The organism is Pseudomonas sp. C2B4, from assembly GCF_013359695.1.
Taxonomy (GTDB): Bacteria; Pseudomonadota; Gammaproteobacteria; order Pseudomonadales; family Pseudomonadaceae; genus Aquipseudomonas.
Window position 1 is genome coordinate 227818 of the sequence record NZ_JABFMU010000002.1, and the last position, 88870, is coordinate 316687.

Genomic DNA, 88870 nt, shown 5'->3' on the forward strand with positions numbered 1-88870 from the left:
GCGGGTGCCACTGGCAGATCAGGATAATTTGTCGGACCTGGCAATAGCGCTCGGTCTGCCGGTGATTCTGGTGGTCGGCGTGCGCCTGGGCTGCATCAGCCATGCGTTACTGACGGCCGAGGCGATTGCCCGGGACGGTTTGCAGTTGGCAGGGTGGGTGGCCAATATCATCGATCCGAAGACTTCGCGCCTGGAAGAAAATCTGGCGACACTCGCCGAGCGCATTCCGGCGCCGTGCCTGGGGCGGGTGCCAAAACTCAAGGTGGTAACAGCCGAAGCGGTGGCCGAGCATCTGCAACTGGACTTGCTCGATTGACGTTCAGGAAAGGGTTTTGCCTATGACAAGGCACTGTGCCATTAGTGTTTTTGTCGGGCGTTTTGGGCAAGCGTCTGCTTCAATAGCCGCTGTTGATCCTTTGAAAGGACGAGTTCTCCCATGGAAATCTCAGGAAACACCGCTTTTTATGCCGGTCTGAGCACAATTCAGGCAGGGCAGAACCGCGTAGACCAAGCCGCCGGGCAGATCGCCAACAATACGATCGAGCGATCGGTTACCAGCCAGTCCTCCGAGATTCAAGCCGATCGCCTGCGTTCGGTGGATCGCAGCCAGCAATCGGACGTGGCCAGTAACATGGTGGAAATGGCCCAGGGCAAATTCCAGGTGGAGCTGGGCGCCAAAGTCGCCAAGGCCTCCGACGAAGTGCTCGGTACGTTGATCGATACCTTCGCCTGATGCTTCGCTAAACCCGCACCGCTGACGCCGCGATCATTCGCGGCGTTTTTCTGCGTAAGTCCTTCTCCGCAAACTATTCTTTCCTACACTGCGTGTTGCTTCGGCCAACGGCGTCGTGCCGCTGTGCGTCCTGTATTTCAACGGCGATGACGAACGGCAAAAGATCGGCGCTTGACAAGCTTTTGGCGTAAACGTATGTTTCAAACAACTGTTTGACCGTCATAACAAATCAACACGGTCGTTCATTCCCGGTTACATCAGCAGAGGTTTATCGCTATGCCTGACTACAAGGCCCCCTTGCGTGATATTCGCTTCGTTCGTGACGAACTGCTCGGCTACGAAGCGCACTATCAGAGCCTTCCGGCTTGCGCGGACGCAACGCCGGACATGGTTGACGCCATTCTCGAAGAAGGCGCCAAGTTTTGTGAGCAGGTACTGGCTCCGCTGAACCGCGTGGGCGACCTTGAAGGCTGCACCTGGAGCGAGTCCGGTGTTAAAACCCCGACTGGCTTCAAGGAAGCGTACAAGCAATTCGTCGAAGGCGGCTGGCCAAGCCTGGCCCACGACGTCGAGCACGGCGGTCAAGGCCTGCCGGAATCCCTGGGTCTGGCCATCAGCGAAATGGTGGGTGAGTCCAACTGGTCGTGGGGCATGTACCCTGGCCTGTCGCACGGCGCGATGAACACCATCTCCGAGCACGGCACGCCTGAACAGCAAGAGGCTTATCTGACCAAGCTGGTGTCCGGCGAGTGGACCGGCACCATGTGCCTGACCGAACCTCACTGCGGTACCGACCTGGGCATGCTGCGCACCAAGGCCGAACCTCAGGCCGACGGTTCCTACAAAGTCTCCGGCACCAAGATCTTCATCTCGGCCGGTGAACACGACATGGCCGACAACATCGTCCACATCGTGCTGGCCCGCCTGCCGGATGCACCGGCCGGTACCAAAGGCATTTCCCTGTTCATCGTGCCGAAGTTCCTGCCGAACGCAGACGGTTCGGTCGGTGCGCGCAACGCAGTGGCCTGTGGTTCGCTGGAACACAAGATGGGCATCCACGGCAACGCCACTTGCGTGATGAATTTCGACGGTGCGACCGGTTTCCTGATCGGCCCGGCGAACAAAGGCCTGAACTGCATGTTCACCTTCATGAACACCGCACGTCTGGGTACCGCGCTGCAAGGTCTGGCCCACGCCGAAATCGGCTTCCAGGGCGGCCTGAAATACGCTCGCGATCGTCTGCAAATGCGCTCGCTGACTGGCCCGAAAGCGCCGGAAAAAGCCGCTGACCCGATCATCGTGCACCCTGACGTGCGCCGCATGCTGTTGACCATGAAGGCCTTCGCCGAAGGCAACCGCGCAATGGTTTACTTCACTGCCAAGCAGGTCGACATCGTCAAATACGGCGTGGACGAAGAAGAGAAGAAGAAAGCCGACGCACTGCTGGCGTTTATGACGCCAATCGCCAAGGCGTTCATGACCGAAGTCGGTTTTGAATCGGCCAACCACGGCGTGCAGATCTATGGCGGCCACGGCTTCATCGCCGAGTGGGGCATGGAGCAGAACGTTCGCGACAGCCGTATTTCCATGCTGTACGAAGGCACCACCGGCATCCAGGCACTCGACCTGCTGGGCCGTAAAGTGCTGATGACCCAAGGCGAGGCTCTGAAGGGCTTCACCAAGATCGTGCACAAGTTCTGCCAGACCAACGAAGGCAACGAAGCGGTCAAAGAGTTCGTCGCACCGCTGGCTGCACTGAACAAGGAGTGGGGCGAGCTGACCATGAAGGTCGGTATGGCTGCCATGAAGGATCGCGAAGAAGTCGGCGCAGCTTCCGTGGACTACCTGATGTACTCCGGTTACGCCTGCCTGGCCTACTTCTGGGCCGACATGGCGCGCCTGGCTGCCGAAAAACTGGCTGCCGGCACTTCCGACGAGGCGTTCTACACCGCCAAGCTGCAGACTGCGCGCTTCTACTTCCAGCGCATCCTGCCGCGTACCCGCACTCACGTTGCAACCATGCTGTCGGGCGCCAACAACCTGATGGACATGAAAGAAGAAGACTTCGCGCTGGGCTACTAAGCCTTAACGCGGTACTTCAAAAACCGCTGGTCCTTCGGGTCCAGCGGTTTTTTTTTGCCTGTTTCTTTTTCATCTGTAGGAGCGAGCTTGCTCGCGATGGAGGTTAACGATAACGCGTGCTTCCTGATTTAACGCGTCGAATTAAAGTCCATCGCGAGCGAGCTCGCTCCTACAGAATTTTTACAAGCTGAAGGTGCATGGCTAGTTGATGTGGTGCAAGTAAGCACCTCATTTCTATTGAGTGGCGGTAAGAAGTTTAAATAACTAAGCCGTATGGTTTATCTATATGCAGGCTGTTCTCTCGAGTCTGTTTTTCTTGATTCAGCAATTACTCTGCCAATCTGAAAAGGTGTCGCGGCGTTCGGTTCGCTTGGCCGCTGCACCTTTATTTGTGGGGGTTTTCCCCCAATGCTGGGGGAGGTTCTCCCCGAAGTTGCGTCAGCGATTAACACATCCATTCGCGCAACTAAAAAATTGTAAATAAAAGCTGCTGAAATAATTTGTTACGACTACAGTGCAATCAAGCGTCGCCCCAGAGCGACGAGCCAATATGTATTAACCAACGATTAGCGAGCCCTTCGCCAGTCCAGCCATGCCTTGTCTACGGCAACTTCGATTCGATGTTGTGGCGCGTGCGGGCAGCAGTCTGGTCATGAGTCCATCTCGCAACGGGTTAACCGGAGCCTGGCAACTCCGAACTGAATCGGGAGTGTCATCATGGTCAAAAACTTGCGTGTCCTGCGCGCCATCCCTCTGGCTGGCGCCCTCATAAGTTGTCTGTCGCTGAACTTCGCTTTCGCCGCTGATCCCGTAGAGGTCGATCCCCCTGTACCGGAAGTGCCCAGCCTGCAATCGTTGCGCGGCATGAGCCCACCGGACCCATCGGGCACCGAGGGCGGTCGCAAGGTCGATCTGATGACCGACTACGTGCTCAATCGCTCGGCGGCGATCCTGCTGGGCAAGGCCCTGTTCTGGGACATGGAAGTCGGCAGCGACAGCACCACGGCTTGCGCATCCTGTCACTATCACGCCGGGGTCGATCACCGGACCACCAACCAGATCAACCCGGGCCAGGCGCACACCAACGCGAACGTGGCTTCAATCTTCAACAAGCCGTTCACGGCGTCCGATATTCCCGGCGACGTGCCTTCGTACACCACCAAATCCGGAGGCAAGGGCGGGCCGAATTACCTGCTGAAAAAAGCCGATTTTCCGACCCATGTGCTGGCCGATCCGCTGAATCGCAACTCACCGATCCTTTATTCGACCGACGACGTGATCGGTTCCCAAGGGGTGTTCGACGCCAACTTCGTCAAGCCGAACCAGCCGCGCTTCGACAAGTGCACGCAGCAGCCGGACGGGATCTTCCAGGTCGGCGGGATCAATGTGCGGCGCAGCACCGGGCGCAACGCGCCGTCGGTGATCAACGCTGCATTCAACGTGCGCAATTTCTGGGATGGTCGGGCCAATAACGTGTTCAACGGCTTCTCGCCCTTCGGTAACCGCGACCCGGATGCCGGGATCTACGTGACCAAGGACAACAGCGGTGTGGCGCTCAAAGTCAGGCTGGCGCTCAATGATGCTTCGGCCGCTTCGCAAGCGGTCGGACCTCCCGGCAGCGCCGTGGAAATGTCCTGTGGCGGGCGCACCTTCGCCGACATCGGCCGGCGCATGCTCGACACGCTGATGCTCAAGCAACAGCGAATCTCGTCCACCGACTCGGTGCTGGGCCCGGTGTCCGGTGCCCGTCGGCCCACCTACCGCGAACTGATCAAGAACGCTTTCCAGCCACGGCTGTGGAACGCCACGCAGCAGGTGTTGGTGGGCGGTGCGCCCTACACCCAGATGGAAGCCAATTTCCCGCTGTTCTTTGGCCTCGCGATCCAGATGTATGAAGCCACGCTGGTGTCCGACCAGGCGCCGCTGGACGCATATCTGCAGGGGGATCATACGGCCATGAACGAACAGCAGGTTCAGGGCATGAATCTGTTCCTGGGCAAGGGCAAATGCGTGAACTGTCACGGCGGCGCGGAGCTGACCAATGCCGCCAGCCGCTTGCAGTTCCATCCCCGCGAGCGCATCGAGCGCATGGTCATGGCGGACGGCTTGACCACGCTCTACGACAACGGTTTCTACAACACCGGCGTGCGGCCAACCTCGGAGGACCTGGCGCTTGGCGGCTCGGATGCCTGGGGCAACCCGCTGTCCTTCACCCGTCAGTACAACACCGTGCTGCAAGGCGGGAAGATTCCTGACGCGCTGGATGTCGATGTCTGCACCTTCGAAGCGCCGCTGAGCGCAGCGATTCCCTGCGATGCGACGCTTCAACCCAATGTCGGTTTCCGCGATTCGGTCGATGGCGCGTTCAAGACGCCGACGCTGCGCAACATTGCGCTGACCGGGCCGTATTTCCATAACGGCAGCCGCTCGACGCTCAAGCAAGTCATGGAGTTCTACAACCGTGGTGGCGACCGGCGCGGCGAGGACGCGAGCAATACCAGCGGATTCGAACATCCGGCGGTGAGCCAGCACAACGGCTCGAACCTCGATCCGGACATGACCAACCTGAACCTGACGCCCGATGAGATCGATGCGCTGGTCAAGTTCATGGAGGTAGGTCTGACTGATCCGCGGGTTGCGTGGGAAAGGGCGCCGTTCGATCACCCGTCACTGGTGCTGCCTCAAGGCCAGGTGGGTGATGAAAACGCCGTGACGCAAAAACCGGTCAGTCCGAAAATCACCACCCGTCAGGCGATGGACGCCAACATCCAGCTCAGCCCGATCGGTGCAGAAGGTCGCAGACCTGAAATGGGACCGTTGCAACCGTTCAACAACGATATCTGAGGGGGATAACGGCCTGGCAACCCAGCCGTCGGCCTGCTTGAAAAGGGCCGATGGCGGGTGTCGTATCCGGTTACGCATCTCGTCAAAAAAACCTCGCCCAATCGCTCAGTAAGTCAGGGCTTCTGCCGTTAACAATGATGGCCATGTGACCTTGGTCAGAATGTGTGTGCTTATTGACCTGCATTGCAGGCACAATGCCATCAATTGCTATGACGGTCGGAGCTTTACCCTTGCCGCGTTCTTCCGCTGTACGTTTCAGTCATTTTCTGCCGTCATTGCTGCTGTTACTGGCGGGGCTTGCCGCTGCCTACGTCAAGGATCTGAACGTCTTCTTCACCTCGCTGTTCAACGTGCTGCCCACGTTGGTGCTGCTGCTCGGCGGTGCCTACTGCGCGGTTTACCGGCGCCAGCGTGAACTGTTCCTGATGGTCACGGTGTACATCGCCTACTTCCTGCTCGACACCCAGACTGACTACTACCGCGACAACGGCAAGGTGCGGGAAGACGCCGCGGTGGTCTTCCATTTGTGCTGTCTGCTGCTGCCCTTGTTGTTCGGCGTGTTCGCCGCCTGGCAGGAGCGAACCCACCTGTTCCAGGACATGGTGGCGCGTTTCGCCGTGTTGCTGGCGGTGGGCAGCGTGGCATTGGGGGTGGAACAAAGTTACCCACAGGCGCTGCTGATGTGGCTGTCGGAGATCCGCTGGCCAGCCTTGCACGGCGCGTGGATGAGCTTGATCCAGTTGTCGTACCCGGTGTTCATCGCCTCCTTCCTGCTGCTGTCCTGGCAATATTGGCGCAACCCGAGACCGCTGCATGCCGCGCAACTGGTGGGCTTGCTCGGGCTGTTCTGGATGTTGCCGAAAACGTTCATATTGCCGTTCACCCTGAACATCATGTGCAGTCAGGTGATGTTGATGATTGCCGCCGCCGTGGCCCATGAGGCTTACCAGATGGCCTTCCGTGACGAGCTGACGGGGCTGCCGGGACGCCGCGCGTTGAACGAGCGCATGCAGCGTCTGGGACGCAACTATGTGCTGGCGATGAGCGACGTCGACCACTTCAAGAAATTCAACGACACCCACGGCCACGATGTCGGCGACCAGGTGTTACGCCTGGTGGCCAGCAAACTGGCGAAAATCAGTGGCGGCGGCAAGGCGTATCGCTACGGCGGTGAGGAGTTTGCCCTGGTGTTTGCCGGCAAGACCGTGGAGGAGTGCCTGCCGCACCTGGAAGTGATCCGCGAATCCATCGCCACCTACAACATTCATCTGCGCAATCAGGACAGCCGTCCGCAGGATGACAGCCAGGGGCGTCAACGTCGCTCCGGCTCCAGCGCTTCGAGCGTGTCGGTCACCGTCAGCATCGGCGTCGCCGAACGGGTTGAGCAACGTACCCCCGAAGAAGTGCTCAAGTCCGCCGACCAGGCGCTCTACAGCGCCAAGGGCGCCGGGCGTAACTGCGTCGTGGCGTTCGGGCAGAACCGCCGTGGTGCCGTGCGCAGGGACGCTGCCACGGCTGAGTGATGATGGCGCATTCAGCGTCTGGACAGTGATTGTGGGGCGTGGTCGGCGGCAGTAGGTTGAAGAAATCTGCTGACGGAGAATGACCATGCCCGAGTACAAAGCTCCCTTGCGCGACATGCGCTTTCTGATCGACCACGTCTTCGACTTTCACGGCAACTACGCGGCATTGGGTGCCACGGACGCCAGTCCGGACATGATCAATGCGATCCTCGAAGAAGGTGCAAAATTCTGTGAGAACGTGTTGTCCCCCCTCAACCGCAGCGGCGACGAAGAGGGCTGCCATTTCGACAATGGCGTGGTGACGACGCCCGCCGGCTTCAAACAGGCTTTCGCCCACTATGTGGAAGGCGGCTGGCATGGCCTAGCGGCGGATCCGGCGTACGGTGGCCAGGGTTTGCCCAGCTCCCTGGGGCTGGTCATCAGCGAAATGGTGGCGTCCAGCAATACGTCGTGGGGCATGTACCCCGGCCTGACCCACGGTGCGATGTCGGCGATCCACGCCCATGGCACCGAGGAGCAGAAACAGACCTACCTGAGCAAGCTAACGGCCGGCCAATGGACCGGCACCATGTGCCTGACCGAGGCCCATTGCGGCACCGACCTGGGCATCATCAAGACCCGTGCCGTGCCTCAAGCCGACGGCAGTTATGCAATCTCCGGCAGCAAGATTTTCATCTCTGCCGGTGAGCACGACATGAGCGATAACATCATCCACCTGGTGCTGGCGAAACTGCCCGATGCGCCGGCCGGGACCAAGGGCATTTCGCTGTTCATCGTGCCCAAGTTCCTGCCCGATGCAGCAGGCGAAGCAGGGGACCGCAATGGCGTGTCCTGCGGTTCCATCGAGCACAAAATGGGCATCAAGGCCTCGGCCACTTGCGTGATGAACTTCGACGAGGCCAAGGGCTTTCTGATCGGTGAAGCGAACAAGGGCCTGAACTGCATGTTCACCATGATGAACCACGCGCGGCTGGGCACCGGCATGCAGGGTTTGTGTCTGGGCGAGGCGAGTTTCCAGGGCGCGATCAAGTACGCCAATGAGCGTTTGCAGATGCGTGCGCTGACGGGCCCGAAAGCCCCGGAAAAAGCGGCCGACCCGATCATCGTTCATCCGGATGTACGCCGGATGTTGTTGACCATGAAATCCTTCAACGAAGGCAATCGCGCACTGACGTATTTCACCGCGCAGTTACTGGATGCCGCGCATCTGGGAACCGATGAAGCGGCGCGTCAGGAGGCAGAAGACTTGTTGGCGTTCCTGACGCCGATCTGCAAAGCCTTCATGACCGAAACCGGCCTGGAAGTGACCAACCACGGCATGCAGGTGTTTGGCGGCCATGGCTTCATTCGCGAATGGGGTATGGAGCAACTGGTGCGCGATTGCCGTATCGCGCCGATTTATGAAGGCACCAACGGCATTCAGGCGCTGGACCTGCTCGGACGTAAAGTCCTCGGCAGTCAGGGCAAACTGCTGCGAGGCTTCACCCGAATCGTTCACAAGTTTTGCGCGGCGCACGCGGATCATCCGCAATTGGCCAGCTATGTGGCTCAGCTCAATGAGCTGAATCAGCAATGGGGTGAACTGACGACCCGTATCGGGATGGCCGCCATGAAGAATCCGGATGAAGTCGGGGCTGCCTCGGTGGATTACCTGATGTACAGCGGCTACATCATCCTCGGCTACTTGTGGTTGCGCATGGCGTTGGTGGCGCAGGCACAGCTTGAAACGGGTGAAGGCGATGCCGATTTCTGCCGGGCGAAACTGGCGACCAGCGAGTTTTACTTCAAGCGACTGTTGCCACGTACTGCCACACACCGGGCGGCGATCGAGGCGGGGAGTGATTGTCTGATGCAATTGCCGGCGGAGTTGTTTGCGTTGTAAGCACTCAACTCTGTTTCAAGGAGCCCGCCTTGCGCGGGCTTTTTTCTGCTGACTAAAAATTACAAAACAGTCATGTGCTGACCCTATGTGTCGCAAAAGTTGATGAGTTACACTCGGAAACATCGAAAACACCATTCCTGTGAATCACCTGTATTAGATCTTGCGAGGTTTGCCATGGCTGACTACAAAGCGCCCCTGCGCGATATGCGCTTCGTCCTCAACGAAGTTTTCGAGGTCGCCAAACTCTGGGCCGAGTTGCCGGCGTTGGCCGAAACCGTTGATGCTGAAACCGTTGAAGCCATTCTCGAAGAAGCCGGCAAGGTCACCAGCAAAAGCATCGCCCCCCTGAGCCGCGCAGCTGACGAAGAAGGTTGCCACTGGGCGGACGGTGCCGTCACCACGCCGGCCGGTTTCCCACAGGCTTATCAGACCTACGCTGAAGGCGGTTGGGTCGGCGTTGGTGGCGATCCGGCGTACGGCGGCATGGGCATGCCCAAGGCGGTGTCGGCCCAGGTCGAAGAAATGGTCAACTCCGCGAGCCTGTCGTTTGGCCTGTACCCGATGCTGACCGCCGGGGCTTGCCTGTCGATCAACGCCCACGCCAGCGAAGAGCTGAAAGCGGCGTACCTGCCGAACATGTACGCGGGCGTCTGGGCCGGTTCCATGTGCCTGACCGAGCCGCACGCCGGTACCGACCTGGGGATCATCCGCACCAAGGCCGAACCTCAGGCCGACGGTTCCTACAAGGTCAGCGGCACCAAGATCTTCATCACCGGCGGTGAGCACGACCTGACCGAAAACATCATTCACCTGGTGCTGGCCAAACTGCCGGACGCCCCGGCGGGCCCGAAAGGCATTTCGTTGTTCCTGGTGCCGAAGTTCATGGTCAATGCCGATGGCAGCCTGGGTGCGCGTAACCCGGCCAACTGCGGTTCGATCGAACACAAGATGGGCATCCAGGCGTCCGCGACCTGCGTGATGAACTTCGACGAAGCCGTGGGTTATCTGGTCGGCGAGCCGAACAAAGGCCTGGCGGCGATGTTCACCATGATGAACTACGAGCGCCTGGGCGTTGGCATCCAGGGGCTGGCCAGCGGCGAGCGCTCCTATCAGAACGCCGTCGAATACGCCCGTGACCGTCTGCAAAGCCGTTCGCCGACCGGCGCGCAGAACAAGGACAAAGTGGCTGACCCGATCATCGTCCACCCGGACGTGCGTCGCATGCTGCTGACCATGAAAGCCTCGAACGAGGGCGGTCGTGCCTTCTCGACTTATGTGGCCATGCAACTCGATACGGCCAAGTTCAGCGAAGACGCCGCCACCCGCAAACGCGCGGAAGACCTGGTGGCACTGCTGACCCCGGTGGCCAAGGCGTTCCTCACCGACCTCGGCCTGGAAACCACGGTCCACGGCCAGCAAGTATTCGGCGGTCACGGTTACATTCGTGAATGGGGCCAGGAGCAACTGGTGCGTGACGTGCGCATCACCCAGATCTACGAAGGCACCAACGGCATCCAGGCGCTGGACCTGGTGGGGCGCAAGATCGTCGGCAGCGGCGGGGCGTTCTACAACCTGTTCGCTGACGAGATTCGTCACTTCACGGCGACTGCCAGCGCTGATCTGGCAGAGTTCACCAAGCCGTTGAACGATGCCGTGACCACCCTCGACGAACTGACGGCCTGGTTGCTGGACCGGGCGAAAGCCAACCCGAACGAAATCGGCGCCGCTTCGGTGGAATACCTGCAAGTGTTCGGTTATGTCGCCTACGCTTACATGTGGGCACTGATGGCCAAGGCTGCTTTCGGCAAGGAAGCGCAGGACGATTTCTACGCCAGCAAGCTGGGTACGGCGCGGTTCTACTTCGCCCGCCTGTTGCCGCGGATTCACTCGTTGAGTGCCTCGGTGAAAGCCGGTAGCGAGTCGCTGTTTTTGCTGGACGCCGCGCAGTTCTGACAATGTAACGTCATGTAAGCATTCTCTTACATGACGTGCTGCTTTTCTCCCATAGAAGCAGATTGGATCCACAGCTAATCTACTTCCCATGGACGTCGCGCAGGAAGCGCAAAGCAACAACACGGACACGTAGGATTCTGCCAGGATGGCGGAGTGAAATGGATGTCAGGGAAACAGTCTGCAAAGCCCCGCTTCGGCGGGGTTTTCTTATGCCTGCGAAAAAGTTTCAGCTCAGGCCATCCAGCTCCGGCGGGCCGCTCAAACGTTCATCCGGCCGATTCATCACCTCTTCAAGCAAGGTCCGCAGCAACGCGAGCGAGGCCTGCTGCCGTTGCACATCCCTGCACACCAATCCTACTTTCAGTGGCACCCTCGGTTCGCTCAGGGGCTTCCACAGCAACTCCTTATTGCCATGAGCCTTTTGCGAACGCCCCGGCAGCACCGTCGCCAATCGCGTGTGCGGCAGGCTGTCGAGTATTCCGGCCATGTTGTTCAGTTCTGCCTGCACTTGTGGCCGTCGCCCCAGATTTGCCAGTTGCGCCTGCCAGATTTGCCGCACTTGGAACTCCTCGCCCAGTAACAGCATTGGCAGCTCGGCGGCCTGGCTCATGGACACCTTCTTGAATTCGCGCAGTGGATGCTCCGCCGGGATGACAAGGGTCAGTTCATCTTCGTACAGCATCACGCCATGCAGTCCCGGTTGCCGGGGCGGCAGATAGCTGATGCCGATATCCAACGAACCATTGAGCAGTCGTCGCTCGATCTCCAACCCCGTCAATTCGTAGATCTGCACCACCAGATGCGGCTGCGCCTTGCGCACCCGTTCAAGCATCTGCGGCACCAGGCTGGTATGGACCGTCTGCAAGACACCGATGGCCAGTGTGCGCAACGCCTGGCCCTTGAAATTGCCGAGCGCTTCGCGGGCCCGTTGCAGGCCGTCGAGCAAGGGCAGGGCATGGTTGTACAGCGTGTGGGCCGCCAGCGTCGGCAACAGGCGTTTGCTGCTGCGCTCGAAGAGGCTTACATCGAGTAACTGTTCGAGGTGACGGATCTGCTGGGACAGGGCGGGTTGCGAGATCGACAGCCGTTCGGCGGCGCGCCCGACATGACCTTCTTCATAGACCGCGACGAAATAACGCAGTTGCTTGAAATCCATAAGTATTACTTATCGAAAATGCTCGGAAATCGAAATGGCTCAACGCCGTGTCTGCCCCTAGTCTAACCGCATTCATAAGGCTTACAGGGGCCACAGAACGCGATGAATACCGATTACTTCGAGGGTGTTTGCATAGGTAAGGCAAAACACCCCAAACGAGGGTTGAACCCATGAATCTGTTCAACCTGCGCCGTCATTCACCGAGTCTCGATGATCTGGTGGCGGGCGCTTCCTTTTCCTACAGGGACGACATCCTTTCCAGTGAGTGTTTGATGCCAAGTGTCGAGCGGCCGCAACAGGTGTTCGTCCGTGGCCAGGGCTCATGGCTGTGGGACAGTGGTGATCGTGCGTATCTGGATTTTTCCCAGGGCGGTGGGGCCAACAGCCTCGGCCACAGCCCCAAGGCACTGGTCAGTGCGATAACAGCGCAGGCCCAGTCGTTGATCAATCCTGGCTTCGGCCTGAATAACCGCGGCCTGCTCAACCTTGCCGAGCGCCTGTGCCTGAGCACCGGCAGCGACCAGGCGTATTTGCTCAACACGGGCAGCGAAGCCTGTGAGGCGGCGATCAAACTGGCGCGTAAGTGGGGTCAGCAACATCGCAGCGGCGCTTCGCGGATTATCGTTGCCAGCAACGGCTGCCACGGTCGTAGTCTGGGGACGATGTCGGCGTCGGACAGTTCGACGCTGACGAACCGATTCGAGCCGCAACTTCCGGGCTTCAGCCCTGTGCCGTTCAACGACCTCCCGGCACTGCACGCCGCCGTGGATGAGCGGACCGTGGCGATCATGGTTGAGCCGATCCAGAACGAGGCCGGAGTGATTCCGGCCACGGCGCATTACCTCAAAGGCGTGGAGCGTCTGTGCCGAGAACTCGGCATCCTGCTGATCCTCGACGAAGTGCAAACCGGCGTCGGTCGCTGCGGCACCTTGCTCGCCGAACAGACCTACGGCGTACGGGCCGATATCGTGGTCCTCGGCAAAGGACTGGGCGGTGGCGTGCCGCTGGCCGCCCTGCTGGCGCGGGGCAAGGCCTGCTGCTTTGAAACCGGTGAAATGAGCGGCACCCATCATGGCAATGCGCTGATGACCGTGGCAGGCCTGGCGGTGCTCGACAGCGTTCTGGACAAGACATTTCTGGAGCATGTCGGAGAAGTCGGTCAGCACCTGCGTGAGGGGCTGCAGCGGTTGTCCCATCGTTATGGCCACGGCGAATTGCGCGGCCAAGGACTGCTTTGGGGGCTGACCCTTTCAGACGATTGCGCCGATGCCGTGGTCAAGGCAGCGTTGTACGAAGGTCTGCTGCTCGATGCCCCGCAACCCGACTGCCTGCGCTTTACCCCGGCGCTGACCGTCAGCAAGGCCAACATTGACGAAATGCTCCTGCGCCTGGCCCGCGCCTTCTCCCGAGTACGTACCGCGCAAGTGCAGTGCCGCAAAGGCATCTGCGTCTGACCGGACACGCCCTGCCCGAACTCCCGAACCGTCTCGCGGTATAACGCACGCCCCATGCCTGATTTTTTTGGCGTGGGGCTTTTTTTGTGGCCGGGTTTTGCTAGCGATAATTTCGGCTTGAGTGGTTGCCGGATCAATGGCTTTTTAGAGGAGCGTCGGCAAGGAGCGCCGGTGCCATTGCAACCACATTGTTGTTGCGATGCCTTTGAGTTCTATACCACCTGGTGGTATGTTTTTGGAAGGGATGCCAATGTCACCAAGGCTGTTCAAGACAAAACGTTTTGCAATGCAGGCTGCGAAGGCATGGATCGGTGATGACGAACTTCAAGAGGCATTCGCCGAGATGCTCAGGGGGCAGGCGGTCGATCTTGGTGGTGGAGTCTGGAAGAAACGATTGAATGCCAATCGGCATCGGTCGATTCTCTTGGCTAAGGGTGATCGTTACTGTGTTTATCAGTTTCTCTATGCCAAGAAGGATCAGAGCAACATCACTCCGAGGCACTTGGCCGATTTACGTGAATTAGCCAAGACATACGGAGGGATGACCGAGATCGAAGTCCAGCGCTTGCTGGATATCAAGGAGTTTATGGAGATACCCCATGAGTAAAAAATACAAAAGTGAAATAGCGGAGTCGATCCACGAATCGGCTAGTGCCCTGTATGCCATCGGCGCAATCAGCAAGGCGACCATGCGCAAATTCGATGAGTCATGCCTAGCCACGGTTCCGGATGAAATCTCGCCAGAGCAGATCAAGGCGCTGCGTGAGCGCAACAATGTCAGCCAGCCGGTGTTCGCCCGCTACTTGAACACTAGCCCTTCCACCGTCAAACAGTGGGAAGCAGGTGATAAGCACCCCAGCGGTATGGCGTTGAAGCTGTTGAGCATTGTTCAAAAGCATGGCCTGGAAATCCTGGCCTGACTGATTTGGCTGAACCCTGCCACGCAGCACAGGTCGATTGCATGTAGGCTCGCACGAGCCGACTTCATTCAGGAGCTGACCCCATGGATTTTATTCGCATCATCATCGCCATTCTGTTGCCACCACTGGGTGTGTTTCTGCAAGTGGGATTTGGCGGGGCGTTCTGGCTGAATATTCTGTTGACCCTGTGCGGTTATATTCCGGGGATCGTGCATGCGGTGTACATCATCGCCAAGCGTTGAGTTTTGTGTTGCCGGGTAGATAGCTTTCGCGAGCAGGCTCGCTCCCACAAAGTTTGCGTGCACCGCAGATCCTGTGGGGGCGAGCCTGCTCGCGAACGGGGCGACGAAATTTCTGATCAGTCCCCCTGATCCATCACCCGCCGATAAAACAGCCACTCCTGCTCCAGCGCATGGGCCTGGTTGCCGGCCTTGCGGAAGCCGTGGCGTTCGTCCGCGTAGTAATGGGCTTCGACCAGAACGCCGTTGTTCTGCAGGGCTTCGACCATGTCGCGGGTCTGCTGCGGCACGACCACGGCGTCCAGTTCTCCTTGAAAGAAGATCATGGGTACGCGGATATTGCCCGCATGCAGTAACGGTGTTCGTGCGGCGTAGCGCTCGACGTCCAGCACGGGATCGCCGATCAGCCAATCCAGGTAGTCGCCCTCGAACTTGTGGGTGGCCCGACCAAGCGCGACGGGATCGCTGACCCCATAGAGGCTGGCGCCGGCCCGGAACACGTTGTGGAAGGCCAGTGCGCACAGCGTGGTATAGCCACCGGCGCTGCCGCCGCGAATGAATGCCTTGTCGCCGTCGATCAATCCGCGTTCGGCGAGATGACTGACCACCGCGCAAGCGTCTTCGACATCCACATCACCCCAACTCAAATGCAGGGCCTGACGATAGGCTCGACCGTAGCCGCTGCTGCCACGGTAGTTGAGGTCGGCCACGGCGAAACCGCGCTGCGCCCAATACTGGATACGCGGGTCGAGCATCGGATAGCACGCCGAGGTCGGGCCGCCGTGGATAAACACCACCACCGGCGGTCGTGCATCGCCAGTCATTGCCGGATAGAAGAAGCCGTGAGCTTCCCCCGCGCCGCTTGGATAGCACAGGGTTTGCGGGCGGCTGATCTGTTCGGCTGGCAACGGTGCGATGCCGCCGGCCAGCACCTGGGCTTGGCTGGTCTGGCGGTCGATGGCGATGACCGCCGAAGAACTGATCGGCGAGGCCGCGATGCAATAAATGAATTGCTCATCCAGGGCGAGGCTGCGAAAGCGGCTGTAGTCGCCCGTAAACTCTTCACAGGTGGCCCCACAAATGCCCAGTCGGCCAAAACCGCCTTCGGTCCAACTTGCCAGATAGTGGTCCTCGCCCAGCGGTAACCAGGTGCATCCACCGAGTTGCCATGGGGCCGGGCCATGATCGGCGGCCGCGCTCGGCAAAGGGATCAGGCCGTTCGCCGATTCCACCCAGGGTTGCCAGTAACCGCCACGATCCGTCAGGCAACACAACTGGCCGCAGCTATCAAAACGTGGTTGTTGCAGGGACTCTTGAGCTTCATTGCCGGCCACGCAATGGGCAGGGCCAAAGTCACCGTCACCTTGACGTTCGGCAATCATCAGGCGGGTTGCGGTCCAGGGCTGATCCGGCCGACTCCATTCAATCCAGGCCAAGCGCCGCGTATCAGGACTGAGCGTTGGGGCCGCGTAGAAGTCAGCGCCTTCGGCCAGTAAATGGCGCTTGCCGTCAGCCAGATCGATCGCCACCAGACGATGTCGGTCTCGGTTTTCTTCAACTGCCAGCACCTGGCCGTTGGCGAATTGCAAGTCGCCGTAGCGGCAGATACCGGATGTCAGCACCACGGGCTCGCCCTGCAGTGATTGGCGATACAGTTGCTGATCGGCCTCATTGACGAAAACCACCCCATCGTCCGTCAGACAAAACGCACCGCCGCCATATTCGTACACCCGACTGCGTACGCTGAAATCCGGCGGCGTCAGGCATTTCGTGGTGCCATCGCGCCAATGCCAGATACGGCAGGCGGCATCCTCCGGGCGATACTCGTTCCAGAACAGGCCCTGTGGGCCAACCTGCAGTTCGGCAAAATCGATACCGGCTGCAACGGCTCTGGCGGCGCTGAGGGGTTCAGCTTTTGGCGATGAGGCGTGAGTTTCGTTCATTGCGAAAGGCCAGTTGTTCGATGGTCTGGGTCGCGTGCTCAGCCTCTTCGCGGGCCTTGAGAATCACGCCGTGATGTTGCGATTTGCTGCACACCGGGTCGGCGTTGCTCGCATCACCCGTGAGCATGTACGCCTGGCAGCGGCAGCCGCCGAAATCTTTTTCCTTCTCATCACAGGAACGGCAAGGCTCAGGCATCCAGTCGTATCCGCGAAAACGGTTGAAGCCGAACGAGTCGTACCAGATGTGCTGCATGCTGTGGTCGCGCACGTTGGGAAACTGCACTGGCATCTGTCGGGCGCCATGACAGGGCAGCGCGGTTCCGTCCGGCGTGACGGTCAGAAAAATACTGCCCCAGCCGTTCATGCAGGCTTTGGGGCGTTCTTCATAATAGTCCGGCGTGACGAAAATCAGCTTGCACGGATGCCCTTCGGCTTCGAGTTTGGCGCGGTATTCATTGGTGATTCGCTCGGCGCGCACCAGCTGTTCCCGGGTCGGCAACAACCCGACGCGATTAAGCTGCGCCCAGCCGTAGAACTGGCAGGTGGCGAGTTCGACGAAATCCGCCTCAAGGGCAATGCACAGCTCGATGATGCGGTCGATCTTGTCGATGTTGTGCCGATGGGTCACGAAATTCAGCACCATCGGATAGCCATGAGCCTTCACCGCGCGGGCCATTTCCAGCTTCTGCGCGAAGGCCTTTTTCGAACCAGCGAGCAGGTTGTTCACCTGTTCGTCGCTGGCCTGGAAGCTGATCTGGATATGATCGAGGCCGGCCTTCTTGAAATCACTGATTTTCTGCTCGGTCAGGCCGATGCCGGAGGTGATCAGGTTGGTGTAGAAACCCAGCTTGCGTGCCTCGGCAATCAGCTCGGCGAGATCCTGACGCACCAGTGGCTCGCCACCGGAAAACCCCAGTTGTGCCGCGCCCATTTCCCGCGCTTCGCGAAACACCTTGATCCATTGCTCGGTGCTGAGTTCTTTGCCTTGCTCGGCGAAATCCAGCGGGTTGGAGCAGTACGGGCACTGCAGCGGGCAGCGATAGGTCAGCTCGGCCAGCAGCCACAGCGGCAGGCCGATATCCGGTTTGGGCGGTAACTTGTCTGACGCAGTTTCAGGCAAGTTCGATCCAGTGCTGAGCACGGGCGACCTCCATGAATTGCTCGATGTCGTCACCGAGCTCCGGCACGCCGGGGAACTGTTGGTCGAGTTCGGCGATGATCGCCGCGACATCGCGCTGGCCATCGATCAGACCGCCGATCAACGCGGCGCTTTCATTGAGTTTAATCATGCCTTCGGGGTACAACAGCACATGGCCTTTTTGCGCCGGCTCGTACTGGAAGCGGTAACCGGGACGCCATGCCGGAGTCTTGCTGCGATCGAAACTCATAACGTAATTCCCTTATGCCAGACCCGTTGCCCGGTCACGCTGTGATAGGGCGGGCGATTGAGTTCGTAGGCCATGCTCATGGCATCGAGCATGCTCCAAAGAATGTCCAGTTTGAACTGGAGAATTTCCAGCATGCGCTCCTGACCTGCCCGCGTCGTGTAATGCTGCAGTGTGATTGCCAGACCATGCTCGACATCACGGCGCGCCTGGCCCAGGCGCGTGCGGAAGTATTCGTAGCCGGCCGGGTCGATCCACGGGTAATGCTGCGGCCAACTGTCCAGGCGCGACTGGTGGATCTGCGGCGCGAACAGTTCGGTCAGCGAACTGCTGGCGGCTTCCTGCCAGCTGGCGCGTCGGGCGAAGTTGACGTAGGCGTCCACGGCGAAGCGTACGCCGGGCAGTACCAGTTCCTGGGAACGCAGCTGATCCGGGTCGAGGCCAACCGCCTGGCCCAGACGCAGCCAGGCTTCGATGCCGCCGTCTTCGCCGGGGGCGCCGTCATGGTCGAGCAGGCGCTGAATCCACTCGCGACGGATCTCGCGGTCCGGGCAGTTGGCCAGAATGGCGGCGTCTTTGAGCGGGATGTTCACTTGGTAGTAGAAACGGTTGGCGACCCAGCCCTGGATCTGTTCGCGGGTGGCCCGACCTTCATACATCGCCACGTGGTAGGGGTGGTGGATGTGGTAATACGCGCCCTTGGCGCGTAGCGCGGCTTCGAATTCGGCGGGGGACATTGGGGTGTCGGTCATTGCGGTTCTCCGGGAATGGGCCCTGGATGTTTGGTGCTAGTACCGGCCTCTTCGCGAGCAGGCTCGCTCCCACAGTTGATCGCATTTCCCTGTGGGAGCGAGCCTGCTCGCGAATGACCGCGCAGCGGTCTTAATTCCTACAGCACAATACTCATGCCGTCATACGCCACTTCAACATTGCGCCGATCCAGTTCCGCCCGCTGCGGCGAATCTTCGTCGAGGATCGGGTTGGTGTTGTTGATGTGGATAAGCACCTTGCGCTGTTCCGGCAGTTGCTCGAGCACTTCGAGCATGCCGCCGGGCCCGTTCTGCGCCAGGTGGCCCATTTCCCGACCGGTACGGGTGCCGACGCCACGGCGCTGCATTTCGTCGTCGTCCCACAGCGTGCCGTCCACCAGCAGGCAATCGCTGCCGGCCATGATCTCCAGCAGCGGTGCATCGACCTTGCCCAGACCCGGTGCGTAGAACAGTTTACCGCCGGTGTTCAGGTCCTCGACGATCAAGCCGATGTTGTCGCCCGGGTGCGGATCGAAGCGGTGCGGGGAGTAGGGCGGCGCGGCGCTGCGCAATGGCAGCGGGGTGAAACGCAGGTTCGGGCAGGCCGGGATGCTGAAGCACTGGTCCAGTTCGATTTGGTTCCAGGTCAGCCCACCGTTCCAGTGGGTCAGCATGTTGAACAACGGAAAGCCGGTGCTCAGGTCTTCGTGGACCATGTCGGTGCACCAGACCTGATGCGGGCACCCTTCGCGCAGCATGAGCAGGCCGGTGGTGTGGTCGATCTGGCTGTCCATCAGGATGATCGCGCTGATGCCGGTATCACGCAGGGCGCGGCCCGGTTGCATCGGGGCAAAACCCTGGAGCTGGGCACGGATGTCCGGTGAGGTGTTGCACAGCACCCAGTTCACGCCGTCATCGGAAATCGCGATGGACGACTGGGTTCGCGCCTTTGCCCGAAGGCTGCCATCGCGAAAACCTGCGCAATTGGCGCAGTTGCAGTTCCACTGGGGGAAACCGCCGCCGGCGGCGGAACCTAGAATCTGGACGAACATGGATGCTCCATCATTTCAATGCTGAAAATAAAACGCCTCGGGATCACCGAGGCGTTGTGCTGCATGTCTGCGAAAGCAGAAATTAGCGGCTGGCGAAGTACATGGTGACTTCAAAGCCGATACGCAGGTCGGTGTAAGCAGGTTTGGACCAGGCCATGGGGGCGCTCCTTGAGGTGATGGGACAGTTGAGACCTATACATATAGTCCACCTCCAGCCGGAGATGTTCAGATAGTTAGGTAGCTATGTTACTTAAAATTTCACAAGAATTGGCTGCAAGTGTTCGAGAAAGTTAATTGCAGCCCCGGTAATGATCATTTTGCCGCTTGCCAAGGTGCGCCGGGGCACGGCCCGCTGGACAGGCAGCGCCATCCGCCCTCGGCCTGAATCAGGCGGTGGGCGGCGGCGATTAGTGCAGGTCGGTCCATCTTCAGAATGGCCGCGGGCAGTTGCACCAGATAATCCGACGAATGGCCAGCCAGCTTGCCCTGCCAGAGCAGTTCGACGGCTTGGGCAGTGGGCAATGTTTCAATGGAGAGTTGATCGGCCAACGCTTGGCGCGCAGTGACGAAATGTTCGTCGTCGATGCCGCCGAGGGTGCCCGGCAGTGCGTTCAGGAACTGCTCGATGTGTTGCAGCAGATCCAGGGGCGCAACGCTTGGCGATTGCACGCCGAACAGCAACCCGGTTTGTCCGTGCATCTGGCGCAGGGCACTGAACACCGCATAACCGAGTTGCAGGTCTACTCGCAGACGCTGGTAGAACGGCGTCTGACACAGGTGTGCGAGCAAACGCCACGCGGCGTCGTCGGCGATGTCTGTCGAGGCTGTCGGACAGAACAGCAGCAATGCGTGTTCGCTGGAGCCGGTATCGATGGCGCTCCAGAGGTGCTGCCCTTGAATAGACGACGGTGGTGTCAGCTGATTGTCCGGTGTGCCGGGGATGCGACTCAACGCCAGTCCCATTGCTGCCTGGGTCTGGGGGCTAAGGCCCGTCGCCAGGCCATCCCAACGAGCAGTCGACCGGAGTTGCAGCAAGTCATCCGAACTCGCGGTGTGCTCAAGGCAGTGACCGGGCAATGCCTTGAGCAGTTGCCGGATCGCTATGGGGGCCGGTTCATTTTGAACGCCACTCACATCAGGGTTGGCCAGCGCTTTCAGCACATGTTCCAGGACTGTGGGCATCGGCTCCTGCAGGCCGGTCATTTTCAGGAGCCATTCATTCCCCGATGCGCTGAAGGCAACGTCGACACCTGCCTGGTGCGCTTCTTCCTTCAGCGGCTGCAGGTTGTTTTCGAGGTTCGACTGCAGGTGCTTTGCAGGTGTCGCCTCGAGGCGCCAGCGCACGTAAACCGCACCTTCGGCGGTGTTATCCGGCAACGCGTGGCTAAATTGCATGGGCGAGCGTTCACGGCGGACACGCGAGCGGTCCTGGGCAAACGTTCGCAAACCCCGGTGAGCGCTGGTCTGCCCGCGAATCAGCCCGGCGTTCGGTGCCTCTGCCTGCGAGCGCAAAAATGGATTGGGTGTCGGCAATTGCCATGGACCGCTGAAGTTATCCACAGCGCCGATCTGTTGAAGGATTGTGTTGAGCGCTGTCACGCCTTGCTCGGATAACCCGGCTTCATGCTGTTCGCTGTCCAGGCGCGCCAGGTGCATGGCGCCGCTGACGTGCTGCTGACGCTGGAGCAGGGTGGCGTACTCGTTGTGCAATCCGCTCAAGTCTTGTCGGGCGAAAAAGCCGAGCCAATCCAATAGTTGTTCGCGGATTGCTGATGGCGACACCGTGTTTTTCAATGTGAACGCTACGTGCAGCAAGGCCTGCCCGGTGAATTGATACAGCGAAGCCGCTTTCAGGCTGTCGATCCAGCCGCGATTGCGCAACCCGGCCAGCAGTCCACCGGGTTTCGCGGAATTCAGCCAATGGCACAGGAACGCCAAGGCTTCTGGGGATGAGTCGGGTAACGCTTCAAGGGCGAACAAAAGATCCAGCCGGCGTTCGTTGACCTGTTGATAACTGCTTTCAGAAACATCCATCAGCGGAGCAGGCGCTTGTTGCGGGACCGCTTTGCCTTGAGGGAGGGCATCCGCAAACGCTTGGGCCAGCGCCTTCAACTCTTCGAGCGGTTGAGGGCCCACCAGGCTCAAAGTCATTTGTCCGGCTTGATAAAACCCTTGGTAGAAATCCTTCAATGCTTGCTGAAACCGGGGTTGCTCAATCGGCAGGCTGTCGCGGTTGCCAGCGTGAAAGCCCCGCAGGGGATGATGCTCGGAAAGCCCATCGAATAGCGCCAGATGCTGCTGGGCAGCCGCATCCTGCGACCAGGCGACAAATTCCGCCTGCAGAACTTCCCGTTCCCGCTGCTGATCATCCGGATTCATACGTGGATGGGCGAGCATGTCTGACAGACGCTCCAACCCACCGGCAAAGGCCTGAGGTGGCAACTCGAAAAAGTAGTCGGTGGTGCGTTCGCTGGTCCGCGCGTTCACTTGACCGCCATGGCCCTGGACGTAGGCCATCAGCCCTTGGCCCGCAGGAAAGCGCTCGGTCCCCAGAAACAGCAGATGCTCAAGGAAGTGCGCCATGCCCGGCCAGGCCAGTGGTACGTCGTGGCTGCCGACACCGACACGCAATGCCGCAGCGGCGCGCTTCAGGTCGGGCGCATGGCGCAGCGTCACCCGCAGGCCGTTGGCCAGGGTTTCAGTATGGGGGCGAGGGGGATTCGGCGCAGGCATGGGCACTTCCAGAACAGTGAAGTGCCAATGCTAGCGGATTAGCGCTTGTTCAGCGCGCCGTAAAGCTCGGGACGGCGATCGATCAAATAGCGATTGGCAGCGCGGGAATCGACCATCAGCTGTCGATCCAGCTCTCCGACAATCAGCGCCTCATCGAGGCCGGCCTGGGCAATACGACTGCCATCCGGCGCGGCGATACTGCTCTGACCGCAATAGTGGATATCACCTTCGTGACCGCAGTAATTGGCGTAAGCCACGTAGCACTGGTTTTCGAAGGCGCGGGAGCGAACGGTGACATCTGCGACGAAATCAAAGGGAATCATGTTCGCCGTCGGTGCCAGGATCAGCTCGGCGCCATCGAGGGCCAGGCGGCGGGCGTTCTCCGGAAACTCCAGGTCGTAGCAGATCAGGAAGCCGAGTTTCCAGCCGTTGAGCTCAACCACGGGGAATTCGTTGGCTCCAGGACTGAACATCGAGCGGTCAAGATCACCGAACAGATGGGTTTTGCGGTAGTTGCAGACGCGCTCGCCCTGGGCGTCGATCAGCTGTACGGCGTTGTAGATCTGCCCGTCCTCGGTTCGCTCGGGATAACCATACAAAATGGCGATCCCGGCGGCTCGGGCGATGTGCGCCACTTGCTGCGCCGACTCACCGTTGTGCACCTCCGCCAGTACACTGACGGCATCGACGCCGATGTTGTAGCCGGTCAGGAACATTTCCGGCAGCACCAGCAAATCAGCGCCTTTGGCTTCCTGCGCCAGCTGCTGCAGGCGTTGCAGGTTGCCGGCGACATCCAGAGGCAGCGGTGGGCATTGGTAAAGGGCTACGCGCATCGGGGATTCCTCTTACTCGGGCAGGGCGATAGGGCCTATGTCTTTGAACACATCACCCGGGCCCGGGTTCTCTTTATGTGTCGCGCCGCCGAAATGCTTCATGATGCCCCACACCGCGTTGAGCGACGTTTGCACCGCGCCTTCAACCCAGGCCGGCGTCCACGAAACGTCATCCCCGGCAATGAAAATCCCGCGCTGTTCCGCTGGCATGTCGTCCTGCATGAAGTGCGCGTACATGCGCTGGTTGTAGCGGTAGTGGCCGGGCAGGGCGCCTTTGAACGCGCCGAGGAAGTGCGGGTCGGCTTCCCAGGATACGGTGATCGGATCGCCGATGATGCGTGCGGCGATATCGACTTTTGGGTAGATCTTTTTCAAGGCATCCAGCGCCAGTTTCACGCGTTTTTCCACCGGGTGCGGGAGCATTTTCAGCGCGTCGCTCATCCACGAATACGACAGGCAAATCACCCCTGGCTTGTCGTCGCCGTTATCGAACAGGTAGGTGCCACGGGTCAGGCGATCGGTGAGGGTCATGCTCATCAGGTCGCGGCCGGTTTCCGGGTCTTTGTCCTTCCAGAATGGGCGGTCGACCATCACGAAGGTTTTCGACGACTGCATGTAGCGGGTGCGGTCCAGGGCCATCCACATTTTTTGCGAGAACAGGGTTTCTTCGCATTCGATCTGAGTGGTCAGCAGCCAGCTCTGGCAGGTGGTCAGCACCGCGGCATATTCGCGGGTGTCGCCGTTGTTGTCGGTGACCGCAAAACGGCCGCCCGGCGCGTGAGCGATTTTCTTCACCCCGGAGCGTGGAGCGCCGCTGTGCAGCGACTTGAGGCTGGTACCTTGCGGCCAGTGCACGCAGCGTTCAGGTACATGGCGCCAGATGCCCTGAGGCACCTGTTCCACACCACCGACCACCAGATGTTGGTGATCGTCGCAGTTGGTCATCACTACGCGGAAGATTTCCAGCATCGAGTTGGGGAAGTCCGAGTCCCAGCCACCGGTGCCGAAACCGACCTGGCCGAACACTTCGCGGTGATGGAACGACAGTTTGGCAAAGGCTTTGGAGGTGGCGACGAAATCGTAGAAGGTGCGGTCGTCCCACAGCGGTACGAGGGTGTTCCACAGCTCCTTGAGGCGCGGAACGTCGCGGTCGCGGATCGCTTGCTGGATATCGGAGAACTGCGAGCCGGCTTCCAGGGCGTCGGCCCAGGCGTCAGCCACTTCCTGGAACAGTGCAGGAAGATCCGCCAGTTTCTGTGCGTAATGGGTTTTGCCTTCCAGATCGATCACGGTGCTGCCGGAGGCGGGCGTCAGCGGGTTCGGGAAGGGCTTGGTCTCAAGACCCAGCTTGTCGACGTAGTGATAGAACGCGGTGGACGACACCGGAAAACGCATGCCGCCCAACTCGGCGACAATGCCGTCGGTGCCATTGAACGCTTGGGAGCGCAGACGACCGCCCAGCTTCGAAGCCTCATACACGACGGGCTTCAGGCCAAGTTTCATCAGCTCGTAAGCGGCCACCAACCCGGCGATACCGGCGCCGACAATCGCCACTTCGGCACCGTGATTGTGCTCGGGAATGCTGCCCAGGCCGGCCGGGTGTTCGATCCAATCGTCGAAGGCGAAAGGAAAGTCCGGACCGAAAATGGTGACTGGTTTTTTACCGTCTGCAGGATGGCGATTGTTCTTGTTCATGGCTGACCTTACTGGCGACCGGACGCGGGGTGCGCGTCTGAGTATAGGAAAAGATGCCAGCCATTCTAGAGAGCGTAGAACACGTTAATAAGACGCAAAGTGTCGTCGTTTTGCTAATTAAACAATCAATATGACGAGCATGTTAATCGAAGTGACGATGCAGCTCCTTGTGGGAGCGAGCCTGCTCGCGAAAGCGCCAGCCCGGACACCACCCATTCAAGATTGAAACCTCAAACCGGCTGCCCCCGATCAATCTTGCTACTCAAAATGATCGAAGTCGTCGTCTTCTCCACCCCATCCACACTGCCAATCTGATCCAGCAACTGATCCAGTTGCTCCGGCGAATCGGTGCGTAACCACGCCACATAATCAAATTCGCCACTCACCGCACATAACTGCTGCACCTGGGCCATGGCGCTGAGCCGCCGCAACACCTCCTTGCCGGAGCGCGGCTGAACCGTGATCCCCACATACGCCTGCAATCCACCGTCCACCACTCGCTGGCCCAGTCGCACACCATAACCGGTGATCACTTTGGCTTTTTCCAGCCGTGCCAGGCGCGAAGTCACGGTGGTCCGGGCGATGCCCAGTTGCCGGGCAAGCATGGCTACACTCTCACGGGCATTGATTTGCAGGGCGGCAATCAACTGGCGGTCGATTTCGTCGAGAACGGGCGGGCGAGTGTCAGGCAAAGGGGCGTCTCCAGCGGTATAGATCGGTGGATGAGCATGTTACAGGCACATTCCGCGCAACGGCTGTGTGATCTGATTTCACGACCGTTCGTGCCATTTTTGCCTGCGACAAATTGCCATAAGTAACTAGGTAGTACATTATTCCGCCCCTTGTCACAAATGGGGATAATTTCCGACATGAATAATTCTGGGGCTGCCGCCGGCAGCAAGTGGCTGCTGGCGGGGCTGGGTGTCCTGATCGCGCTGATCGGGCTTGGCCTGGTTGGCGGTGGCGGTTATCTGATCGCACTGGGCGGCAGCGGGTATTTCCTGCTGATGGGCCTGGCAATGCTGGTTTCCGGTCTGATGATTGCGCGCCGCAAACCGCAGGGCGCGTGGCTGTATGGCCTGGCGCTGATCCTGACGGCGATCTGGGCGGTGTGGGATGCCGGTTTTGAATATTGGCCTCTGGTTTCGCGGGTACTGACGTTCGCGGTGATCGGTCTGGTCGTCGCGTTGATCTACCCGACGCTGGTACGCGCTTCGGGCGCGACGGCGAGCCGTGGGGCCTATGGCCTGGCCGGTATCCTGGGCGTCGCTGTCGTCGCAACCATGGCCTACATGTTCGTGCCGACCCACGTGGTCAAGGCCAGCAGCGAGCCTGCGGTCACACCGGTTACACCCGGTACCGAGCAGAAAGACTGGGCGCATTGGGGTAACACCACCGCCGGCAATCGCTTTGCCGCGCTGGACCAGATCAACAAGGGCAACATCGACAAATTGCAGGTGGCCTGGACCTTCCGTACCGGTGACATCCCGCAAAGCACCGGTGCTGGCGCTGAAGACCAGAACACCCCGCTGCAAATCGGTGACACGGTCTACACCTGCACCGCTTACGGCAAAGTCTTCGCTCTGGACGCCGACACCGGCGCCCAACGCTGGAAGTTCGACCCGCAAGGCACCGCGCCCAACTGGCAGCGCTGCCGTGGCCTGGGCTACTCCGAGACGCCGGTGTCTTCGGACAATCAGCCAACAGCCTGTGCGAAACGTCTGTTTCTGCCGACCGGCGATGCGCGCCTGATCGCCATCAATGCCGAAACCGGCAAGCCTTGCGAAGAATTCGGCAACCAAGGCACCGTCGATCTGACCACCGACATGGGCGAAGTGAAGCCTGGCTACTACCAGCAAACCTCGACCCCATTGGTCGCTGGTGATGTGGTGATCGTCGGCGGCCGCGTGGCCGATAACTACTCCACCGGCGAACCGCCAGGCGTGGTCCGAGCCTACGACGTGCGCAGCGGTGAGCTGGTGTGGGCGTGGGATCCGGGCAACCCGAACACCACCAAACGCCCTCCAGCCGGTGAGACTTACACCCGGGGCACGCCGAACGTCTGGTCGGCCATGTCCTACGACGCCAAACTCGGTCTGGTCTATCTGCCGACCGGCAACGCCACCCCGGACTTTTTCGGCGGTCAGCGCACCGAGTTCGATGACAAGTGGAGCTCGTCCATCGTCGCCCTCGACGTGAAGACCGGTCAGGTGCGCTGGCACTTCCAGACCACTCACCACGACCTGTGGGACTTCGACTTGCCGGCGCAACCGCTGCTGTACGACGTTCCGGACGACAAGGGCGGCATGCAACCCGCGCTGGCACAAGTCACCAAACAGGGCGAGATCTTCCTGCTCAACCGCGAAACCGGCGTGCCTATTGCCCGCGTCGAAGAACGCCCGGTACCGCAAGGCCATGTGCCCGGCGAACGCTACTCGCCGACCCAGCCGTTCTCGGTGGACATGCCGTCCATCGGCAACAAAACGCTGACCGAGTCCGACATGTGGGGCGCCACACCGTTCGACCAGTTGATGTGCCGCATCCAGTTCAAGGGCATGCGCCACGAAGGCGTCTACACCCCGCCGGGCATGGACCGCGCTCTGCAATTCCCGGGCTCTCTGGGTGGCATGAACTGGGGCAGCGTCTCGGTTGATCCGAACAGCAACTACATGTTCGTCAACGACATGCGCCTGGGCCTGGCCAACTACATGATCCCGCGCGACAAGATCGGCGCCGGGGCCAGCGGTATCGAAATGGGCGTTGTCCCGCAGGAAGGCACACCGTTCGGCGCCATGCGCGAGCGCTTCCTCTCGGCGGTCGGCATTCCGTGCCAGAAACCACCGTTCGGCACCATGTCCGCCATCGACCTCAAGACCCACAAACTGATGTGGCAAGTCCCGGTCGGCACCGTGCAGGACACCGGCCCGCTGGGCATCCGCATGCACCTGCCGATCCCGATCGGCATGCCAACCCTCGGCGCCTCCCTGGCCACCCAGTCGGGCCTGCTGTTCTTCGCCGGCACCCAGGACTTCTACCTGCGTGCTTTCGATACCGGCAACGGCAACGAGATCTGGAAATCGCGTTTGCCAGTGGGCAGCCAGTCCGGGCCGATGACCTACGTATCGCCGAAAACCGGCAAGCAGTACATCCTGCTGACGGTGGGCGGTGCGCGCCAGTCGACGGACCGTGGGGACTATGTGATTGCCTACGCCTTGCCCAAGTAAGGGCTGACAGGCAGGTACGAAAAAGCCGCGCAATTGCGCGGCTTTTTTCTGTGTGAAAATTCAGTAGAGCTACAGTCACTCGTAGTCGAACGGGAGATCCGACGCGATGGAAACCAAGAAGATGCCGCCCGCTGTACGGGACCATGCCTTGCAGATTGCCCATCACGAGATGGGGCACTACGTCGTGGCCCGGGCACTGGGGTTTGAAACAGGGGGCGTGACGCTGACAGTGACCAGGGACCTGAGACACAAAGGGGGTGCGACCATCAGCCTGGTGCGACCCATAACGTCGATGGAAGCCATGAAGGAATACCTTGAAGCCCGGATGATGGTCCTGTTTGCGGGCGCCATGGCGCAGACTTTACCTTCAGCGCGTGCACGCGAGAAACGTGTCGATAAAACGAAAGCGATCGCCATCCTCAACGGCGCATTTGGGGCGGAACGGGATGACGCAAAGATCAGGGAATTGCGGCAGCTGCTTCGCAACATCACCCATCCCGATACCGATCCGGCAGCGTGCGACCGCATCACCGTCGAGCTGAAGGCGATCAACGATCATCTGTGGTTGCGCACTCAGGAGATCGTCGAAGCATTGACAGGCACCATTACCGAACTCGGAGAGGCATTGGTAGAGCGCATGGTCCTGGTCGAACAGTGGGGCAGGCCGGCGGAAACCTACGAGGTTGTGTTGACGCGGGAAATGCTTGAACGGTTGGCCCCTCTGTAGGAGCGAGCTAGCTCGCGAAGGTCGTGAACGAAAACGCGTAAATCGAGATGCCCCGCGGCGTTCTCGGGTTTTTCGCGAGCAAGCTCGCTCCTACAGGTTCCTCAACTGATTGGCCTGCGCGTCAGCACCTTCACCACATCATCAATTACCGCTTTGCTCATCGTCGTCAGATAGTGCGCTGCCCAAGCATGGCGGTCAGTATCTTTGGCGAACGCGGCGTCCACGGTCAGGGATTTGGCGAGGAACAGCAGGTCGGAGGCTTGAGCCAAGGCGTCGGCAATGGGGACGTCGCGGCATACGTGGAAGAGTGGTTGGTTGGAGCAGTAGAGGAAGGGGGTGAAACCGATGGTTTTTAGTTCTGAGGGTTCGGGCGGATTTGTTTTCGTCATGGTGCAGCTCCTAATTTGAGGTGCTGTCACATTCGTTTCCAAGCGAATGGGTGACAGCTGTGCGCAGGTTGGAAAACCGGGAAATTAGGAAACCGGCACGCCCGAAGACGTCCCGCGCACAGCCGCCATAACTCGATGGGCAAACCGTTGCGTCCAATTTCATCGGGTTTCCAAGCCCGATCGCTGAATGGTCAGCGACGTCCGGAGACTATCCCGTCGAAGAAAAGCGCAACAAGGCGGCAAATTGCCCAAAAGCAAGATTCGGAGTTTGCCTACAAGACCCTACGGCGTCATCCGATATTGCGGCACCTGAAGTAAGCAATGTTTAAACGGAAAACACGCAAAAAGCTCGTGATTGACGCGTCCTGACAACATTTCAAACGCCTCAATGACCTCTCATGAGCCATCAATCAAGTGGGGGCCCAGGTTCAACGGTCAGGTGCTGGAAACGGTCATTAACAATTTTGGGAAGTGCCAAGCGTGGTCGGGTGGCCGCTCTAGCTCATAAAGTTATTCCCTTGAGATCATATTCCTTGGGTGGCATATTGTATGGGCTGGGATATTGAGTACACCGATCAGTTTGGAGTCTGGTGGGAGGGGCTGGATGTGCAAGAACAGGCTTCGGTTTCGGCCAGCGTCGATTTGCTGGAGCTCTTCGGGCCAGGGCTACGCTTTCCCCACAGCAGTGACATCAAAGGCTCTCGATATGGCAATCTCCGAGAGCTGAGGGTCCAGCATGCGGGGCGACCTTATCGTGTGCTGTATGCATTTGATCCACGTCGATGCGCTCTACTTTTGATCGGAGGGGACAAAACCGGTCAGGGCCGTTGGTATGACGAGAATGTCCCGTTGGCCGACAAGTTGTATGGCGAACATTTGGAAACACTGCGTAAAGAGGGCCGCAACGATGGCTAAGAAATTTTCTGAACTTCAAGCTCGCATGACGCCGGAATCTCGAGCTAACGCAGAGCGGCTATTCCAGCAGCACCTGAAAGAAATGCCCTTGCATGAGTTGCGCAAGGCGCAGGAACTGAGCCAGGAAACGCTGGCCAAGACACTACATGTCAACCAGGCGGCAATCTCCAAGATGGAGCGGCGTACCGACATGTACATCAGCACGTTGCGCAATTACATCCGCGCCATGGGCGGTGAACTGGAAATCATCGCAACCTTTCCCGAGGGGCAGGTAAAGATCGAGAACTTTTCCAACTGAACAGTCAGACACGAAAAAGCCGCGCATTGCGCGGCTTTCTTGTTTGGTGGGCCCACACGGACTTGAACCGTGGACCAAAGGATTATGAGTCCTCTGCTCTAACCAACTGAGCTATAGGCCCCAGTGGTCGCGGATTATAGCGACGGTTTCGCGGCTGTGCTATCCGAAAAATCCAATACGGCTGTACGAAGAAACGTCGCGGCGAATTCATCGGGGGGCAGGGGCAGGCTGACGATGTAGCCCTGAATCTGCTCGCAACCTTCAAAGGCCAGAAATTGCTGCTGGGCCTGGGTTTCGACGCCTTCGGCAATCACGGTGAATTGCATGCTGCGGCCAAGCGCGATGATGGCGCGCACGATGGCGGCGTCGTGGGGGTCATCCGGCAAGCCGCGAACGAACGACTGGTCGATCTTGAGGATGTCCAGTGGCAGACGCTTGAGGTAGCTCAAGGATGAATAGCCCGTACCGAAATCGTCGATCGCCAGTTGCACGCCCAGGTGCTTGAGTTGATGCAGCACGGCCAGCGCTTCTTCCGCTTGGCTCATGATGAAGTTTTCGGTGATTTCCAGTTGCAGGAGTCCAGGATTGAGGCGGTAGTCTTTGAGCAGTTGTTCGATGCGTCCGAGCAGGTTCGGTTGGCGCAGTTGAGCACCTGCGAGGTTGACCGATAGCGGGCCGAGGTCCACGTAGGTTTTACTCCACTCGTGCAATTGCCGGCAGGCGGTCTCCAATACCCAGTCGCCAATTTGCAGGATCATGCCGTTTTCTTCGGCCAGGGAAATGAAGTGCTCCGGCGGTACATCGCCAAAGGTCGGATGCCGCCAGCGGATCAGCGCTTCGGCACCCACCAGGCGATAGTCGTCGAGGCTGATCTTGGGTTGGTAGTACAGGTGCAGTTCGTTGCGCTCGATGGCGCGTCGTAGTTCATGCTCCAGCGCTATCCGTTCACTGGCCTGCGCGGTGAGGTCGCAGGTATAGCTTTCGACCCGGTTACGCCCCTTGGCTTTGGAGCGGTACATCGCCGCGTCGGCGTTCTTGATCAGCGTGGCCACATCGCAGCCGTCCTGTGGATAAAGGCTGGTGCCTATGCTGGAACTGATGAAAAACTCATGCTCACCGGCCTGGAACGGCGCGGTGAAGCAGTTAAGCAGCTTGGTGGCAATGTTGTCGGCATCGCTGGGTTGCTGCAGGCCGGGCAGCAGGATGATGAATTCATCGCCGCCCAAACGCGCCACCGTATCGATATCGCGCAGCTGTTCCTTGAGGCGTACGGCAATGCCCTTGAGCAGCAGGTCACCGACCGGATGACCCAGGCTGTCGTTGATGTGTTTGAAGCGGTCCAGATCCAGGAACAGCACCGCGCCCTGGCCACCGTTTTCCTTTTGGGTATTGAGTGCGCTTTGTAGGCGGCTTTCGAACAGTGTGCGGTTGGGCAGCCCGGTCAGTGGGTCGTGGTGGGCCTGATAGTCGAGTTTGGCCTGGGCGTGCTTGAGGCTGGAAATGTCGGCGAACACGGCGACAAAGTGAGTGATGAACTTGTCCCGGTTGCGCACTGCGCTGATGGTCAGCCAGCTCGGATAGAGCTCGCCATTCTTGCGGCGATTGGAAATCTCGCCTTGCCAGTGCCCCTCAGCGGTCAGCTGATGCCACATGGCGGCGTAGAACGCGCTGTCATGCAGGCCCGAGGCAAGCAGGCGCGGAGTATGGCCCAGCGCCTCGCTTTCGCTGTACCCGGTGATTTCGGTGAACGCACGGTTGACCGCGCTGATGTGCTGCTGGGTATCGGTGATCAATACGCCTTCGGCGGTGCTCTCGAACACCGTGGCGGCCTGTTGCAGTTTTTCCTGCATCAAATGGCGCTCGGTGATGTCCCGGGCGATGGTCAGCATGCAGTCCTCATCGCCAATGGGCAGCGGGCGACTGGACACCTCACAGAGCCGGATCTGCCCGTCGCTGCGGCGGATATGGCAGCTGAAGTCACGCACGAAACCATCACGATGAAGCAGGTCGAGCATCTGTTTGCGCTCGTTGAGGTTGACCCAGATCCCCAGATCCAGGGCCGAGCGATCCACCGACATCGCGCTGTTGAACCCGGTGATGCGGCTGAAACCCTCGTTCACCTCCAACAGCAAGCCATCGCTCTGTCGCGATAGCAGCAAGCCGTCCGGGGAGGCGTGGAAGGCCTTGGCGAATTTCTCTTCGGAGGTTTGCAACTGCTGCTGGGTTTCCTTGAGTTGGGTGATATCACGCACCACCACCACCAGGGCTGGGGTTGTATCGAGATCGAACGGTTCGGCCGAGATCAGGCCGGTGAACACCTGGCCATTGCTGCGGCGAAAGGGCATCTCCAGGTTTCGGATGCTGCCAGCCTGCAAGCGTTGTAACAGGCCCGGCCCCACGCCCGGAATGCCCCAGATGTTGAGGTCGGTGGCGGTCTGGCCAATGACGTCTTCGGCCCTGAGGCCGATTTGTTCTTCGAACGCTTCGTTGACCTCCAGCAAACAGCCGTCGGAGAGCCGTGCGATGACCAGAATGTCCGGGCATTGCTGGAACACTGAAGCGAACTTCTGCTCCGACTGACGCAGTGCTTCTTCGGTGCGCTTGGCCTCGCTGATGTCGATCATCAGCCCGCGCATCACCGGCTCGTGGCCGTGTTCGATCAGGCTGACGATATCGCGAACCCACAAGCAACGCCCGTCTGCGGTGATGACCCGATAATCGAGGCTGTGATCGCGTCCGGCCAGCACTTCGTGATCGCAAAAATTCTGTGCGCGGGTCAGATCGGCGGGGTGAATGATGTTTCGCCAGAATCCCGGTATCAGCCAGTGGGACAGAGGGTAGCCAAGCAGATCCTCGGCGTGGGGCGATACGTAGCTGTAGGTGAAGTCGCTCATCCGCGCTTCCCAGGCGATGGCCGACAGACTCTCCACCAGTCCGCGGTAGTGATACTCACTGCTGCGCAGTTCTTGCTCCAGATCGACCCGTCGGGCAATTTCCGAGCTGAGTCGGCGGTTGACCCGGATCACCGCCGCCAGAACGGTGATCAGCAACAGCAATCCTGGTAGGCCGTAAACCAGCAGATCGGACCAGAAGGTTCGATGATCGAGGACGTTGCCGACCCAATGTTCCTGTATGGCGCTGATTTCTGCCGGGGACATGTCCGCCAGGACTTTGTCGAGGATGCCCACCAGCATTTTGTTGTTCTGCGGTACGCCCATGGCCAGTTGATAGCGGTAGGGGGTTTCGCCGCTGACATACAGCCCATCCAGCTTGAGCTGGCGCAAGCTCCAGACGCTGGAGGCCAGGTCACCGACGACTGCATCCACTTCGTCTGTGGCCAGCGCTTGCAACGCCGAGCTCACATTGGGCATGGCCACCAGGTTCAAGTCGGGATGGTGGGTGCGTAGCAGTTCGTGGGGGGCGTAGTTTTCCACTACGGCGATTTTCAACCCGTACAGGTCCTGGATTTTGCGTGGTTGCGGGCCGCCGACGTGGGCCAGGATGACAATTGGAAAGTCGAGATAGGGGCGGGTGAACGACAGGTAAGCCTGGCGTTCCGGGGTCGACATAATCCCCGGCAAGAGGTCCAGTTTGCCTTGTTTGGCCTGCTCCAGCACCACCGACCAACTGACGGGCTCTATCGGTGTGAGTTTGACAGCCAAGCGTTGGCGAATCACGTCGATATAGTCGGCTGCAAGGCCCTGATAACGACCCTGATCGTCGCGAAACTCAAAAGGTGGCCAGGACGCATCCACACCCAGGCGCATGTCCGGGTGGGCCGCAAGCCAGCTACGTTCTTCGTCGGTTAGAGTCAGCGCGCCAGCCGTTGCGGTCCAGGTCATCAGCGACAGCAAAAAAAGCACGGTCGGCAGTCTGGGCATAACGGTCTCGTTATGGCTCGGGGAATGCTTCGAGTGTAGACGGGCAAATCGGGGGAAGTGGGGGCGCTGAGGGATTTAATCTGCATAAAGCAAAACCCCCGGCACAGGCCGGGGGTTTTGTGATCACTCGTCGAGGAAGGAGCGCAGATGCTCGCTTCTCGTCGGGTGGCGCAGCTTGCGCAGCGCCTTGGCTTCAATCTGACGAATCCGCTCACGGGTCACGTCGAACTGCTTGCCCACTTCTTCAAGCGTATGGTCGGTATTCATGTCGATACCGAAGCGCATGCGCAGTACCTTGGCTTCACGGGCAGTGAGGCCGGAGAGTACTTCGCGAGTCGCTTCTTTCAGGCTCTCAACGGTTGCGACATCGATTGGCGACTGCATGGTCGAGTCTTCGATGAAGTCACCCAGATGGGAGTCTTCGTCATCACCGATCGGGGTTTCCATGGAGATCGGCTCTTTAGCGATCTTCAATACCTTGCGGATTTTGTCCTCAGGCATTTCCATGCGTTCGCCCAGCTCTTCCGGCGTCGGTTCGCGACCCATTTCCTGCAACATCTGGCGGGAAATGCGGTTGAGCTTGTTGATCGTCTCGATCATGTGCACCGGAATACGGATAGTCCGGGCCTGGTCAGCGATCGAGCGAGTGATCGCCTGACGAATCCACCAGGTTGCGTAAGTCGAGAACTTGTAGCCACGACGGTATTCGAACTTGTCTACCGCTTTCATCAGGCCGATGTTGCCTTCCTGGATCAGGTCGAGGAACTGCAGGCCGCGGTTGGTGTACTTCTTGGCGATGGAGATCACCAGACGCAAGTTCGCTTCAACCATCTCTTTCTTCGCGCGGCGGGCCTTGGCCTCACCGATCGACATACGACGGTTGATGTCCTTGATCTCGGCGATGGTCAAACCGGTTTCGGTTTCCAGCGCGATCAGCTTCTGCTGGCAACGAATGATGTCCGGTTGCACGCGACCAATGGCTTCAGCGTATTTGCTTTTGCCTTTGGCCAATGCGTCGGACCAGCTCTCGTCGACTTCGTTGTTCGGGAATTGACGCAGGAAATCGGCACGCGGCATACGTGCATCACGCACGCAGAGCTGCATGATTGCACGCTCTTGCTGACGCAGGCGGTCCAGGGCACTGCGAACACGCTCGACCAGGCCTTCGAATTGCTTCGGCACCAGTTTGATCGGCATGAACAAGTCGGCCAGCGCCAGCAACTCGGCAACCGCTGCCTTGTTGTGACGACCGTGCTTTTTCAGGGCCTTGCGGGTGATTTCCATCTGATCGGCCACAGCGCCAAAACGCTGTGCAGCGATGATCGGATCCGGACCGCTTTCGGCTTCTTCTTCGTCATCCGAGGCTTCGGCGTCTTCGTCGTCGGAGTCGTCATCCGCTTTCGCGGCTTTCGCGTCGATCGGCGGCGGCACTTCTGCCGCAGGCGGCGCAATGCCGTCATCCGGATCGATGTAACCGCTCAGGACGTCCGACAGACGGCCACCTTCGGTGGTGACACGCGTGTACTCGGAGAGAATGTGCTCGACCGTGCCAGGGAAGTGCGCAATTGCGCTCATCACTTCACGGATGCCTTCCTCGATACGCTTGGCGATTTCGATTTCGCCTTCACGAGTCAGAAGCTCAACCGTACCCATTTCGCGCATGTACATGCGCACTGGGTCAGTGGTGCGACCGATATCGGTCTCCACCGCTGCCAACGCAGCGGCTGCTTCTTCCGCAGCGGCCTCGTCGGTATCGGCGTCGGCCAACATAAGGGCGTCCGCATCCGGAGCACTCTCGTGTACGGGGATCCCCATGTCGTTAATCATGCGGATGATGTCTTCCACCTGCTCTGGATCTGAAATATCCTCGGGCAGGTGGTCGTTGACCTCGGCGTAAGTCAGATATTTCTGCTCACGACCCAGTTTGATCAACTCAATAATACGAGACTGCTGTTGCGCTTTTCCGGACATAACACCCTATCCACTGAAGGTCTTGGCGGGCAAAAAACAAGCCGAGGATTATACCTGAGCTATGACCTCACGCGCCAGTTGAGGTCGGGTTTGATGCGGAAACATTCTGTTTTAAGAGGTCGCGCATCTGTTTTGCTATCTGAATTTGCTCTTCAGCCGATAATCCCGGCTGCCTTGCTTTTTTGATGAGTTCGTCGAGGGTTTGCGTGTGCTGACCCGCGGATAACCTAGTAATGGTGTCTAAAAACTGTTGTTCAAGGTTATCGCCGTCAATTAGCCACTCCTTTTCCGCGAGTGCTTTCAAGAGGCGTCCTTGCTCTGTGCCGTGCCAACGGGCCATCAACTGAATAGAGTTTAGCTTAGGATTTTTCTGCACTGCCTCGATCAGGGCGATTAGTACCTGAGCGTAGGTATTGCTCTCGTTGGAAAAGTGATCGGCACTCTCGACCTTGCCCGCCAGTTGCGGGTAGTGGATCAGCGTGCGCAATGCGATAAGCGTCGGGGCTTCTACCGCTACGGGCGTGCGAGGGGCATAGGCCTCATCGCGATCGCCGCGCTTACCGTTTTTGCTCCACGGTTTCTTGTCCCATTTCTTGCCGCCGGCACCGGGTTTCTTCGGCGTCCATTCCTGCTGTGGGGCGTAGGCCTCCTGGGGCTGGTGGAAGTCGGCGTAGTCCGGCATGGCGTCGTAATCCATGCCTGGATCATAGGCAGGCGGCGCGTCCTGAGGCGCGCTATGTGCCAGCTGGCTGACCGCCTCACCACTCAATCCAGTGATTTCCAGCAGGCGATGGCGCATCAGTGTGCGCAGATTGGCGCCCGGCACTTTGTCGATCAGCGGCGCGGCGAGGGTGGCCATGTGGGCCTTGCCCTCAAGGGAGCGCGGATCGGCCTCCTCTGTCAGTTGTTGGAAGAAATAATCTGCCAGCGGCTGTGCATGCTGATTGATTCGTGCCCGGAAGGCGTCGGTGCCTTCGGAGCGGATCAAGGTGTCCGGGTCTTCGCCTTCGGGCAGGAACAGGAAGCGCGCGCGACGTCCGTCCTGCAGGCTTGTCAGTGTCGCTTCCAGGGCGCGCCAGGCGGCATTGCGGCCGGCCTGGTCGCCGTCGAAGCAGAACAATACGTTTGGCACCACGCGAAACAGGCGTTTCATGTGTTCTTCGCTGGTGGCGGTACCCAGTGTTGCAACAGCGTTGCGCAGCCCTTGCTGGGCCAGGGCGATGACGTCCATGTAGCCTTCGACGACGATGATTTCGTCGAGGTTGCGATTGTTCTTGCGCGCTTCATACAGGCCATAGAGTTCCTGGCCTTTGTGAAACACCGGCGTTTCGGGTGAGTTCAGGTACTTGGGCTTGTCATCTCCCAATACGCGGCCACCGAAGGCAATGATGCGGCCACGGCTGTCGCGGATCGGAAACATCACGCGATCACGAAAGCGATCATAGCGCTTGCCGGTTTCGGCGTTTTCGATCAGCAGGCCGGCATCGATCATGGCTTTTTGCTGCAGGGTATCGCTGCTCAAGTGTTTGAACAGATTGTCCCAGCCGGGGGGCGCAAAGCCGAGGCCGAAATCTCGCGCGATTTCACCGGTCAGGCCGCGCCCTTTCAAGTAATCCACGGCGGCTTTACGCGCCGGATGGCTTTTCAGGGCTTGACGGTAGAAGTCAGCGGCGGCGGTGAGCAGCGGGTACAGTGGCGAATCGGTCGGCTGCCGCGGCTTGTGCGAACGACCGCTTTCCTCGCGTGGGATTTCCATGCCGGCGGCTTTGGCCAGTTCTTCGACAGCCTGGGGAAAGTCCAGGTTGTCGTGGTCCATGATGAAGCCGAGGGCGTTGCCGCCAGCGCCGCAGCCGAAGCAGTAGTAGAACTGCTTGTCGGGGCTGACGCTGAAGGACGGGGTTTTCTCTTTGTGAAATGGGCAGCAGGCCGTGTGATTCTTGCCGGCCTTTTTCAATTGCAGGCGCGAGCTGACCACATCGACGATGTCGGTGCGGTTCAGAAGGTCGTCAATGAAGCTCTGGGGAATTAGCCCGGCCATGGCGTTCTCGTCATCTGCGCTGAAAGGGGCCCATAACGAAGGGCGGACGAACGGGGTCATTGTCTAAGGCGCGCAAAGTGTGCGGCTCGATCAGTGTCGTCTGCTTAATCGTCGTCGGGAAGTGTATCTGCCGAAAAACCACTGACGTTAATGCCAATCAGTATTCGATCATTTGAAAGTGTTGCGCTGAATCCGGCTGCAACCCGTCAAGGGTCTCGGATAGCTCATCATTTGGCACGCAAACGGCGCCTTGGGCTGATCGTCGTGAGAGGAATCAGTGGGTGTGCTCGTCAGTAGCCTTGAAAGGCTCGTCAGAAAAGACGTGCACCGCTGGCAAAAGAGCCAGGTCTGACGCGGTGAAGCAGATTTGTCTCGGTCGCATCTGCGGCTTCGACAGTGAAGCATCAAGCGTTTTACGCAAATGCCATAAGCCCGGCTGAGGGCCGGGCTTGGCAGAAGCTTGCTACGATCGTCTGTGTATTAGTACAGACGAACGGCGCGGCGCTGTTCGCGCTGAACTTTCTTGGCGTGACGCTTAACAGCAGCAGCTGCTTTGCGCTTACGCTCAGAAGTTGGCTTCTCGTAAAATTCGCGGCTACGAACTTCAGCCAGTACACCGGCTTTTTCGCAGGAGCGCTTGAAACGACGCAGAGCTACGTCGAAGGGTTCGTTCTCTTTTACTTTGACGGCTGGCATCCAGAGCTACCTTCATTCATTACCGGGGTCAACATCCTCGCGGCAAAAGAGCACTTGAAGACGTCGGTTTTTAAGGGTTGCGGATGTTAACCCCTCATCGCTCGGAATGCAAAGCCTCTGATCGAAAACCGCTGGTCGGGGCATCACGCGACGACTATTATGCGCGCCTTCGAATTCAGCCTAAACAAGGCGCAAACCCATGCTAGTACTGGGATTAGAAACCTCCTGCGACGAAACCGGTGTCGCACTTTACGACAGTGAGCGCGGTCTTCTGGCCGACGCGCTGTTCAGTCAGATTGACCTGCATCGTGCCTACGGTGGTGTGGTGCCCGAGCTGGCGTCGCGTGATCACGTCAAGCGCATGCTGCCCTTGATTCGTCAGGTGTTGGCCGAGGCCGACTGTGTGCCGACGGAGATCGACGCCATCGCCTATACCGCCGGTCCCGGCCTGGTCGGGGCATTGCTGGTGGGTGCGTCCTGCGCTCAGGCACTGGCCTTTGCCTGGGGTATTCCGGCGCTGGGCGTGCACCATATGGAAGGTCATTTGCTGGCGCCCATGCTGGAGTCGCAACCACCGGAATTTCCGTTCGTCGCTTTGTTGGTGTCCGGTGGTCATACGCAGCTGGTGCAAGTTGACGGGATCGGTCAGTACACGCTGTTGGGTGAGACCCTGGACGACGCAGCGGGCGAAGCTTTCGACAAGACTGCAAAGATGATGGGGCTCAATTATCCGGGTGGCCCGGAAATCGCTCGTTTGGCGGATCAAGGGGTTGCAGGGCGTTTCGTCTTCCCGCGTCCGATGTGCGACCGTCCTGGCCTGGATTTCAGCTTCAGCGGCTTGAAAACGTTCGCGTTGAACACCTGGCAACAATGCGTAAGTGTCGGGGACGACGGTGAGCAAGCCCGTTGCGACATCTCGCTGGCGTTCCAGCAGGCCGTGGTGGAGACTTTGACCATCAAGTGCAAGCGTGCTCTCAAGGCCGCTGGCATGAAGCGTCTGGTCATTGCAGGGGGCGTGAGTGCCAACAAGGCGTTGCGCTCTTCTCTGGAAAAAATGCTCGGCGACATGAAAGGCGACGTTTTTTATGCTCGCCCGCAGTTCTGCACCGATAACGGTGCAATGATTGCGTTTGCTGGCTGCCAGCGTTTGCAGGCCGGTCAGCAGGAAAGCCTGGCGATCAGCGTGCAGGCGCGCTGGCCGATGGAGCAGTTGTCGGCGTTGTAATGAGTGACGCTCATGTCTGGCATCTAAAAATGCCGTTCGCGCCCGGCGAACAGGTCGCGTAAATTGCCGCGATGGCGCCAGACGATCAAGCCCGTGAGTGCGCTCATGGGCAGCAGCGCCGCCGGTTCTTGCCAGGCCAGCAGCGGCAGGGTCAGTGGCGTGGCGATCAGGGCGGCCAGCGAGCTGGTACGGGTCAGGTAGAACGTCAGCAGCCAGGCGCAGACCGCCAGCAGTGCTGCTGGCGGGTATAGGCCCAGCAACATCCCGGCCGCTGTGGCGACACCCTTGCCACCCCGAAAGCGGAAGTACAGCGGGAACAGGTGGCCGATGACGGCGCAGACGCCGATCCAGGCCTGATCTTGCAGCGAAAGTCCTGCAATGCCGGCGATTAGCACGGGCAGCAGGCCTTTGCAGAGGTCGCCCAGTAAAGTCAGGGTGGCGAGTTTCTTGCCGGCCAGGCGCAACATATTGGTGGCTCCGGCATTGCCCGAACCACTCATTCGCGGATCGGGGTTACCGGTCAGGCGGCTGAGCAAAATGGCGAAGGACAGAGAGCCGAGCAGGTAGGCGAGGATCGCCAGTAACCAAAACATGCTAACTATTCCGGGCGAGGACGCCCTGATTCTAACGGCGCAATGCGCCCTTGTCGTGTAGCGGAGAAAAGTGCTTGGACAGAGTGTTTATCGAGGGCCTGGAAGTCGACACCGTGATCGGTGCCTACGACTGGGAACGAGGCATCCGACAGTGCTTGCGTCTTGATCTGAGTTTCGCCTGGGATAATCGTCCGGCGGCCGCCGGCGACGACCTGACCCTGGCTCTCGATTACGCGAGTGTTTCGTCGCGCATCCAGGCCTTTGCCGAGCAGGCGCAATTCCAGCTTGTCGAGACCTTTGCCGAACGGCTGGTTGAAGTGTTGATGAGCGAATTCAAGATCACCTGGATGCGCCTGAAGCTGACCAAGCCAGGCGCAGTTCCTGCCGCCATCGGTGGCGTGGGCGTGGAGATCGAGCGCGGATGTCGCTGACTCAGGTGTATCTCGGGCTCGGCAGCAATATCGAGCGCGAATCCCATTTACAGGCTGGCCTGGATGCCTTGGCCGGTTTTCTGGTGGATATCCATTGCTCGCCCGTCTTCGAAAGCCAGCCGGTGGGGATCAAAAGCGGGCCGTTCTTCAATTTCGTGGTGTCGGCCTTCACCGATCTGCCACTGATGGAGCTCGATCGCCGGCTGAAGTTCATTGAAGCCGACAATGGCCGCTATGCGCCGGACCGCAAGGGTTTGCCGCTGGACATCGATGTGCTGTTGTTCGGCGATCTGGTTGGCAATTTCGATGGATTGGTTCTGCCGCGAGCCGAAATTCTGAAAAATGCCTTTGTGCTGTGGCCGTTGTCGTTGATTGCGCCGGATCGGGTGCATCCGGGTGTAGGCAAAAGCTTTGCAGCCTTATGGCGTGATGCGCAGATAGATCAGGTGTTGGCGCCCGTTGCGTTTGAGTGGCGTGGGCAGCAGCTGACGCCTTCGAATTTGTTGTCACCTGACTGACGTCTTCGCGAGCAGGCTCGCTCCCACAGATTTACGCTATCCCTGTGGGAGCGAGCCTGCTCGCGACGCTTTTCAGGCAGACGCCGCCTCTTTGTAGGCCTTCAGCGCCTTGAGTCGCTCACGCTTGATCGCCTCACCCAGTTCCGGCCCTTTGAACCCTTTCTCCAACAGTGGTTGAACCGCAACGCTACGCGCCGCATGCGCTGCTCCACGCAGATAATCCGCCTGTGGATAACTTCTCTGCTCCAGGCCCTTGCGCCCACGGGCGTCCATTTCGCAGGCCGCGATGAATTCCTCGAACCGTTGTGGTCGACGGTAGACGTCGAAGCTTTGCAGCAACTCCAGCAAAATCGAAGGTTTCAGTTCCAGGGCGCGATGGCCGTGGGTGTGGTACTCGCCCACCAACAGTGCCAGCTCCTGGCAGTCTCGAGGTGCCTTGAAGCGTTCGTTGACCGCTTTGATCAGCTTGAGGCCCTTGAGCTCGTGGGCAATGTGCCGTGGCCATTCCTCCTCCGGTGTCAGTCCTTTTCCCAGGTCATGCAGCAGGCAGGCCCAGCGCACTGTCAGTGGTTGCTTATGCTGCGCGGCTTGCTCCAGCACGCTCAGGGTGTGTGCGCCCGTGTCGATTTCCGGGTGATGAGCCTCCGGTTGCGGCACGCCAAACAGCGCGTCGATTTCCGGCATCAAGACCTTGAGCGCGCCACAAGCACGGAGGACCTCAATGAATACCTGTGGCTGGTTTTCCATCAGTGCGCGAGAAATCTCTTTCCAGCTCCGCTCCGCCGTCAGGGCTTCAAGTTCGCCTGACTCACTGAGTTGGCGCATTAACTCCAGCGTCTCCGGGGCGACCGTGAAGCCTAGCTCGGCATAACGGGCGGCAAAGCGGGCAACGCGCAGGACCCGGAGGGGATCTTCGGCAAATGCAGGGGAAACGTGACGAAGCAGGCGCGCTTCAAGATCGCGCTGGCCGTGGTAGGGATCGGTAAGGTTCTGTTGATCGTCCTCAGCCATGGCGTTGATCGTCAGGTCACGGCGGATCAGGTCTTCTTCAAGGGTGACCTCAGGGCTGGCGTGAAAAGTGAAGCCGCCGTAACCGCGTCCGCTTTTGCGTTCGGTCCTGGCGAGGGCATATTCCTCACCGGTTTTTGGGTGAAGAAACACCGGGAAATCCGCGCCTACCGGGCGAAAGCCCTGAGCGAGCATCTCTTCGGTGGTGGCGCCGACCACGACGCGATCGATGTCTGTGACAGGTATGCCCAGCAGGCGATCACGTACCGCGCCGCCGACTTTATAGATCCGCATAAAAAACCTCCGTTAGCTCGACAGGATAACCGTTGCATCGAGCTTTCGGAGGCACAAAGAGGATCAAAGATGGATGACGGCCAGGTCCAGGCGACCGTAATCGCCTTCGCTGTGCTCGCTTCTGGGGGGCACGTGGTGGGTTTTCATCACCTGTTCCCCTTGCAGGGTCTCCAGGTGGATGTCGAAGCCCCAGAGACGATGCAGGTGCTTGAGAACCTCCTCAGTGGACTCTCCCAGGGGTTTGCGGTCGTGTTGCTGGTGGCGCAGGGTCAGGGAGCGGTCGCCGCGCCGGTCGATGCTGTAGATCTGCACGTTGGGTTCGCGATTGCCCAGGTTGTACTGGGCGGCCAGGGTTTCGCGAATAATCCGGTAGCCGCCTTCGTCGTGAATCGCCGGGACCAGCAGATCGTCCTTCTGATCGTCATCGAGAATGCTGAAGAGCTTGAGGTCGCGGATCACTTTTGGTGACAGGTACTGCAGAATGAAACTCTCATCCTTGAAGCTGCTCATCGCGAATTTGATGGCTGCCAGCCAGTCTGTGCCGGCAATTTCCGGGAACCAGCGGCGATCCTCTTCCGTAGGCTCTTCGCACATGCGACGGATGTCGCGGTACATGGCGAATCCCAGGGCGTAGGGGTTGATGCCGCTGTAGTAGGGGCTGTCAAAACCGGGCTGGAAAACCACGCTGGTGTGGGATGTCAGGAACTCCATCATGAAGCCGTCGGTCACCAGGCCTTCGTCGTACAGGTCATTCATCAAGGTGTAGTGCCAGAACGTGGCCCATCCCTCGTTCATCACCTGAGTCTGGCGTTGTGGGTAAAAGTACTGGGCGATCTTGCGCACAATACGCACGATTTCCCGTTGCCAAGGCTCCAGCAGTGGCGCGTGCTTTTCTATGAAATACAGAATGTTTTCCTGAGGTTCGGCAGGAAAGCGTGCGTTGTCCTTGTCGCTGTACTTGTCCGCGCCTTTGGGAATGGTGCGCCACAGGTCGTTGATCTGCTTCTGCAGGTGTTCTTCCCGATCCTTTTGCCGGCGACGTTCTTCTTCGGCAGAAATCGGATAAGGGCGTTTGTAGCGGTCGACGCCGTAGTTCATGAGTGCGTGGCAGGAATCGAGAAGATCCTCGACCGCGTCGATGCCATGACGCTCTTCGCACTGCATGATGTACTGCTTGGCGAACACCAGGTAATCGATGATCGAGCTGGCGTCGGTCCAGGTGCGGAACAGGTAATTGCCTTTGAAAAAACTGTTGTGCCCGTAGCAGGCGTGCGCCACCACCAGCGCTTGCATGCAGATGGTGTTTTCCTCCATCAGGTAGGCAATGCAGGGGTCTGAGTTGATCACGATTTCGTAGGCAAGCCCCATTTGCCCGCGGGAGTAGGACTTTTCAGTGCTGAGGAAGTGTTTGCCGTAGGACCAGTGGTGATAACCCAGTGGCATGCCGACAGAGGCGTAGGCGTCCATCATCTGTTCGGCGGTGATCACTTCGATCTGGTTAGGGTACGTATCGAGCGCGTAACGAGCGGCTATACGACTGATTTCCCGGTCGTAGGCCTGAATCAGCTCGAACGTCCACTCGGAGCCGGTGGATATGGGTTGGCGCTTCTGCTCTTTGGCGGTCATGTCACTAACCTGCGCTGGAAGAGTTCACGGAAGACCGGGTAGATATCTCCGGCCGAGACCAGTTGTTGCTGGGCGAAAGTGTCAGAAAAGGCTTCGGCGATGCGCTCGTACTCGAACCACAGGGCCTGATGTTCGCGTGGGGTTATCTCAACATAAGTGTAGTACTGCACGAACGGCATGATCTGGTTGATCAGGATGTCGCGGCAGATCGGCGAGTCGTCGTTCCAGTTGTCGCCGTCGGAAGCCTGGGCTGCATAGATGTTCCACTCGTTGGCCGGGTAGCGCTCGGCCATGATCTCCTGCATCAGTTTCAAGGCGCTGGACACGATGGTCCCACCGGTTTCGCGGGAGTAGAAGAATTCTTCTTCATCCACCTCGCGGGCACTGGTGTGGTGGCGAATGAACACCACGTCGATCTTGTCGTAGTTACGTTTGAGGAACAGGTACAGCAGGATAAAGAAGCGCTTGGCAATATCCTTGGTGGCCTGGGTCATGGAACCGGACACGTCCATCAGGCAGAACATCACTGCCTTGGAGCTAGGGTTGGGTTGTTTGATGAGCAGGTTGTACTTGAGGTCGAACGTGTCGAGAAAGGGTACGCGATGAATGCGTGCGCTGAGTTTTTCGATTTCGGCTTCCAAATCCTGAATATCGCCGAAATTGTCGGGTTCTTCCTGCTTCAATCGAAGAAGTTCTTCCTTGGCCTCGCGCAGCTTCGCCCGGCTGCTGCCAGACAATGCAATCCGCCGCGCATGGGCGGAGCGCAGGGTGCGGATGATATTGATCCGCGATGGGTTGCCCTCGTTGCTGATACCCGCGCGAACGGTCTTGAAGGTATCGGTGCCGGTCAGGTTGCGCTTGACCAGATTGGGTAGCTCTAGGTCCTCGAACATGAATTCGAGGAATTCTTCCTGGGTGATCTGGAAGACGAACTCGTCCATCCCTTCGCCCGAGTTGCCGGCTTTGCCAGGGCCTCTGCCGCCACCGCCTCCAGGCGGGCGCGCAATATGCTCGCCGCTGGTGAACTCCTTGTTGCCGGGGTGCACGATGGTTTGTTTGCCACCGCGGCCATGGTGAAGCACCGGCTCATCGATGTCGCGGCCGGGAATGCTGATTTGCTCGCCGTGTTCCATGTCGGTAATGGAACGCCGACTGACCGCCTCTTCGACGGCCTTTTTAATGTGGTCACGGTAACGCCGCAGAAACCGCTGACGGTTCACCGTGCTCTTGTTCTTGCCATTGAGACGTCGGTCGATCACATAGCTCATGACTGCTCCTTAGAAGCTGTCCTGAAAGGGCGAGCGCTCAAGCAGCAGCTAACAGAGTGCCAAGGGATGTACACGCTCCCCCAAGCGCTGTGGATGCCGCCTGAACTTCGCTACCCACTTTCGAACACCTTCCAGAGGCCTGTGTAGCAGAAAAAGCACGAACAGGCCTCGGGCTGACGACAACCGGTCTTGCCGGTGGCGGGTTACTGCGATTTTCTGACCCGCAGGTACCACTCGGAGAGCAGTCGTACCTGTTTGTCGGTGTAGCCCCGCTCGACCATCCGTGTGACGAAGTCGTTGTGTTTCTGCTGGTCTTCTTTGCTGGCCTTGGCATTGAAGCTGATGACCGGCAGTAGGTCCTCGGTGTTGGAGAACATTTTTTTCTCGATGACCACCCGCAGTTTTTCGTAGCTGAGCCAGGTCGGATTTTTGCCGTTGTTGTTGGCACGGGCACGTAGTACGAAGTTGACGATTTCGTTGCGGAAATCCTTCGGATTGCTGATGCCCGCCGGTTTTTCTATTTTCTCCAGTTCTTCGTTCAGTGCCACGCGGTTGAGGATTTCGCCGGTTTCCGGATCGCGGTATTCCTGGTCCTGGATCCAGAAGTCTGCGTACAGCACATAGCGATCGAAGATGTTCTGGCCGTACTCGCTGTAAGACTCGAGGTAGGCGGTCTGGATTTCCTTGCCGATGAATTCGATGTAGCGCGGTGCCAGGTATTCCTTCAGATAGCGCAGGTAGCGCTCCCGGGTCTCGGCCTGGAACTGTTCCTGTTCGATCTGTTGTTCCAGCACATAGAGCAAGTGCACCGGGTTGGCGGCAATTTCGTGCGGATCGAAGTTGAAGACCTTCGACAGGATTTTGAACGCAAAGCGGGTCGATAGGCCGTTCATGCCCTCGTCGACACCCGCGTTGTCGCGGTATTCCTGAATCGACTTGGCCTTCGGATCGGTGTCCTTGAGGTTTTCGCCGTCATACACGCGCATCTTGGAGTAGATGTTGGAGTTTTCCGGCTCTTTCAGGCGAGACAGTACGGTGAACTGGGCAAGCATCTTCAAGGTGTCGGGCGCGCAATGGGCTTTGGCCAGCGAGCTGTTGAACAGCAGTTTGTCGTAGATCTTCACTTCGTCGCTGACCCGCAGGCAGTACGGCACTTTGACGATGTAGATCCGGTCGATGAAGGCTTCGTTGTTCTTGTTGTTGCGGAAGGTATGCCATTCCGATTCGTTGGAGTGGGCCAACAGGATCCCGGTAAACGGAATGGCGCCCAAGCCTTCGGTACTGTTGTAGTTACCTTCCTGGGTGGCGGTCAGCAATGGATGCAGCACCTTGATCGGCGCCTTGAACATCTCGACGAATTCCATCAGGCCCTGGTTGGCCCGGCACAGTGCGCCCGAGTAGCTGTAGGCATCGGCGTCGTTCTGCGGGAATTCTTCCAGTTTGCGGATATCGACCTTGCCCACCAGTGCCGAGATGTCCTGGTTGTTTTCATCTCCCGGCTCGGTTTTGGCCACGGCGATCTGATTGAGGATCGACGGGTAGAGTTTCACCACACGGAACTGGCTGATATCGCCGCCGAATTCGGCCAGGCGTTTGGTTGCCCAAGGCGACATGATGGTATTGAGGTAGCGCCGTGGAATGCCGAAGTCTTCCTCGAGGATTGCACCATCTTCAGTGGCGTTGAACAAACCCAGAGGCGATTCGAAAACCGGCGAGCCCTTGATCGCATAGAAGGGCACTTTTTCCATCAGTTGCTTCAGCTTTTCGGCCAGGGACGATTTACCACCACCGACAGGGCCGAGCAGGTAAAGAATCTGCTTCTTCTCTTCCAGGCCCTGAGCGGCATGGCGGAAATACGACACGATCTGGTCGATGCACTCTTCCATCCCGTGGAAGTCTTCAAAGGCCGGATAGCGGCGAATCACCTTGTTGGAGAAAATTCGCGACAGTCTCGAGTTGGTCGAGGTGTCGAGTAGCTCCGGCTCACCGATGGCCAGGAGCAGACGCTCGGCGGCGGAAACGTAGGCGCTACGGTCCTTTTTGCACAGTTCCAGATACTCCTGCAGCGAGAGTTCTTCCTGGCGTGTGGACTCGAAACGTTGTTGGAAGTGGCTAAAGATACTCATGACGTCACCTCGCTCGATACGTGGAGCCGACGCCGGATCACTCAGTCGATGCTGGCAGCAACCGAACAGGCGGTCGCTGTTTACCCCCCAGAACTCTTCCGAAGTTAACTGCTTCGAAAGCTACTCCCGATGATCCGCGCGCCGGTGTACCGGCTCTCCCCTGTTTTGGATGGCCTGCGCTTAAGGATAGTTGGGAATTCGGGAGGTAAAGGCTGGATACGTAATTAGTTGTGGCAGACCGTTCGTCTGCCACCGCGCTAGCCCGCGCAAGCCGGGGGCTTGCGCGTTACAAAAAAATTATTCGGAAGAGCCTTGCGCTGTTTCCGTAGGATAGGTCGTACGCCATAGCTCAAAACCACCATCCATGCTGTAGACGTCGGAAAAGCCCTGGCTGATCAGGTACGCGGCAGCGCTCTGGCTGGAATTGCCGTGGTAGCAGACCACCACTAGCGGTGCATCGAGATCAGCGTTGCGGATGAAATCGGAGATGGAGTGGTTATCCAGATGCTTCGAGCCGGCGATGTGCAACGCAGCGTAGGTTTGTGGATCGCGGATGTCGACCACCACGGCGCCTTGTTCGCGCAGGGTCTGGGCCTGTTCCGGGGGAATACGTTTGAATTCGCTCATGGCGGGCTCCTGTGGCTCGGCTGAAAGCGCAGTCTAGCGCGGGGCGCTGGCTGACGATGGTTCGGGAATGAGTGGGGCGACTGCTGGCTTGGCGGCATGGCCATGCTCATCGCATTTGCAGGACAGGCGTTCGCCGCTGTCGATATTCATCAGTGTCAGGGCGCCACCCCAGACGCAGCCAGTATCGAGGGCCGAGATACCCGGCTCGAGGACTTTGCCTTCCAGTGCGGCCCAGTGACCAAAGATGATCTTCAGGCCCTTGGTTTTGCGTTCCTTGTGCAGAAACCAGGGCTTGTAGCCCGGCGGCGCACTGTCGAGTCCTTCCTTGCTCTTGAGGTCAAGCTTGCCTTCGGCGGTACAGAAACGCATGCGGGTGAAATAGTTGGTGATCACCCGCAGGCGGGTCACGCCTTTGAGGTCATTGTCCCATTTCGCCGGGTCGTTGCCGTACATGCCGTCAAGGTAGGGCGGGAACAGGTTGTCGTCGCGCAAGGCAGCCTCAACCTCGGCGGCACACTTCAGGGCTTTGCGTAGCGACCATTGCGGTGGAATGCCGGCATGTACCAATGCCACATTGCGTTGCTCGTCGTAATGCATGAGTTTTTGCTGGCGCAGCCAGTCCAGCAGCTCGGCGCGGTCCGGTGCATCGATGATTTCGCGCAGGGTGTCGGCTTTCTTCAGGCGTTCGATGTTCTGTCCGGCGGCCAGCAGGTGCAGGTCGTGGTTGCCCAGTACGCAAACCAGCGATTCGCGGATGCTGTAGAGGAAACGCAAGGTATCGAGCGATTGCGGGCCGCGATTGACCAGGTCGCCGACCAGCCACAGGCGATCCTTTGTCGGGTCAAAAGCAACTTGCTTGAGCAGGCACTGCAGGGCTTCCAGGCAGCCCTGCAGATCGCCGACGGCGTACGTCGCCATCAGTGCAGGGCTCCGGGCACCGCCAGGCGGAACGGTGCGATGATGGCGTCGAATTGCTTGCCGTCGTCGGCAATCATCTGATAGCTGCCTTGCATGGTGCCCACCTTGGTGGTCATGACCGTGCCGCTGCTGTAGGTGTGACTCTTGCCGGCCTCGATCAACGGTTGCTGGCCAACCACGCCCGCACCACGAACCTCTTCGACATGTCCGTCGCCATCGGTGATCACCCAGTGCCGCGACAACAGTTTGGCTGGAATCAGGCCATTGTTTTTCACGGTGATGGTGTAGGCGAAGGCAAAGCGGTCTTGTTCGGGTTGCGATTGTTCTGCCAGATAGTGGGTGACGACGCTGACGTCGACCTGATAACGGGGATCGGACATGCAAGAGGCCTTAAAAACGAAGCGGGACGCGGGGCGTAGCTGATTGAGTTCAGTCTAGGCCAAGTATCGGGTAGTAAACCAGACATGGGCGCTGGTGTCCTACCCGATAACGCCGGGGGCTGTCAGGCGTCCGCAGGCTTTTGCAGGGATTGCTCGCTGAGTTTGTCGGCCAGGCGCACGAAGGCGGCCAGGTCGAGTTGCTCGGGACGCAAGCTGCCGTCGACGCCGGCGGCTTCGATTTCGGCGTTGCTCAGCAGCAACTTGAGGGTATTGCGCAGGGTCTTGCGACGCTGATTGAAGGCTTCGCGCACGACGCGCTCCAACAGTCGGTGGTCCTTGGCCGGATGCGGCAGCACGGCGTGAGGCACCAGTCGCACGATGGCCGAATCGACTTTCGGTGGCGGATTGAACGCTCTCGGGCCAACGTTGAACAGGTGCTCAACCCGGCAATGGTACTGGACCATGATCGACAGCCGACCCCAGTCACCACCGCCTGGTCCTGCCGCCAGGCGCTCAACCACTTCCTTTTGCAGCATGAAGTGCATGTCGCGAATCAGGTGGGCGTTGTGCAGCAGGTGGAAAATCAGCGGCGTAGAGATGTTGTAGGGCAGGTTGCCGACTACGCGCAGGCTGTTCGGTGCGGCGTTCAGGGTATTGAAGTCGAACTTCAGCGCATCACCCTGATGCAGGTTGAAGTTGCTCTTGCCCGCGAATTGCTGGTTGAGGATCGGGACCAGGTCCTTATCCAGTTCCACCACGTCGAGTTGGGCGCCGCTATTGAGCAGGCCTTGAGTCAGCGCACCCTGGCCCGGGCCGATTTCAAGCATCCGGTCTTCGGGTTTGGCGTGGATGGAGCGCAGGATGCGGTCGATAACGCCGGCATCGTGCAAAAAGTTCTGGCCGAAGCGCTTGCGCGCCCGGTGTTGGTAGTGCTCGGTCATAAACGGGTCTCGGCCATCTGGTAGGCGGTTTCCAGGGCGACTTGCAGGCTGCCGGTGTCTATTTTGCCGCTGCCGGCCAGATCCAGGGCGGTGCCGTGGTCGACTGACGTACGAATGATCGGCAAGCCGAGGGTCACGTTGACTGCTGCGCCGAAGCCTTTGTATTTCAGCACGGGCAGGCCCTGGTCATGGTACATCGCCAGCACCGCGTCGCAGTGCTCCAGATATTTGGGGGTAAACAGAGTGTCGGCGGGCAGGGGGCCACGCAGGTCCATGCCTTCGCCGCGCAGGCGCTCTAATGTGGGTTCGATGATATCGATTTCTTCATGGCCCAGGTGTCCGCCTTCACCGGCATGGGGGTTGAGCCCGCACACCAGAATGCGTGGCTGGGCGATGCCGAACTTTTCTTTCAGGTCGGTGTGCAGGATTCGCGTGACCCGTTCCAGACGCTCCGGAGTGATTGCATCGGCAATGTCGCGCAGGGGCAGGTGGGTGGTGACCAGCGCTACACGCAATCCGCGAGTGGCGAGCATCATCACCACTTGTGCGGTCTGGGTCAGGTCGGCGAGAAATTCCGTATGTCCGGAAAAGGCGATCCCGGATTCGTTGATCACGCCCTTGTGCACCGGCGCGGTGATCATCCCGGCAAAGTGCCCGTCCAGGCAGCCTTGACCAGCGCGGGTCAGGGTTTCCAGAACGAAAGCGGCATTGGCCTTGTCCAGCTGCCCGGCGACGACCTTGGCGTTTAGCGGTGTATCCCAGACATACAGGCTATCGGCGGGTGCGGGTGTGTCCGGCCAGTTGTCCGGGGTGACCGGCAGCAAATTGACAGCCACACCCAGTTGCGCGGCCCGCTCAAGGAGCAGGTCGCGACTGGTAATGGCAATCAGGGGGTGTGGCTGGGCGTGCGAGGCGAGCAGCAGGCACAGGTCGGGACCTATGCCGGCCGGTTCGCCGGGTGTCAGCGCGAAACGTTTGGGTTTCACTGCGCTGCCTGGTCGGCGCCAGGGAGTTTGATTTCCACGTACGCTTCGTCACGGATCTGACGCAGCCAGGTTTGCAGCTCTTCGTCGTATTTGCGGTTGCGCAGTACGGTCATGGCCTGCTGCTCGCGAGCCTGGGTGGTGCTATCGGTGGCGCGACGGCCAAGGACTTCCAGGACGTGCCAGCCATATTGAGTCTGGAACGGCTTGGACAGCTGACCTTGTGGGGTCTTGGCCATCACTTCGCGGAACTCCGGAACCAGTGCGTTCGGGTCGATCCAGTTCAGATCGCCGCCATTGAGCGCCGAGCCCGGATCTTCGGAGTAGCTTTTGGCCAGTTCGCTGAAATCTTCGCCAGCTTCTATACGGGTGTAGAGCGACTCAGCCAGTGCCTTGGTTTTCGCTTCGTCGCGGATCGGGCTCGGTTTGACCAGGATGTGTCGCACATGCACTTCGTCACGTACCTGAGCTTCACCACCACGCTTGTCGGTGATCTTCAGGATGATGAAGCCGCCCGGCGTACGCATTGGCTGGGTGATGTCGCCGACGGCCATGGTGCTTAGCAGGCGATCAAACGGCGGTGGCAGTTGAGCGGCTTTACGCCAGCCCATGTCGCCACCTTCCAGTGCAGTCTCACTGGCGGATTTGGCGATGGCCAGCTGACCGAAGTCAGCGCCTTGCTTGAGTTGCTGGTAAACCGCATCAGCCTGTCTGGCGGCATTCTGAATCGCGTCGGAGTTGGCGCTTTCCGGCGTAGGAATCAGGATATTGGCCAGGCGAAACTCTTCGGACAGCTGCATCTTGCCAAGATCGGACGCCAGGAAGTTTTTCACTTCCTGCTCGGACACCTGGATGCGCTCGGCCACACGGCGTTGGCGCACGCGGCTGATGACCATCTCGCGGCGGATCTGGTCGCGTGCATCGTCGTAAGACAGGCCGTCGCGAGTCAGGGCGGCGCGGAATTGATCGACGGTCATGTTGTTGCGCTGGGCAATAGTGCCGACAGCCTGGTTCAGTTCTTCATCGGTGATCCGGATACCGGAGCGTTCGCCGATCTGCAGTTGCAGGTTCTCGACGATCAGGCGCTCAAGCACCTGTTGTTCCAGTACGCCGGCCGGCGGCACGGCAGAGCCGCGCTTGGCAATGGTTTGCTGAACTTCATGAACGCGCTGGTCCAGTTGGCTCTGCATGACCACGTCGTTGTCGACGATAGCCACCACCTTGTCGATGGACTGTACCGCAGCGTTGGCCGCGGTACCCAGGAACAGCGCGCCCAGCAACAGCGGGCGCAGACAATCAGAAAGCTTGGTCTTCACGTTCACGATAACCTTGGATGCCTTTGTCGAGGAAGCTCTCTACCTTGGCGCCGGTGAGGCCGCCGAGTCCCTTCAGAACAATTTGGAGGAAGACGCCATGGTCGCCTTTTTCGTTTTGCGGTGCTTCCTGACTGAATTCGTCATAGGAAACCCAGTAACGATTGATCAGGCGCAGTTTCCAGCAGCAGTTGTCGTACTCGAAGCCACCGAAGGCCTCCAGCGTACGGTTGCGGTTGTAGTCGTACTGCCAACGGCTGATGGCGTTCCATTGCGGCACGATCGGCCAGATCACCGAGAAGTCGTGCTGTTCGATCTTGTAGTAATCCTTCACGTAGCCAGGAGTACCCGGGGTTCCATAATCACCACCGCCCACGCTCCATTTACCTGTGGTCTGGTCATAACGGACCTGGTCATTACGATAGCGATAGCCGGCGTTGATGACCTTGTTCGGGTTGTCTTCAGGCTGGTAGTGGAACATCGCGCTACCCGAGCGAGGGCTGCGGCTGTCCGGGTCCCAGTTGTAATCGGCAGTCGTGCGCCAGTCGCGGTTCCAGCGATATTCGTATTCCAGCGCGTAAGGGGACACGTTGGAGTGAGCATCTTCGCGAGTCTTGGCATCGATACCCGGCAACTGGACTTCGCGATCCTTGAAGTACAAGGCCTGGCCGACGCTGATGCGTTGACGCTCGAAGCCATTGTCCTCGATCCAGCGGCTGGTCACGCCCAGCGACAGCTTGTTCTCGTCGCCGACACGGTCGGAGCCGGAGAAACGGTTGTCGCGGAACAACGACGCGTAGTTGAAGGTGTACTCGCTGGTATCGAATACTGGAATGTCTTCCTGATCCTTCTCGGGCACATAGAGATAGAACAGGCGAGGTTCAAGGGTCTGGCGATAGTTCTTGCCGAACCATTGGGTATTGCGGTCGAAATACAGGCCGCTGTCGATGCTGGCGATTGGCACGCCACGATTTTGGTTGCTGTCAAAATGACCATTGAGATTCTCAGTCCCGGCCGCAGCTGCGGCTTGATCTTGAGCCACAATTTGGCTTTTGCCGATGCTGTCCAGATCCAGATCATACTGCGTGTACTGGTACTTGAGCTTTGGCTTCAGGAAGCCATAGGTCCATTCCAGAGGCAGGGCGACGGCCGGAGCAAGGTTTAGGCGATCACCGTTGGCGCGTGCCAGACCTTGAACGTTGGTGTCGAGACGCGGCTCGACGTTGCCGTCTTCATCGGTAAAGCTGCCGTTTCTCAGGTCGCGGTCGAATCGCACGATTTCAGTGTTGTAGGTGAAATCCAGGCCGTTTGGATGATACGGCAGCGCCCCGTCGAAGGTGATTTGCGGCAAGCGGTCATACGGCGTGATGTTCGACACGGTCGCCAGTTGGTAAGCCTGGGCGTTGATGCGCGCGGTGTAGCTGTCGCCGCGATAGCTGACGGAACCTTGCTGGTTCACGAAGTCGGAGCTTTTCACGCCGATCTGGTCGGTCTGCAGGTCCTGGAAGTAGTAAGGATCGCTGATCTTGGTGTAGTCGACTTGCGTGAGGACGCGCGAATCGAGACCGCCCTTGTGTTGCCAGTTGTACATGTAGCGGGTCTTGTCGTAGTCGCTCTGCAACTCGCGCTCGTTGTCCTCGTCGTTGAGGTACGCGGCGCCGAACTGACCTTCGCTGGACTTGGTCAGGTAGCGGAATTCGCCTTCCATCAACAGGCCGTGCTTGCTCATGTAGCGCGGATACAACGTGGCATCGTAGTTCGGTGCCAGGTTGAAGTAGTACGGCGTAACGAGCAGAAAGCCCGTATCGCTGCCGCTGCCGATGGTCGGCGGCAGGAAACCGGACTGGCGACGGTCGTCGATCGGGAAATAAATGTACGGCGTGTACAGGACTGGAATGTCCTTGACTCGCAGTGTCACGTTGGTCGCAGTACCGAAGCCGGTGGCAGGGTTCAAGGTGATGTTGTTGCCCTTGAGTTGCCAGGCGTTGCTGTTCGGTTCGCACGTGGTGTACGTACCATCCTTGAGGCGGATGATCGCGTTCTCGGCACGTTTGGCGTACAGCGCGTTGCCGCGGATGCGGGATTTGTGCATCACGTATTCAGCGTTGTCGACCTTGGCTTCGCCGGTGTCGAGTTGCACGTCGGCGTGGTCGCCCACGATCAATGCACCGTTGTCGCGAATGCGCACATTACCGGCCAGTTCGCCACGGCTTTCAGCTTGGTACAGGTTGGCTTCGTCGGCCTCGACCTGCATGCTGCCCTGGCGCATGACCACATCACCGGCCAAGGTGGCAACTTGCTCATCTTGCTTGTAGCGGGAAGCTTTCGCGCCGATAAAGGTCGGTGCGTCACTTTTGCTCGTCTTGTCATTCATGCCAGGACGAATCGGTTCGATATAGGAACCAGAGCAATAAGGACCGGTTTCGGCAAGTTGTGCTGCGGTGAGCTGCTCGCGGGGAACCCAGTCGAGGTGGCTGTAGTCTTCGCTACGCGACTTCAGGCCGCGGCCTTTCGCTTCGGTAACGAGGGTGCCCTTGGTGCCGGTTTCTTCGCTGGTGCCATCCTGTGCCGCGGCCTCGCCGGTAGCGCTGACTGCACTGCCGTCATGGACCGGGCGCGGAGGCAAGGCTGCCGCCGGTTTTTTAGGCGCACAATCCCAGGCACCCGAAGCAGAGACTGAGCAGTCATACTGTTCTGCGGCGACCACGAAGGAAGTGGCTAGAGGTTGCAAGGCCAGCAGACTGCCGGTTACCAACAACGGAAATTTTTTACGAAACGCGGGGGATTTCAATGCCATCTTATTAGTCCGGGCTTCCTGCGTGCCATCTGCTCGCGGTGTGGGCCGCACGCCTCTCGATGGTCTGAAAAAGATGCTGGATAATAAAGCATGACCCGCTTGACGGCTAGCGCCGTCGGAGACCCTTGCAATGCCTGACCAAGATGTACGTTTGCAACACCTGAAAGTTTGGCTCGATGAACAATTGGCGATCCTTTTTGCAGAACAGAACTGGGGTGCCGTACCCCCGGCCACGTTGACTGCGGCCAGCAGTGACGCGAGTTTTCGACGTTATTTTCGCTGGGAGGGCGCGGGTAAAAGTTTCATCGTGATGGACGCGCCGCCACCCCAGGAAAACTGTAAACCTTTCGTGGATATCGCTTTTTTGCTGGCGAAATCCGGAATAAATGTGCCGAAAATTTATGCTGAAGACCTCGAGCGCGGTTTTCTTTTGCTCAATGACCTGGGCAACAAGACCTATCTGGATGTGATCGACAGCGAAAACGCCGACGATTTGTTCAACGATGCCCTGCAAGCGCTACTGGCTTTTCAGCAGTTGCCGATGGTTGCGCCGCTGCCGAGTTATGACGTGGCGTTACTGCGTCGCGAGCTCGAATTGTTCCCGGAGTGGTACGTGAAGCGTGAGCTGGGCATCGAATTCGATGCGGCACAGCAAGTGCTCTGGCAACAGGTCAGCGATCTGCTGATCGACAGCGCCCTGGCCCAGCCGAAAGTCCTGGTGCACCGCGACTACATGCCGCGCAACTTGATGCTCAGTGAACCGAATCCCGGTGTGCTGGATTTCCAGGACGCGGTTTACGGCCCGGTAACCTATGACGTGACCTGTCTGTTCAAGGACGCTTTCCTTAGCTGGCCGGAAGAGCGCGTGCGCGGCTGGCTGGAAAGTTATTGGCAGCAGGCGGCTGCGCTGAATATTCCGGTGCAGCCGGATTTTGAAGATTTCCTGCGTGCCAGCGACTTGATGGGCGTGCAGCGTCACTTGAAAGTGATCGGCATCTTTGCCCGCATCTGCCATCGCGATGGCAAACCGCGCTACCTGAGCGATGTCCCGCGCTTTTTCGCCTATATAGAAGCCGTGATTGCGCGTCGGCCTGAGCTGGCCGAGCTGGATGTGTTGTTGGCCAGTCTGCGGGCCGGGGTGAAGGCATGAAGGCGATGATCCTGGCGGCAGGCAAAGGCGAGCGCATGCGCCCGCTGACCCTGACTACGCCAAAACCGCTGGTCCGGGCAGGCGGAGTGCCGCTGATCGAGTACCACCTGCATGCGCTGGCCGCTGCCGGCTTTACCGAAATAGTGATCAACCATGCGTGGCTCGGTCAGCAGATCGAAGACTACCTGGGCGATGGTTCGCGTTATGGCGTAAGCATTCAGTATTCGCCGGAAGGGGAGCCTCTGGAGACCGGCGGTGGTATTTTCCGCGCGTTACCGTTGCTGGGAGATGAGGCTTTTGTCGTGGTCAATGGCGATATCTGGACCGATTACGACTTCAGCGTGCTGCATCAACCCATTGTCGGCCTTGCTCATCTCGTACTGGCCAACAACCCGGCCCATCACCCGGCCGGGGATTTCCAGCTGATTGACGGGCAAGTCTCTGACGGTTTGCCCGGCGCCGCCAACCTGACGTATAGCGGCATCGCCGTGCTCCATCCGCAGCTGTTCGAAGGATGCACTGCCGGGGCATTCAAGCTGGCGCCGTTGCTGCGTACTGCAATGGCGAACGGGCAGGTGTCCGGCGAACGCTTGAACGGGCTGTGGGTCGATGTCGGCACTCACGAGCGCTTGGCCGAAGCTGAAACCCTGATCGAAGCGAGACGCTGACATGCTATGGCCAGGGACTCTGATCGGAGCCGGAGCGGGCTTTGCCATTGCCAGCATTCCGGGGGCCATGCTCGGTGCCTTGTTGGGGCAGGCGCTGGATCGGCGTCTGCACTTGCAAAGTTGGGCGCATTTGCGCGAAAGACTCGGCGGTCGTCCCGTACTGCGTAACGATGAATTGTTGTTCGTGTTGCTGGGACGGCTGGCCAAGTGCGATGGGCGGGTAGTGGAAGCTCACATTCAGCAGGCGCGACAGGAAATGCGTTCGCTGGAACTGAACGAGTTTGCCCAGCGTCGGGCGATTGCCGCGTTCAATCGCGGCAAATCAGGCAATGACCGGTTGCGCGGTTACCTGCGCCGACTGAGCGCTCAACCCCATGCGGCCGAAGGGGTGTTGCGCGCCTGTTGGCGAATGATTTGGGCCGATGGCCGGGCTGGCAGCAGCGAGCGGGAATTGATTGCTCAATGGGGTAAATGGCTGGGCTGGACGTCGTATCAGGTGCAGGCGCTGGCCATGGACTATGAACCGCACAAACGTCCACAGGTCAGCGGTGCCGTGACTTATCAGGAGGCCTTGCGGCTGCTGGGAGTATCAGCCACCAGCGAGCCCGCGCAGATCAAGCGTGCATACCGACGCCTGCTCAGCCGGCATCACCCGGACAAGGTTGCCGGCACCGGAGCGACGGCGTTGCAGGTTCGCGAGGCGACCGAGAAGACCCGGGAGTTGCACAACGCTTATACGTTGATTCGTCAGCGGCGGGATTTTCGCTAGCGGGATAGATTTGTCTCGTCTGTGATACCGCTTTCGCGAGCAGGCTCGCTCCCACATTGGATTTGTGAACGACGCAGATCAAATGTGGGAGCGAGCCTGCTCGCGGGTGGGGCGACGGGGTCTATCAGTCCGCCGGGTTTTGCGGATTCAGCCAGCCCCGCACCCTACGAACCAACTGCTCCTGTTGCGCCTTGGCATCACCCGGCAACGCCTTGAGCGATACCTGGCTGAGCGCCGAGGTTTTCAGGCGTTTGCTGGCTTGCAGCCGGGCCAGTGCCGCGTTGCGATCCAGTGGCTTGTCCATATAGAAGATGTCTGCGGTGGGCAACTTCAGGTTCGGTGCGAGTTCGTCCAGCGCAGGTGTTGCCTGGGCGGGTGTCTGCACAGCCACCATGACGAACCGCTCGACTTGCGAGGGTTGCTTCTCGCTCAGATAGCGCGCGGTCCAGTAGGCACCGGTGCCATGACCCAGCAGGACAATGCTGCGAGCGCTTTGCTGTTCGGCGAACGCGATGGCGGCATCGATACGGGCGAAGATCCGCTCGGCGTCGGCCTTGGACTGTTCTTCGCTGGTTTCGGCGACGGGCTTGTCAGTCACCTCGGCTTCACCGCCGGCAACCTGCTCGATGGGGGCTGCGGTGGTCGAGTCCTTGCTGCCGGCATCAGGTGCCTTGGGTGTTGGCGGCACCTCCGCAATGCGTGGCGCAATGACATCGCTTTGCAGGTCCGGCAAGGTGATACTCAGGCTGCTCCATTGCGCATTCGGCAAATTGCGCCGCAACGGGCCGATTGCTTGCGGCCAGTCAGCTGTTTCGCCGGCGCCCGGGATGATAATCACCGCACCTTTGGGGTCGGCAGTATTGGCCGGTTTCCACAAGGCCAGGAACGTGTCGCTGCCCGCTTGCAGTTGCTGCTGTTCCTGGGCCGGAATTTTTCGCTCGAGAGCGGTCGCTTCTTCCTGACTACGCTCAGGCAACGGTTGACGCTCAACCGGTTTTTCTTCGGCGGGCGTTTGCGTGGCATCAGGCGTGGCGGCGGGGGCCGGGTCGGCAGCCTCGACGGAAAAAGCACATGGCAGAATCAGCGACAGGCACAATGCTGGCAGTGCCAGGCGGTAGACAGGGGGCATCGGATATTCCAGGCCAGAATTTATTCCGGCAGCCTAATGGGTTGATCAGTTTTTGTCAGGGTGTGAGAGTTCGATGATGCGTTTTCGCTGTCTGTGGGTTATCGGCTGCTTATGGTTTCCCTTGATGGGTTGGGCGGCTGTGCCGCCGGCGCACGTTGCCGTCCTGTCGCCCAAGCAACAGCAATGGCTGGCACAGCAGAGCGAATTGCGGGTGGGATTGGTGTTGCAAGCGCCCTACGCACAATACGATCGCCGCTTGCAGCGTTTGTCCGGGGTCAACGTCGAGCTGATGAAGTGGCTGGCCAGGGCGTTGAAAGTCGAGCTGAGCTGGCGCAACTTTTCCGACCTTGAGCAACTGGAGGCGGCCGCCCGCGCAGGAGAAATCGACATCGCCCCGGGGCTGACCCAAACCCCCGGCGGCCTGCGTCTTTGGCAGTTTTCCGACCCGTACATGCGGGTGCCACAACTGGTGGTCAGCGACCAGAAAAGCACCGGTGCGGTGGAACTGGAAAAGCTCGACAGCCAGACCCGCGTCGCCGTGCGCATGCCCAGTGCTACTGCTGATTACCTGCGCGGAAACTATCCGCACCTGAACCTGCAGGGTGTCCCGGCCGAGCGTCAGGCGCTGCAATTATTGTTGAGCCAGCAAGCCGGTTACGCCGTGGTTGATGAGGCGCAATTGGGGCGTCTGTCCATTGAGCCGGAATTCGCCGGGCTGGTGGTGGTAGGTGATATTGGCTTGCCGCAATTGCTGCGGGTGGCTACCCGGCGCGATAAGCCGGAATTGGCTGGCATTATCGAAAACGCGCTGCGGGCGATCCCGGCCAAGGACCTGGAAGCCCTGCACAACCAATGGCTGCAGCCCAAGTATCCCCGACTCACCGAATCGCCCGGTTTCTGGCAAAACCTCTGCCTGCTGTTGTTGGTGCTGACGCTGAGCAGCATGGCCATCGTGTTCTGGCAGCGCCGTCAGCAGCACAGCCTTGAGCTGCGACTGGCTGCGGCGCAGGACGACATTGCCTTGCGCGTCGCCAGTGAAGAGGCCCTGCGGCTCACCCAGTTTTCCATCGATCAAAGCACCGTCGGCATCCTGTGGGTTAACTGGGACAGTCACGTGCGCTACGCCAATCGCGCGGCCGAGACCATGCTGGGGTATCCGTCGGGCGGGATCATCGACCGCCCATTGATCGACTTCGAACCCGGCCTGCACATGGACCGTTGGTTGAACCTGTGGAAGCGCGCCAGGGCTAGCGACGAGTCGCCGCAGAGTTTCGAAACCAATTGCCTGCGGGCCGATGGCAGTATCCTGCCGGCGGATGTGTCGTTGAGCTTCCTGCGCTTTCGCGATGGCGAATATCTGGTGGTCTACCTCACCGACGTGACCGAGCGCCGCCGCGCCCTGGCCGCCCTACAGGAAAGTGAAGCGCGGTTGCAGGGGATCGCGGCGAACGTTCCCGGGTTGGTCTTTCGCCTGGAGAGGGCGCCAGTGACAGGCCAGATCGACTTTGCCTACATCAGCGAAGGCAGTGAAAGCCTGGTGGGTTATTCGCCGGCCACCTTGGCCCATCGTGACAAAGGCCTGCGCAGCCTGGTGCATCCGGACGACAAGGCCAGCTATCACCAGACCCAGGACCATGCGCTGGACACAGATAGCGACTGGTCTTGGCAAGGGAGAATTCTCACGCGCCAGGGGGAACAACGCTGGGCGGAAATCAAGGCGATTACCCGGCAATTGGAGGACGGTGCCTACGTCTGGGACGGCATTGTCTGGGACATCAGCGAAAGCAAGCGCATTGAACTGGAACTGGCCAGCTCCCGGGAGCAGCTACGGGAGTTGTCTGCGCACCTGGAGAGCGTGCGGGAAGAGGAGAAGGCTCGTATTGCCCGGGAGGTCCACGACGAGCTGGGCCAGATGCTGACCGTGCTCAAACTGGAAACGTCCATGTGCGAACTGGCCTACGCGCAACTCGATCCGGGATTGCACGAGCGCTTGAACATTATGAAACGCTTGATTGCCCAGTTGTTTCAGTTGGTACGTGACGTGGCGACGGCGTTGCGCCCACCGATTCTCGATGCGGGCATCGCCTCGGCCATCGAGTGGCAGGCGCGTCGTTTCGAGGCACGTACCCAGATTCCGTGTCTGGTGCAGGTGCCGGACAATCTGCCGGTACTCAGCGACGCCAAGGCAATTGGCTTGTTTCGAATCCTTCAGGAAGCGTTGACCAATGTCATGCGGCATGCCCAGGCGCATACTGTAGAACTGACACTGGACCTTGAGGGCGACGAGTTGTGTCTGACGGTTAGCGATGATGGCGTAGGATTTGTCGTTAGGGATGGTAGGTCGGCATCCTTTGGATTGGTCGGCATGCGTGAGCGGGTGCTGATCATGGGTGGCGAGTTGTCGCTTGAGAGTGAGCCGGGTGAGGGCACGACGCTGATTGTGCGCGTGCCATTGGATGGAGCCTGATGATGCGGTGTTGTTTTTGCTGACGCCTTTGCGAGCAGGCTCGCTCCCACAGAATGCTCACCGTATTTGTGGGAGCGAGCCTGCTCGCGAACGATCTTGAATCTGGAGAAGAACGTGATCCGTGTATTGGTAGCCGAAGACCACACCATCGTCCGCGAAGGCATCAAGCAATTGATCGGCCTGGCCAAGGACTTGCTGGTGGTGGGGGAGGCGAGCAATGGCGAGCAGTTGCTCGAGACCTTGCGGCATGTGCCCTGCGAAGTGGTGTTGCTCGATATCTCCATGCCGGGCGTGAACGGCCTGGAGGCGATTCCACGGATTCGTGCACTGAACAATCCGCCGGTGATCCTGGTGTTGTCGATGCACGATGAAGCGCAGATGGCGGCCCGGGCATTGAAAGTCGGCGCTGCCGGTTACGCGACCAAAGACAGCGATCCGGCCCTGCTGTTGACGGCCATCCGCCGGGTCGCGGCGGGAGGTCGTTACATCGATCCGGACCTGGCCGACCGGATGGTCTTCGAAGTCGGCCTGACCGATTCGCGGCCGTTGCACTCATTGCTCTCGGAGCGTGAATTTTCCGTGTTCGAGCGCCTGGCCCAGGGCGCTAACGTCAACGACATCGCCCAGCAACTGGCGTTGAGCAGCAAGACCATCAGCACCCACAAGGCGCGGTTGATGCAGAAACTCAACATCACCTCGCTGGCCGAGCTGGTGAAGTACGCGATGGAGCACAAGCTCCTCTAAGGTTCACCGATACCCCCTGTGAGAGCGGGCTTGCTCGCGAATGCGGTGTGTCAGTCGACATCCCTACACCTGATACACCACATTCGCGAGCAAGCCCGCTCCCACAGTCCGTGGTGGCATATCCATCCACGACATGCCTGAAAAGCCGCTTTTGCTCATTCTTGCAGCTTGCGGCTATCCGCTTGCCGCTTCATTTACCCAATCCCGCCATCCTTGTAGGGCAATCCCTACCCCCAACCTTCCATCCGGCTGAGGCGATTCTCTCCTGCGTCCCGATTTGCGCGGTCCCCAGCGTCCACTAGGCTTAGTCCACAGCAGTCATCAACAACAAAGGTGTGGGTATGAGCCAGGTCGATTCAAGCGCAGGGGCCAATGATGTTCTGGTCAGCTTTCGTGGAGTGCAGAAGAGCTACGACGGCGAGAACCTGATCGTCAAAGACCTCAACCTGGAGATTCGCAAAGGCGAATTCCTCACCTTGCTCGGGCCGTCCGGTTCCGGCAAGACCACCAGCCTGATGATGCTCGCCGGTTTTGAAACACCGACGGCGGGCGAAATCCTGCTGGCCGGGCGTTCCATCAACAACGTGCCGCCGCACAAGCGTGACATCGGCATGGTGTTCCAGAACTATGCCTTGTTCCCGCACATGACGGTCGCCGAGAACCTGGCGTTCCCCCTGACCGTGCGCGGCTTGAACAAGAGCGATGTCAGCGACAAGGTCAAGCGTGTGTTGAGCATGGTGCAACTCGACGCCTTTGCTCAGCGTTACCCGGCACAACTGTCTGGCGGCCAACAGCAGCGTGTGGCCTTGGCCCGCGCCTTGGTGTTTGAGCCGCAGCTGGTGCTGATGGACGAACCGCTCGGCGCACTCGACAAACAGCTGCGTGAACACATGCAGATGGAAATCAAGCACCTGCACCAGCGTCTGGGCGTGACCGTGGTCTACGTGACCCACGACCAGGGCGAAGCCTTGACCATGTCCGACCGTGTCGCGGTATTCCATCAAGGCGAGATCCAGCAGATCGCGCCACCGCGCACGCTCTATGAAGAGCCGAAGAACACCTTCGTCGCCAACTTCATCGGCGAAAACAACCGCCTCAATGGCCGCCTGCACAGCCAGACAGGCGACCGCTGCATTGTCGAACTGGGTCGTGGTGAAAAAGTTGAAGCACTGGCGGTGAATGTCGGTAAGACCGGCGAGCCGGTGACCCTGTCCATTCGTCCGGAGCGCGTGAGCCTCAATGGTTCCAGCGAGTCTTGCAGCAACCGTTTCTCGGGACGGGTGGAGGAATTCATCTATCTGGGCGACCACGTCCGGGTTCGCCTGGAAGTCTGTGGCAAGACCGACTTCTTCGTGAAGCAACCGATTGCCGAGCTCGATCCCGGGCTGGCGGTCGGTGATGTGGTACCGCTTGGCTGGCAGGTCGAGCACGTTCGTGCGCTCGACCCACTTCTAGAGGCGAACTGATCGCCCCGGCTTCACCAACACCAACCCTGCACGTGGAGAGAACAATAAATGTTGAGATCCCTGAAATTCACCGCTCTGGCACTGGGCATGATGGGGGCAGCGAGCGCAATGGCTGCTGGCCCGGACCTGACCGTGGTGTCCTTTGGCGGGGCAAACAAGGCCGCGCAGGTCAAAGCCTTCTACGCACCGTGGGAAGCGGCAGGCAACGGCAAGATTGTGGCAGGCGAATACAACGGTGAGATGGCCAAGGTCAAAGCCATGGTCGACACCAAGAGCGTGTCCTGGGATCTGGTAGAAGTCGAATCGCCGGAACTGTCCCGTGGCTGCGATGAAGATATGTTCGAGCAACTCGATCCGGCCCTGTTCGGCAAGACCGAGGACTACGTCAAAGGCGCCATCCAGCCATGCGGCGTGGGCTTCTTTGTGTGGTCGACCGTGTTGGCCTACAACGCCGACAAGTTGAAAACCGCACCGACCAGCTGGGTGGACTTCTGGGACACCAAGCAATTCCCGGGTAAGCGTGGCCTGCGTAAAGGCGCCAAGTACACCCTGGAATTCGCACTGATGGCCGACGGCGTTGCGCCGAAAGACGTCTACAAAGTGCTGGCCGGCAAGGACGGTCAGGACCGCGCATTCAAGAAACTCGATGAACTCAAGCCAAACATCCAATGGTGGGAAGCCGGCGCACAACCGCCGCAGTACCTTGCCTCCGGTGACGTGGTCATGAGCTCGGCCTACAACGGTCGCATCGCTGCCGTGCAGAAAGAAAGCAACCTGAAAGTGGTGTGGAACGGCGGCATCTACGACTTCGACGCATGGGCCATTCCAAAAGGTCTGGACAAAGCACGTGCTGACGCGGCGAAGAAATTCATCGCCTTCTCGGTGCAGCCGCAGCAGCAGAAGACTTACTCGGAAAACATCGCCTACGGCCCGGCCAACACCCAAGCCGTACCGCTGCTGGCCAAGGATGTCCTGAAAGACATGCCGACCACCCCGGAAAACATCGCCAACCAGGTGCAGATCGACGTCAGCTTCTGGGCTGACAACGGCGAGCAACTGGAACAGCGCTTCAATTCCTGGGCTGCCAAGTAAGACCGCACCGCGGGCTTACGCTGTAGGAGCGAGCCTGCTCGCGAAGACGTCAGCACATTCAGCATCATTGTTGACTGACACTCCGCTTTCGCGAGCAAGCCCGCTCCCACATTAGGGTTGTGTGCATTAAACGATCGAGGTGGTTTCCCGCCTCTGCAATGATCAAAAGATTTCCGGAGTACGCCATGGCTATCGCCGTTCCCGTGAACGCGGGCACTGACCCCACCTTGAAGCAGCGGCTCAAGCACGCCGAGCGGGTCAACCGCTGGAAGGCCCAGGCGTTGATCGCACCGTTGGTGCTGTTTCTGTTGCTGGTGTTCCTGGTGCCGATCGCGGCGCTACTCTACAAAAGCGTGGGCAACCCGGAAGTGGTCGGCGGCATGCCGCGCACTGTGGCCGCCATCGCCAGCTGGGACGGCCGTGGCCTGCCCGCTGAACCGGTCTACAAGGCTGCCAGCGAAGACCTTGCCGAAGCCCGCAAGAATCAGACCCTGGGCGATTTGTCCAAGCGCTTGAACATGGAGTTGGCCGGCTACCGCAGCCTGCTGACCAAAACCGCACGCGCCTTGCCGTTCGCAACCGAACCGGCCTCCTATAAAGAAGCGCTGGAAGGCCTCGACGAGCGTTGGGGTGACCCGGCGTACTGGCAAGCCGTACGCCGCAACACCAGCAGCATCACGCCGTATTATCTGCTGGCTGCCGTCGATCACCGCATCGACGACCTGGGTGAATTGGCTCCGGCCACGCCCGATCAGGCGATTTACCTCGACATTTTTGCCCGCACCTTCTGGATGGGCCTGATCATTACCGTGATCTGCCTGGTGCTGGCCTATCCACTGGCTTACCTGCTGGCGAACCTGCCGTCGCGGCAGAGCAACCTGCTGATGATCCTGGTGCTGTTGCCGTTCTGGACCTCGATCCTGGTGCGTGTCGCGGCGTGGATTGTCTTGCTGCAGTCAGGTGGCTTGATCAACAGCGGCCTGATGGCCATGGGCATCATCGATAAACCGGTGGAGCTGGTGTTCAACCGCATCGGCGTCTACATCTCCATGGTGCACATCCTGTTGCCGTTCATGATTCTGCCGATCTACAGCGTGATGAAAGGCATCTCGCCGACCTACATGCGAGCGGCGATTTCCCTGGGCTGCCACCCGTTCGCCAGCTTCTGGCGGGTGTACTTCCCGCAGACCTATGCCGGTGTCGGCGCCGGTTGCCTGTTGGTGTTCATCCTCGCCATCGGCTACTACATCACCCCGGCGTTGCTGGGCAGCCCGAACGATCAGATGGTCAGCTACTTCGTCGCCTTCTACACCAACACCAGTATCAACTGGGGCATGGCGACCGCCCTTGGCGGCCTGCTGCTCCTGGCGACCGTGGTGCTTTATCTGATTTACAGCTGGCTGGTGGGCGCGAGCCGCCTGCGCCTGAGCTAAGGGGAGAATGAAATGCTGAGTCCTTATATGTCGCCCATTGAGCGGGTGTGGTTCTACAGCTTGCGGATTCTCTGCGGCCTGATTCTGTTGTTCCTGATCCTGCCAGTACTGGTAATCATCCCGCTGTCGTTCAACTCCGGCAGTTTCCTGGTGTACCCGCTGCAGGGTTTCTCGTTGCAGTGGTACCACGACTTCTTTGCTTCGGCGGAGTGGATGCGGGCACTGAAGAACAGCATCATCGTCGCCCCGGCGGCCACGGTGCTGGCCATGGTCTTCGGTACGCTGGCCGCGATAGGCCTGACTCGTGGCGACTTCCCGGGCAAGGCGCTGGTGATGGCGCTGGTGATTTCGCCGATGGTGGTGCCGGTGGTGATCATCGGTGTGGCCAGTTACCTGTTCTTCGCTCCATTGGGTCTGGGTAACAGCTTCTTCTCGCTGATCGTGGTGCACGCCGTGCTGGGTGTGCCGTTTGTGATCATCACGGTATCGGCGACCCTGCAGGGCTTTAACCACAACCTGGTGCGTGCCGCTGCGAGCCTCGGTGCGTCGCCGCTGGTGGCGTTCCGTCGTGTGACCTTGCCGTTGATCGCGCCCGGCGTGATTTCCGGTGCACTGTTTGCCTTCGCCACCTCGTTCGATGAAGTGGTGGTGACACTGTTCCTCGCCGGCCCAGAGCAAGCGACCCTGCCACGGCAGATGTTCAGCGGCATCCGCGAAAACCTCAGCCCGACCATCGCCGCGGCTGCGACGCTGTTGATCGCCTTTTCGGTGATTCTGTTGCTGACCCTGGAATGGCTGCGTGGCCGTAGCGAGAAGCTGCGTACCGCGCAGGTCTAACGCCACACACCAACCCATTGTGGGTGCGAGCCTGCTCGCGAAAGCGGAGTGTCAGTCGACTCAAACGTCGAATGTTCAGTCGCCTTCGCGAGCAGGCTCGCTCCCACAGAGGCTCCCCAATGGGCCTTCAGTTCATTCATGGCCTGAATACCAGCCAATCCCAAATCCCCAGCTACTATTGTGCCCAGCTCCCACATCTATAAGAGGCTGCGCACATGAGTCTTTCCTCTTTCAAAATCGCTCACAAACTGATCACCGGCGCAGGCGCCATTGAGCAACTTGCCGCTGAATTGACGCGGCTGGACATCGACAACCCGTTGATCGTCACCGACGCTGCCCTGGTCAAATCCGGCACGGTAGAGTTGGCGCTGGCGCAGCTGGGGGATCGACCTTATGAAATCTTCGACCGAGTGCTGCCCGACCCCGAAATCGCCATCGTTGAAGATTGCATGCGGGTTTACCGTGAGGGCGGTCACGACGGGTTGATCGGTTTGGGCGGCGGCAGCGCCATCGACATCGCCAAGAGCGTTGCCGCCTATGCCGGATACCATGGCGCGCTGGAGGACCTGTTCGGCGTGGAACAGGTGCCTCGCAAAGGTCCGCCGCTGATCGCGATTCCAACTACGGCGGGCACCGGTTCGGAAGTGACCAACGTGGCGATCCTCTCCGACAAGGTAGCGCAGTTGAAGAAGGGGATTGTCAGCGACTATCTGTTGCCGGATGTGGCGCTGGTCAGCCCGCAAATGACTCTGACCTGCCCGCGCAGTGTCACCGCCGCCAGTGGCGTCGATGCGCTGGTGCATGCCATCGAATCCTATCTGTCGGTCAATGCTTCACCGATTACCGATTCCCTGGCCATCGGCGCCATCAAGTTGATCGCCAAGGCGCTGCCCAAGGCGTATGCCAACCCGTCCAATCTGCAGGCCCGGGAAGATATGGCCACCGCGAGCCTGATGGCCGGCATGGCGTTTGGCAATGCCGGTGTCGGGGCGGTGCATGCGCTGGCGTATCCGTTGGGCGGGCGCTTCAACATTGCCCATGGCGTGAGCAATGCCTTGTTGCTGCCCTATGTCATGACCTGGAACAAGATGGCCTGCGTCGAGCGGATGCAGGAAATTGCCGAGGCTATGGGGGTGAAGACTGCTCATCTGAGCGCCAGTGAAGCCGCTGACAAAGCCGTGGAGGCCATGAGTGTGTTGTGCGCCGCGGTGGAAATTCCGTCGGGGCTGCGCAGTTTCGGGGTTCCCGAGGACGCCATCCCGGCCATGGCCGCGGAAGCCGCGGGGATCGAGCGTCTGATGCGCAATAATCCGCGCAAACTGAGTGCTGTCGATATCGAGAAAATCTACCGCGCGGCTTATTAGAGCCCAATCATCGCGGCCACGGTGCGCGCGTCAAAGCATGAGGTATACAATGCGCGCCATCGTGATTTAGCTCAGAAAAGGTGCGTCATGCAGCCCTTCGTAATTGCTCCGTCGATTCTCTCCGCCGACTTCGCCCGCCTGGGTGAAGAAGTGGACAATGTCCTGGCCGCTGGCGCCGATTTCGTGCATTTCGATGTCATGGACAACCACTATGTGCCCAACCTGACCATCGGCCCGATGGTGTGCGCGGCGCTGCGCAAGTACGGCGTGACTGCGCCAATCGATGCTCACCTGATGGTCAGCCCGGTGGACCGTATCGTCGGCGACTTCATCGAAGCCGGTGCGACCTACATCACCTTCCACCCGGAAGCCACCCAGCACATCGACCGTTCCCTGCAACTGATCCGCGAAGGCGGTTGCAAGTCGGGCCTGGTGTTCAACCCGGCAACTCCGCTGGACGTGCTCAGGTACGTGATGGACAAGGTCGACATGATTCTGCTGATGAGCGTCAACCCGGGCTTTGGCGGACAGAAGTTCATTCCTGGCACCCTCGACAAGCTGCGCGAAGCGCGTGCCTTGATCGATGCGTCCGGTCGCGACATCCGCCTGGAAATCGACGGCGGCGTGAACGTGAACAACATTCGTGAAATCGCAGCGGCGGGCGCGGATACTTTTGTTGCCGGCTCGGCGATCTTCAATGCCCCGAACTACCAGGAAGTGATCGAGAAGATGCGCTCCGAACTGGCACTGGCTCGCCCATGAGTGGTTTCGAGCAGCTGTTCCCGGGAAGTCTGCCAAGGCTGGTGATGTTCGATCTGGATGGCACGTTGATCGACTCGGTCCCGGACCTCGCGGTGGCTGTGGATAACATGCTGCTCAAGCTCGGCCGTGCACCCGCCGGTATCGAATCGGTTCGCGAGTGGGTCGGCAATGGTGCACCGGTGCTGGTTCGCCGGGCACTGGCCGGTGGTCTTGATCATTCGGCGGTCGATGACGCCGAGGCCGAAAGTGCGCTGGAGATTTTCATGCAGGCTTATGGCGAAAGCCATGAGCTGACCGTGGTCTATCCCGGCGTGCGCGACACCCTGAAATGGCTGCACAAACAGGGTGTCGAGATGGCGCTGATCACCAACAAGCCGGAGCGCTTCGTTGCGCCGCTGTTGGATCAGATGAAAATCGGTCGCTATTTCCGCCTGATCATCGGCGGTGACACCCTGCCACAGAAAAAACCGGACCCGGCCGCGCTTTTTTTCGTGATGAAAATGACCAACATTCCGGCGTCGCAATCCCTGTTTGTCGGCGATTCGCGCAGCGATGTGCTGGCGGCGAGAGCGGCAGGGGTCAAGTGCGTGGCCCTGAGCTATGGCTATAACCATGGCCGTCCAATCGCCGAAGAGTCACCGTCGCTGGTGATCGACGATCTGCGCAAGTTAATTCCCGGTTGCCTGGATCCGGCCGCTGAGATACCGTTGGCCGACGCTGTTCAATCCCCTCCTGGAAACTCCATCGTGGTGGTCACTCGCAAACTCTGGATGAAAGTCATCAAGGCCCTGGCCCGCTGGCGTTGGCGCGCCTGACTTGTTCCTGGCCGGTCATCCGGCGCGTTTGCATACCTGACTGTTAGACCCTCAAGCCACGAGGCACATCATGATCCGCGAAGAATTCCTGCGTTTGGCCGCTGCTGGCTACAACCGCATTCCGCTTGCCTGCGAAACCCTGGCCGACTTCGACACACCTTTGTCGATCTACCTGAAACTGGCCGACGAGCCTAACTCCTACCTGCTGGAATCGGTGCAGGGCGGCGAAAAATGGGGCCGTTACTCGATCATCGGCCTGCCGTGCCGCACCGTACTACGGGTTCATGATCATCACGTCAGCGTGACCGTCGACGGCGTCGAAACCGAAAGCCATGACGTCGAAGACCCGTTGGCCTTCGTCGAAGCCTTCAAGGCTCGGTACAACGTACCGACCATCGCCGGTTTGCCGCGCTTCAACGGTGGCCTGGTGGGTTACTTCGGTTACGACTGCGTGCGTTATGTGGAAAAGCGCCTGGGTAAATGCCCGAATCCGGATCCGCTGGGTGTGCCGGACATTCTGCTGATGGTGTCCGATGCGGTGGTGGTGTTCGACAACCTCGCTGGCAAAATGCACGCGATCGTTCTGGCCGACCCGGCCCGGGAAGACGCCTTCGAGCAAGGCCGTGCGAGACTTGAAGAGCTGCTGGAAAAACTCCGTCAACCGATCACCCCGCGCCGTGGCCTGGATTTCAGCAAGCAGCAATCGGCTGACCCGGTGTTCCGTTCCAGTTTCACCCAGGACGATTACGAAAAAGCGGTCGATACCATCAAGGAATACATCCTGGCCGGTGACTGCATGCAGGTCGTGCCGTCCCAGCGCATGTCGATCGACTTCAAGGCTGCACCCATCGATCTGTACCGCGCGCTGCGGTGCTTCAACCCGACGCCGTACATGTACTTCTTCAACTTCGGCGACTTCCACGTCGTCGGCAGTTCGCCGGAAGTGCTGGTTCGGGTCGAAGACAACCTGATCACCGTGCGCCCGATTGCCGGCACTCGCCCACGCGGGGCCAACGAAGAGGCGGACCTGGCGCTGGAAAAAGACCTGCTCTCGGACGCCAAGGAAATCGCTGAACACCTGATGCTGATCGACCTGGGTCGCAACGATACCGGTCGTGTGTCGGAAGTCGGCTCGGTGAAGCTCACCGAGAAAATGGTCATCGAGCGTTATTCCAATGTGATGCACATCGTGTCCAACGTCACCGGTCAATTGAAGGCTGGGCTGACGGCCATGGATGCGCTGCGGGCGATTCTGCCGGCGGGTACCTTGTCCGGCGCACCGAAAATTCGTGCGATGGAAATCATCGACGAGCTGGAACCGGTCAAGCGCGGTGTCTACGGCGGCGCCGTTGGCTACTTTGCCTGGAACGGCAACATGGACACCGCCATTGCGATCCGCACGGCGGTCATCAAGAACGGCGAACTGCATGTGCAGGCCGGTGGCGGCATCGTCGCCGACTCGGTGCCGGCGCTGGAATGGGAAGAAACCCTGAACAAGCGCCGCGCGATGTTCCGCGCCGTAGCGCTGGCTGAACAAACTCCACAAGGCTGACCGATGAACGTTGCCCGTATGCCGGCCGCCTTGAACGATCAAGCGCTGGACGCTGCGGGCCCTTCATTCGAAGGCTGTATTAGTAGTCAGTGAATTCAAGAGGTTCTTAACGCCATGTTGCTGATGATCGATAACTACGACTCTTTTACCTACAACGTTGTGCAGTACCTGGGTGAGCTGGGCTCCGAGGTCAAAGTCGTGCGCAACGACGAATTGACCGTTGCCGAAATCGAAGCCCTCAACCCCGAGCGCATCGTCGTTTCCCCTGGGCCTTGCACCCCGACCGAAGCCGGCGTCTCGATTGACGTGATCAAGCACTTTGGCGGCAAACTGCCGATTCTCGGTGTGTGCCTGGGTCACCAGTCCATCGGCCAGGCCTTTGGCGGTGATGTGGTCCGTGCCCGGCAGGTCATGCACGGCAAGACCAGCCCGGTGTTCCATGAGGACAAGGGGGTCTTCGCAGGCCTGAATAACCCGCTGACAGTTACCCGCTATCATTCATTGATCGTTAAGCGCGAAACTTTGCCCGATTGCCTCGAACTGACCGCCTGGACTCAATTTGAAGACGGTTCGGTCGACGAAATCATGGGCCTGCGCCACAAAACCCTGAACATCGAAGGTGTGCAGTTCCACCCCGAGTCGATCCTGACCGAGCAGGGCCACGAACTGTTCGCGAACTTCCTCAAACAAACCGGCGGCACGCGCTAAGGATCTTTCATGAATATCAAGACAGCCCTGAGCCGTATCGTCGAGCAGCTCGACCTCACCACCGATGAAATGCGCGATGTGATGCGTGAAATCATGACCGGACAATGCACGGACGCGCAGATCGGCGCGTTCATGATGGCCATGCGCATGAAGAGCGAAAGCATCGATGAGATCGTTGGCGCTGTGTCGGTCATGCGCGAGCTGGCGGACAAGGTCGAGCTCAAGACCCTCGATGGCGTGGTGGATGTGGTCGGCACCGGCGGTGATGGTGCGAACATTTTCAACGTATCGACCGCTTCCTCTTTTGTAGTGTCGGCGGCCGGTTGCACCGTGGCCAAGCATGGTAACCGAGCGGTCTCGGGCAAGAGTGGCAGTGCTGACTTGCTGGAGGCGGCCGGTATCTATCTGAACCTGACACCGGTTCAGGTGGCGCGCTGCATCGACAACGTCGGCATCGGTTTCATGTTTGCCCAGACCCATCACAAAGCCATGAAATACGCCGCTGGCCCGCGCCGTGACCTCGGCCTGCGGACCCTGTTCAACATGCTCGGCCCGCTTACGAATCCGGCCGGCGTGAAGCATCAGGTGGTGGGGGTCTTCACCCAGGCGTTGTGCCGGCCGCTTGCAGAAGTCTTGCAGCGTCTGGGCAGCAAACACGTGCTGGTGGTGCATTCCAAAGACGGGCTGGACGAATTCAGCCTGGCGGCACCGACCTTTGTTGCCGAGCTCAAGAATGATCAGATCACTGAATATTGGGTTGAGCCGGAAGATCTGGGCATGAAGAGCCAGAGCCTGCATGGTCTGTCAGTCGATGGCCCGGAAGCCTCGTTGGCGCTGATTCGCGATGCGTTGGGCAAGCGTAAGACCGAGAACGGCCAGAAAGCTGCCGAAATGATTGTGCTCAACGCCGGGGCGGCACTGTATGCCGCCGACCTGGCCAACAGTTTGAAACAGGGCGTGGAGCTTGCGCACGACGCCCTGCACACCGGTCTCGCTCGGGAAAAGCTCGAGGAACTGGGTGCGTTTACCGCGGTATTCAAAGTGGAGAATGAGGGATGAGTGTACCGACGGTTCTGGAAAAGATCCTGGCGCGCAAGGTCGAGGAAGTTGCCGAGCGTAGTGCTCGCGTCAGCCTGGCCGAGCTGGAAGATCTGGCCAAGGCGGCCGATGCACCCCGCGGTTTTGCCAAGGCGCTGCTGGCTCAGGCCAAGCTGAAACAGCCGGCAGTCATTGCAGAGATCAAGAAAGCATCACCGAGCAAAGGCGTGATTCGCGAGAACTTCGTTCCTGCCGACATCGCCAGGAGCTACGAGCAGGGTGGCGCGACCTGTCTGTCGGTGCTGACCGATATCGATTACTTCCAAGGTGCCGACGCGTATCTGCAGCAGGCCCGCGCGGCGTGCAAATTGCCGGTGATCCGTAAGGATTTCATGATCGATCCCTACCAGATCGTCGAAGCCCGTGCCCTGGGCGCAGATTGCGTGCTGTTGATCGTCTCCGCCCTGGATGACGTGAAAATGGCCGAGCTGGCGTCGGTGGCCAAAGGCGTCGGCCTCGATGTGCTGGTGGAAGTCCATGATGGCGACGAGCTGGAGCGGGCCTTGAAAACCCTCGACACGCCGTTGGTTGGTATCAACAACCGTAACCTGCACACTTTCGATGTCAGCCTGGAAACCACGCTCGACCTGTTGCCGCGCATCCCGCGTGATCGTCTGGTGATCACCGAAAGCGGCATTCTTAATCGTGCCGATGTTGAACTGATGGAAATCAGCGACGTCTACGCGTTCCTGGTCGGCGAAGCGTTCATGCGTGCCGAGAGCCCGGGTACCGAGCTGCAGCGCCTGTTCTTCCCGGAGCGTGGCGTTCCCGTCAGCGGCTCGACCCTCGACTGATTACTCGCAAACCGAGTCGACCCCTTCGCGAGCCGGCTCGCTCCCACATTGGATTTTTGGTGTTAGTAAATCCTTATGTAGGTGCGAGTCTGCTCGCGAAGGCGGCATAAGATGCACCACAGACTTCACGTCCTACGGAAACCTTATGACCTCACCTATCTCCCTGACCATCGAAGCCGGCCTGCAAGCCGAACAGGATTTGCTGGCATCGGTCTGCTCCGGCGACGCGGAGTTTGGCCTGTTGTTCTGGCAGCCGAGCGATCGAGCGTTGGTCATGCCACGACGGTTGAACCGACTGCCCGGCTTCGATCACGCCTGCGAAGTCTCCGCTGCAGCCGGTTGGCCAGTGCTGTTGCGCGAGACCGGTGGAGAACCGGTACCGCAATCGGCTTCGACCATCAACATCGCACTGGTTTACGCCCCGCCGCGTAGTGAAGGTGATCTGAATCGCATCGAATCCGGTTACCGGCGTCTGTGCGATCCGATCTGTCAGTTGCTGGATGAGTTGGGCGGCACTTCATCGCTTGGCGAAATCGAAGGGGCATTTTGCGATGGCCGCTTCAACGTCAACCTGGATGGACGCAAGATGGTTGGCACCGCCCAGCGCTGGCGTCAGAGCCAGGGCGGCCAACGCCCGGTAGGCCTGGTGCACGGTGCAATGCTGCTGGATAACGAGCGTGAATCGATGGTGGCGGCTGTCAACCGTTTCAACGAGGCTTGTGGCCTGGAGCAACGGGTGCGAGCTGAGAGCCACATCGCTTTGCATGAGAAATTTACGGCACCCGATGCGCTGACGCGTCTCGATGAACTCTATCGGCAAATGCTGGCGCAGATGTTCAACGCTTGAGTTTGCAGGCTTAGCGCGTACCGAAGACCACCATGGTCTTGCCTTTGACGTCCACCAGGTTGCGTTCCTCAAGGTCCTTGAGTACGCGCCCGACCATTTCCCGCGAACACCCGACAATTCTCCCGATTTCCTGACGGGTCACCTTGATCTGCATGCCGTCGGGGTGAGTCATTGCGTCGGGTTGCTTGCACAATTCCAGTAGGCAGCGGGCGACGCGACCGGTCACGTCGAAAAACGCCAGGTCACCGACCTTGCGGGTGGTATTGCGCAGACGTTGTGCGATTTGTCCGCTGAGCACGTAAAGAATGTCTGGATCCTGCTGCGACAATTCACGGAATTTTGCGTAGCTGATTTCCGCGACTTCGCATTCGACCTTGGCGCGCACCCAGGCGCTGCGTTCCTGTTCCAGGCCTGCTTGCTCAAACAGACCCAGTTCGCCAAAGAAGTCTCCGGCATTCAGGTAGGCGATGATCATTTCCCGGCCGTCGTCATCCTCGATCAGGATCGTGACCGAGCCTTTAATGATGAAGAACAGCGTTTCCGAGCGGTCGCCGGCACAAATGATGTTGCTCTTGGCCTGATAGCGGCGGCGCTGGCAATGCATCAACAATTTGTCGAGGTTTTTGATCTTGGGTGTGGGGGCAATAGCAACCATGGTTGTATCCCGAAAAAGCTACACGGTATGTTTGGATTTTTTATGAATGACGGAAACTGTGGCAGATCTGGCCATGCGCCAGCGAATTGGCGTCAGCTTAACAGACGCTTCCAGCATTTTTCGAGAAATTACCTGCAAGTCAGATGGATCCGTCCTAGGAAGGCGAGCGCTGTCAATCCGGGGGCCTGTGCTAAGCTGGCGACCCTTTTTTATACAGTGGAGTCTTGGCGATGAAGGCACGCATCCAATGGGCTGGCGAAGCCATGTTCCTCGGCGAATCCGGTAGTGGTCATGTCGTGGTCATGGATGGTCCGCCCGATGCAGGTGGTCGTAACCTGGGTGTACGGCCGATGGAAATGCTCCTGCTGGGTGTTGGCGGTTGCAGCAATTTCGATGTAGTCAGCATCCTCAAGAAATCCCGTCAGGCAGTCGAGAGTTGCGAAGCCTTCCTCGAGGCCGAACGCGCTACCGAAGATCCAAAGGTCTTCACCAAGATCCACATGCACTTCGTGGTCAAGGGGCGCGGTCTGAAAGAAGCCCAGGTCAAGCGCGCCATCGAGCTGTCAGCCGAGAAGTATTGCTCGGCGTCGATCATGCTTGGCGCCGCCGGTGTCGAGATCACCCACGACTACGAAATCATCGAACTCGGTTGAATCGACATTCAACTATCATAAAAGCAGTGCAGACTCTGGCGATCCCCAGCTGACGTCTGCATAATGCGCCACTTTTTTCAGGGTAGTGGCCCGTCAGCCGACAGGCCGCTCACCCGAACAAACAACCAAAATCGCCATCGCGAAGAGGTGTTAACCGTCCTACGCAGGTGCGTCGTTCGCATCTGACGGGCATGCTTGATCACGCGGCCGGGCCGCAATACATAGAGAGTTTTTAACGGTGAAAAGCAAACTCAAGCTCCACGGGTTCAATAACCTGACAAAGACCTTGAGCTTCAACATCTATGACATCTGCTACGCGGAAACCCCGCAAGACCAACAGGCTTACGTCGAGTACATCAATAAAGAGTACAACGCCAAGCGCCTGACGCAGATCCTCACAGAAGTTGTCGATATCATTGGTGCCAACATCCTGAACATCGCCAGTCAGGACTACGAGCCACAGGGCGCCAGCGTCACGATTCTGATCTCTGAAGAGCCGGTGACCCCGACCGACAGCCAGATCGAAGAATCGCCGGGCCCGTTGCCCGAAATCATCCTGGCCCACCTCGACAAGAGCCACATCACGGTGCACACCTACCCGGAAATTCATCCGGATGACGGTATTGCTACCTTCCGTGTGGATATCGATGTGTCGACTTGCGGGGTCATTTCACCGCTTAAAGCGCTCAACTTCCTGATTCATCAGTTCGATTCGGACATCGTGACGGTGGATTACCGTGTGCGCGGTTTCACCCGTGACGTTGAAGGCAAGAAGCACTTCATCGACCACGAGATCAACTCGATTCAGAACTACCTCTCCGAAGACACCCGCGACGCGTACCAGATGACCGACGTGAACGTGTACCAGGAAAACCTGTTCCACACCAAAATGCTGCTGAAGAACTTCGAACTGGATAACTATCTGTTCGGCGACGCTACCAGCAACCTGTCTACCGAGCAGCGTGCTCAGGTGACCGAGCGTGTGAAACACGAAATGCTCGAAATCTTCTACGCACGCAATATGCCGAACTAAGATCTTCGAACAAAAAAAAGGCGACTACCTCACGGCAGTCGCCTTTTTTATTGCTTTCATGAAACCCTTGTGGGAGCGAGCTGCTCGCGAAAGCGGTTTGCCGAACGACGTTGATATCAGATCCGATAAGTACTCTTGGTCATCACCTTGGCCATCAAGCTCATTCCGAACTTCACCGGTGCCGGAAAGCGAAAGCCACCGGCCTCGAGTGCGCTCTCGGCATGCTGCTCTTCATCAATGCGCATCTGCTCGAGAATCGCCCGGGATTTTTCGTCTTCCGCCGGCAGTTGCTCAAGGTGCTCGTTCAGGTGCTTGCACACCTGATCTTCCGTCGCCGCGACAAACCCCAGGCTGACCTTATCGCTGATCAGCCCGGCAACTGCGCCGATCCCGAATGACATGCCGTAGAACAGCGGATTGAGAATGCTGGTGTGGCTGCCCAATTGCTTGATGCGTTGCTCGCACCAGACCAGATGATCGATTTCTTCTTCGGCGGCATGCTCCATGGCGGCGCGTACTTGCGGCAGCTTGGCGGTCAAGGCTTGCCCCTGGTACAGCGCCTGGGCGCAGACTTCGCCGGTATGGTTGATGCGCATCAGCCCGGCAACATGCCGGGTGTCTTCGTCGCTCAATTTTGCATCTGGCTGCACGATCGCGGGTGACGGGCGGTACGGCTGACCACTGAAGGGCAGCAGGGTACGCATCGCGGCATCGGCTTGCAGCAGAAGGCGGTCAATGGGCGAGTAGTGACGTTGGGTAGTCATGCTGACCTCCGGAGGAATCTCGGCGGCCAGTTTAACCCAATCGGCCGGGGAAGGTTTGCGCTGGGTCATTGTGGTGCAGTTGCTATGACAGTGTTGTGATACTTGTGCTCTATGGGAGCAACGGTGCGCCGCTCCCACAGGTTTTGTTGCACTCAGCCCGGCGGCCAGTGCATCTGGCGCTGACCCAGCACATGCATATGAATGTGATACACGGTCTGTCCCCCCAGATCATTGCAGTTCATGACCACGCGGAAGCCTTCTTCGCAACCCAGTTCCAGGGCCAGACGCTGGGCGGTGAACAGAATATGGCCGGCCAGTGCCTTGTCGTCCTCGGTCAGGTCATTCAAAGTGCGTACCGGTTTTTTCGGAACCACCAGAAAATGCACCGGTGCCTGCGGGGCGATGTCATGGAAGGCCAGGACCTGGTCGTCTTCGTAAATGATCTTCGCCGGGATTTCCCGGTTGATGATCTTGGTGAACAGAGTATCCACAGTTGTTTTCTCCGTTGTTTGGGCTGGCCTGAGTGTACCCATGGGGCATGCGCCAGCCCAGTGTTTTGCCGTAGGACAGTTCAGCGTGGGCAGTAAGCCTTGTTGACCATGCCGGTGATTGTCCGGATCAGCCAGCGTGAGCCGAAGCGGGGCAGGGTGGCGAACCAGCGGTTACGCCGTCCGGGAATAATAATGGCGCGATTTTTCTCCAGCGCTCGAACGGTGTAGAGCGCGACTTCCTCCGGGCTCATCAGCAGCTTGCTTTCTGCTAGCTTGTCGGCGTTCAACTGGGCGGTGCGGAAAAATGCTGTACGGGTTGGGCCTGGGCAGAGAACCGAGACTTTGACCGCGCATTTTTTCAGCTCGACGCGCAACCCCTCGGAAAAGTGCAGCACATAGGCCTTGCTCGCGTAATAAGTGCTCATCCACGGGCCAGGGTGGAAGGCGGCGACCGAGGCGACGTTCAGAATCTGCCCGCCACCTTGCAATGCCATGCTGTTGCCGATGGCATGGCACAGGCGAGTGAGGGCCAGGATGTTGACTTCGATCAGATCCTGTTCGGTCATCCAGTCCTGCGCCAGGAATGGGCCGCAAGTGCCAATGCCGGCGCAATTCACCAACAAGTCGATCTGCCGGTCACCTTCCTCCAACTCCAGCAGAAAACCTGACAGGCGCAGCGGTTCGCCCAGATCGCAGGCGCGGAACAACACTTCCACGCCAAACCGTTGAGTCAGTTCAATCGCAATGCTTTCCAGCTGATCACGCTGTCGGGCCACCAATATCAGGCTGCGGCCGCGCCGGGCCAGCGCTTCGGCCATGGCCAGGCCAATGCCGCTGGAAGCGCCGGTGATCAGAGCGTAACGGGTCATGCAGTTCTCCATCGCAACAGCTCCGCGCCGCGACGCAGGTGTCACGAGCGGGGAGCGCTGTTCATTCTTGCGCAGAGTCTACAGGGGGCTGGGCTGCTTCGGCTGCATCGTCGGCGGAATTTGCGGGTGATTCGGTCTCGACGTCAATTTCATCGGTGACCACCGAGCCACTTTCGTAGCTGCTTTCCAGGCTGCTTTCGTATTCCTGCTGGATCGTGGAGATGCCGCCGAGCATTGCGCCGACGAAAACAAGACCTATGAACACAATCCAGAGTGAACACAGCACTTTGACCGCAGTGCTGTTGGGGGGAGGGGGCGGGCCATAACGGTTGGCTCCGGTGTTGCCAGGCACGACCATGATCACCAGCGGGAAGAAACTGCCCACGAAGGGGACGAGATTCAACAGCCAGAGCCAGCCCGACCAGCCGATATCGTGCAGGCGCTGGACGGTGAACAAAATGCTGATAATTACAAACGCTAGGAACAGGAAGAACGCAAAGATGCCGCCGATGATTAGACCTGTGGTGGAGTCGCCGCTGACCAGCCCGAGGCCGATGAGCGCAAACACGCCGACAATGGGCAGGGTCACCAGGCTTAGCACCATGGTCCAGGCCAGAAAACGCAGGCGGCCGATCCGTCCCTCGACGCTGAACGGCTTGAGGGGGGCGAACTCGGGCACGCTTTCACCGACATTGGCTCGCGGTGGGGCGTAAGGGGATTCGGGTTCTGCCGGAGTGGCTTCAGGAGCGTGATAGTGAGCGTCCGATAGCTTCAGTTCGACCGAAGGTTCGGACTCGATTCGCGCATCGATCCCGGTGTCCTTCAGGGCTTGCAGATAAGTTTGCGCATCGACCTGTGACAATTCGCGCTTGAGCGTAACCGGTTGGCCGCTGAACAGTCGTTCGACGGCGGCGACTTCGCTCTTGTAGAGCGCGGCGAGCTTGAGTTTGGCGGAGGAGATATCAACGCCCGGCTGTAGCGAGCCGTCGAATACGATCTTGAAACGGTTTTCGCTCATTGCCGAGGCATCCTTGTCGCGAGTGTTTGAGTGCGTGAAGTGTAGGGCCAGCCAAGGATGGCTGGCCTGAATCTTTCAGCGGGGCCAGCGCTGCCGCAGTTGGGCGGCCTGCTCCAGTGCCTTGCGGTACTCGGCGTCCAGGCGCGAGACCAGTTGGTCGACGCTCGGCAGGTCATCGATTTCACCGACTCCCTGGCCCGCCGACCACACGGTTTTCCAGGCTTTGGCTTCATCGCTCAATGGCTTGAGCTTGGAGCCGAAGTTGACCTCACCCTTGTTTTGCAGTGCCAGCATGTCGAAACCGGCAGCCTCCAGGCTCTGTCGCATGAAACTCGCCGGTACGCCCGACACGGCTGGAGTATGGATGATGTCTGCCGCTCGGGACGTCAGTAGCATCTCTTTATACGCCTCAGGCGCATGGCTTTCTGTGGTGCCGATAAATCGTGTGCCGAAGTAGGCGAGGTCTGCCCCGAGCAATTGCGCGGCGAGAATTTCATGGCCGTGGTTCAGGCACCCGGCCAGCAGCAGCGTCTTGTCGAAGAATTGGCGGATCTCGGCGATCAACGAGAACGGGCTCCAGGTACCCGCATGTCCGCCGGCGCCCGCAGCGACCGCGATCAAACCATCAACACCGGCCTCGGCAGCTTTCTCGGCATGGCGGCGAGTCGTCACGTCGTGGAACACCAGGCCACCATAGCTGTGGACAGCATCGACCAGTTCTTTCACCGCACCGAGGCTGGTGATGATGATCGGCACTTTGTGCTCGATGCAGATATCCAGGTCCGCCTGCAGTCGCGGATTACTGTTGTGGACAATCAGGTTCACCGCATACGGTGCCGGGTTCTCCAATGCCGCCAATCCGGCTTCGATTTCTTCCAGCCATGCCTTGAAACCGCTGCTCTCGCGCTGGTTCAGTGCCGGAAAACTGCCCACTACTCCGTTGCGGCAACAGGCGAGCACCAGTTGTGGGTTGGAAATCAGAAACATCGGCGCGGCCACCACGGGCAGGCGCAGGCGTTGTTCGAGCAGGGCGGGCAGTGACATTGGAGGTTCCCCGGTGAATGGTGCCTATTGGGTTTAAAACGGCCGGACGACGACCAGAATTACGATAGCCAGCAATATCAGCACAGGCACTTCATTGAACCAGCGATAATAGACATGGCTGCGGGTGTTTTCGCCACGGGCAAAACGCTTCACCTGCGCGCCGCACATGTGGTGGTAGCCGATCAGCAACACCACCAGGGTCAGCTTGGCGTGCATCCAGCCACCCTGGCTGAAGTAGGCTCCCGGGTTAAGGCTGATCAGCCAGCCGCCGAAAATCAGTGTAGCGATCATCGCCGGGCCCATGATGCCGCGATACAGCTTGCGCTCCATGAGACTGAAGCGTTCCTTGCTGACAGTGTCTTCGCTTTGCGCGTGATAAACGAACAGGCGCGGCAGGTAAAACAAGCCGGCAAACCAGCACACGACACTGATGATGTGAAAGGCTTTGAGCCACAGATAGAGCATTTTCAGTTATTCCCAGGTTCACGGTAGCCCGGATAGTAGAGGCTTGAGCGCCCGCACGTCACCTTGCCGGTTGTCGCAGGCGCTCGCGGCCCCTATTATCGACGGCTTTCCAGTGGGTTCGTTGAGGGCAGGTTTATGGTCAAGGTCGGTATCGTCGGCGGCACGGGTTACACCGGTGTCGAACTGCTGCGTCTGTTGGCACAGCATCCGCAAGCTGAAGTGGTTGTCATCACTTCCCGATCCGAGGCCGGCCTGGCCGTGGCTGACATGTATCCGAACCTGCGAGGCCACTACGACGGCCTCGCGTTCAGCGTTCCGGACATCAAGACCCTGGGCGCCTGCGACGTGGTGTTCTTTGCAACACCTCACGGTGTTGCGCACGCTCTGGCGGGTGAGCTGCTGGCGGCCGGGACCAAGGTCATCGACCTGTCCGCGGACTTCCGTCTGCAGGATGCTGACGAGTGGGCCAAGTGGTACGGCCAGCCGCACGGTGCGCCTGAACTCTTGGAGGAGGCGGTCTATGGCTTGCCGGAAGTCAATCGCGAGCAGATCAAGCAGGCACGCCTGATCGCCGTGCCGGGCTGCTATCCAACCGCTACGCAATTGGGCTTCCTGCCACTGCTTGAAGCAGGTCTGGCCGATGCTTCGCGTCTGATCGCCGACTGCAAATCCGGCGTCAGCGGGGCAGGTCGTGGCGCGGCTGTAGGTTCGCTGTACTCCGAGACGTCGGAAAGCATGAAGGCCTACGCGGTCAAAGGGCACCGTCACTTGCCGGAAATCCGCCAGGGCTTGCGTCGTGCAGCAGGTAAGGATGTTGGCCTGACCTTCGTTCCACACCTGACACCGATGATCCGCGGTATTCACTCGACGCTCTACGCAACTGTCGTGGATCGCTCTGTCGATTTGCAGGCGCTGTTTGAAAAGCGTTACGCCAATGAGCCGTTCGTCGACGTCATGCCGGCCGGTAGCCATCCGGAAACCCGCAGCGTGCGCGGTGCCAACGTTTGCCGTATCGCGGTACATCGTCCACAGGATGGTGATCTGGTGGTTGTGCTGTCGGTAATCGACAACCTGGTCAAAGGTGCGTCGGGCCAGGCGGTACAGAACATGAACATCCTGTTCGGGCTGGACGAGCGTCTGGGCCTGTCCCACGCGGGCATGCTGCCTTAGGCATTACTGCACACAGTAAAAAGGCCCGTCGAACGGGCCTTTTTGCGTTTCGGGCTGACGATTGGAATGGTTGATATACCATAACAATAGTTGACCGATTTTCTAGGACAAGCGGATAATGCGCGTCATCACGCAATATGACGGCGTAACGCCGGGAGATAGTCAGCATGAGCGTCGAATCCTTCACCCCCACGGCTTTGCAATTCACCCACGGTGCCGCGCACAAGGTGAAGAGCCTGGTCGATGAAGAGGGGAATGATCGCTTGAAGCTGCGCGTATTCGTTACGGGCGGCGGTTGTTCAGGTTTTCAGTACGGCTTCACCTTCGATGAAGAAGTGGCCGATGACGACACCATCGTCGAGCGCGAAGGTGTGAGTCTGGTTGTCGATCCGATGAGCTTTCAGTATCTGGCAGGTGCCGAGGTGGATTACCAGGAAGGTCTGGAAGGTTCGCGTTTCGTCATCAAGAACCCGAACGCGACCACCACGTGTGGCTGTGGCTCTTCGTTCTCGATCTGATCAGCGTCCCGGAATCATCAAAGCGCCGCATGGCCTAACGGCCCTGCGGCGTTTTGCTGTCTGGCGTTCAGGCGGGGTAAATGGCGCCGAGTACCCGCAAACCACGGGCGCCGGTGACGCTCGGGCGATTGGCTGCAATGCCTTCAAGGCAGCAGTGGGCCAGCCAGGCGAAGGCCATGGCCTCGACCCAGTCCGGGTCTACGCCATATACGGATGTGCTGCTGACTTTCGCCTTCGGCAGCAGGTCTGCCAATCGGTTCATCAGGGTGGTGTTATGCGCGCCACCACCGCAGACCAGCAATTCCCGGGTATTCGCTTGAGCACTTTGCAGTGACTCGACGATGGTCAGTGCGGTCAGTTCAAGCAGGGTTGCCTGCACATCTTGCGCAGCGAGGGTTGGGAGTTGTGCCAGGTGCTGTGTCAGCCACGGCAGGTTGAACACTTCTCGCCCGGTGCTTTTCGGGCCTTGGGTTACGAAAAATGGATCGCTGAGCAGTTCCTTCAAAAGCGCGGGTTCAACCTTTCCGCTAGCGGCCCATTGGCCGTCACGATCATAGTTGTCGCCTCGCTGCTGGTGAATCCACGCGTCAAGCAATACATTTCCCGGGCCGCAGTCGAAGCCGGCCACAGGCTTGCCGGGTTCAATCAAGCTGAGATTGCTGAAACCACCGACGTTCAGCACGGCGCGGTTGCCGGCTTGTTCTTCGAACAACGCTTCGTGAAAGGCTGGAACCAGAGGGGCGCCTTGTCCGCCTGCGGCGACGTCACGACTGCGGAAGTCGCTCACGACGGTGATGCCGGTCAGTTCGGTCAGCAGAGCCGGGTTGCCGATCTGCACAGTGAAACCGCGCGCGGGTTCATGGCGAATGGTTTGCCCATGGCTGCCAATCGCGCGAATGTCGCCGGGTTTGAGCTGCTGCTCAGCAAGTAGAGCGTGAATGCCCTGTGCTGCGAGTTTGACCCAGTTCTGCTGAGCGATGGCGGAGCGGGCAATCTCGTCTGGACCGCTGGCGCACAGGCCAAGCAGCTCGGTACGCAGGGAGGCGGGCATGGGGATGTAGTGCGTGGCGATCAGCTTGATCGCCGGAGCCTGTTCGATCAGCGCAATGTCCAGGCCATCAAGACTGGTTCCGGACATCACACCTATATAGAGCGCCATGGCTTAACGTTTGCTCGAAGCCAGTTGAGTGGCTTTCTCTTGGTCCATGCGGGCCATCAGCGGCTGGCTCTGCGCGAGGAAGCGTGCGCGTTCTGCCTTGGAGATAGGATCGGCCATTGCCACTTTCTGACCCAGCGGGTCGACGTGCACGCCATTGACCTGGAACTCATAGTGCAGGTGCGGTCCGGTAGACAGGCCAGTGGTGCCGATGTAGCCAATCACTTGGCCCTGCTTGACGTTGCTACCCGTCTGGACGCCTTTGGCAAAGCCCTGCATGTGGCCATACAACGTGCGGTAGGTGTTGCCGTGCTGGATGATCACTGTGTTGCCGTAACCGCCACGGCGGCCGGCCAACAACACTTTACCGTCACCGGCCGCCTTGATCGGCGTACCGCGTGGGGCTGCGTAGTCGACACCTTTGTGGGCGCGGATCTTGTTCAGGATCGGGTGCTTTCGACCCATGGAGAACTTCGAGCTGATGCGGGCAAAGTCTACGGGGGTGCGGATGAACGCCTTGCGCATGCTGTTGCCGTCAGCGGTGTAGTAACTGCTGTTGCCTTGTTTATTGGTGTAACGCACGGCGGTGTAAGTCTTGCCGCGGTTGGTGAAGCGTGCGGACAGGATCGGCCCGTTACCGACCGCTTTTCCGTTGACGACTTTCTGTTCGTAAATCACGTCGAACTCGTCACCCTGACGAATATCCTGGGCGAAGTCGACGTCGTAGCCAAACACACTGGCCATGTCCATGGTCAAGCTGTGGGACAGGCCAGCGCGAGCGGCAGACTGTGACAGCGAACTATTGATCACGCCATGAACATAGGCGGAGCGTACGGTTGGCTTGGCAGTAATGCGGTTGAACGTGAAGCCCTTGTCGTTCTTGGTCAGCGTAATGGTTTCGAGGTCGCTGACCTTGCTGTGCAGGTTGGTCAGTTGGCCATCCGGGCTCAGTTCGAATTCGAGTTTCTGTCCGTGCTTGAGCTGGCTGAACTGCTTGGCTTGCTTGTCGCTGGCCAGCACCTCATGCACCGAGGTGGCAGGAAGGCCGACCTTCTCGAACAGAGTAGAAAGAGTGTCACCCTTGGCGACAATCACTTCCCTGTGGTTTGGTGCCTTCTTTTCTTCGGCAACCGGTGCGGGTGCGGCTTGGGCCGTTTCCTGAGTGTCTTGCTCGCTGTTATCGATCTGCGCGAAAGGAGACGCTGCAGGTTCATTTGTGGCTTGGAGGGCCTCAGCAGCGTCTTGATCTTGTGTCAGTTGTTCAGCAGGACTTTCCAGTTCAAGACTCAGGGTCGTCTTTTTGGCTTCAACATCACTGGAAGGAAATACCAGAAGCGCCAGGCTCAGAAGAGCGGCGATGCCACTTGCTGCGAGCAGGTGGGTCTTCGGGTAAAGCGGTGGCGCTTTAGACGATTCTTTGGTCATAGATAATGTTTGACTTTGAAAAAGATGAATTGGAAAAGATGAATGACATGATGAATATGAAATAACTGTATAAAATATAACCAAATCATCTCTGAAGCAAGCCTGCGGACACTCTATCCGCGGATTGGCGTCCGTGCGCCGGGCAAACCTTGTATTTGACGTGCGATCTTGTATGGTTGGTTCCCTTTGAATCTGAGCCTTGCGGGTCTGTTATGAAGTCGGTTGAAGAGCAGCTAGCGCTGATCAAACGTGGTGCGGAAGAACTGTTGGTCGAGTCCGAGCTGATTGAAAAGCTCAAGCGCGGCCAGCCGCTGCGTATTAAGGCAGGCTTCGATCCGACCGCGCCGGATTTGCACCTGGGTCATACCGTGCTTATTAATAAGCTGCGTCAGTTCCAGGAGTTGGGTCACCAAGTGATCTTCCTGATTGGTGATTTCACCGGGATGATCGGTGATCCGAGTGGCAAGAGCGCTACGCGTCCGCCTCTGACTCGCGAGCAGGTTCTCGAGAATGCCGAAACCTACAAGACTCAGGTGTTCAAGATTCTTGATCCGGCCAGGACTGAAGTAGCATTCAACTCCACCTGGATGGATCAGATGGGGCCGGCTGACTTCATTCGCCTGACGTCGCAGTACACGGTCGCTCGTATGCTTGAGCGCGATGACTTCGACAAGCGCTACACGACCAATCAGCCAATCGCCATTCATGAGTTCCTCTATCCGCTGGTTCAAGGCTATGACTCGGTTGCCTTGCGCGCGGATGTCGAGCTGGGCGGTACCGATCAGAAGTTCAACCTGCTGATGGGGCGTGAGCTGCAGCGCGGCTATGGCCAGGAGGCTCAGTGCATTTTGACCATGCCATTGCTCGAAGGTCTGGATGGCGTGAAGAAGATGTCCAAGTCCTTGGGCAACTACGTGGGTATCCAGGAGGCGCCAGGCGTGATGTACAGCAAGCTGGTTTCCATTCCGGATGCGCTGATGTGGCGTTACTTCGAATTGCTCAGCTTCCGTTCCATGGATGAGATCAATGCTTTCCGCGCTGATGTAGAGGCGGGCGCCAATCCGCGTGATATCAAGATCAAGCTGGCTGAAGAGATCGTTGCGCGTTTTCATGGCGAGGGGGCTGCGGCCAATGCTCACCGTGCGGCGGGCAATCGCATGAAGGATGGCGAGCTGCCGGATGATTTGCCTGAGATCGAGTTGACTGCCACCGAGGATATGCCGATTGCTGCCGTTCTCAACAAGGCGGGGCTGGTGAAGAACTCGGCTGTTGCGCGGGATCTGCTCGGTTCTGGTGGTGTGCGTATAGATGGTGAGGTTGTTGATCGCTCCTTTATATACGTACTGGGCGCGACCCATGTTTGCCAGGCAGGGAAGAAGGCATTTGCGCGTATTACGCTCAAATCTGAATAAACCTGAAATAAAGGGTTGACGGCGAATTTTAGAAGCCTATAATTCGCCCCACTTCCGGCGCAGTCGAAACGGAAAACTCCTTGATAAACAATGAGTTACGCAGTTTTCGACAGTGGGTTGCTTCAGGTCATCGAAGCCG

General features: G+C 59.2%; 79 protein-coding genes and 1 tRNA gene (1 of these 80 cut by a window edge). 41 read left to right on the plus strand and 39 right to left on the minus strand.

Annotation, left to right across the window (positions count from 1 at the left end; translation table 11 throughout):
- From bioD to HNQ83_RS02745, 7 genes are all read left to right on the plus strand, one after another.
- Positions 1-316, plus strand: partial view of a dethiobiotin synthase gene (gene bioD, locus HNQ83_RS02715; protein WP_175387544.1) — the 3' end only. 365 nt of this gene lie to the left of the window's left edge; 316 of the gene's 681 nt are visible here — the last part of the coding sequence; the start codon falls outside the window, past its left edge; its stop codon occupies positions 314-316.
- A 120-nt stretch (positions 317-436) separates the two neighbouring features.
- The gene (locus tag HNQ83_RS02720; RefSeq protein ID WP_175387545.1) at positions 437-733 is read left to right on the plus strand and encodes a pyrroloquinoline quinone biosynthesis protein PqqE; all 297 of its coding nucleotides are present in this window, start codon (positions 437-439) and stop codon (positions 731-733) included.
- A gap of 276 nt (positions 734-1009) precedes the next feature.
- Positions 1010-2815: a phenylacyl-CoA dehydrogenase gene (locus HNQ83_RS02725; RefSeq protein WP_175387546.1), complete on the plus strand. Its 1806-nt coding sequence runs from the start codon at positions 1010-1012 to the stop codon at positions 2813-2815.
- Positions 2816-3532: 717 nt separating this feature from the next.
- Entirely contained in the window at positions 3533-5659 is a 2127-nt protein-coding gene (locus tag HNQ83_RS02730; RefSeq protein WP_175387547.1) for a cytochrome-c peroxidase, read from the plus strand.
- A 230-nt stretch (positions 5660-5889) separates the two neighbouring features.
- Positions 5890-7182 (plus strand): GGDEF domain-containing protein, encoded by a 1293-nt coding sequence (locus HNQ83_RS02735; protein WP_175387548.1) that lies wholly within the window; start codon positions 5890-5892, stop codon positions 7180-7182.
- An 85-nt stretch (positions 7183-7267) separates the two neighbouring features.
- Positions 7268-9064 (plus strand): acyl-CoA dehydrogenase C-terminal domain-containing protein, encoded by a 1797-nt coding sequence (locus tag HNQ83_RS02740; RefSeq protein ID WP_175387549.1) that lies wholly within the window; start codon positions 7268-7270, stop codon positions 9062-9064.
- A 174-nt stretch (positions 9065-9238) separates the two neighbouring features.
- Entirely contained in the window at positions 9239-11017 is a 1779-nt protein-coding gene (locus tag HNQ83_RS02745; RefSeq protein ID WP_175387550.1) for an acyl-CoA dehydrogenase C-terminal domain-containing protein, read from the plus strand.
- A 226-nt stretch (positions 11018-11243) separates the two neighbouring features.
- Here the strand turns inward: HNQ83_RS02745 and HNQ83_RS02750 are convergent, their stop codons facing one another.
- Positions 11244-12173 carry a LysR family transcriptional regulator gene (locus HNQ83_RS02750; RefSeq protein ID WP_175387551.1) on the minus strand — a complete coding sequence of 310 codons (930 nt, stop codon included), beginning with the start codon at positions 12171-12173 and terminating at the stop codon, positions 11244-11246.
- Between the two features lie 170 nt (positions 12174-12343).
- Between HNQ83_RS02750 and HNQ83_RS02755 the strand changes: the two genes are divergently transcribed.
- From HNQ83_RS02755 to HNQ83_RS02775, 5 genes are all read left to right on the plus strand, one after another.
- Positions 12344-13627 carry an aspartate aminotransferase family protein gene (locus HNQ83_RS02755; RefSeq protein ID WP_175387552.1) on the plus strand — a complete coding sequence of 428 codons (1284 nt, stop codon included), beginning with the start codon at positions 12344-12346 and terminating at the stop codon, positions 13625-13627.
- A 54-nt stretch (positions 13628-13681) separates the two neighbouring features.
- On the plus strand, positions 13682-13942 hold the full coding sequence (locus tag HNQ83_RS02760) for a hypothetical protein (protein ID WP_175387553.1): 261 nt from the start codon (positions 13682-13684) through the stop codon (positions 13940-13942).
- Entirely contained in the window at positions 13878-14234 is a 357-nt protein-coding gene (locus HNQ83_RS02765) for a type II toxin-antitoxin system RelE/ParE family toxin (protein WP_175387554.1), read from the plus strand. Before HNQ83_RS02760 ends, HNQ83_RS02765 begins: the two co-directional genes overlap by 65 nt.
- Positions 14227-14547 carry a DNA-binding transcriptional regulator gene (locus tag HNQ83_RS02770; RefSeq protein ID WP_175387555.1) on the plus strand — a complete coding sequence of 107 codons (321 nt, stop codon included), beginning with the start codon at positions 14227-14229 and terminating at the stop codon, positions 14545-14547. The genes HNQ83_RS02765 and HNQ83_RS02770 overlap by 8 nt, the downstream gene beginning before the upstream one ends.
- A gap of 83 nt (positions 14548-14630) precedes the next feature.
- A complete protein-coding gene (locus HNQ83_RS02775) occupies positions 14631-14789 on the plus strand; it encodes a YqaE/Pmp3 family membrane protein (RefSeq protein ID WP_003228885.1) in 159 nt (52 codons plus the stop codon).
- Between the two features lie 116 nt (positions 14790-14905).
- Here HNQ83_RS02775 and HNQ83_RS02780 read toward each other — a convergent pair whose 3' ends face one another.
- The 10 genes from HNQ83_RS02780 to HNQ83_RS02825 form a co-directional block, all read right to left on the minus strand.
- Entirely contained in the window at positions 14906-16729 is a 1824-nt protein-coding gene (locus tag HNQ83_RS02780; protein WP_175387556.1) for a S9 family peptidase, read from the minus strand.
- Positions 16695-17849: a pyrroloquinoline quinone biosynthesis protein PqqE gene (gene pqqE, locus HNQ83_RS02785; protein WP_175387557.1), complete on the minus strand. Its 1155-nt coding sequence runs from the start codon at positions 17847-17849 to the stop codon at positions 16695-16697. The genes HNQ83_RS02780 and pqqE overlap by 35 nt, the downstream gene beginning before the upstream one ends.
- On the minus strand, positions 17842-18117 hold the full coding sequence (pqqD, locus tag HNQ83_RS02790) for a pyrroloquinoline quinone biosynthesis peptide chaperone PqqD (protein WP_175387558.1): 276 nt from the start codon (positions 18115-18117) through the stop codon (positions 17842-17844). The genes pqqE and pqqD overlap by 8 nt, the downstream gene beginning before the upstream one ends.
- Positions 18114-18866 carry a pyrroloquinoline-quinone synthase PqqC gene (pqqC, locus tag HNQ83_RS02795; RefSeq protein WP_175387559.1) on the minus strand — a complete coding sequence of 251 codons (753 nt, stop codon included), beginning with the start codon at positions 18864-18866 and terminating at the stop codon, positions 18114-18116. The genes pqqD and pqqC overlap by 4 nt, the downstream gene beginning before the upstream one ends.
- Before the next feature lie 137 nt (positions 18867-19003).
- A complete protein-coding gene (pqqB, locus tag HNQ83_RS02800) occupies positions 19004-19915 on the minus strand; it encodes a pyrroloquinoline quinone biosynthesis protein PqqB (RefSeq protein ID WP_175387560.1) in 912 nt (303 codons plus the stop codon).
- Between the two features lie 82 nt (positions 19916-19997).
- On the minus strand, positions 19998-20072 hold the full coding sequence (pqqA, locus tag HNQ83_RS02805; protein ID WP_080591079.1) for a pyrroloquinoline quinone precursor peptide PqqA: 75 nt from the start codon (positions 20070-20072) through the stop codon (positions 19998-20000).
- 155 nt (positions 20073-20227) lie between these two features.
- Positions 20228-22648, minus strand: coding sequence for a pyrroloquinoline quinone biosynthesis protein PqqF (gene pqqF, locus HNQ83_RS02810; RefSeq protein WP_175387561.1), 2421 nt, complete (start codon positions 22646-22648; stop codon positions 20228-20230).
- Between the two features lie 38 nt (positions 22649-22686).
- Positions 22687-23481, minus strand: a complete 795-nt coding sequence (locus HNQ83_RS02815; RefSeq protein ID WP_175387562.1) for a carbon-nitrogen hydrolase family protein — start codon at positions 23479-23481, stop codon at positions 22687-22689.
- Positions 23482-23493: 12 nt separating this feature from the next.
- The gene (locus HNQ83_RS02820; protein WP_175387563.1) at positions 23494-25176 is read right to left on the minus strand and encodes an NAD(P)/FAD-dependent oxidoreductase; all 1683 of its coding nucleotides are present in this window, start codon (positions 25174-25176) and stop codon (positions 23494-23496) included.
- Positions 25177-25406: 230 nt separating this feature from the next.
- Positions 25407-25868 carry an Lrp/AsnC family transcriptional regulator gene (locus HNQ83_RS02825; protein WP_007980298.1) on the minus strand — a complete coding sequence of 154 codons (462 nt, stop codon included), beginning with the start codon at positions 25866-25868 and terminating at the stop codon, positions 25407-25409.
- Between the two features lie 177 nt (positions 25869-26045).
- Between HNQ83_RS02825 and HNQ83_RS02830 the strand changes: the two genes are divergently transcribed.
- Both HNQ83_RS02830 and HNQ83_RS02835 read left to right on the plus strand, forming a co-directional pair.
- Positions 26046-28400 (plus strand): glucose/quinate/shikimate family membrane-bound PQQ-dependent dehydrogenase, encoded by a 2355-nt coding sequence (locus HNQ83_RS02830; RefSeq protein WP_175387564.1) that lies wholly within the window; start codon positions 26046-26048, stop codon positions 28398-28400.
- Between the two features lie 106 nt (positions 28401-28506).
- Positions 28507-29127, plus strand: a complete 621-nt coding sequence (locus HNQ83_RS02835; RefSeq protein ID WP_175387565.1) for a peptidase M41 — start codon at positions 28507-28509, stop codon at positions 29125-29127.
- A 101-nt stretch (positions 29128-29228) separates the two neighbouring features.
- On the opposite strand, the gene HNQ83_RS02840 is transcribed toward HNQ83_RS02835, so the two are convergent.
- The gene (locus HNQ83_RS02840) at positions 29229-29516 is read right to left on the minus strand and encodes a DUF3077 domain-containing protein (protein WP_175387566.1); all 288 of its coding nucleotides are present in this window, start codon (positions 29514-29516) and stop codon (positions 29229-29231) included.
- Positions 29517-30065: 549 nt separating this feature from the next.
- On the opposite strand from HNQ83_RS02840, the gene HNQ83_RS02845 reads away from it, so the two are divergent.
- Both HNQ83_RS02845 and HNQ83_RS02850 read left to right on the plus strand, forming a co-directional pair.
- Positions 30066-30431, plus strand: a complete 366-nt coding sequence (locus HNQ83_RS02845; RefSeq protein WP_175387567.1) for a type II toxin-antitoxin system RelE/ParE family toxin — start codon at positions 30066-30068, stop codon at positions 30429-30431.
- Entirely contained in the window at positions 30424-30729 is a 306-nt protein-coding gene (locus HNQ83_RS02850) for an XRE family transcriptional regulator (protein WP_175387568.1), read from the plus strand. The genes HNQ83_RS02845 and HNQ83_RS02850 overlap by 8 nt, the downstream gene beginning before the upstream one ends.
- Before the next feature lie 44 nt (positions 30730-30773).
- Here HNQ83_RS02850 and HNQ83_RS02855 read toward each other — a convergent pair.
- From HNQ83_RS02855 to rpsU, 5 genes are all read right to left on the minus strand, one after another.
- Positions 30774-30850: transfer RNA gene (locus HNQ83_RS02855), tRNA-Ile, on the minus strand.
- Positions 30851-30863: 13 nt separating this feature from the next.
- Positions 30864-34610, minus strand: a complete 3747-nt coding sequence (locus tag HNQ83_RS02860) for a bifunctional diguanylate cyclase/phosphodiesterase (protein ID WP_175387569.1) — start codon at positions 34608-34610, stop codon at positions 30864-30866.
- Between the two features lie 123 nt (positions 34611-34733).
- On the minus strand, positions 34734-36581 hold the full coding sequence (gene rpoD / locus HNQ83_RS02865) for an RNA polymerase sigma factor RpoD (RefSeq protein ID WP_175387570.1): 1848 nt from the start codon (positions 36579-36581) through the stop codon (positions 34734-34736).
- A 67-nt stretch (positions 36582-36648) separates the two neighbouring features.
- Positions 36649-38619, minus strand: coding sequence for a DNA primase (gene dnaG / locus HNQ83_RS02870; RefSeq protein WP_175387571.1), 1971 nt, complete (start codon positions 38617-38619; stop codon positions 36649-36651).
- Between the two features lie 480 nt (positions 38620-39099).
- Positions 39100-39315, minus strand: a complete 216-nt coding sequence (rpsU, locus tag HNQ83_RS02875; protein ID WP_002551877.1) for a 30S ribosomal protein S21 — start codon at positions 39313-39315, stop codon at positions 39100-39102.
- A 199-nt stretch (positions 39316-39514) separates the two neighbouring features.
- Here rpsU and tsaD point away from each other — a divergent pair, with 199 nt between their 5' ends.
- Positions 39515-40540 (plus strand): tRNA (adenosine(37)-N6)-threonylcarbamoyltransferase complex transferase subunit TsaD, encoded by a 1026-nt coding sequence (tsaD, locus tag HNQ83_RS02880; RefSeq protein WP_175387572.1) that lies wholly within the window; start codon positions 39515-39517, stop codon positions 40538-40540.
- 23 nt (positions 40541-40563) lie between these two features.
- Here tsaD and plsY read toward each other — a convergent pair whose 3' ends face one another.
- Positions 40564-41133 (minus strand): glycerol-3-phosphate 1-O-acyltransferase PlsY, encoded by a 570-nt coding sequence (plsY, locus tag HNQ83_RS02885; RefSeq protein ID WP_175387573.1) that lies wholly within the window; start codon positions 41131-41133, stop codon positions 40564-40566.
- Between the two features lie 74 nt (positions 41134-41207).
- Between plsY and folB the strand changes: the two genes are divergently transcribed.
- Together folB and folK are read left to right on the plus strand one after the other, a co-directional pair.
- Positions 41208-41564, plus strand: coding sequence for a dihydroneopterin aldolase (gene folB / locus HNQ83_RS02890; RefSeq protein WP_056726637.1), 357 nt, complete (start codon positions 41208-41210; stop codon positions 41562-41564).
- Entirely contained in the window at positions 41555-42082 is a 528-nt protein-coding gene (folK, locus tag HNQ83_RS02895) for a 2-amino-4-hydroxy-6-hydroxymethyldihydropteridine diphosphokinase (protein ID WP_175387574.1), read from the plus strand. The genes folB and folK overlap by 10 nt, the downstream gene beginning before the upstream one ends.
- Before the next feature lie 72 nt (positions 42083-42154).
- Here the strand turns inward: folK and HNQ83_RS02900 are convergent, their stop codons facing one another.
- From HNQ83_RS02900 to HNQ83_RS02950, 11 genes are all read right to left on the minus strand, one after another.
- Positions 42155-43384 carry a multifunctional CCA addition/repair protein gene (locus HNQ83_RS02900; RefSeq protein WP_175387575.1) on the minus strand — a complete coding sequence of 410 codons (1230 nt, stop codon included), beginning with the start codon at positions 43382-43384 and terminating at the stop codon, positions 42155-42157.
- Positions 43385-43447: 63 nt separating this feature from the next.
- Complete coding sequence (locus HNQ83_RS02905; protein WP_175387576.1) at positions 43448-45010, minus strand: SpoVR family protein; 1563 nt, start codon at positions 45008-45010, stop codon at positions 43448-43450.
- Positions 45007-46278: a YeaH/YhbH family protein gene (locus HNQ83_RS02910; protein ID WP_175387577.1), complete on the minus strand. Its 1272-nt coding sequence runs from the start codon at positions 46276-46278 to the stop codon at positions 45007-45009. Before HNQ83_RS02910 ends, HNQ83_RS02905 begins: the two co-directional genes overlap by 4 nt.
- Before the next feature lie 203 nt (positions 46279-46481).
- Positions 46482-48404, minus strand: coding sequence for a PrkA family serine protein kinase (locus tag HNQ83_RS02915; RefSeq protein WP_175387578.1), 1923 nt, complete (start codon positions 48402-48404; stop codon positions 46482-46484).
- Between the two features lie 297 nt (positions 48405-48701).
- A complete protein-coding gene (gene glpE, locus HNQ83_RS02920; protein WP_175387579.1) occupies positions 48702-49031 on the minus strand; it encodes a thiosulfate sulfurtransferase GlpE in 330 nt (109 codons plus the stop codon).
- 33 nt (positions 49032-49064) lie between these two features.
- On the minus strand, positions 49065-49949 hold the full coding sequence (locus HNQ83_RS02925) for a symmetrical bis(5'-nucleosyl)-tetraphosphatase (RefSeq protein ID WP_175387580.1): 885 nt from the start codon (positions 49947-49949) through the stop codon (positions 49065-49067).
- Positions 49949-50329 carry a Co2+/Mg2+ efflux protein ApaG gene (gene apaG, locus HNQ83_RS02930; RefSeq protein ID WP_175387581.1) on the minus strand — a complete coding sequence of 127 codons (381 nt, stop codon included), beginning with the start codon at positions 50327-50329 and terminating at the stop codon, positions 49949-49951. Before apaG ends, HNQ83_RS02925 begins: the two co-directional genes overlap by 1 nt.
- A 122-nt stretch (positions 50330-50451) precedes the next feature.
- Positions 50452-51270, minus strand: a complete 819-nt coding sequence (gene rsmA / locus HNQ83_RS02935; RefSeq protein ID WP_175387582.1) for a 16S rRNA (adenine(1518)-N(6)/adenine(1519)-N(6))-dimethyltransferase RsmA — start codon at positions 51268-51270, stop codon at positions 50452-50454.
- On the minus strand, positions 51267-52256 hold the full coding sequence (pdxA, locus tag HNQ83_RS02940; protein WP_175387583.1) for a 4-hydroxythreonine-4-phosphate dehydrogenase PdxA: 990 nt from the start codon (positions 52254-52256) through the stop codon (positions 51267-51269). The genes rsmA and pdxA overlap by 4 nt, the downstream gene beginning before the upstream one ends.
- Positions 52253-53569, minus strand: a complete 1317-nt coding sequence (gene surA / locus HNQ83_RS02945; RefSeq protein ID WP_372241870.1) for a peptidylprolyl isomerase SurA — start codon at positions 53567-53569, stop codon at positions 52253-52255. The genes pdxA and surA overlap by 4 nt, the downstream gene beginning before the upstream one ends.
- Complete coding sequence (locus HNQ83_RS02950) at positions 53550-56363, minus strand: LPS-assembly protein LptD (protein ID WP_175387585.1); 2814 nt, start codon at positions 56361-56363, stop codon at positions 53550-53552. Before HNQ83_RS02950 ends, surA begins: the two co-directional genes overlap by 20 nt.
- 130 nt (positions 56364-56493) lie before the next feature.
- On the opposite strand from HNQ83_RS02950, the gene HNQ83_RS02955 reads away from it, so the two are divergent.
- From HNQ83_RS02955 to HNQ83_RS02965, 3 genes are read left to right on the plus strand one after another with little or no spacing between them, the layout of a single operon-like run.
- Positions 56494-57513 (plus strand): aminoglycoside phosphotransferase family protein, encoded by a 1020-nt coding sequence (locus tag HNQ83_RS02955; RefSeq protein ID WP_175387586.1) that lies wholly within the window; start codon positions 56494-56496, stop codon positions 57511-57513.
- Positions 57510-58181: an N-acetylmuramate alpha-1-phosphate uridylyltransferase MurU gene (gene murU, locus HNQ83_RS02960; protein WP_175387587.1), complete on the plus strand. Its 672-nt coding sequence runs from the start codon at positions 57510-57512 to the stop codon at positions 58179-58181. Before HNQ83_RS02955 ends, murU begins: the two co-directional genes overlap by 4 nt.
- A gap of 1 nt (position 58182) precedes the next feature.
- Positions 58183-58950 carry a TerB family tellurite resistance protein gene (locus HNQ83_RS02965; protein WP_175387588.1) on the plus strand — a complete coding sequence of 256 codons (768 nt, stop codon included), beginning with the start codon at positions 58183-58185 and terminating at the stop codon, positions 58948-58950.
- A gap of 124 nt (positions 58951-59074) precedes the next feature.
- Here the strand turns inward: HNQ83_RS02965 and HNQ83_RS02970 are convergent, their stop codons facing one another.
- Positions 59075-60079: an alpha/beta hydrolase family protein gene (locus HNQ83_RS02970; protein ID WP_175387589.1), complete on the minus strand. Its 1005-nt coding sequence runs from the start codon at positions 60077-60079 to the stop codon at positions 59075-59077.
- A 73-nt stretch (positions 60080-60152) separates the two neighbouring features.
- Between HNQ83_RS02970 and HNQ83_RS02975 the strand changes: the two genes are divergently transcribed.
- From HNQ83_RS02975 to HNQ83_RS03040, 14 genes are all read left to right on the plus strand, one after another.
- Positions 60153-62546: a PAS domain S-box protein gene (locus HNQ83_RS02975; RefSeq protein ID WP_175387590.1), complete on the plus strand. Its 2394-nt coding sequence runs from the start codon at positions 60153-60155 to the stop codon at positions 62544-62546.
- A gap of 114 nt (positions 62547-62660) precedes the next feature.
- Positions 62661-63290, plus strand: coding sequence for a response regulator transcription factor (locus HNQ83_RS02980; protein WP_020798801.1), 630 nt, complete (start codon positions 62661-62663; stop codon positions 63288-63290).
- Positions 63291-63631: 341 nt separating this feature from the next.
- Positions 63632-64756: an ABC transporter ATP-binding protein gene (locus HNQ83_RS02985; protein ID WP_175387591.1), complete on the plus strand. Its 1125-nt coding sequence runs from the start codon at positions 63632-63634 to the stop codon at positions 64754-64756.
- A gap of 48 nt (positions 64757-64804) precedes the next feature.
- Positions 64805-65848 (plus strand): ABC transporter substrate-binding protein, encoded by a 1044-nt coding sequence (locus HNQ83_RS02990; protein WP_175387592.1) that lies wholly within the window; start codon positions 64805-64807, stop codon positions 65846-65848.
- A gap of 185 nt (positions 65849-66033) precedes the next feature.
- Entirely contained in the window at positions 66034-67281 is a 1248-nt protein-coding gene (locus HNQ83_RS02995) for an ABC transporter permease (protein WP_175387593.1), read from the plus strand.
- A gap of 12 nt (positions 67282-67293) precedes the next feature.
- Positions 67294-68118 carry an ABC transporter permease gene (locus tag HNQ83_RS03000; protein ID WP_075946143.1) on the plus strand — a complete coding sequence of 275 codons (825 nt, stop codon included), beginning with the start codon at positions 67294-67296 and terminating at the stop codon, positions 68116-68118.
- A gap of 215 nt (positions 68119-68333) precedes the next feature.
- The gene (locus HNQ83_RS03005; RefSeq protein WP_175387594.1) at positions 68334-69482 is read left to right on the plus strand and encodes an iron-containing alcohol dehydrogenase; all 1149 of its coding nucleotides are present in this window, start codon (positions 68334-68336) and stop codon (positions 69480-69482) included.
- An 87-nt stretch (positions 69483-69569) separates the two neighbouring features.
- On the plus strand, positions 69570-70244 hold the full coding sequence (rpe, locus tag HNQ83_RS03010) for a ribulose-phosphate 3-epimerase (RefSeq protein ID WP_175387595.1): 675 nt from the start codon (positions 69570-69572) through the stop codon (positions 70242-70244).
- Positions 70241-71059, plus strand: coding sequence for a phosphoglycolate phosphatase (locus HNQ83_RS03015; protein WP_175387596.1), 819 nt, complete (start codon positions 70241-70243; stop codon positions 71057-71059). The genes rpe and HNQ83_RS03015 overlap by 4 nt, the downstream gene beginning before the upstream one ends.
- Positions 71060-71129: 70 nt before the next feature.
- Positions 71130-72611 carry an anthranilate synthase component I gene (gene trpE, locus HNQ83_RS03020; protein ID WP_175387597.1) on the plus strand — a complete coding sequence of 494 codons (1482 nt, stop codon included), beginning with the start codon at positions 71130-71132 and terminating at the stop codon, positions 72609-72611.
- A gap of 114 nt (positions 72612-72725) precedes the next feature.
- The gene (locus HNQ83_RS03025; RefSeq protein WP_175387598.1) at positions 72726-73319 is read left to right on the plus strand and encodes an aminodeoxychorismate/anthranilate synthase component II; all 594 of its coding nucleotides are present in this window, start codon (positions 72726-72728) and stop codon (positions 73317-73319) included.
- 9 nt (positions 73320-73328) lie between these two features.
- Positions 73329-74378, plus strand: coding sequence for an anthranilate phosphoribosyltransferase (gene trpD / locus HNQ83_RS03030; RefSeq protein ID WP_175387599.1), 1050 nt, complete (start codon positions 73329-73331; stop codon positions 74376-74378).
- A complete protein-coding gene (gene trpC, locus HNQ83_RS03035; protein ID WP_175387600.1) occupies positions 74375-75211 on the plus strand; it encodes an indole-3-glycerol phosphate synthase TrpC in 837 nt (278 codons plus the stop codon). The genes trpD and trpC overlap by 4 nt, the downstream gene beginning before the upstream one ends.
- Before the next feature lie 145 nt (positions 75212-75356).
- Positions 75357-76058 carry a lipoate--protein ligase family protein gene (locus tag HNQ83_RS03040; protein ID WP_175387601.1) on the plus strand — a complete coding sequence of 234 codons (702 nt, stop codon included), beginning with the start codon at positions 75357-75359 and terminating at the stop codon, positions 76056-76058.
- Between the two features lie 10 nt (positions 76059-76068).
- Here HNQ83_RS03040 and crp read toward each other — a convergent pair whose 3' ends face one another.
- Positions 76069-76713: a cAMP-activated global transcriptional regulator CRP gene (crp, locus tag HNQ83_RS03045; RefSeq protein ID WP_137805070.1), complete on the minus strand. Its 645-nt coding sequence runs from the start codon at positions 76711-76713 to the stop codon at positions 76069-76071.
- 230 nt (positions 76714-76943) lie between these two features.
- Here crp and HNQ83_RS03050 point away from each other — a divergent pair, with 230 nt between their 5' ends.
- Together HNQ83_RS03050 and speD are read left to right on the plus strand one after the other, a co-directional pair.
- Positions 76944-77366: an OsmC family protein gene (locus HNQ83_RS03050; RefSeq protein WP_008061600.1), complete on the plus strand. Its 423-nt coding sequence runs from the start codon at positions 76944-76946 to the stop codon at positions 77364-77366.
- A gap of 238 nt (positions 77367-77604) precedes the next feature.
- Positions 77605-78399: an adenosylmethionine decarboxylase gene (gene speD / locus HNQ83_RS03055; protein ID WP_175387602.1), complete on the plus strand. Its 795-nt coding sequence runs from the start codon at positions 77605-77607 to the stop codon at positions 78397-78399.
- A gap of 116 nt (positions 78400-78515) precedes the next feature.
- Here speD and coq7 read toward each other — a convergent pair whose 3' ends face one another.
- The 6 genes from coq7 to hemJ all read right to left on the minus strand — a co-directional run bounded on the left by coq7 (position 78516) and on the right by hemJ (position 83050).
- The gene (coq7, locus tag HNQ83_RS03060) at positions 78516-79163 is read right to left on the minus strand and encodes a 2-polyprenyl-3-methyl-6-methoxy-1,4-benzoquinone monooxygenase (RefSeq protein ID WP_175387603.1); all 648 of its coding nucleotides are present in this window, start codon (positions 79161-79163) and stop codon (positions 78516-78518) included.
- A gap of 152 nt (positions 79164-79315) precedes the next feature.
- Positions 79316-79654 carry a histidine triad nucleotide-binding protein gene (locus HNQ83_RS03065; protein WP_175387604.1) on the minus strand — a complete coding sequence of 113 codons (339 nt, stop codon included), beginning with the start codon at positions 79652-79654 and terminating at the stop codon, positions 79316-79318.
- Between the two features lie 80 nt (positions 79655-79734).
- Positions 79735-80523 carry an SDR family oxidoreductase gene (locus tag HNQ83_RS03070; protein WP_175387605.1) on the minus strand — a complete coding sequence of 263 codons (789 nt, stop codon included), beginning with the start codon at positions 80521-80523 and terminating at the stop codon, positions 79735-79737.
- 61 nt (positions 80524-80584) lie between these two features.
- Complete coding sequence (locus tag HNQ83_RS03075; protein WP_175387606.1) at positions 80585-81541, minus strand: DUF805 domain-containing protein; 957 nt, start codon at positions 81539-81541, stop codon at positions 80585-80587.
- A gap of 75 nt (positions 81542-81616) precedes the next feature.
- The gene (locus tag HNQ83_RS03080) at positions 81617-82585 is read right to left on the minus strand and encodes a nitronate monooxygenase family protein (protein ID WP_175387607.1); all 969 of its coding nucleotides are present in this window, start codon (positions 82583-82585) and stop codon (positions 81617-81619) included.
- A gap of 33 nt (positions 82586-82618) precedes the next feature.
- Positions 82619-83050, minus strand: coding sequence for a protoporphyrinogen oxidase HemJ (gene hemJ / locus HNQ83_RS03085; RefSeq protein WP_175387608.1), 432 nt, complete (start codon positions 83048-83050; stop codon positions 82619-82621).
- A gap of 135 nt (positions 83051-83185) precedes the next feature.
- On the opposite strand from hemJ, the gene argC reads away from it, so the two are divergent.
- Positions 83186-84220, plus strand: coding sequence for an N-acetyl-gamma-glutamyl-phosphate reductase (gene argC / locus HNQ83_RS03090; protein WP_095195821.1), 1035 nt, complete (start codon positions 83186-83188; stop codon positions 84218-84220).
- 167 nt (positions 84221-84387) lie between these two features.
- Complete coding sequence (gene erpA, locus HNQ83_RS03095; protein ID WP_007906865.1) at positions 84388-84738, plus strand: iron-sulfur cluster insertion protein ErpA; 351 nt, start codon at positions 84388-84390, stop codon at positions 84736-84738.
- A gap of 67 nt (positions 84739-84805) precedes the next feature.
- Here the strand turns inward: erpA and HNQ83_RS03100 are convergent, their stop codons facing one another.
- Positions 84806-85897, minus strand: a complete 1092-nt coding sequence (locus HNQ83_RS03100; RefSeq protein ID WP_175387609.1) for an anhydro-N-acetylmuramic acid kinase — start codon at positions 85895-85897, stop codon at positions 84806-84808.
- A 3-nt stretch (positions 85898-85900) separates the two neighbouring features.
- Positions 85901-87319, minus strand: coding sequence for a peptidoglycan DD-metalloendopeptidase family protein (locus tag HNQ83_RS03105; protein ID WP_175387610.1), 1419 nt, complete (start codon positions 87317-87319; stop codon positions 85901-85903).
- Positions 87320-87531: 212 nt separating this feature from the next.
- Between HNQ83_RS03105 and tyrS the strand changes: the two genes are divergently transcribed.
- Entirely contained in the window at positions 87532-88731 is a 1200-nt protein-coding gene (tyrS, locus tag HNQ83_RS03110; RefSeq protein WP_175387611.1) for a tyrosine--tRNA ligase, read from the plus strand.
- The last annotated feature ends 139 nt before the right edge of the window (positions 88732-88870 follow it).

Bases quoted from the DNA above. Each gene is read 5' to 3' on its own strand.
- HNQ83_RS02720 (WP_175387545.1), top strand. From the start codon at position 437: ATGGAAATCTCAGGAAACACCGCTTTTTATGCCGGTCTGAGCACAATT.
- HNQ83_RS02725 (WP_175387546.1), top strand. From the start codon at position 1,010: ATGCCTGACTACAAGGCCCCCTTGCGTGATATTCGCTTCGTTCGTGAC.
- HNQ83_RS02730 (WP_175387547.1), top strand. From the start codon at position 3,533: ATGGTCAAAAACTTGCGTGTCCTGCGCGCCATCCCTCTGGCTGGCGCC.
- HNQ83_RS02740 (WP_175387549.1), top strand. From the start codon at position 7,268: ATGCCCGAGTACAAAGCTCCCTTGCGCGACATGCGCTTTCTGATCGAC.
- HNQ83_RS02745 (WP_175387550.1), top strand. From the start codon at position 9,239: ATGGCTGACTACAAAGCGCCCCTGCGCGATATGCGCTTCGTCCTCAAC.
- HNQ83_RS02750 (WP_175387551.1), bottom strand. From the start codon at position 12,173: ATGGATTTCAAGCAACTGCGTTATTTCGTCGCGGTCTATGAAGAAGGT.
- HNQ83_RS02755 (WP_175387552.1), top strand. From the start codon at position 12,344: ATGAATCTGTTCAACCTGCGCCGTCATTCACCGAGTCTCGATGATCTG.
- HNQ83_RS02760 (WP_175387553.1), top strand. From the start codon at position 13,682: ATGCCTGATTTTTTTGGCGTGGGGCTTTTTTTGTGGCCGGGTTTTGCT.
- HNQ83_RS02765 (WP_175387554.1), top strand. From the start codon at position 13,878: ATGTCACCAAGGCTGTTCAAGACAAAACGTTTTGCAATGCAGGCTGCG.
- HNQ83_RS02770 (WP_175387555.1), top strand. From the start codon at position 14,227: ATGAGTAAAAAATACAAAAGTGAAATAGCGGAGTCGATCCACGAATCG.
- HNQ83_RS02775 (WP_003228885.1), top strand. From the start codon at position 14,631: ATGGATTTTATTCGCATCATCATCGCCATTCTGTTGCCACCACTGGGT.
- HNQ83_RS02780 (WP_175387556.1), bottom strand. From the start codon at position 16,729: ATGAACGAAACTCACGCCTCATCGCCAAAAGCTGAACCCCTCAGCGCC.
- pqqD (WP_175387558.1), bottom strand. From the start codon at position 18,117: ATGAGTTTCGATCGCAGCAAGACTCCGGCATGGCGTCCCGGTTACCGC.
- pqqC (WP_175387559.1), bottom strand. From the start codon at position 18,866: ATGACCGACACCCCAATGTCCCCCGCCGAATTCGAAGCCGCGCTACGC.
- pqqB (WP_175387560.1), bottom strand. From the start codon at position 19,915: ATGTTCGTCCAGATTCTAGGTTCCGCCGCCGGCGGCGGTTTCCCCCAG.
- pqqF (WP_175387561.1), bottom strand. From the start codon at position 22,648: ATGCCTGCGCCGAATCCCCCTCGCCCCCATACTGAAACCCTGGCCAAC.
- HNQ83_RS02815 (WP_175387562.1), bottom strand. From the start codon at position 23,481: ATGCGCGTAGCCCTTTACCAATGCCCACCGCTGCCTCTGGATGTCGCC.
- HNQ83_RS02820 (WP_175387563.1), bottom strand. From the start codon at position 25,176: ATGAACAAGAACAATCGCCATCCTGCAGACGGTAAAAAACCAGTCACC.
- HNQ83_RS02830 (WP_175387564.1), top strand. From the start codon at position 26,046: ATGAATAATTCTGGGGCTGCCGCCGGCAGCAAGTGGCTGCTGGCGGGG.
- HNQ83_RS02835 (WP_175387565.1), top strand. From the start codon at position 28,507: ATGGAAACCAAGAAGATGCCGCCCGCTGTACGGGACCATGCCTTGCAG.
- HNQ83_RS02840 (WP_175387566.1), bottom strand. From the start codon at position 29,516: ATGACGAAAACAAATCCGCCCGAACCCTCAGAACTAAAAACCATCGGT.
- HNQ83_RS02845 (WP_175387567.1), top strand. From the start codon at position 30,066: ATGGGCTGGGATATTGAGTACACCGATCAGTTTGGAGTCTGGTGGGAG.
- HNQ83_RS02850 (WP_175387568.1), top strand. From the start codon at position 30,424: ATGGCTAAGAAATTTTCTGAACTTCAAGCTCGCATGACGCCGGAATCT.
- HNQ83_RS02860 (WP_175387569.1), bottom strand. From the start codon at position 34,610: ATGCCCAGACTGCCGACCGTGCTTTTTTTGCTGTCGCTGATGACCTGG.
- rpoD (WP_175387570.1), bottom strand. From the start codon at position 36,581: ATGTCCGGAAAAGCGCAACAGCAGTCTCGTATTATTGAGTTGATCAAA.
- dnaG (WP_175387571.1), bottom strand. From the start codon at position 38,619: ATGGCCGGGCTAATTCCCCAGAGCTTCATTGACGACCTTCTGAACCGC.
- rpsU (WP_002551877.1), bottom strand. From the start codon at position 39,315: ATGCCAGCCGTCAAAGTAAAAGAGAACGAACCCTTCGACGTAGCTCTG.
- tsaD (WP_175387572.1), top strand. From the start codon at position 39,515: ATGCTAGTACTGGGATTAGAAACCTCCTGCGACGAAACCGGTGTCGCA.
- plsY (WP_175387573.1), bottom strand. From the start codon at position 41,133: ATGTTTTGGTTACTGGCGATCCTCGCCTACCTGCTCGGCTCTCTGTCC.
- folK (WP_175387574.1), top strand. From the start codon at position 41,555: ATGTCGCTGACTCAGGTGTATCTCGGGCTCGGCAGCAATATCGAGCGC.
- HNQ83_RS02900 (WP_175387575.1), bottom strand. From the start codon at position 43,384: ATGCGGATCTATAAAGTCGGCGGCGCGGTACGTGATCGCCTGCTGGGC.
- HNQ83_RS02905 (WP_175387576.1), bottom strand. From the start codon at position 45,010: ATGACCGCCAAAGAGCAGAAGCGCCAACCCATATCCACCGGCTCCGAG.
- HNQ83_RS02910 (WP_175387577.1), bottom strand. From the start codon at position 46,278: ATGAGCTATGTGATCGACCGACGTCTCAATGGCAAGAACAAGAGCACG.
- HNQ83_RS02915 (WP_175387578.1), bottom strand. From the start codon at position 48,404: ATGAGTATCTTTAGCCACTTCCAACAACGTTTCGAGTCCACACGCCAG.
- glpE (WP_175387579.1), bottom strand. From the start codon at position 49,031: ATGAGCGAATTCAAACGTATTCCCCCGGAACAGGCCCAGACCCTGCGC.
- HNQ83_RS02925 (WP_175387580.1), bottom strand. From the start codon at position 49,949: ATGGCGACGTACGCCGTCGGCGATCTGCAGGGCTGCCTGGAAGCCCTG.
- apaG (WP_175387581.1), bottom strand. From the start codon at position 50,329: ATGTCCGATCCCCGTTATCAGGTCGACGTCAGCGTCGTCACCCACTAT.
- rsmA (WP_175387582.1), bottom strand. From the start codon at position 51,270: ATGACCGAGCACTACCAACACCGGGCGCGCAAGCGCTTCGGCCAGAAC.
- HNQ83_RS02950 (WP_175387585.1), bottom strand. From the start codon at position 56,363: ATGGCATTGAAATCCCCCGCGTTTCGTAAAAAATTTCCGTTGTTGGTA.
- HNQ83_RS02955 (WP_175387586.1), top strand. From the start codon at position 56,494: ATGCCTGACCAAGATGTACGTTTGCAACACCTGAAAGTTTGGCTCGAT.
- murU (WP_175387587.1), top strand. From the start codon at position 57,510: ATGAAGGCGATGATCCTGGCGGCAGGCAAAGGCGAGCGCATGCGCCCG.
- HNQ83_RS02965 (WP_175387588.1), top strand. From the start codon at position 58,183: ATGCTATGGCCAGGGACTCTGATCGGAGCCGGAGCGGGCTTTGCCATT.
- HNQ83_RS02970 (WP_175387589.1), bottom strand. From the start codon at position 60,079: ATGCCCCCTGTCTACCGCCTGGCACTGCCAGCATTGTGCCTGTCGCTG.
- HNQ83_RS02975 (WP_175387590.1), top strand. From the start codon at position 60,153: ATGATGCGTTTTCGCTGTCTGTGGGTTATCGGCTGCTTATGGTTTCCC.
- HNQ83_RS02985 (WP_175387591.1), top strand. From the start codon at position 63,632: ATGAGCCAGGTCGATTCAAGCGCAGGGGCCAATGATGTTCTGGTCAGC.
- HNQ83_RS02990 (WP_175387592.1), top strand. From the start codon at position 64,805: ATGTTGAGATCCCTGAAATTCACCGCTCTGGCACTGGGCATGATGGGG.
- HNQ83_RS02995 (WP_175387593.1), top strand. From the start codon at position 66,034: ATGGCTATCGCCGTTCCCGTGAACGCGGGCACTGACCCCACCTTGAAG.
- HNQ83_RS03000 (WP_075946143.1), top strand. From the start codon at position 67,294: ATGCTGAGTCCTTATATGTCGCCCATTGAGCGGGTGTGGTTCTACAGC.
- HNQ83_RS03005 (WP_175387594.1), top strand. From the start codon at position 68,334: ATGAGTCTTTCCTCTTTCAAAATCGCTCACAAACTGATCACCGGCGCA.
- rpe (WP_175387595.1), top strand. From the start codon at position 69,570: ATGCAGCCCTTCGTAATTGCTCCGTCGATTCTCTCCGCCGACTTCGCC.
- HNQ83_RS03015 (WP_175387596.1), top strand. From the start codon at position 70,241: ATGAGTGGTTTCGAGCAGCTGTTCCCGGGAAGTCTGCCAAGGCTGGTG.
- trpE (WP_175387597.1), top strand. From the start codon at position 71,130: ATGATCCGCGAAGAATTCCTGCGTTTGGCCGCTGCTGGCTACAACCGC.
- HNQ83_RS03025 (WP_175387598.1), top strand. From the start codon at position 72,726: ATGTTGCTGATGATCGATAACTACGACTCTTTTACCTACAACGTTGTG.
- trpD (WP_175387599.1), top strand. From the start codon at position 73,329: ATGAATATCAAGACAGCCCTGAGCCGTATCGTCGAGCAGCTCGACCTC.
- trpC (WP_175387600.1), top strand. From the start codon at position 74,375: ATGAGTGTACCGACGGTTCTGGAAAAGATCCTGGCGCGCAAGGTCGAG.
- HNQ83_RS03040 (WP_175387601.1), top strand. From the start codon at position 75,357: ATGACCTCACCTATCTCCCTGACCATCGAAGCCGGCCTGCAAGCCGAA.
- crp (WP_137805070.1), bottom strand. From the start codon at position 76,713: ATGGTTGCTATTGCCCCCACACCCAAGATCAAAAACCTCGACAAATTG.
- HNQ83_RS03050 (WP_008061600.1), top strand. From the start codon at position 76,944: ATGAAGGCACGCATCCAATGGGCTGGCGAAGCCATGTTCCTCGGCGAA.
- coq7 (WP_175387603.1), bottom strand. From the start codon at position 79,163: ATGACTACCCAACGTCACTACTCGCCCATTGACCGCCTTCTGCTGCAA.
- HNQ83_RS03070 (WP_175387605.1), bottom strand. From the start codon at position 80,523: ATGACCCGTTACGCTCTGATCACCGGCGCTTCCAGCGGCATTGGCCTG.
- HNQ83_RS03075 (WP_175387606.1), bottom strand. From the start codon at position 81,541: ATGAGCGAAAACCGTTTCAAGATCGTATTCGACGGCTCGCTACAGCCG.
- HNQ83_RS03080 (WP_175387607.1), bottom strand. From the start codon at position 82,585: ATGTCACTGCCCGCCCTGCTCGAACAACGCCTGCGCCTGCCCGTGGTG.
- hemJ (WP_175387608.1), bottom strand. From the start codon at position 83,050: ATGCTCTATCTGTGGCTCAAAGCCTTTCACATCATCAGTGTCGTGTGC.
- argC (WP_095195821.1), top strand. From the start codon at position 83,186: ATGGTCAAGGTCGGTATCGTCGGCGGCACGGGTTACACCGGTGTCGAA.
- erpA (WP_007906865.1), top strand. From the start codon at position 84,388: ATGAGCGTCGAATCCTTCACCCCCACGGCTTTGCAATTCACCCACGGT.
- HNQ83_RS03100 (WP_175387609.1), bottom strand. From the start codon at position 85,897: ATGGCGCTCTATATAGGTGTGATGTCCGGAACCAGTCTTGATGGCCTG.
- HNQ83_RS03105 (WP_175387610.1), bottom strand. From the start codon at position 87,319: ATGACCAAAGAATCGTCTAAAGCGCCACCGCTTTACCCGAAGACCCAC.
- tyrS (WP_175387611.1), top strand. From the start codon at position 87,532: ATGAAGTCGGTTGAAGAGCAGCTAGCGCTGATCAAACGTGGTGCGGAA.